This window comes from Embleya sp. NPDC008237, assembly GCF_042956465.1.
Lineage (GTDB): Bacteria > Actinomycetota > Actinomycetes > Streptomycetales > Streptomycetaceae > Embleya.
Genome location: NZ_JBIBGL010000006.1, coordinates 357,530 through 472,872, shown reverse-complemented (window position 1 = coordinate 472,872; position 115,343 = coordinate 357,530). Strand labels below are relative to the sequence as shown.

The 115,343-nt window shown below is 72.0% G+C and carries 76 protein-coding genes (2 of these 76 running past the window's edge); 37 read left to right on the top strand and 39 right to left on the bottom strand.

Annotated elements, in window-relative coordinates; genetic code table 11:
• Window positions 1-2,698, bottom strand: the 5' portion of a protein-coding gene (locus tag ACFZBU_RS18740) for an amino acid adenylation domain-containing protein (protein ID WP_391584703.1). Its footprint begins 167 nt before the window's first position; 2,698 of the gene's 2,865 nt are visible here — the first part of the coding sequence; the start codon lies at window positions 2,696-2,698; its stop codon lies beyond the left edge, outside the window.
• Window position 2,699: 1 nt separating this feature from the next.
• Complete coding sequence (locus ACFZBU_RS18735; RefSeq protein ID WP_391584702.1) at window positions 2,700-3,878, bottom strand: acyl-CoA dehydrogenase family protein; 1,179 nt, start codon at window positions 3,876-3,878, stop codon at window positions 2,700-2,702.
• A gap of 697 nt (window positions 3,879-4,575) precedes the next feature.
• On the opposite strand from ACFZBU_RS18735, the gene ACFZBU_RS18730 reads away from it, so the two are divergent.
• Window positions 4,576-5,442: a class I SAM-dependent methyltransferase gene (locus ACFZBU_RS18730; RefSeq protein ID WP_391584701.1), complete on the top strand. Its 867-nt coding sequence runs from the start codon at window positions 4,576-4,578 to the stop codon at window positions 5,440-5,442.
• Window positions 5,443-5,659: 217 nt separating this feature from the next.
• Here ACFZBU_RS18730 and ACFZBU_RS18725 read toward each other — a convergent pair whose 3' ends face one another.
• A complete protein-coding gene (locus tag ACFZBU_RS18725) occupies window positions 5,660-6,727 on the bottom strand; it encodes an EamA family transporter (protein ID WP_391584700.1) in 1,068 nt (355 codons plus the stop codon).
• 221 nt (window positions 6,728-6,948) lie between these two features.
• On the opposite strand from ACFZBU_RS18725, the gene ACFZBU_RS18720 reads away from it, so the two are divergent.
• On the top strand, window positions 6,949-7,266 hold the full coding sequence (locus ACFZBU_RS18720; RefSeq protein ID WP_391584699.1) for a hypothetical protein: 318 nt from the start codon (window positions 6,949-6,951) through the stop codon (window positions 7,264-7,266).
• Window positions 7,267-7,384: 118 nt separating this feature from the next.
• Here ACFZBU_RS18720 and ACFZBU_RS18715 read toward each other — a convergent pair whose 3' ends face one another.
• Window positions 7,385-8,038: an endonuclease gene (locus ACFZBU_RS18715; protein WP_391584698.1), complete on the bottom strand. Its 654-nt coding sequence runs from the start codon at window positions 8,036-8,038 to the stop codon at window positions 7,385-7,387.
• Between the two features lie 375 nt (window positions 8,039-8,413).
• Between ACFZBU_RS18715 and ACFZBU_RS18710 the strand changes: the two genes are divergently transcribed.
• Window positions 8,414-9,337, top strand: coding sequence for an RNA polymerase sigma-70 factor (locus ACFZBU_RS18710; protein ID WP_391584752.1), 924 nt, complete (start codon window positions 8,414-8,416; stop codon window positions 9,335-9,337).
• 310 nt (window positions 9,338-9,647) lie between these two features.
• Here ACFZBU_RS18710 and ACFZBU_RS18705 read toward each other — a convergent pair whose 3' ends face one another.
• The 3 genes from ACFZBU_RS18705 to ACFZBU_RS18695 all read right to left on the bottom strand — a co-directional run bounded on the left by ACFZBU_RS18705 (window position 9,648) and on the right by ACFZBU_RS18695 (window position 12,172).
• Window positions 9,648-9,944: a hypothetical protein gene (locus ACFZBU_RS18705; RefSeq protein WP_391584697.1), complete on the bottom strand. Its 297-nt coding sequence runs from the start codon at window positions 9,942-9,944 to the stop codon at window positions 9,648-9,650.
• A gap of 108 nt (window positions 9,945-10,052) precedes the next feature.
• Entirely contained in the window at window positions 10,053-11,006 is a 954-nt protein-coding gene (locus ACFZBU_RS18700; RefSeq protein WP_391584696.1) for a slipin family protein, read from the bottom strand.
• Window positions 11,007-11,740: 734 nt separating this feature from the next.
• Window positions 11,741-12,172 carry a hypothetical protein gene (locus ACFZBU_RS18695; protein ID WP_391584695.1) on the bottom strand — a complete coding sequence of 144 codons (432 nt, stop codon included), beginning with the start codon at window positions 12,170-12,172 and terminating at the stop codon, window positions 11,741-11,743.
• 639 nt (window positions 12,173-12,811) lie between these two features.
• Between ACFZBU_RS18695 and ACFZBU_RS18690 the strand changes: the two genes are divergently transcribed.
• Window positions 12,812-14,275: a hypothetical protein gene (locus ACFZBU_RS18690; RefSeq protein ID WP_391584694.1), complete on the top strand. Its 1,464-nt coding sequence runs from the start codon at window positions 12,812-12,814 to the stop codon at window positions 14,273-14,275.
• A 132-nt stretch (window positions 14,276-14,407) separates the two neighbouring features.
• Here the strand turns inward: ACFZBU_RS18690 and ACFZBU_RS18685 are convergent, their stop codons facing one another.
• The 4 genes from ACFZBU_RS18685 to ACFZBU_RS18670 all read right to left on the bottom strand — a co-directional run bounded on the left by ACFZBU_RS18685 (window position 14,408) and on the right by ACFZBU_RS18670 (window position 19,405).
• Window positions 14,408-15,676 (bottom strand): alpha/beta fold hydrolase, encoded by a 1,269-nt coding sequence (locus ACFZBU_RS18685; protein ID WP_391584693.1) that lies wholly within the window; start codon window positions 15,674-15,676, stop codon window positions 14,408-14,410.
• A 278-nt stretch (window positions 15,677-15,954) separates the two neighbouring features.
• On the bottom strand, window positions 15,955-16,746 hold the full coding sequence (locus ACFZBU_RS18680; protein ID WP_391584692.1) for a GntR family transcriptional regulator: 792 nt from the start codon (window positions 16,744-16,746) through the stop codon (window positions 15,955-15,957).
• A gap of 167 nt (window positions 16,747-16,913) precedes the next feature.
• Entirely contained in the window at window positions 16,914-18,317 is a 1,404-nt protein-coding gene (locus ACFZBU_RS18675; RefSeq protein WP_391584691.1) for an aldehyde dehydrogenase family protein, read from the bottom strand.
• A 176-nt stretch (window positions 18,318-18,493) separates the two neighbouring features.
• Entirely contained in the window at window positions 18,494-19,405 is a 912-nt protein-coding gene (locus ACFZBU_RS18670; RefSeq protein ID WP_391584690.1) for a dihydrodipicolinate synthase family protein, read from the bottom strand.
• Window positions 19,406-19,767: 362 nt separating this feature from the next.
• On the opposite strand from ACFZBU_RS18670, the gene ACFZBU_RS18665 reads away from it, so the two are divergent.
• The 6 genes from ACFZBU_RS18665 to ACFZBU_RS18640 all read left to right on the top strand — a co-directional run bounded on the left by ACFZBU_RS18665 (window position 19,768) and on the right by ACFZBU_RS18640 (window position 27,294).
• Entirely contained in the window at window positions 19,768-20,772 is a 1,005-nt protein-coding gene (locus ACFZBU_RS18665) for an ABC transporter permease (RefSeq protein WP_391584689.1), read from the top strand.
• A gap of 59 nt (window positions 20,773-20,831) precedes the next feature.
• Window positions 20,832-22,598: an ABC transporter substrate-binding protein gene (locus tag ACFZBU_RS18660; protein WP_391584688.1), complete on the top strand. Its 1,767-nt coding sequence runs from the start codon at window positions 20,832-20,834 to the stop codon at window positions 22,596-22,598.
• Between the two features lie 114 nt (window positions 22,599-22,712).
• Complete coding sequence (locus ACFZBU_RS18655) at window positions 22,713-23,687, top strand: ABC transporter permease (protein ID WP_391584687.1); 975 nt, start codon at window positions 22,713-22,715, stop codon at window positions 23,685-23,687.
• On the top strand, window positions 23,687-24,724 hold the full coding sequence (locus ACFZBU_RS18650) for an ABC transporter ATP-binding protein (protein WP_391584686.1): 1,038 nt from the start codon (window positions 23,687-23,689) through the stop codon (window positions 24,722-24,724). Before ACFZBU_RS18655 ends, ACFZBU_RS18650 begins: the two co-directional genes overlap by 1 nt.
• Window positions 24,721-25,791, top strand: coding sequence for an ABC transporter ATP-binding protein (locus ACFZBU_RS18645; RefSeq protein ID WP_391584685.1), 1,071 nt, complete (start codon window positions 24,721-24,723; stop codon window positions 25,789-25,791). The genes ACFZBU_RS18650 and ACFZBU_RS18645 overlap by 4 nt, the downstream gene beginning before the upstream one ends.
• Before the next feature lie 60 nt (window positions 25,792-25,851).
• On the top strand, window positions 25,852-27,294 hold the full coding sequence (locus tag ACFZBU_RS18640) for an aminopeptidase P family protein (RefSeq protein WP_391584684.1): 1,443 nt from the start codon (window positions 25,852-25,854) through the stop codon (window positions 27,292-27,294).
• A gap of 100 nt (window positions 27,295-27,394) precedes the next feature.
• Here ACFZBU_RS18640 and ACFZBU_RS18635 read toward each other — a convergent pair whose 3' ends face one another.
• Window positions 27,395-28,825 (bottom strand): APC family permease, encoded by a 1,431-nt coding sequence (locus ACFZBU_RS18635; protein ID WP_391584683.1) that lies wholly within the window; start codon window positions 28,823-28,825, stop codon window positions 27,395-27,397.
• A 101-nt stretch (window positions 28,826-28,926) separates the two neighbouring features.
• Between ACFZBU_RS18635 and ACFZBU_RS18630 the strand changes: the two genes are divergently transcribed.
• Together ACFZBU_RS18630 and ACFZBU_RS18625 are read left to right on the top strand one after the other, a co-directional pair.
• Window positions 28,927-29,625 (top strand): TetR/AcrR family transcriptional regulator, encoded by a 699-nt coding sequence (locus ACFZBU_RS18630; protein ID WP_391584682.1) that lies wholly within the window; start codon window positions 28,927-28,929, stop codon window positions 29,623-29,625.
• Window positions 29,622-30,770 (top strand): P1 family peptidase, encoded by a 1,149-nt coding sequence (locus tag ACFZBU_RS18625; protein ID WP_391584681.1) that lies wholly within the window; start codon window positions 29,622-29,624, stop codon window positions 30,768-30,770. Before ACFZBU_RS18630 ends, ACFZBU_RS18625 begins: the two co-directional genes overlap by 4 nt.
• Before the next feature lie 199 nt (window positions 30,771-30,969).
• Here ACFZBU_RS18625 and ACFZBU_RS18620 read toward each other — a convergent pair whose 3' ends face one another.
• The 5 genes from ACFZBU_RS18620 to ACFZBU_RS18600 all read right to left on the bottom strand — a co-directional run bounded on the left by ACFZBU_RS18620 (window position 30,970) and on the right by ACFZBU_RS18600 (window position 37,685).
• Window positions 30,970-32,028 carry a DUF917 domain-containing protein gene (locus ACFZBU_RS18620; protein ID WP_391584680.1) on the bottom strand — a complete coding sequence of 353 codons (1,059 nt, stop codon included), beginning with the start codon at window positions 32,026-32,028 and terminating at the stop codon, window positions 30,970-30,972.
• Entirely contained in the window at window positions 32,021-33,634 is a 1,614-nt protein-coding gene (locus ACFZBU_RS18615; RefSeq protein ID WP_391584679.1) for a hydantoinase/oxoprolinase N-terminal domain-containing protein, read from the bottom strand. Before ACFZBU_RS18615 ends, ACFZBU_RS18620 begins: the two co-directional genes overlap by 8 nt.
• A gap of 47 nt (window positions 33,635-33,681) precedes the next feature.
• The gene (locus ACFZBU_RS18610) at window positions 33,682-35,160 is read right to left on the bottom strand and encodes a purine-cytosine permease family protein (RefSeq protein ID WP_391584678.1); all 1,479 of its coding nucleotides are present in this window, start codon (window positions 35,158-35,160) and stop codon (window positions 33,682-33,684) included.
• Between the two features lie 138 nt (window positions 35,161-35,298).
• Window positions 35,299-36,651 (bottom strand): hydantoinase/oxoprolinase N-terminal domain-containing protein, encoded by a 1,353-nt coding sequence (locus ACFZBU_RS18605; RefSeq protein WP_391584677.1) that lies wholly within the window; start codon window positions 36,649-36,651, stop codon window positions 35,299-35,301.
• Complete coding sequence (locus tag ACFZBU_RS18600) at window positions 36,648-37,685, bottom strand: DUF917 domain-containing protein (RefSeq protein ID WP_391584676.1); 1,038 nt, start codon at window positions 37,683-37,685, stop codon at window positions 36,648-36,650. The genes ACFZBU_RS18605 and ACFZBU_RS18600 overlap by 4 nt, the downstream gene beginning before the upstream one ends.
• A gap of 88 nt (window positions 37,686-37,773) precedes the next feature.
• Here ACFZBU_RS18600 and ACFZBU_RS18595 point away from each other — a divergent pair, with 88 nt between their 5' ends.
• From ACFZBU_RS18595 to ACFZBU_RS18565, 7 genes are all read left to right on the top strand, one after another.
• Window positions 37,774-39,204, top strand: coding sequence for a PucR family transcriptional regulator (locus ACFZBU_RS18595; RefSeq protein WP_391584675.1), 1,431 nt, complete (start codon window positions 37,774-37,776; stop codon window positions 39,202-39,204).
• A gap of 278 nt (window positions 39,205-39,482) precedes the next feature.
• Window positions 39,483-40,646 carry a cytochrome P450 gene (locus tag ACFZBU_RS18590; protein ID WP_391584674.1) on the top strand — a complete coding sequence of 388 codons (1,164 nt, stop codon included), beginning with the start codon at window positions 39,483-39,485 and terminating at the stop codon, window positions 40,644-40,646.
• A gap of 447 nt (window positions 40,647-41,093) precedes the next feature.
• A complete protein-coding gene (locus tag ACFZBU_RS18585) occupies window positions 41,094-42,743 on the top strand; it encodes a M14 family metallopeptidase (RefSeq protein WP_391584673.1) in 1,650 nt (549 codons plus the stop codon).
• A gap of 307 nt (window positions 42,744-43,050) precedes the next feature.
• Window positions 43,051-44,388: a hypothetical protein gene (locus ACFZBU_RS18580; RefSeq protein ID WP_391584672.1), complete on the top strand. Its 1,338-nt coding sequence runs from the start codon at window positions 43,051-43,053 to the stop codon at window positions 44,386-44,388.
• 89 nt (window positions 44,389-44,477) lie between these two features.
• Window positions 44,478-45,926 (top strand): hypothetical protein, encoded by a 1,449-nt coding sequence (locus ACFZBU_RS18575; RefSeq protein ID WP_391584671.1) that lies wholly within the window; start codon window positions 44,478-44,480, stop codon window positions 45,924-45,926.
• Window positions 45,926-47,203: a CHAT domain-containing protein gene (locus tag ACFZBU_RS18570; RefSeq protein WP_391584670.1), complete on the top strand. Its 1,278-nt coding sequence runs from the start codon at window positions 45,926-45,928 to the stop codon at window positions 47,201-47,203. Before ACFZBU_RS18575 ends, ACFZBU_RS18570 begins: the two co-directional genes overlap by 1 nt.
• The gene (locus ACFZBU_RS18565) at window positions 47,200-48,603 is read left to right on the top strand and encodes a hypothetical protein (protein WP_391584669.1); all 1,404 of its coding nucleotides are present in this window, start codon (window positions 47,200-47,202) and stop codon (window positions 48,601-48,603) included. Before ACFZBU_RS18570 ends, ACFZBU_RS18565 begins: the two co-directional genes overlap by 4 nt.
• 50 nt (window positions 48,604-48,653) lie before the next feature.
• Here ACFZBU_RS18565 and ACFZBU_RS18560 read toward each other — a convergent pair whose 3' ends face one another.
• Window positions 48,654-49,850: a hypothetical protein gene (locus tag ACFZBU_RS18560; RefSeq protein ID WP_391584668.1), complete on the bottom strand. Its 1,197-nt coding sequence runs from the start codon at window positions 49,848-49,850 to the stop codon at window positions 48,654-48,656.
• A 22-nt stretch (window positions 49,851-49,872) separates the two neighbouring features.
• A complete protein-coding gene (locus tag ACFZBU_RS18555; RefSeq protein ID WP_391584667.1) occupies window positions 49,873-51,636 on the bottom strand; it encodes a S8 family serine peptidase in 1,764 nt (587 codons plus the stop codon).
• A gap of 287 nt (window positions 51,637-51,923) precedes the next feature.
• On the opposite strand from ACFZBU_RS18555, the gene ACFZBU_RS18550 reads away from it, so the two are divergent.
• From ACFZBU_RS18550 to ACFZBU_RS18535, 4 genes are all read left to right on the top strand, one after another.
• The gene (locus ACFZBU_RS18550; RefSeq protein WP_391584666.1) at window positions 51,924-52,928 is read left to right on the top strand and encodes a DUF2278 family protein; all 1,005 of its coding nucleotides are present in this window, start codon (window positions 51,924-51,926) and stop codon (window positions 52,926-52,928) included.
• 234 nt (window positions 52,929-53,162) lie between these two features.
• Entirely contained in the window at window positions 53,163-55,982 is a 2,820-nt protein-coding gene (locus ACFZBU_RS18545) for a hypothetical protein (protein WP_391584665.1), read from the top strand.
• A gap of 83 nt (window positions 55,983-56,065) precedes the next feature.
• Window positions 56,066-59,980 (top strand): hypothetical protein, encoded by a 3,915-nt coding sequence (locus ACFZBU_RS18540; protein ID WP_391584664.1) that lies wholly within the window; start codon window positions 56,066-56,068, stop codon window positions 59,978-59,980.
• A gap of 104 nt (window positions 59,981-60,084) precedes the next feature.
• Entirely contained in the window at window positions 60,085-61,518 is a 1,434-nt protein-coding gene (locus ACFZBU_RS18535; RefSeq protein ID WP_391584663.1) for a S28 family serine protease, read from the top strand.
• Between the two features lie 106 nt (window positions 61,519-61,624).
• Here ACFZBU_RS18535 and ACFZBU_RS18530 read toward each other — a convergent pair whose 3' ends face one another.
• Together ACFZBU_RS18530 and ACFZBU_RS18525 are read right to left on the bottom strand one after the other, a co-directional pair.
• Window positions 61,625-62,794 (bottom strand): alkaline phosphatase PhoX, encoded by a 1,170-nt coding sequence (locus ACFZBU_RS18530; RefSeq protein WP_391584662.1) that lies wholly within the window; start codon window positions 62,792-62,794, stop codon window positions 61,625-61,627.
• 229 nt (window positions 62,795-63,023) lie between these two features.
• Complete coding sequence (locus ACFZBU_RS18525; protein ID WP_391584661.1) at window positions 63,024-63,839, bottom strand: class I SAM-dependent methyltransferase; 816 nt, start codon at window positions 63,837-63,839, stop codon at window positions 63,024-63,026.
• 320 nt (window positions 63,840-64,159) lie between these two features.
• Between ACFZBU_RS18525 and ACFZBU_RS18520 the strand changes: the two genes are divergently transcribed.
• Window positions 64,160-65,428 (top strand): hypothetical protein, encoded by a 1,269-nt coding sequence (locus ACFZBU_RS18520; RefSeq protein WP_391584660.1) that lies wholly within the window; start codon window positions 64,160-64,162, stop codon window positions 65,426-65,428.
• 220 nt (window positions 65,429-65,648) lie between these two features.
• Here the strand turns inward: ACFZBU_RS18520 and ACFZBU_RS18515 are convergent, their stop codons facing one another.
• From ACFZBU_RS18515 to ACFZBU_RS18495, 5 genes are all read right to left on the bottom strand, one after another.
• The gene (locus tag ACFZBU_RS18515) at window positions 65,649-67,139 is read right to left on the bottom strand and encodes an MFS transporter (RefSeq protein ID WP_391584659.1); all 1,491 of its coding nucleotides are present in this window, start codon (window positions 67,137-67,139) and stop codon (window positions 65,649-65,651) included.
• A 312-nt stretch (window positions 67,140-67,451) separates the two neighbouring features.
• On the bottom strand, window positions 67,452-67,859 hold the full coding sequence (locus tag ACFZBU_RS18510) for a sigma factor (protein ID WP_391584658.1): 408 nt from the start codon (window positions 67,857-67,859) through the stop codon (window positions 67,452-67,454).
• Window positions 67,860-68,116: 257 nt separating this feature from the next.
• Window positions 68,117-69,685 carry an ABC transporter substrate-binding protein gene (locus tag ACFZBU_RS18505; RefSeq protein WP_391584657.1) on the bottom strand — a complete coding sequence of 523 codons (1,569 nt, stop codon included), beginning with the start codon at window positions 69,683-69,685 and terminating at the stop codon, window positions 68,117-68,119.
• A 542-nt stretch (window positions 69,686-70,227) separates the two neighbouring features.
• Entirely contained in the window at window positions 70,228-70,794 is a 567-nt protein-coding gene (locus ACFZBU_RS18500; protein ID WP_391584656.1) for a hypothetical protein, read from the bottom strand.
• Window positions 70,795-70,918: 124 nt separating this feature from the next.
• Window positions 70,919-71,899, bottom strand: a complete 981-nt coding sequence (locus ACFZBU_RS18495) for a LysR family transcriptional regulator (RefSeq protein WP_391584655.1) — start codon at window positions 71,897-71,899, stop codon at window positions 70,919-70,921.
• Window positions 71,900-71,983: 84 nt separating this feature from the next.
• Here ACFZBU_RS18495 and ACFZBU_RS18490 point away from each other — a divergent pair, with 84 nt between their 5' ends.
• Window positions 71,984-73,069 (top strand): DMT family transporter, encoded by a 1,086-nt coding sequence (locus tag ACFZBU_RS18490; protein WP_391584654.1) that lies wholly within the window; start codon window positions 71,984-71,986, stop codon window positions 73,067-73,069.
• Between the two features lie 576 nt (window positions 73,070-73,645).
• A complete protein-coding gene (locus ACFZBU_RS18485) occupies window positions 73,646-73,888 on the top strand; it encodes a hypothetical protein (RefSeq protein WP_391584653.1) in 243 nt (80 codons plus the stop codon).
• Window positions 73,889-74,236: 348 nt separating this feature from the next.
• On the opposite strand, the gene ACFZBU_RS18480 is transcribed toward ACFZBU_RS18485, so the two are convergent.
• The 4 genes from ACFZBU_RS18480 to ACFZBU_RS18465 form a co-directional block, all read right to left on the bottom strand.
• Window positions 74,237-75,232 carry a hypothetical protein gene (locus ACFZBU_RS18480; RefSeq protein ID WP_391584652.1) on the bottom strand — a complete coding sequence of 332 codons (996 nt, stop codon included), beginning with the start codon at window positions 75,230-75,232 and terminating at the stop codon, window positions 74,237-74,239.
• A gap of 995 nt (window positions 75,233-76,227) precedes the next feature.
• Window positions 76,228-77,577: a hypothetical protein gene (locus tag ACFZBU_RS18475; RefSeq protein WP_391584651.1), complete on the bottom strand. Its 1,350-nt coding sequence runs from the start codon at window positions 77,575-77,577 to the stop codon at window positions 76,228-76,230.
• Between the two features lie 84 nt (window positions 77,578-77,661).
• Window positions 77,662-79,179, bottom strand: coding sequence for an alpha/beta hydrolase (locus ACFZBU_RS18470; protein WP_391584650.1), 1,518 nt, complete (start codon window positions 79,177-79,179; stop codon window positions 77,662-77,664).
• A gap of 628 nt (window positions 79,180-79,807) precedes the next feature.
• Window positions 79,808-80,440: a TetR/AcrR family transcriptional regulator gene (locus ACFZBU_RS18465; protein ID WP_391584649.1), complete on the bottom strand. Its 633-nt coding sequence runs from the start codon at window positions 80,438-80,440 to the stop codon at window positions 79,808-79,810.
• Between the two features lie 95 nt (window positions 80,441-80,535).
• Here ACFZBU_RS18465 and ACFZBU_RS18460 point away from each other — a divergent pair, with 95 nt between their 5' ends.
• The 3 genes from ACFZBU_RS18460 to ACFZBU_RS18450 are packed head-to-tail and all read left to right on the top strand — an operon-like array spanning window position 80,536 to window position 84,895.
• The gene (locus ACFZBU_RS18460; RefSeq protein ID WP_391584648.1) at window positions 80,536-81,960 is read left to right on the top strand and encodes a purine-cytosine permease family protein; all 1,425 of its coding nucleotides are present in this window, start codon (window positions 80,536-80,538) and stop codon (window positions 81,958-81,960) included.
• Entirely contained in the window at window positions 81,957-83,792 is a 1,836-nt protein-coding gene (locus tag ACFZBU_RS18455) for an amidohydrolase (protein WP_391584647.1), read from the top strand. The genes ACFZBU_RS18460 and ACFZBU_RS18455 overlap by 4 nt, the downstream gene beginning before the upstream one ends.
• Entirely contained in the window at window positions 83,789-84,895 is a 1,107-nt protein-coding gene (locus tag ACFZBU_RS18450) for a C45 family autoproteolytic acyltransferase/hydolase (protein ID WP_391584646.1), read from the top strand. The genes ACFZBU_RS18455 and ACFZBU_RS18450 overlap by 4 nt, the downstream gene beginning before the upstream one ends.
• Before the next feature lie 85 nt (window positions 84,896-84,980).
• On the opposite strand, the gene ACFZBU_RS18445 is transcribed toward ACFZBU_RS18450, so the two are convergent.
• Together ACFZBU_RS18445 and ACFZBU_RS18440 are read right to left on the bottom strand one after the other, a co-directional pair.
• Window positions 84,981-86,117 (bottom strand): glycosyltransferase family 4 protein, encoded by a 1,137-nt coding sequence (locus ACFZBU_RS18445; protein WP_391584645.1) that lies wholly within the window; start codon window positions 86,115-86,117, stop codon window positions 84,981-84,983.
• Window positions 86,118-86,661: 544 nt separating this feature from the next.
• Window positions 86,662-88,086 (bottom strand): N,N-dimethylformamidase beta subunit family domain-containing protein, encoded by a 1,425-nt coding sequence (locus tag ACFZBU_RS18440; protein WP_391584644.1) that lies wholly within the window; start codon window positions 88,084-88,086, stop codon window positions 86,662-86,664.
• Between the two features lie 493 nt (window positions 88,087-88,579).
• Here ACFZBU_RS18440 and ACFZBU_RS18435 point away from each other — a divergent pair, with 493 nt between their 5' ends.
• From ACFZBU_RS18435 to ACFZBU_RS18425, 3 genes are read left to right on the top strand one after another with little or no spacing between them, the layout of a single operon-like run.
• On the top strand, window positions 88,580-89,806 hold the full coding sequence (locus ACFZBU_RS18435) for an argininosuccinate synthase-related protein (RefSeq protein ID WP_391584643.1): 1,227 nt from the start codon (window positions 88,580-88,582) through the stop codon (window positions 89,804-89,806).
• Window positions 89,807-89,833: 27 nt separating this feature from the next.
• Window positions 89,834-91,168 carry an ergothioneine biosynthesis glutamate--cysteine ligase EgtA gene (gene egtA, locus ACFZBU_RS18430; RefSeq protein WP_391584642.1) on the top strand — a complete coding sequence of 445 codons (1,335 nt, stop codon included), beginning with the start codon at window positions 89,834-89,836 and terminating at the stop codon, window positions 91,166-91,168.
• Entirely contained in the window at window positions 91,156-92,082 is a 927-nt protein-coding gene (locus ACFZBU_RS18425; protein WP_391584641.1) for a nitrilase-related carbon-nitrogen hydrolase, read from the top strand. The genes egtA and ACFZBU_RS18425 overlap by 13 nt, the downstream gene beginning before the upstream one ends.
• A gap of 304 nt (window positions 92,083-92,386) precedes the next feature.
• On the opposite strand, the gene ACFZBU_RS18420 is transcribed toward ACFZBU_RS18425, so the two are convergent.
• Together ACFZBU_RS18420 and ACFZBU_RS18415 are read right to left on the bottom strand one after the other, a co-directional pair.
• Complete coding sequence (locus ACFZBU_RS18420; protein ID WP_391584640.1) at window positions 92,387-93,310, bottom strand: RNA polymerase sigma-70 factor; 924 nt, start codon at window positions 93,308-93,310, stop codon at window positions 92,387-92,389.
• A gap of 211 nt (window positions 93,311-93,521) precedes the next feature.
• Window positions 93,522-93,995, bottom strand: coding sequence for a carboxymuconolactone decarboxylase family protein (locus tag ACFZBU_RS18415; RefSeq protein ID WP_391584639.1), 474 nt, complete (start codon window positions 93,993-93,995; stop codon window positions 93,522-93,524).
• A 421-nt stretch (window positions 93,996-94,416) separates the two neighbouring features.
• Here ACFZBU_RS18415 and ACFZBU_RS18410 point away from each other — a divergent pair, with 421 nt between their 5' ends.
• From ACFZBU_RS18410 to ACFZBU_RS18400, 3 genes are all read left to right on the top strand, one after another.
• Entirely contained in the window at window positions 94,417-95,352 is a 936-nt protein-coding gene (locus ACFZBU_RS18410) for a DUF1838 family protein (RefSeq protein ID WP_391584638.1), read from the top strand.
• Between the two features lie 228 nt (window positions 95,353-95,580).
• Window positions 95,581-96,552, top strand: a complete 972-nt coding sequence (locus ACFZBU_RS18405) for an ATP-binding cassette domain-containing protein (RefSeq protein ID WP_391584637.1) — start codon at window positions 95,581-95,583, stop codon at window positions 96,550-96,552.
• Between the two features lie 7 nt (window positions 96,553-96,559).
• Complete coding sequence (locus ACFZBU_RS18400) at window positions 96,560-97,372, top strand: ABC transporter permease subunit (protein ID WP_391584636.1); 813 nt, start codon at window positions 96,560-96,562, stop codon at window positions 97,370-97,372.
• A 131-nt stretch (window positions 97,373-97,503) separates the two neighbouring features.
• Here the strand turns inward: ACFZBU_RS18400 and ACFZBU_RS18395 are convergent, their stop codons facing one another.
• Complete coding sequence (locus ACFZBU_RS18395) at window positions 97,504-98,673, bottom strand: phosphatidylglycerol lysyltransferase domain-containing protein (RefSeq protein WP_391584635.1); 1,170 nt, start codon at window positions 98,671-98,673, stop codon at window positions 97,504-97,506.
• A 221-nt stretch (window positions 98,674-98,894) separates the two neighbouring features.
• On the opposite strand from ACFZBU_RS18395, the gene ACFZBU_RS18390 reads away from it, so the two are divergent.
• Window positions 98,895-99,557: a TetR/AcrR family transcriptional regulator gene (locus ACFZBU_RS18390; RefSeq protein ID WP_391584634.1), complete on the top strand. Its 663-nt coding sequence runs from the start codon at window positions 98,895-98,897 to the stop codon at window positions 99,555-99,557.
• A gap of 280 nt (window positions 99,558-99,837) precedes the next feature.
• Here the strand turns inward: ACFZBU_RS18390 and ACFZBU_RS18385 are convergent, their stop codons facing one another.
• The 4 genes from ACFZBU_RS18385 to ACFZBU_RS18370 all read right to left on the bottom strand — a co-directional run bounded on the left by ACFZBU_RS18385 (window position 99,838) and on the right by ACFZBU_RS18370 (window position 113,593).
• Complete coding sequence (locus ACFZBU_RS18385; protein WP_391584633.1) at window positions 99,838-103,968, bottom strand: beta-ketoacyl synthase N-terminal-like domain-containing protein; 4,131 nt, start codon at window positions 103,966-103,968, stop codon at window positions 99,838-99,840.
• A 5-nt stretch (window positions 103,969-103,973) separates the two neighbouring features.
• On the bottom strand, window positions 103,974-110,759 hold the full coding sequence (locus tag ACFZBU_RS18380) for an SDR family NAD(P)-dependent oxidoreductase (RefSeq protein ID WP_391584632.1): 6,786 nt from the start codon (window positions 110,757-110,759) through the stop codon (window positions 103,974-103,976).
• 22 nt (window positions 110,760-110,781) lie between these two features.
• Window positions 110,782-112,368, bottom strand: a complete 1,587-nt coding sequence (locus ACFZBU_RS18375) for a PfaD family polyunsaturated fatty acid/polyketide biosynthesis protein (protein ID WP_391584631.1) — start codon at window positions 112,366-112,368, stop codon at window positions 110,782-110,784.
• A 73-nt stretch (window positions 112,369-112,441) separates the two neighbouring features.
• Window positions 112,442-113,593 (bottom strand): SDR family oxidoreductase, encoded by a 1,152-nt coding sequence (locus ACFZBU_RS18370; protein ID WP_391584630.1) that lies wholly within the window; start codon window positions 113,591-113,593, stop codon window positions 112,442-112,444.
• 426 nt (window positions 113,594-114,019) lie between these two features.
• On the opposite strand from ACFZBU_RS18370, the gene ACFZBU_RS18365 reads away from it, so the two are divergent.
• Window positions 114,020-115,343, top strand: the 5' portion of a protein-coding gene (locus tag ACFZBU_RS18365) for an MMPL family transporter (protein ID WP_391584629.1). 1,076 nt of this gene lie beyond the right edge of the window; the window shows 1,324 of its 2,400 coding nt (coding positions 1-1,324); its start codon is at window positions 114,020-114,022; its stop codon lies beyond the right edge, outside the window.

Here is a 115,343-nt window from a genome sequence, read left to right as displayed (position 1 = left end):
CGGCGAAGAAGTCGTCGGTCGCTGCGACGTGCTCGACACCGAGCACGCGTGCGGCCAGGGCGGACAGCGCGCGTTCGCCCTCGTCACCCTCGCCGCCCCGGTCCGATGCGGCCCGCCGCGCCGCCAGGTTCGGCAGCGCGCGGCGGTCGATCTTGCCGTTCGTCTCCAGTGGGATCGCGTCGAGCGCGCCGATTCCGGAGGGGAGCATGTATTCGGGCAGGCGCTCGCGCAGATGGGCACGGAGCCGGCCCTCGTCGAACTCGACGCCCTCGGCGGGGACCACGTGCGCTTCGATGCGTCCGTCGATCACGTTCAGGACGGCCGTGCGCACGTGTGGGTGGGCCTCCAGGGCGTCCTGGATCTCGCCGGGTTCGATCCGGTGGCCGCGGATCTTGACCTGGTGGTCGGAGCGGCCGAGGAACTCCAACGCGCCGTCGCGGCGCGGGATCACCACGTCGCCGGTGCGATAGAGCCTGCCGCCGGGGGTGTTCGCGAACGGATCCGGGGCGAAGCGTTCGGCGGTCGGGCCGGGCCTGGCGCGGTAGCCCCGGGCGAGTCCGGCGCCGGCGACGTGGAGTTCCCCGGGATAGCCGATGGGCACCGGCATGCCGTACTCGTCGAGGACGTGCACGCGGACGTTGTCGATGGGTGTGCCGATCGGTATCGGTCCTTCGGGGTCCGTGCGGCGGCAATGCCAGTGGGTGACGTCGATGGTGCATTCGCTGGGTCCGTAGAAGTTGTGCAGTTCGATCCCGGTGGTCGCGGCGTGAAAACGTGCCACCAACTCCGGGGAGAGCGCCTCGCCTCCGCTGAAGACGTAGCGCAGGCCCGGGAGGTCGGCGAGCGCCGGTTCGCGTTCCTCCACCAACAGGTCCAGCAGCGAGGGCACGCACGCCAGCACGGTGACACCCGTCGCGGCCGACTCGGCGAGCAGGGCGTGCGGGTCGCGCGTGGCCTTGGGCGGGGCCACCACCAGCCGAGCGCCGGAGATCAGCGGCGCGAAGATTTCCCAGACCGAGATGTCGAAGCTGAGCGAGGTGTGTTGCAGGATCGCGTCGTCCGCGGTGAGCGGAAACCTCCGGGCGTCCCAGAGCAGTCGGTTCACCAGGTTGCGGTGCTCGATCTCGACGCCCTTGGGAGTCCCGGTGGATCCCGAGGTGTAGATGACGTATGCCAGGTGGGCCGCGGTGACCGCACTGTCGGGCGGTGTGTGCGGAGCCCGGTCGACGCGGTCTCGGAGGTGGTCCACGAACAGGATCGGCACGTGCGTGTCGGGGAGCCAGTCGCGCATCCAGGCGCGGGTCAGCAGCAGGACGGCCGCGCTGTCCTCGAGCAGGAAGGCGATGCGGGCCGGGGGGTATTCGGGGTCGATGGGCACGTAGGCGCCGCCGGCCTTGAGCACGGCCAGGATCGCCACGATCGCGTCGAGGTCGCGGTCCAGGCAGACCCCGACGGGAGTATCCGGGCCGACACCGTGTTCACGCAGGACGTGCGCGAGCCGGTTGGCGCGTTCGTTCACCTCTCGATAGTCCGAGGTCGTGGCGCCGAAGCGGACCGCCGGGCGGTCCGGGTACCGGGCCGCGGCCTGTTCGAACAGTCCGTGCACGGTCGCGTCACCGGGGCGGGCGACCGCGGTGTCGTCGACCGCGTGCGGAACCCGCCGCCGGGCCGATGCGACGGGGTCGGCGGGTACGGGCGGGCCGACCACGCGGGGTCGGCGCGGGGGCTCCGCCGGTGGATGTTCGCCGGCCTGCGGCCATGAGGGCCGGGCGGGGGTCTCGGCGAGGAAGCGGCGATAGCACCGGGTCGCGATCCGCTCCTCCGCGAGTCCCGCGGCGCCGTGCACGTGCAGGCCGTGGGTGACACAGTCCCGGACCAGGGGGCGAAGCGCCTCCATGATCGCCTCGGCGCGGCCGAGCACACCCGGGGCGTCGTCGGGATCCTCCTCCAGGCACAGGAGTTGCTCGCCGATCGCCAGGCGCAGTCCTTCCAGCCGGGCGCGTCCGGCGGCGAGCGGAACGGCCACGCTCTGGTAGCGGCCGATGGAGCGGCCGAACTGGTCTCGTTCCCGGGCCCGGGAGAGCCCGGCGGTCACGGCGACGGCGCCGATCCCGAGCAGGTGGGCGGCCCGGAGCAGGACCGCCCGGGCCCACAGGGCTCCCGCGTCGGCGCAGGTTCCCGGCGGCGGTTCCCCGGGCGCGGGCGATCGCGGGGCGACCGCCCACAGGTCGCCGGCGGGACCCGCGTGCTCCCGGCCGACCAGGTCTCCGCGCGCGATCGTGCGCAGCCGGGTGGGGCCTTCGGGGACCAGGAGGAGGTCGGGTACCCGGTGCAGCAGGTACCCGATCGACCCGTCCGCGCGGGTGGCGCGGGGGTGGGTCGGTGGGCAGATCGCCACCCGGGGGCACTCGTCGCCCGTCGGCATCGGGGTGTGGGGACGGGCCGCCGTGGTCGCGACCAGGACGGGGTCCAGGGCCTCGCCGGGGAGCAGGGCGCGGCCCAGACTCTCGGCGAGCAGCGCCGCCTCCGGGCCGCCCAGGCCCAGGCCGCCGTCCCGGGCGCTCACGAGCAGGTCGTGCCAGCCGTTGCGGTGCAGTTGCGCTCGCGCCTGCTCCGGGGCGTCGTCGCCGACGCAGTGTTGCCAGGCGGTGTCGAAGTCGCGGACGAGCCGCCGCTGCCACGCGGTGCGGACGAACATCTCAGACCACTTCCCGTTCCCATGGGTCGTCGCCGTCCAGCAGGTCGGCTGCGACCGTGTTCAGGAGTACCTCGGAGGTGCCGGCGGCGAGGGTGAGCCCGGGGGCCTCGCGCACCGCGAGCAACAGATCGGGGAACAGCGGATGGCCGGCGCTCCCGGCCGGTGGCGGCCCCAGCAGTTCCCAGGACAACCAGGCGACATGTTGGGCCAGTTCGCTGGCCCACCACTTGGCCGCCGCGGCCGAGGACGCACCGGTCCGCCGCTCGGCCACGTCCTGCACGGCCCGCCATGCCAGCAGCCTGCACGCCTCGACCCGGGCGTCCAGGGCCCGCAGCGCGTGCCGTTCCTCGGCGGACCCGAGTCGGCCCCCGGCGCGCAGAGCGGCGATCAGCCGGTCGAGCCAGCGCCGGGCCCGACCGGCGAAGCAGATGCCGGTGCGTTCCAGGCCCAGCGCCTGGGAGAGCAACGACCAGCCCTGTCCCGGCCGTCCCACCAACGCGTCGTGCGGCAGGGCGACGTCGTCGAGCCGGACGTGGAAGAACACTTCGGGGTTGATCGTGGGAATCGCCGTGATGTGCACGCCCGGGGCGGACAGCGGGAGCACGAACAGGCTGATGTCCGCGTACTTGTTGCCGCCCCCGGGGGTCCGGGCCGCACAGATGGCGAACTCGGCGGACGAGGTACGGGCGTTCCACGCCTTGGCGCCGTTCAGTCGCCACCCGTTCCCGGTCGGCTCGGCCCGGGTGGCGAGGGCGCCGAGGTCGCTGCCGACCTCCGGTTCGGTGTAGAAGACGGCGAAGGTGGTCGTGCCCGCGGCCATGCCCGGCAGATGTCGGGCCCGTTGTTCGGGGGTCCCGGCCGCGAGAAGGGTGGCTCCCGCGTTGTCGACGGTGTTCACCCGGACGCTGTCCGGGACGCCGTGCAGGGCGAGTTCCTCCGCGACCGTCGCCGCGGCGTACGGGTCGGCGTGCAGCCCGCCGTATGCGCGCGGCCAGTGCGGCGCGAGCAGGCCCGCGGCGCCCAGCGCGCGATACGTCGCCTCGGCGTGCGGGAGGTCGCCTCCCCCGGCCGCGGCGGCCGTCCAGATCTCCTCCCGTTCCTCGCACAGTCGCGGCCGGTCGAGTATCCGCCGTACTCGGGCGCGCACATCCGCGTCGTCGGTGATCGTTGCGGCCTGCATTCAACCTCCTGTGGATCCCGGCCGATCGCCGGCCCGGATGCGGTCGGGTCTCCACCCGAAATACCGCGCGCAATTCCGGGTCGCCTTCGCCATCACTGCACACCGGCGAACCGGCGAACCGGACGATCGAATTCCGGAAATAGCAATCGATACATCCAGTGTGCGAGGTCGATCCCGGCGGATGTCAAGTGCCGATATCGCATTCCCAAAACTTACCGGGAAACGGTGCAACCCGCGCTGCTGCCCGCTGCCCCGCCCGCCAAACAAGAAATGTCCACGGTCTTTCGCTTCGCCCTCGAATCCACCCGGGCGCCGCCGCACGGAAGGATATATAGGCAGGTCGGAGGCCATATTGAGATCAATACCGGGCGCTGACGTGCGCTGTTGACAATCGCCGATGCGCTTTCTACTTTGAGTTCGTACCGAAAGGCAGCGACTTCATATTCATCTTCGCTTCCGTCGATGCGGCGAGAGCGTCGGTGGCAATGTCGTGCATCGGTGACGCATAACCATTCGCGATCTTTATGCGCGAACCGATCCTGCCCGTGGAACGTATCGTCGCGTGCCGCTCATCGTCGATCCGCCGCACATTCGGCAATGATCCGACAATGCCCGCCCGCCCTTCGGGAACCGGGTCCGGCACGGCACGGCGACCTCCACACCCGAACCGACCGAACCCGATGTGGAAGGACGAGATGTGACGACCTACGAGCAGACACCCGCCCGTGCGAACGGCTCGGGAGTCGACCGCGACAGCGCGTCGGCCCAGAAGGAGACCGTCAAGTCGGTGTACCTGCGGGTCGCCGAGGAGTACGACGAGCGCATCCCCGGCAACGGCCCCTCCGACGACATGTTCACCCGGGCCGAACACGACTTCCTCCTCGCCCGGGTCCACCCCGGCGACCGGGTGCTCGACATGGGGTGCGGTACCGGTCGCTTCACCGTGCCCCTGGCCGAACACGGGGCCCACGTCAGCGGATTGGACATCTCCCGCTCGATGCTCGACGTCGCCGAACGCAAGCTCGCCGCCCGAGGTCTGCATGCCGACCTGCGCGAAGGGGACATGGCATCGATTCCCTTCCCGGACGACTCGTTCGACACCGTCACCAGCATGCTCGCCCTGATGCACATCCCGATCGCGGACCGGCCGACCGTCTTCGCCGAGGTCCGACGGGTGCTGCGCCCCGGCGGCCGGATGTTGCTCGGGGTCAAGAACTCCGTGTTCGAGCGGATGTTCACCGGTGATCGATTCGCCTCCGTGGACGTCACCGACGTCGAGAACAAGCAACTCCTGTTCACCAACACACGCAGCGGCGAAGAGTATGTCGCGCCCTGGTTCAGCTTCAGTCCCCAGGAGCTCACCACGCTGTTCGCCACCGTCGGCATGACGGTGACCCTGATGCGCGGCAATTCGCCGATCGCGGCCTGGCTGGCCGACGAAGTGCTCGCGGACAAGGGGATCGCCGACTTCGTGACGAGGATGGAAGGTTTCCTCGGCGACGTGGCGCCGTTCAACCACTTCGGCTACCACCTGCTGGTCGAGGCGGTCAAACCGATGATCTGACCCGTCGCCGTCGCACTCGGGTACCCGACGGCACCGGTCGAGCATGTCTCCCCGCACGAAACGAGGCGGCGCGCCACGACGGTGGCGCGCCGCCTGCACGTCCGGGCACGGTCCGCCGCCCACCCGAGCATGCCGAAGCCGAGGGCTACCGCCCGTGGCCCGGCGAAGGGCGCGCGTTACACCCCCGAGCGCGCCGAAGCCACGCCGAAGCCGGGTGTCACGCCCCGTGCGACCGGGAGTGGGGGTCCGCCTCCGCGTCGCGTTCTTCCACCGCCCGGGCCTCCGCGCCTCGGCTCCTCGGCTCTCGCCCCTCCGCCTCTCGCCCTTCGGAGCCCCGTTCTTCCCCTCCCCCTTCCTCGTCCTGGGCCCGTACCTCCGCCCGGCGTTCACCGATCAGCACCGCGACCACGCCGCCCACCACCACCACGGCGCCGACCATGACCCACACGGTGATCGACTCGTCCAGGACGAGCCACCCCAGGAACAACGCGACCGCCGGATTCACGTAGGTGTACGTCGTCGCGATCGAGGTCCGGGTGTGCGACACCAGCCACACGAAGGACACGTAGGCCAGGATCGACCCAGGTCCGATCAGGTACAGCAGGGACCACACGCTGCGGCCGGACCACTCGGCGACGTCCGGGCGTTCGCCGACGGCCACGCCGACCACCAGCAGAACCGGGCCTGCGACCAGCATCTGCACGGCCGAGGCGAGGATCGCGTCCTCGACCACGGAGAAGCGCGGCGCGTAGTACGAGCCGATCGCCTCGGACAGTGCCGCGGCGAGCAGGAACAGGATGCCGGACACGGCGGCGGTGCCGCCGGTACCGCCGATCAGACTGAGCATGGCCACGCCCAGGAGGCCACAGGCCACCCCGCCCGCGGTGGCCCAGCCGATCCGTTCCCCGTGCGCCACCCGCAGCAGCACCACCCACACGGGCACCGCCGCGGCCAGCAGCGCGGCCAGTCCGGACGGTACGGAATGCTCCCCGAGGGTGAGCAGACCCAGTCCGCCGCCGATCACCAACAGGCCGATGAAGCCGGTTCCCACGAGCCGACGTCGGTCCAGGCGCGGCGGCGACCGCCGGCGGATCGCACACCAGCCGTAGAGCAGGGCGCCGGCGACGACGAAGCGCAGACCCGCCCCGAACAGCGGCGGGACGGTCTCGACCATGACCCGGATCGCCAGGTAGGTCGACCCGAAGACGACATAGACGACGGCCAGGTTCGCCGCGACGGCCCGACCCGAGGGCGGGGTCGGCGCACGATCGGTCACAGCACTCATGGCCCTGTCCCTGCCCGGGACAGGCCATCCGATACTCCGCCGAAAGCGGATGCCCGCCTCGGGAGCCCGATTTCCACGAATCGTCGGATCGCCGAATCATCGGCTCGTCCGATCGCCCGAAGTCGACGCGGGCGAACACGGATGGTGGCCAAGGAGATTCGCAGCGCGACACGCCCCGTGTCCGCGTGCCGAACCACGGGCGAAGGGCCAGACTGGCACCCATGAAGGATCACGAGGGCTCGGCGACCGTGGTCCTGCCGAACGGACGTCGGATCGGCGTGCACGCGATCGTGGACGCCGACGAGGAGCGCCTCTACGACCCGGGGCCGGATGCGACACCGATCGGCTGGACGGGGACGCTGCGCCCGAAGAGCCCGGCGGCCCGCTCGGACCTGCACGAGATCTACCGGGCCGGCCAGGGACGGTTGTGCCTCCCCAGTGGCACGCGCGGCCGATTCCTGGTGGTCGGCATCCGGATCGGGGCCGGACACCCCGACCACGTCGACATCATGGGCACCGGCGACCCCGCGAGCGAGTGACCTCCCCGCCCGACCGGACATCCCGTCGGGCGACCGGGTCGGCGATAGGAAGGTCCACCGCCCCACCCGGTTCACGCCCATCCGTCGCGGCTCGGGCCTTGCCCGGGCCGCACGCGATTCACCCGGCGGCCGTCACCCGGTCCGCGAGTTCCTTGTCCAGCGCCACTCTCACCAGCGCCGCCGCAAAGCGCGCCAAGTCGTCCCCGTCGACCAGTTCGGCCAGGGCGTCGGGCGATTTCGGCAGGCCGACGCGGGCCGCGCCGTCGAGCGCCTTCCCGTCCAGGACCGGGCGCAGGAACGGCCAGATCCCCTGGACTTCACGGCAGAAGATCAGGGCGCCGGACGGCCCGATACCGGGGAACTCCCGGAGCAGTTCCTCGACACGGTCGCGCTGCTTGTCCGCTTCGCGAGCGAGTCGACGCAGGTCGCCGCCGTGCCGTTCGCGGATCAGGTCGGCGCACTCGCCGAGCCGGGTCGCGGTGCCCTCGTCGTAGCGCACGTAATGGGCCCGCCCGAGCGCGTCCACTCGCTGCTGCCAGGTCAGTTCGGCCATGCCCGCGGGTGTCCCGCCGCCCGCCTCGAACAGTTCGCGAGCGGCGTGGACGGCGATCGACGCCTTGATCCGCGTGGCCGTCAGGTTGCTCAGCACCAGCACCTGCCACAGCGGTGCGGGCGTGTCCGCGACCCGGATGCCCGCCTCCTCCGCGTACGTGGTTCCGGCCTCGGACAACAGGGCGTGCACCCGTCGGTCCTTCGTCTGGGTCGTACTCATGATGCGCCTCCCACATCCGGCTACCCGACGACACACGATCGAATCGGACGACACGTCCGCCGAGGGATTCCCGAGCGTCGGGAAGCACCCCCGGTGCCGGTTCGGTGGACCACGCCGGTCGGCGGCCTCGACCGCGCACCGCACACCCCCCGCATCGTGATCTTCCCCGGCACTCACCCCCGTGCCGGCGCGCCCCCGGCCTGCGATGTCACACCCGGCGGGGCTGTCTCGTCTCGGGCTTCGAAGACGGGCTCCGAACGGGAAGGTGATGGCATGCGGGTGTTCGTGGCGGGCGAATCGGGGGCTCGGGGGCGACAGGTGGATGCCGCGGCCGACGGAGCGGGGTCGACGGGCGCCGACCGCGACGAGGTGGGCGTGCGGCGGGCGGAGGAGTTCGAGGATCTGCGACCGCTGCTGTTCTCGATCGCGTACCGCATCCTGGGCAGCGTGAGCGAGGCCGAGGATGCGGTCCAGGAGACCTGGCTGCGCTACGAGACCTCGCCGACCCGACCCACCTCGACCAAGGCGTTCCTGTCGGCTGTGGTGACCCGGATCTCGATCGACGTGCTGCGCTCGGCCCGGGTCCGGCGCGAGGAGTACGTCGGGCCGTGGTTCCCCGAACCGTTGCTCGCCGACCCGTACCAGGATCCGGAGCGCTCGGCGGAATTGGCCGACTCGTTGTCGATGGCGGCCCTGCTGCTGTTGGAGCGGCTCAGCCCGCTCGAACGCGCCGTCTTCGTGCTCCGCGAGGTGTTCGCCTTCGGCTTCGCGGAGATCGCCCCGGCCGTGGGGCGCTCGGAGGCGGCGTGCCGCCAACTCGCGGTGCGGGCGCGCCGCCACATGGACGCGGGCCGGCCCCGGTTCGAGGCCGACCGGACCGAGCGCGACGAACTCGCCGGGCGATTCCTCGACGCCTTCCGGGAGGGCGACCTCGACGGACTGCGCGAACTCCTCGCCGCGGACGTGCACCTGGTCGGCGACGGCGGCGGCAAGGTCCCGCAGTGGGCCGGCGGCATCTTCGGCGCCGAGAACGTGGCCCGACTGCTCGCCACGGTCGTCCCCTCATTCGTCCGGATCGGCGGCGTCGTGGAACCGCACCAGGTGAACGGCCAGCCGGGCGCGATCCTCCGTGACCGGGACGGCAGGGTCCTCAACACGCTGGCGCTCGACATCCTCGACGGCCGGATCCTGGCGATCCGCACGGTGAACAACCCCGACAAGCTGGCGCACGTGGGTCCCGTGGCGGACGCCTGGGCGGTGCTGCGCGAAACCCGGCAGGTCGGCCGAGACGCGAACTGACCGATCCGCCCGCACTCGACCGACGCCGAAGGCTCGCCCCGGAGTATCGCGGGGCGGGCCTTCGGCGCCGAGCGAAGCCGGCCCACCGCGACCACTACTGCCTGCGGACCGGCGAGGGCCGCTTCGGCACCGTCGCGATCGGCAACACCACCGACTACGCCTGCACCATGTGCCGGACGGCCTCCACCGGCGCGTGCCGCCCCGCCCGCGGGAAGCGGGCGGGGCCGGCGATCCTCCGCGCGTGGCCCGGCGGTTCGGCCACGCGGAGGATCGGTCGCGGCGTCGGGGTTTCCCGGAGTCACCGCAGGTGCTACGCGGTCACCATGGTGAACACCGGGTAGATCTTCGGCTGAATGTCCGGAGCGCCGAGACCGCTCAGGATCGGGATGATGATCTCGCTGAACCGTCGGAACGCCTCCTCGGATTCCCACACGTCGGCGACGAACCAGCCCTCGGGGGTGGAACAGGCGGTGTGCGAGAGCAGACCCGGTACGGGCCAGTCGGCGGGCGACTTGACCGGACCGCGACCGCCGGTCACCTGGTCGGCACTCGCCTCGTACATCGCCTGGGTCACGCCGGGCATTTCGAGAATCACGATGATCGCCATGTCGGTCGGCCTCCGGTGCGCAGTTGATTGCCGTGTCGGCTCAGTCGACCAGTGCGATCGCCCCTCACGCACGCCGAGCTACGCCGAATGGACCGCGCCGGTCGCCCGTCAGCGGTTCGCGGAGGCGACCGAGTCGCCCGGCGTCATCGGCGGCGTCGCCGCCCGCCGGATGCCCCGGTTCTTCAGGTGATGCGGATGCGGACGAGCCCGGGAGGCCGTCGGCGGGCGCACGTGAGTCGGCGTATGCCCGATCCCCGCCGCCGTGCGGTCGGCGACCGACGCGCTGTCCGGACCCGACGTGGCGGTGGCGTTCTCCAGGAAGCGCAGGAGTTCCACCGGGAAGGGCAGTACGACGGTCGAGTTCTTCTCGGCCGCCACCTCGACGATGGTCTGGAGAAGCCGCAGTTGCAGCGCCGCGGGGCTGCGCGTCATCACGTCCGCCGCGGAGGCGAGTTTGCGCGACGCCTGGAACTCGCCGTCGGCGGTGATGATCCGCGATCGCCGTTCCCGCTCGGCCTCGGCCTGCCTGGACATCGAGCGCTTCATCGACTCCGGCAGAGCCACGTCCTTGATCTCCACCCGGTCGATCTCCACGCCCCAGCCCACCGCGGGCGAGTCGATCATCAGGGCCAGGCCCTGATTGAGCGCCTCGCGGTTGGACAGCAGATCGTCCAGGTCGCTCTTGCCGATGATCGAGCGCAACGACGTCTGGGCGACCTGCGACACCGCGAACACGTAGTCCTGCACCTCGACCGTCGCCTTGACCGGGTCGTTCACCCGGAAGTACACGACGGCGTCGACGCGAACGGTGACGTTGTCGCGGGTGATGCCGTCCTGGGCGGGGACCGGCATCGTCACGATCTGGGTGTTCACCTTCCGCAGGCGGTCCACGATCGGCACGATCCGGGTCAGGCCGGCCTCCCGGATCGGTACCTGCACGCGGCCCAGGCGGAACACCACGCCGCGCTCGTACTGACGGACCACCCGCAATCCGGCCCCGGCGAGCAGTGCGGCAAGCGCGGCGAGGGCGCCGACGACGATGAATACGAACAGCAGGATCATGGCCCACTCCGGTGCCTGGTGCCGCGCCCGGCGACGTTTGCCCCGTCGCCGGGCGCGGCACCAGCGACTGCCCCGAGCAGACGGGCGTCCCCGAGCGTCCCCTGAATCTCCACTGTAGCTCCGGCCGGCTGCGGTCGACCGTGATCGACTCGGCCCGAAGTCGGCGCGCCACGAGCCCGAACGGCTTTCGGGTCGCCGGGGGGGCGGCGATCCGGGTCGTGCATACGTTTCCCGCGGGCGGCCGGAGACTTCCGCTGTGCGGCGCGAATGGCACCCGGTCCGATATCCGCGGTCCGGTGCCGCGTGCGCATAAGCCGTCGGGCCGATGATGGATCATCGAATGCCGGGTGCGCCGCGGCCCTCGCGAATGGAAAAAGAAGATCGAGATTTGTTACTGCTCGATAATTGTCGGAACCGGCTCGGATTCCACGTCGATATTCGATCGTCGAATGTCCGTTCCGGATGGACACGCACACGGCCGAGCCGCTGCCTTCGGGCAGCGGCTCGGCGTGTGTTCTCGGGCTTGCGCAGGGCTCCGGGGGGTGTTGTACGTTCGTACTCCCATCTGCCCCGCCGTTCTCCCGGGCGGCGCTCGGGTGGCGGCGGTTGTGCCGGGGCCGAGGGTGCTCGTGGTTCTGTCCGTACTTTCACTACGGACAGCACCGTTCACGAGTACCCGAGGCCGGACCGACCCGAGGGGTTCGGATCGTTGCGAGGAGGCGCGTCCCGTTCGGTCAGATCGGGAAGCCGGTGGGAGGCGGCGACGCCTTGAGGTTGCAGGTGACGGTCAGCCCGGGCGGGGTGATCGTCATGACGATGCTGCTGGGCGCACTGGGGATGGCCACACTCCCCGCTTTCTGCAGGACGATGCTGGAGTGGAAGCCCGCACTGATTGCCGTGGGGTTGGCCAGGCCGCTCTGGTTGCCGGTCAGGGTTCCCGTGATGCCGCCCGCCGGGATGGCGGTCGGCACGAAGTAGCTCAGGCTGGCCGTCAGCGTGAGCAGGTTGCTCGCACTGCGGGTGAACGTGGCGCCGACCGAGCTGCCGTAGACGCCGCAGTCGTAGGTCGCCTTGCCCGTGCCCGCCGCGGAGGCCGGGGTGACCATGGCCGCGGTGGCGCCGATCGCGCACACCGCGGCGACGACCCCGCTTTTGATCTTCGACATGAGAACAGGTCCTTTCCGCATCGACACCCGAAGGACGGGACGGCGCAGCGCACACGCGGCCCCGAGCGCCGAACGTGATGCAGTGATTGCCATTCGTAAGAACCGGGCCGGACAGCCCGGACGTGGCCGTGCGGTTGCGTATCTTGCCCGTGGTTCGGCAAATACGATAAAGCAAAGTTCCCCAAGGATCGCCCGCAGGTCAAGACCCTTCGTCGGGAAACCGTAACGTCGGCGAAACCCGGACACGGATAAAATGATCTTGAATATGTGATCGCGCTCGGACTCGACACGTGTCACCTGAATCCGCGGTACGCCGCTATTGATTTCCGAGCGCTTTGCGTACAGATTCCCCACCATCATTGGACCTCCGTATGCCGCCCCGGCATCCGACGGAAGTCGATCGTGTGTGGCTCGGAGCCGGGACGACCTGCGGAAGCGACATTCCACCCGCCGCGGGCGGGTGGGGTCGGTTCACGAAGGAGCACGGTTTTGGGGTTACGAAGATTGCTCCCCCACAGGGCAACGGCCGCCGTGGTGGCGGGGGTTCTGGGGGTGGCGGGGGCCGCGGCACTGGCGCCGGCCGCACATGCCGCGCCCATCGAGTACACATCGCAGTGCACGAACCAGACACTGCCGAACATGCCGATCGATCCGTCACGAACCAAGGTCGACATCTCCGTGGATCCGGTCAAACCCACGTACCGGGTGGGTGACACGATCACGGTGAACTGGAAGTGGTTGTCCTACGGCATCGTGCCGCCGAACACTCCGATCGTGACCAAGGTGGAGAAGGACTCGACCCTTCCCAAGGGCAAGATCGGGTTGTCCGGTGCGCAGACCCGCGAGATGGACGTCGAGGGCGAACGCAAGAATCCCGAGACTCCGCTCGGCCAGGAATTGATCGTCACCGACATGAAGGGCACCGTCACCCTCACCGACGCCGGCGTCGTCAACCTGACTCCGCTCCAACACTCGACGTGGACGATGGCGTTCGGCTTCGACTCCGAGACCCGGTGTCTGCCCACGACCCCGGTCCCGGTGGGTGCCTCCATCACGGTGGAGCCCGGCGAGGTGCAGTTGCCGGTTCTCCAGGCGCCGGACGGCGACGTCTACACGGGTTCGACCATCGCCCTCACCGGCAGCAGGTTCGCACCGAACGGCACTCCGCAGGTCGCGCTGTGCGCGGCGGACGGCAGCGGCTGCGATGCGGCCAAGTTCTTGACGAACACGCTCGCCATCGACGCCCAGGGCAACCTGACCGGGTCCGCGACGCTGTATCCGTTCGGCATCGAGGACGGTCGGTACGTGGTGCGGGTCTCCGACGGCACCAAGGAGGCGACGGACACCCTCTCCATCAAGGCGTTCGTGCCGGGGCAGCGGGTCCTCACCGCCGACCGGGCATCCGGCCCGGTGGGCACCGCGGTCAAGCTCGAAGGCCACGACTGGGTTCCCAACTACGAACTCCAGATCAGCGGTGTGGACGCCGACGGCAACATCACCGACGTCCCGATCAGTGTCATGACCTCTCCCGACGGCAGGTTCTCCGTCGAGTACGTCATCGGCGCCGCCGAGGACGTCGCGATCCGCGCCGTCGCGGGCTTCGACGACAACGGCATGACGGTTCCCTTCCGGGTGACCGACGACGGCACCCTGGGGCAGTCGATCACCGGCACGATCACCCCCGGCGGCCTGACGATGACCCAGGCGGCGACCCGGATCGACTTCGGTACCACGACCCTCGACGGCCGCGAGCAGACCATGCGCGCGGCGCTGAACCGGGTGACCGTCGTCGACGCGCGCGGCAGCGCACTGGGCTGGCAGTTGACCGGATCGGTGTCCGACCTGAAGTCGGACCGGGGCACCATCCCGGCCGCGAACGTGGCCTGGACGCCGTCCTGCGCGGCGGCCCCGGGCAGTCCGTCCACGGTGACCTCGGGGTCGACCGGCCCGATCGGGTCCGGCGCGACCCTGTGCTCCCAGGCGCCGGGCACCGCCGGACCGACCGGCGGCAGTTTCACCGCGGACGCCGCACTGGCCCTGACCGTACCGGCGTTCGCGACGCCGGGCACCTACGGAGGGACGATCACGCTGACCCTGTCGTGACCGAACCGGCCCGGCCCTCGTGCGAGTTCGGGTAGGCGGCCCCGGCGGATCGTCCGCCCCCGTCCGATCGGACGCGGCAGACGATCCGCCGGGGCCTTCGCACGGCCGGAGACCGGGTGGCGCGGCGCCCGGTCAGGCTCGGCCCGTGGCCATGTCCATCAGCCGGGACAGCACGGCGTCCCCGGAGGCGGCGACGCCGTCGTGCTCCCACTCGTTGGTGACCCACGTCCGCACCGCGCCGACCTCGCGGGCGGTCCGCAGGGAGAGCGGGGCGTCGACGTACATGTCGTCGTGGTAGACGACCGCGGTCACCGGGACCCGGTTGGCGGCCAGCCGCTCCCGGTCGTACAGCAGCGGCCAGTCGGTGCGCTCGGCGAGGATCCCGGCCGCGTCGGCGAACGGCCGAAGTCCCGCGATCTCGTCGAACATCCAGGGGTGGATCGTCTCGCCGGTGAGCAGCAACGGGTCCGCGTCCTCGGCGAATTCGGGGAGGGCGGCCATGGTGCGTTCGGCGGCCCAGCCGGTGGCACGGTCCCCTTGGGCGTAGATGGACTCGTGCAGAACCGCGAACAGCGGGTTGTCGACGAAGCCGGTCAGGTTCGTCACCTGCGCAAGGAAGGTGTCGGAGAGTTCGCCGGACCGCGCGTCGAGCGCCTCGTCGAGCAGCCAGTGCACCCGCTCGAAGCCGTCTCCCATGCCGAAGACCAGGCCGAGGGTGCGCAACCGGCGCACGGTCAGCGGGTCCCCGTCGGGCAGCCGCACCCGACCGCCGGCGACCGTGTCGGCAATCCGCCGGAGCCGGGCGACGTCGTCCGGATAGCGGTCGCGATACTCGGCGTTCTTGTCCCGGATCCGCGGGTAGGTCCGCGCGTACACGTCGTCGGCGGTGCTGGACAGGCCGGGCAGGCCGCCGGTGATGTAGCAGCGCCGCAACCCCTCCGGGGCGTGCGACAGATAGGTGAGCGTGATGAAGCCGCCGTAGCTCTGGCCGAGCGTCTCCCACGGCTCGTCGCCGCACAGGCTCCGCCGGATCGCCTCGGCATCCGCGACGATCGCGTCGGCCCGGAAGTGCGCGAGGTGATCGGCCAGTTCGTCGGCCGACGGGAAGCGTTCCGCGGCGCGGGCGGTCAGGGGGGTGCTGCGCCCGGTGCCCCGCTGGTCCAAAAGCAGCACCCGGTGCGTCTTGGTCGCGTGCCGCAGCCAGCCGGGGGTACTCGCGGTCGGGCGGGGGGACTTGCTCCCCGGCCCGCCCTGGAGATACAGCAGCCAGGGCAACCGTTCGTCGGCGCGGGCCGGGTCGGCGACCTCGCGGGCGAAGACGTCGATGCGCGGGCCGCCCGGATCGTGGTGGTCCAGGGGGAGGTCGAACACGTGGTCGGTGACCGCGTATCGGTAGCTCATGGGTGCCTTCCTGGGATCGCCGGCGGTGTCGGCGCGGCCGGGGCCGGTGCGGAATGGGGGCATGCCGAGGAACCGCCTCCGGGCGCGGCGGTGGGCTCCCTCGTGGGTTGGTGGTCGGACGATCCGGGGTGGTCCGTTGCGGGTTCGGGAGCCGGGGGCGGGGTTCGTCCGACGCTAGGCCCTGCCCCGAGGTGGAGCCGGGCCGGCGCCGACTCGGGAATCCGCGCCGGGGCCGGGAGCCGCTGCACGCTCCCGGCCGCGACCACGGCGACGCGGCCTCACTCCGACGCGGGTTCGCCCTCCGGGGCGGACTCCTCTGCCGGGGCGGACTCCTCTGCCGGATCGGACCAGAGCGAGCGGATGTGGCCGAGGTGTTCGGTCATCGCCCGACGAACGCCCTCCCCGTCCCCGGCGAGCAGCAGGTCGAGGATCTCCTCGTGTTCCCGCGCCGACGCCACCAGCGCGCCGCGTTCGGCGAGTCGGGTGAGTCCGTACAGGCGCGAGCGCTTGCGCAGGTCGCCGACGACCTCGACCAGGCGCTGGTTGCCGCCCAGTTCGAGGAGTCCGAGGTGGAACTGTCGGTCGGATTCCAGGTAACCGATCAGGTCGCGCCGCTCCGCGGCGGCCACGATGGCGGCGGCCACCGGGCGCAGTGCCTGCAGCGCGGCGGGGTCGGCCGTCTCGGCCAGGCGCACGATGACGGGGACCTCGATCATCGATCGAATCTCGGTGTATTCGTCGAGGTCCCGGGCGGACAGCGCGGTCACCCGGAAGCCCTTGTTGCGAACAACCTCGACCAGTCCTTCCTTGACCAGATCCAGCATCGCCTCGCGCACCGGGGTGGCCGAGACACGGAACTGGGCGGCCAGGCTGGGTGCCGAATAGATGACGTCGGGACGCAGTTCGCCGGCGATGAGGGCGGCCCGCAGGGCGTGCGTCACCTGATCGCGCAGGCTGCGACGCTCCTGCACGAACGGCAGGTCCAGCGGCCGCTCCCGCAGGTTCGTCACGGCGGCGGTCTCGCCGGTTCGGCCGGTCGGCACTTCGGCGTGCGCTCTCATCGGGTGCATCCTCCCTCGAGGCCGGCTTCGCCTCGAATAGCCATACAATGTGCAATGTTACAGTCTATCGGTCACCTGCCTCACCCTCCCATCGTTTCCCGACACTCCGACACTTCGGTACGTCGACGCCTCGCTGCCTCGGCGAGCGATGCTCGAGGTCTCGGTGCTCGGACGTCTCACCCGCTCGGGTTCGCCGGCAGCAGACTCACCGTGCAGGTGGCGGTGTAGAAGTCCGCCGCGGCGCGGCCCTGTTCGCGTGGTCCGTGGCTGGATGCCTTCGTGCCGCCGAAGGGCAGGTGGAAGTCGACGCCGGTGGTGGGCGCGTTGACCTTCACCAGGCCGGTGTCGATCCGGTCGACGACGGCGAGCGCGGCGTCCAGGTCGCGGGTGTGCACCGAGGTCACCAGGCCGTGCGGCACGTCGCGGGCGAGCGCGATGGCCTGCTCCAGGTCGCCCGCGCGCTGGAGCACCGCGACGGGGCCGAAGATCTCCTCGCGGAGCGCGGCGTGTCCGGCCGGCACCTGTTCCAGGATCGTCGGGGTGGCGAACCACCCCGCACCGTCGTGGGCCGATCCCGAGGTCAACACCCGACCACCGGCGGCCGTGGCGGAGTCGAGCGCGGCGCGGACCCGGTCGCGGGCCGCCTCGGTGACCACCGGCCCGCACACCGTCGCGGCGTCGGCGGGGTCGCCCACCGGCAGCGCCCGGGTGGCGGCGTCCAGTGCCTCGCGCAGCGGATCGGGGTCGCCCACCACGATGATCCGCCGGGTCGCGGTGCACTTCTGCCCGGCATAACCGAACGCCGCCGCGATCAGCTGGGCCGCGGTGGACCGCACGTCGGCGTCCGGCAGGACCAGCGCGGCGTTGCAGCCGCCCATCTCGGCCTGGACCGGGACCCCGCGGGCGGTGCCGGCCCGGACCACGTCCAGCCCCACCGCGGTGGAGCCGGTGAAGGAGACCACTTCCGCGGCCTCGACCACGGCCGCACCCGTGCCGGCCTCGCCCGGCAGCACGGTGAACAGGTCGGCGGGCAGTACCGCGTCGAGCAGTTCGGCCAGTTGCTGTGCACAGCCGAGCGCCTGCGGGGCGGGCTTGAGCAGGACCGCGTTGCCGGTGGCCAGCGCCGGCGCGGCCTTCCAGAGCGGGATGGCCAGCGGGAAGTTCCACGGCGTGATCAGCCCGGCCAGGCCGTACGGGCGACGACGGGTCAGCAACAGGCCGGGACCGGCGGCGGGTTCGTGCACGGAGCCCACCGGGTCGTACACCTGCTGCGCGTTGTAGCGCAGGATGGCGACCGCGCGGGCGACCTCGCCGCATGCCTCGGTGATCGGTTTGCCGACCTCGCGCACGATCAGGTCGGCGAATGTGTCGGCCGAGGCGGCGAGCCGGTCGGCGGCGGCGCCGAGCGCGGCGCAGCGGGCCGAGGCGCCGGCCGCCACCCAGCCCCGCCCGGCGGCGCGGGCGCGTTCGGCGGCGCGGTGCACGTCGGCCGGCGGCACCGCCGGGGCCTGGGCGACGAGTTCGGCGGGGTCGGCGGGGTTGTGGCTGCGGACGAGTGATGCGGCGGATGTGATGGTCACGGCGGGAAACCCTTCGGGAAGGGGTCGGTGGGATCGGGCGGGTACGACCCGGTTCCGGTGGGCGAGTCGCGGGCACGCGGGACCGGGTGGCCGCGTGTGGAATCGGCCTCTTGTCCGGGAACGCGGTTGTGTCGCAGGTGGGTTGACGGTGCGTCAGGTGGGTCGGCCGGACCCGCTCAGCTCAGCCCGGCCGCGACGGCGCGCTCGGTCGCCAGGCGGATGGCCTGCTGCATCTCGGCGTTCAGCGGCCGGCGCGGCGGACGGCAGGGGCCGCCGGGCTTGCCGACCACGTCCATCGACAGCTTGATCGCCTGGACGAATTCGCTGCGGGTGTCCCACCGCAGCAGCGGCTGGAGGATGTCGTACAGCTCCCGCGCCCGGGTCAGGTCGCCGGCCACGGAGGTGCGGTAGAGCTCGATGCAGGCGTCGGGCAGCACGTTGAGGAAGCCGCCGATCCAGCCCTTGGCGCCGGCCACGGCCAGCTCCAGGAGCACGTCGTCGGCGCCGGCCAACAGGTCCAGACCGGGCGCGAGTTCGGCGATTCGATAGGCGCGTCGGGTGTCGCCGCTGAACTCCTTGACGCCGACGATGTGGCCGTCGGCGTGCAGCTTCGCCAGCAGCTCGGGGGCCAGGTCGACCCGGGTGTCGAAGGGGTTGTTGTAGGCGACGATCGGCACGCCGACCGAGGCCACGTCGGCGTAGTGCGCGTGCACCTCGGCGTCGTCGGCACGGTAGCCGTTCGGCGGCAGCAGCATGACCGCCTCGGCACCGGCCTCCGCGGCCTGTTCGGTCCACCGGCGGGCCTCGGTCGAGCCGTACGCGGCCACGCCGGGCATCACCCGGTCACCGCCCACGGCCTCGACCGCGACGCGGACCACCCGGGCCCGTTCCTGGTCGGTCAGGACCTGGTATTCGCCCAGGGAGCCGTTGGGCACCACACCGTCGCACCCGGCGTCGACGAGGCCGCGCACGTGCTCGGCGTAGGCGTCGTAGTCGATGCTCAGATCCGCGTGCAGCGGCAGCGGGGTGGCGACCATCAGGCCGCGCCAGGGGCGGAGGGTGCGGTCGATGGAGATCGCGTCGGACATGGGGACTCCTTGGCTTTCGGCTCGGTTGCGACTCGGCTGTCGACGTCGAGGCCGGAATCGGCATCGGGAATGCGGGACATGCGGGGCGTCGGATCGGTGGTGCCGCGCTCGGGGCCGTGATTCGGCGCATCCGCTTGGGTCACGTCAGTACAATGTCACATTGCTCTTGTGTTGCGCCAGACCCGTCCCCGATCAACGTAGCCGGCCGGACGGAAAGGAAAACCGCAGGTGAATGGTAAAGGAATTGCAAATACAATGTCGCACCTCAAATGTGACACGACTCAGACCTTGACCATTGAGTCGGCCCTGGGCAGAGTTCCCCACCATTACCCACCCCGCCGCCTCCCGAGAGGCCCGCCGTCATGACCACGCTCGCGCCCCCCACGGATCCGCCGGTGGACACGGATCCGCCCGCCGCCGACACCGCCCCCATGGGGCTGCGCCCTTCGCAACTCGCCTGGCGTCGTTTCCGCCGCGACCGCACCGGGATCGTCGCCGCGTGCGTCGTCGCCGTGTTCGTCGTCGCGGGCCTGGGCGCACCGCTGTTCGCCAAGTGGTACGGGCACGACCCCTACACCACGTACGGCCAGAACCGGCCCGGCCTGCTGAACGAGTTCGGCTTTCCCGTCGCACCCAACGGCGGCATGTCCGGCGAGTTCTGGCTCGGCCTGGAACCCGGTCTCGGCCGGGACGTGCTCACCCAACTGCTCTACGGCATCCGCACTTCGCTGCTCATCTCGCTGGCCGTGGTCGCGATCGTCACCGTGCTCGGCGTACTGGTCGGAGTGACCGCCGGCTACCTCGGCGGCGGTACCGACTACCTCGTGGGCCGATTCATCGACGTCATGCTCAGCTTCCCGTCCACGCTGTTCTTCATCGCCTTCACGCCGGTGGTGACCTCGCTGCTGACCAACCCGGGCGAGCAGATGTCCCCGCTGCTGCGTGGGGCGGTCATCGTCGCGGTGCTCTCCGCATTCGGCTGGGCCTCGGTGGCGCGCCTGTTGCGCGGTCAGGTGCTCTCCCTGCGCAGCCGCGAATACGTCGAGGCGGCGCGCGTGATCGGCGCCTCGCCCGGCCGGGTCGTGCTGCGCGAGCTGCTGCCCAACCTGGTCACCCCGATCCTGGTCAGCGCCTCGATGGCGGTGCCGACCTACGTGACCACCGAGGCCGCCCTGTCCTACCTGGGCGTGGGCATGGTCGAACCCACCCCCGACTGGGGGCGGATGTTGCTCAAGGGCGCCGAGGTCTACCGGACCGACATCACCTACATGTGCGTCCCCGGCATCTCGATGCTCGTCTTCGTGGTCGCCTTCAACCTCTTCGGCGACTCGGTCCGCGACGCGCTCGATCCCAAGAGCGACCGCTGAGCCCCGGGCACCGGTGCCCTCGCCACACCGCACTCGCACGGCAACCCTCGGAAGGAACCATGAACCCTCGCCGCAGACCCACTCGCCTCACCCGAACCGCGCTCGCCACGCTCGCCCTCGCCCTCGGCGCGGCCGCCTGTTCCGGCGGCGGCGGCACCCCCGCCGGCAAGGAGCCCGGCAAGGGGGCTCCCAAGGCCCAGGTCCGCGCCGTGTCGATCGGCGCCGCCGCCGAGTCGAAGGGCCCGGCCAAGGATCTGCCCGGCGCCAAGCCCGGCGGCACCGCCACGGTGCTGGAGCGCGCCGACTTCAACCACCTGGACCCGGCCCGCGTCTACGTCTCGCACGAGCAGACGGCCGAGTTGCTGATCTCCCGCCAGCTCACCACGTACAAGCAGGAGGGCGACCACACCACCCTGGTCGGCGACCTGGCCACCGACACCGGGACCAGCCCCGACGGCGGCAGGACCTGGACCTTCACCCTCAAGGAGGGGCTCAAGTACGAGGACGGCTCGCCGATCACCGCGCAGGACGTCAAGTACGGCGTCGAGCGCTCGTTCGCCAAGGAGATCACCGGCGGTCCGACCTGGATCCAGGAATGGCTCGTCGGCAACCCCGACTTCCGTTCGGTGTACGACGGCCCCTACGGCGGTCGCGAACTGGACGCGATCAAGACCCCCGACGCGCGCACCATCACCTTCGCGCTCCCCGCCCCGCGCGGCGACTTCCCGTTCGCGGTGGCGATGCACACCAGCACCCCGGTGCCGCGCGCCAAGGACACCAAACTGGAGTACGACAAGCACCCGTTCTCCAGCGGCCCCTACAAGATCTCCACCCGCGAGATCGACAAGTCCATGACGATGGTCCGCAACGAGCACTGGGACCCGAACACCGACGCGGTCCGGCATGCCTACCCCGACCAGTGGAAGTTCGAGTTCGGCGCGTCCAACCAGCAGATCAACGAGCGGCTGATCGCGGCCAACGGCGGCGACCGCTCGGCCATGACCTTCCGCGTCGCGGTCGGTCGCGAGGTCGCCCAACAGGTGCTCACCACACCGGACTTGAAGGCCCGCACGGCGGACGCGGCCACCCCGTACACCGAGTACTTCGAGATCAACAACCGCCGGCAGACCAACCCGAAGGTCCGCCAGGCGCTGATCGCGGCGTTCCCCAAGGAGCAGGTGCGGCAGATCATGGGCGGCCCCGCCTACGGCGAGTTCGCCACCACGCTGATGGGCCCGACGGTGCTCGGGTTCGAGCCCTACGACCTGGCCGGCGTGCCGAACACCGGTGACATCGCCAAGGCCAAGCAGCTGCTCGCCGAGTCCGGCACCCCCAACCCCACCATCGTCTACGCCTACAACCAGACCCCGCTGTGGGAACAGGTCTCGGTAACCATCGTCCAGGCCCTCCAGCAGGCCGGTTTCAAGGTGGTCCCGCAGCCGATCAACGACAAGAGCTACTACACCGAGATCGGCCGCGTGGACAACAAGTACGACCTGTACTGGGCCGGCTGGGGCGCCGACTGGCCCAGCGCCGCGACCGTGCTCCCGGCCAAGTTCGACGGTCGCAAGATCATCGACGACGGCTCCGTGTACAGCCTCTACAACAACCCGGCGATGAGCACCGAGATGGACCGCATCACCGCGATGTCGGACGTCGTCGCGGCCGGCAAGGAGTGGTCGAACCTGGAGAAGAAGATCATGGCCGAGGCCCCGGTCGTGCCGTTCGTGTACAAGCGCCAACTGACCCTGTACGGGCCCGGCCTGGGCGGCGTACGGGTCGGCTTCATCGGCTCGACCTATCCGACCGACGTCTGGGTCAAGTAGCCCCCGGGCGGAGCGGCCCCGGCTCCGCCGGCGTGGGCGGGAAGGCTCCCCCCTTCCCGCCCACGCCGGCCGGGCCGGCGGCCGCTCCCCGGTCCGACCTCCAGTGAGGGCCCCATGTTCCGATTCCTGGTGCAGCGACTGCTCGGCGCGGCACTGATCCTGTTCGTCGTCTTCACCGTCACCTTCTTCCTGTTCTTCGCGATGCCGGACGACCCGGCCCGCCTGTCCTGCGGCAAGACCTGCACCCCCGAGACGCTCGCCCTGATCCGACGCGACCTGGGCCTGGACGAGTCGGTGCCGATGCAGTACTGGCACTACATCGTCGGCGTCTTCGCCGGCCGCGACTTCGGCGCCTCGCACTGCTCCGCGCCGTGCCTGGGCTACTCGTTCGTCAACCACGAACCGGTGCTCGACACTCTGCTCGACCGCTTCCCCGCCACCCTGTCGCTGGCCCTGGGCGCCTCGGTGATCTTCCTCGGCGTCGGCATCATGATCGGCATGCTCGCGGCGCTGCGCCGCGGCACCTGGCTGGACAAGTCCACCATGGCGTTGTCGCTGATCGGCGCGTCGGTGACGATCCAGTTCCTCGGGGTGATCGCCCGCTACGTCCTGGTCGACGAACTGCGCTGGTTGCCCAAACCCGAGTACATCCCGTTCACCGGCGACACCGGCGGATGGATGGGCGGGCTGCTGTTGCCCTGGTTGACCCTGGCCTGCGTACAGGCCGCGGTGTACGCGCGCCTGACCCGGGCGTCGATGATCGACGCGCTCGGCGAGGACCACATCCGCACCGTCCGGGCCAAGGGATTGACGTCCCGTCAGGTCTACGCCAAACACGCGTGGCGCGGCGCGATCACCCCGGTGGTGACCGTCTACGGCATCGAACTCGGCGTCCTGCTCGGCGGCGCGGTGGTCACCGAGACCACCTTCAACATCCCCGGCATCGGCAAACTCGCGGTGAACGCGGTCGCCAACTCCGACCTGCCGATGATCACCGGCGTGGTGCTGATCGCCGCCACCGCGATGGTGCTCGCCAACGTCGCGGTGGACGCCGTGTACGCCGTCATCGATCCCCGGGTGCGTGTGTGATGACCCCTCCCCTGCTCGCGGTCCGCGACCTGCGGGTCCGCTTCGCCACCGAGGGCGGCGTGGTCAAGGCCGTCGACGGCGTCTCCTTCGACGTCGAACGCGGTCGTACCCTCGGCATCGTCGGCGAGTCCGGTTCCGGCAAGAGCGTCACCAACCTCACCCTGCTCGGTCTGCACAACCCGGCCCGCACCACCATCGAGGGCAGTGCGGTCCTGGACGGGACCGAGCTGGTCGGGGCCCCCGAACGCACGCTGCGGGACCTGCGCGGGCAACGCGTGTCGATGGTCTTCCAGGACCCGCTCACCGCCCTGTCGCCCTACTTCACCGTCGGTGCGCAGATCGTCGAGACCTACCGTCGGCACACCGGCGCCGGCCGCCGCGAGGCGCGGGCGCGCGCCGTCGACATGCTCGACCGGGTCGGCATCCCGCAACCCGCGCGCCGGGCCCGCGAGTATCCGCACCAGTTCTCCGGCGGCATGCGCCAGCGCGCGATGATCGCGATGGCGCTGGTGTGCGAGCCCGACCTGCTGATCGCCGACGAGCCCACCACCGCCCTCGACGTCACCGTGCAGGCCCAGATCCTGGACCTGCTCGCGGAGTTGCAGGAGCAGTTGGGCACCGCGATCATCCTGGTCACCCACGACCTGGGGGTGGTCGCGGACGTCGCCGACGACGTGCTGGTGATGTACGCGGGCCGCGCGGTCGAGTTCGGCTCGGTCGCCGAGGTCCTGGACACGCCCAGGCATCCCTACACCCGGGGTCTGCTCGCCTCGGTCCCGCGCCTGTCCGATGCCCTGGACCGGCCGCTGCAACCGGTGCCCGGCTCACCGCCCAGCCTGCTCGCCCCACCGCCCGGCTGCGCCTTCCACCCGCGTTGCACGCATGTGATCGACGGCCCCGAGACGCCGTGCCGCACGGTGCTCCCGCTGTTGACACGTGCGCCTGCGGGGGCCGGCGGCAGCGTGCACGCCGCCGCCTGCCATCTGGAGGCGGTGCCGAGCACCGCGCCGACGGATCTGCAAGGAGCCACCCCATGAACACCACGTCGCTCGACGCGTCCGAGCCGCCGCTGCTCCGGGTGAGCGGACTGACCAAACACTTCCCCACGGGCCGGAGCCTGCTGCGCCGAAGGGCCCGGGCGGTCCGCGCGGTCGACGGCATCGACCTCGCCGTCGGGGCCGGGCAGAGCATCGGCCTGGTCGGCGAATCCGGCTGCGGCAAGTCGACGACCGGACGGCTGATCACCCGCCTGCTCGAACCCAGCGCGGGCACCATCGAGTACCGCGGTCGCGACATCGCGCACGCCTCGCGCCGCGAACTGGCGCCGATCCGCGCGCAGATCCAGATGATCTTCCAGGATCCGTACTCCTCCCTGAACCCGCGGCAGACCATCGGCACGATCCTGCGTGCCCCGCTGGACGTCAACGACATCGACCCGCCCGGCGGACGCGAGCGCCGGATCGAGGAGTTGCTGGAGACCGTCGGCCTCAACCCCGAGCACCGCAATCGGTTCCCGCACGAGTTCTCCGGCGGCCAGCGGCAACGCATCGGCATCGCCCGGGCCCTCGCCGCCGGGCCCAGCCTGATCGTCGCCGACGAGCCGGTGTCCGCGCTGGACGTGTCCATCCAGGCCCAGGTGATCAACCTGCTGGAGGAACTGCGCCGCGATCTGGGCATCGCGTTCGTGTTCATCGCGCACGACCTGGCCGTGGTCCGACACTTCTGCGACCGGGTGGTGGTGATGTACCTCGGGCGTGTGGTGGAGACCGCGGATCGCGAGTCGCTGTACGAGCGGGCCCATCACCCGTACACACAGGCCCTGTTGTCCGCCGTGCCCGGCGCGACCGGTCCGGACGGCACCCGGCTGGAGCGCATCCGACTCAGCGGGGACGTGCCCAGCCCGATCGACCCGCCCTCGGGCTGCCGCTTCCGCACCCGCTGCCACAAGGCACAGGACGTGTGCGCGGTGGCCGAACCCCCGCTCACCGCGGTGGACGGCCGGGCCGGCCACGAAGTGGCCTGTCACTTCCCCGAACCCGTCAAGATCTCGTCCGCGAAGGCCCCGGCGCCGGCGGCACCCGCGCAGCCGAGCCGGACCGCCTGAGGCCCGACCCACCCGACCCGGTCCACACCAGACCCGAACCCACCGGAAGGACAGGGAACCATGACCCGGCAAGACCCCGTCGCGGCACTCAACACCGGCACCCACGACATGCCCGTATCCCCCGCGCTCGACGCCTTCATGGCCACCGCCTGGGCGCCCAGTCCGCTGCCCGACCTCGGCGCCGAGCCGGTCGCCCCGTGGGCGGCGAAACGCCGCGAGCGGCTGTCCGCGCGCTACCCCGGCGAGCGACTGGTCGTCCCCGCCGGCACGCTCAAGGTGCGCAGCAACAGCGTCGACTACAAGTTCCGGCCGCACACCGCGTACACCTACCTGACCGGCGACCACACGCCCGACGGCGTGCTGCTCCTGGAACCGGTCGGCGACGGGCACGAGGCCGTCCTGTACCTGCGCCCGCGTTCGCCGCGCGACACCGGCGAGTTCTACCGCGACCGGCGCCACGGCGAGTTCTGGACCGGGCGTCGGCCGACCCTGGACGAGTCGCAGACCCTGCTCGGCGTCGCCTGCGCCCACCTGGACACCCTGCCCTCCCGGCTCACCGGCCCCGTCGTACCCACCCGCCTGCTCAGCGGAGTCGACCCGGACGTGGACCGACTCGCCGCCCCGGCCGATCCCGGACGCAGCGCCGAACTCGCCGCGTACCTGTCCGAGATGCGCCTGGTCAAGGACCCGTGGGAGGTCGAGCAGCTGCAACTGGCCGTCGACCACACCGCCACCGGGTTCGCCGACGTGGTCCGCGCCCTGCCGCAGGCGCTGCGGCACCCGCGCGGCGAGCGTTGGATCGAGGGCGTGTTCGACATGCGCGCCCGGATCGAGGGCAACGGCACCGGCTACGACACGATCGCCGCGGCCGGCGCGCACGCCTGCGTGCTGCACTGGATCCGCAACGACGGCCCGCTGGATCCGACCCGACTGCTGCTGTTCGACGCCGGCGTCGAAATGGACAGCCTGTACACCGCCGACATCACCCGCACCCTGCCGCTGTCCGGCCGCTTCACCCCCGCCCAGCGCGAGGCGTACGAACTCGTGCTGGCGGCGCAGCAGGCCGGCATCGACGCACTGCGTCCCGGCGCGCGCTTCCGCGACTTCCACAACGCCGCGATGCGGGTGATCGCCGAGGGCCTGCACGCGTGGGGCGTCCTGCGGGTCACCCCCGAGGAGGCGCTGCGTCCGGACAGCGGCCTGTACCGGCGCTACACGCTGTGCAGCAGCGGCCACATGCTCGGCATGGACCTGCACGACTGCGCCAAGGCACGGGCGGAGACCTACCTGGACGGCGTCCTGGAGGCCGGCCACGTGCTCACCGTCGAACCGGGTCTGTATCTCCAGCCCGACGACGAGACCCTGCCCGTGGAACTGCGCGGAATCGGCATCAGGGTGGAGGACGATCTGGTGATCACCGAGGACGGCGCCCGGCTCATGTCGGCGGCCCTGCCCCGCACGCCGGACGCCATCGAGGAGTGGATGGGCACCTTGGCGGGCTGAGCGACAGTCGTCGCGGTGCCGGGCCGCCCCCGCGCGGGGGGCGGGGGCGGCCCGACACCGCGACGGCTGTCGGGTGCGCGGTGGCCCGGCGCCGGCTCGGCTACTCGGGCGCGTCGCGAACGGGGTCGGGGAGCGTCCAGCGGTGCTCGCGCCTGGGGTGCAGGTAGGCGTAGTAGTAGAGGTAGCCCGCCGCGACCATGGCCACGGCGATGCCGATCGGGCGCCGGTCGGAGTCGATCGACTCGTACAGGACGTACGCCATCACGCCGATCACGCCGAGCGGGACCCACGGCCAGGCCGGCATCCGGTAGGTCGCGTGGGCGGTGGCTCCGGACATCCGTCCGTACAGCGCGGAGACGGCGACGAAGATGTAGAGCACCACCAGGTTCGCGCCGGTGGCCAGGATCAGGGTGTCGAGCGGGACGAGCCAGGCGACCACGATCGCGGCGACGCCCATGGTCAGGGTGGCCAGGACCGGAGTGCGCAGGCGCGGGTGCACGGCGGCCAGCGGTCGGCCCACCGCATCGGGCCAGGCCCGGTCGCGGGCGGAGGAGTACAGCAGTCGGCCGATCTGCAACATGATCGCGATCACCGCGTTGACGATGGCGATCGCTATGCCGAGGCTGACCGCGGTGTTCACGGCGTCGCCGCCGCGTTCGAGCAGGAAGTAGTTCATCGGGGACGGGGCCGCCATGAGTTCGCCGGTGCTCGGCGTACCCAGCAGGACGGCCACCAGCGGGAGGCACTCGGCGACCACGGTGATGCCCAGCGACCACATCACCACCTTGCCGATCGAGGCGACCTGCCGGGTCTCCTCGGCGAAGTACACGGCGGTGCCGTAGCCGTTGTAGGCGAACAGCGCCGTGGCGGCGAAGGACACCACGAGCCCGGCCGAGGCACCCACGAGCACGTCGCCCTCGCCCAGTGCCTGCGCCGTCCACAGCGTGGAGACCGGCTGGTCGACGTGGACCAGGCCGAGCCAGGCCAGTACGGCGATCGCCGCGAGTTCGACCGCCAGGAAGACGCCGGTGACCCAGGCGTTGGTGCGGATTCCCAGCACGGCGACGAGCGAGGCCAGCGCGATGACGGCCAGGCCGGCGCCCTTGCCGTCCAGTGAGCCCCACACCACGCCCAGGTAGTCGCCGGTGCCCAGGGCGATCACCGCGACCGTCAGGACCCCGCCGAGCAGACCGAGCGCGAACAGCGCGAAGCCCGTGGACCGGCCGAGCGTGCGTGCGGCGAAGGCGTACTCGCCGCCGGTGATCGGGAAGGCGCTGGACAACTCGGCGTAGCACAGCGCCATCAGCATGCCCGCGACGGCGGCGAGCAGGAACGCCACGGCGGCGGCGCCGCCGAGGCCGCTGATCACCGACGGCATGATGATGAAGACGCTGGAGGCGGGCGTGACCGAGGACAGCGTGATGAACAGGTTCTCACGCAGGCCGAGCGAGCGGGACAGGTCCTGGGCATAGGCCGTCGGCTGCGGCAAAGGGGTGCCGGCGGGCGTCTGACTGCCATCGGTATCGGCCATGAGGCTCCCTTGTCAGTTCTTTGACGCCGGAGTCAACGATATGGAAGACTCCCACGTCAATAGGCATTCCATAATTTGGCACTGAAGACAAGGAACGGTGCATGGCACGACCGAGGAATCAGACGGCGAGACGTGAGCAACTGGTCCACGCGGCCACCGCCGCGGTCGGCCGGCACGGTCTGGCCCAGTTGCGGGTGGCCGACATCGCCGAGGTGGCGGGCGTGGCCCGCGGGTCGGTCAGCTACTACTTCAGCGACCTGGGCGACCTGCTGCGGCAGGTGTACCGACAGGCCGCGGACCGCTTCTACACGTCCCGCACCGACACCGCCTCCCGCCTCCCGGACGCCCGCGACAAGCTCGTGGCCTGCGCGCGGCGCGGGCTGCCGTCCGGGCCGGAGGACGAACTCGCGGTGGTCCTGTACGAGTTCAGCGCGGCGGCCCGCGACGAGAGCGAATACGCCACGCTGGCGCAGAGCCTGTACGACCGACAGGTGGCCATGTACGGCTCGATCCTGGAAATCGGGCAGGCCCAGGGCCACTTCCGGTTCACCGAGCCGATCCGCGACGTGGCCGCGAACCTGGTCACCCTCGAGGACGGCTACGGCCTGCACATCGTGAGCCGCAACTCCTCGCTGCCGCCCGAGCGCGCCCTGGCCCTGATCCTGGCGCACGCCCGCCAGGCCACCGGCTGCCCGGAGTTGCGCCCGGACCGGGTCGTCCCCGACCCCGACGCGCCCGACGAGGGCACCGGCGGCCCGGACGCCGCCGGCCACGACAACTCCCGGAAGGGCACCGCGTGAACACCCCCGCCACATCACCCCTCGCCGTCACCCCGTCGGGACGCCCGCGCGCCCGGGCCCTGGGCATCCGCCTCGACGGCACCCCCGGACCGGCCAACGCCCTCACCGACGTCCCTGGGGTGCACATCGGCTACACCACCCTCGTCCAGGGCCCGTCGGTACGCACCGGCGTCACCGCCGTGTTGCCGCGCGGACGCGCCGGCGTCGGCCTGCCGTGCGCCGCGGGTCGCTACTCGCTCAACGGCAACGGCGAGATGACCGGCAGCAGTTGGCTCGACGAGACGGGCAGCCTGGCGGGTCCGGTGATGATCACCAACACGCACGCGGTGGGTCCCGTGCACCGGGGCGTCGTCGACTGGACGGTGGCCAACCGGCCCGAACTCGCCCGGCAGTGGCTGCTGCCGGTGGTCGCCGAGACCTGGGACGGCTACCTCAACGACATCAACGGCCCGCACGTCCGCGCCGAGCACGCGATCGCCGCGATCGACTCGGCCGCCCCGGGCCCGGTCGAGGAAGGTTGCGTGGGCGGCGGAACCGGGATGAACTGCTATGGCTTCAAAGGTGGTTCGGGCACGTCCAGCCGGGTGGTCGAATACGGCTCGGACCGGTACACGGTCGGCGCCTTCGTCCAGGCCAACTTCGGCGAACGACGCGAACTGGTCGTCGCGGGCGTGCCCGTCGGAGAGCGGTTGACCCGGGACAACCCGATGGAGGACACCGACTGGTTCGCCCCCGGCGGGGCCGGCTCGGTGATCGTGGTGATCGGCACGGACGCTCCGCTGCTGCCCGGCCAGTGCAAGGCGCTCGCCCGCCGGGTCCCGATGGGTCTGGCCCGTACCGGCACGACCGGCAGCCACTTCTCCGGTGACATCTTCCTGGCCTTCTCCACCGCCAACGCCGGTGCCCTGACCAGCAACTTCCCGCAATCCCCGGCCACCGACGAGGACTACGACACGCTGCGGCACATCCCGTGGGGCCGGATCGACCCGTTCTACCGGGCGACCGTGCAGGCCGTCGAGGAGGCCGTGCTCAACGCCCTGGTCACGGCCGAGGAGACCACCGGCCACAACGGCCGGCGCAGCCCGGCGATCCCGCACGACCACCTGCGCGCACTGCTGACGGGGGAGGATTTCGCCGACGACTGACCCCACGAGGCCGCCGTCGGTGCGGCCGGCCCCGCCGACCCCCGCGCACGCGAGGGCGCGGCCCACACCCGCCCGGGCGGCGCGCGCGGCGGTGCGACTCGTTCCCGTCGAGCACCGCGGTCGGGGCGATCGGGGCAGGTGGGCCGGGCACCGGCTCGGGCGCCTCACCGGTCACTGCCGGTGAGGCGCCCGAGCCGGTTCAGGCGGTCATCGGGTGGTGGTCCAGGTCGTAGCCGAAGTAGCGCGGGCCGGTCAGGGCCAGGCCGGCCGGGGTCAGCCAGCGGGGGTCGCACGGGGCGGCCAGTACGGTGACGCGCAGTCCGTAGCGCAACGATTCGGTGGTGACCGGCTCGCCCGTCTCGGTGTCCAGGACGCAGATCAGGTCCGGGGTCGTGGCGACCACCCGGCCGTCCCGGCGGGCGAGCAGGTGTTCGTTCTGGAAGTCCAGTTCCAGGAGCGCGCCTTCGCCCTCCAGGCGGGCCCGGCCGCGGGCGAAGCCGCCCTCGGTGCGGCGTTCGACGTCGACCACCTTGCCGGCCGAGAGGTGTACGCCGCCCAGGAGTTCGCGGGCCGCCGCGACCGGGTCGTGGTGTTCGGCGCGGGCCTCGCGGACCGCCCGGCCGAGGTTCTCGGCCAGGGTCAGGGTGGCCGGGACCAGGCCGGCGCGCAGTTGGTCGCCGCGCAGGACGGTGTCCGCGCACGAGATCTGGCAGCCGCGCTCGACGCACACGGCACGGGCGATCCGCTCGGCCTCGGTGTTGTCCACCGCCCGGACCACGATCGTGTTGCCCTTGTCGTCGGCCAGTGCCATCGGCGAGTTGGCGACCCCGATCAGGCCGGGCAGCACCATCTGCGCCTCGGGGAAGGCTCGGCCCATCGCGTCGCCGTCCACGATCGGCAGCCCGGTGTGCGCCGCCGCGGCCAGCGGGATCATCGAGTTCACGCCGCCGATCTCGATCGGCACCAGGTGGGTGGCCCGGCGGCCGAGGACCGCCTCCAGCGCGCGCAAGGCGTTGATCTCCTCCCGGCCGGAGGGGAGCTTCTCCAGCAGGACCGTGGGCGCACCCATCGACGAGATGGGTACGACCGTCGCGTCGGCCGGCACCTCGTCGATGTCGACCACGGTGACCGGTCCGTGCCGGCGCACCGCCTCGCGGGCCAGCAGCATGCCGACGTACGGGTCGCCGCCGCCGCCGGTGCCCAGGATGCCCGCGCCGCGCGCGATGTCCGCCAACTGCTCGATGCCGATCTCACGCATGGGTGGGGATTCCGTTCTTCGCTTCGTGCACGGGGGTCGGCGAGCCGAGTCGGTCCAGGTCGAGATCGCCGACGGCCTTGATCCGGATGCGGGTCGCACCGCCGGGCAGGTATGCCAGCGGCACCTCCTCGATGTCGACGATGCGGACCGTGCCCACCCGGGCGCCGGATTCCTCGGCGCGCCGCACCGCCTCTGCGCGGGCCGCGGCGAGCACGTGTTCGCGCTTGCCGTCGGGGACCAGGAAGACCCGGTCCACCTCGCCGCCGACCTGGGCGATGGCCGCGCCGACCGCATTGGCCACGTCGAAGTGGGCCGGCCGGCGCACGTCGGGGAAGCCGGGCAGGCCGTCCGGGACCAGGATGCTGCCGCCGCCGACGGCCACCACCGGCAGCGGCGCGGCCGAGGTGCGCATGCGGTCCACCGTCTCGGCCAGTCGCTCGGCGATCCGGGCCAGGGCGCGCTCGGCGAAGGCGTGGTCCACGCCGGCCACCGCACCCGCGTCGCCGACGTCGGCCGCGCCGGCGGCCACGGCCAGATCGGTGGCGGTCAGCGTGTCGCCGCCGAAGACCAGGGCCTGTTCGGTGAGCCGGTAGCCCACGCTGCGCGGCCCGACCTCGCCGTCCGCCGCGACCAGCGAGCCGCCGCCGATGCCGAGCGAGAGTACGTCCGGGATGCGGAAGTTGGTGCGTACCCCGGCCGCCTCCGACTCGCCGGCCGCCTCGCGTGGGAAGCCGCCGACCAGGATGCCCACGTCGGCCGTGGTCCCGCCCACGTCCACCACCGCACAGTCGGTGAGCCCGGACAGGAAGGCCGCGCCGCGCATCGAGTTGGTCGGCCCGGAGGCGAACGTGGCGACCGGGTAGCGGCGCGCATGGGCGATGTCCATCAGCGTGCCGTCGTTTTGCGATATGAAGAACGGCGCGGTGATCCCGGCGCCGGCCAGCGCCGCGCCGAACGCGTCCACGATGTGCTCGGCCAGGTCCCGCAGCGACGCGTTGACGATGGTGGCGTTCTCCCGCGCCAACAGGCCGACCCGGCCGATCTCGTGGGAGAGGGACACGTGGACGTCGCCGAGTTCGGCGGTCAGGATCTGCGCCGCGCGCACCTCGTCCTCGGCGGCGGCCGGCGAGAACACCGAGCTGATCGCGATCGAACGCAGCCCCCGCGACGCGATGTCGGCCGCGACCCGGCGCAGTTCCTCGGGGTCCAGCGGCGAGATCATCCGGCCGTCGAACTCGCGCCCGCCGTGGCACAGGTAGGTGCCACCGCCGACCACGGCGCGCAGGCGTTCGGGCCAGTCGACCATCGGCGGCAGCGCCGCGGTCGCGGGCAGTCCCAGTCGCACCGCCGCGACCTGCGCGAGCCGTTCGCCCTCGATGAGCGCGTTCAGGAAGTGTGTGGTGCCGATCATCACCGCGTCCACCGCGGCCGGATCGGTGGGCCGGCCGTCGGCGCCGGGTGCGGCGAGCAGCGCCACGACGGCGGCGGCGACTCCCGAGGTGACGTCGGCGGTGGTGGGCGATTTGGTGCCGGCGAGGACGTGGTTGTCGTCGCCGAGCAGGGCGGCGTCGGTATTGGTGCCCCCGACGTCGATTCCGATGCGCATGTGGTGGTTCCTCTTGCCGAGTTGCCGCTGCGGGCAGGGTGGGGTGTTCAGGCGGTGGTGGACGCGGCCTCGGCGGCGGCGATCTCGCGGGCCGCCGCCGGCCGGGCCGGTTGCTCGACCGGGAGTTCGCGGTGGCCGTGCACGAGGTTCAGCCGGCCCGCCACGATGTATCCGAGCCCGGCGAGCAGCAGCGAGTTCAGCGCCGGCACGCCGGCCCACTGGTAGTGGTCGCACAACCAGCCGAACACCGAGGCCGCGCTCCACAACACGATCGTGGCGGGCACCCACGAGGGTTCGGTCTCCGGGAGTCGGCCGATCGCGCGCGAGGCGTCCAGTTGCGGGCGCCAGCGCTTGGTCACGAAGTATTCGGCGACCATGATTCCGGCGATCGGCGGCGTCACCACACCGAGCACGGTGAGGAAGTCGGTGAACCGGTCGAGGATGCCGGCTGCCGCCGCGAGGCTGCCGAGCACACCGATCGCGATCGTCACGGCGGTGCGGTTCAGCCGTACGCCGATCGTCGACTCGACGGCGCCGATCAGGCCGAGCGCGGCCGAGTACAGGTTCCAGTTGTTGATCTTCACGGTGGCCGGCACCAGGATCAGTACGCCCGCCACGCCGGAGGAGGCGGTGATGATGGCGATCACGTCGGACGACTTGACCGCGTACGCCAACAGCACGCCGGCCAGGCCCAGTACGTACTCGCCGAGCGAGATGCCGACCAGGGTCTGCTTGACCACGTCTGCCGTGGAACGGTTGAACCGGGTCATGTCGGGTGTGGTGACCGCGCCGACGATGTACGAGCCCGCCACGATCGTCGCACCGGTCGCGATCGATATGTGCTCGCCGAAGGGCGGCGAGGCGACCAGGTCGCCCATGCTGTGCCGGGAGATCTCCACGGTCATCGCCCAGCCGGCCAAGCCCAGGAACGCGGGCACGGTGACGAAGGCGGTCCAGCCCATCGCGCGGAACCCGCGCAGCACCAGCGCCGTGACACCCAGGCCGGTGATCAGACACCAGCCCCACAGCGGCACGCCCGGCGCCAACGAGTGCAATCCGGCGGCGAACACCGCGGTCTGCACGCCGAACCAGCCGAACAGACTGACCGCGATCACCAGGCCGATCAGGGTGGATCCGTAGCGGCCGAAGCCGGTCCAGCGGGCGAGCACCGAGGTGGTCAGACCCTCACGCATGCCGGCGATGCCGACGAAGACGCACACCACTTCCAGGATCACCGAGCCGAGCGTGAACGCCCAGAACGCACCCCAAAAGCTCAGTCCGGCGCCCAGGGTCGCGCCGAGCAGGAACTGGGTGAGGTCGGAGAGCTGGCCGAAGCGCTGGATCGCGACGTTGAACCACGAGTAGCGCGCGGACCGCGGCACCCGTTCGAGCGGGTAATCCGCGTCGACGCCGGGCGCGTCGGGTGCGGCGGAGTCGGGTGCGGCCGATGCGGGTGCCGCCGGGTCCGCGCTCGCCGGCTCGACGGAGGGGGCGCCGGCGGCGGGTGTTCTGCTGTCTGTGGTCATGCGCTTTCCTCGGATTCCTGAAGGCCGAATTCCCGGCACCGGAAGGGGACGTCGGGCAGGGCGAAGCACGGTGGGATGAGGGAGGGGCCGCGGTTCACCGAGACGGGTGGTGCTCCGCGGATACGTTTCGAGCAGCGCTCACAGCGGCGAGGGCGGTCCCACCGCGCGGGCGCGCAGGCTGAACGCGGGTCCGGGGAGGTAGGGCACGGGTACCCGCTCGACCGGCAGTACGACGACCCGGCGCGGATCGGCCCCCGCACGCACCGCGCTGCGCCGCGCGCCTTCGCGTACCTCGTCCACCGCGTTTGTCCCGGCCGCCTCGCCGGCCCGCATCAGTCGCTCGTGGGCGCCGCCGACCGGACTGAGCGCGGCGCCGAACGCCCCGGCCACCAGACCGTGTTCGGGCAGCAGCACGTGGGCGGCGGGCACCCGCGTCGCGGCCGGCGCCGCCGAACCGCCGCCGACCACGACCAGCGGCAGGCGGGCCGCGCCGGGCTGCATCCGGTCCACCGCCTCCTCGAACGCGTCGGGGTCGTCGGCCGGGACCCGGATCAGGTCGGGCATCGGAAAGCTCACCGGCACACCGCCGATGACCAGCCCGGGCCGGCTCTCCTGCGGGAAGCCGCCGGCCAACAGGCCCACCCTGATCCGCCGCGCCCCCACGTCGGCGACCACCGCGTCGGTCAGGCCGGTGAGCAGTCCGGCGCCGCGCAGCGTGCCCGCCGGGCCGCTGCCCAGGGCCAGGCCCGGATGCAGCCGCAGATACTCCAGCGAGGTCAGCGTGCCGTCGCCGCGGGCCACCAGGATCGTCGCGGACGACAGGCCCAGCGCGCCGAGCGCGGCGGTCAACGCGTCGGCGAGGGCCCGGGTGTGCCGGGACAGGGCAGCGTCCAACACGGTGCTGTTCTCCCGCTCGATCAGGCCCAGCCCGCCCGACCCGGCGGACAGGCCCACGAAGGAATCGGCGCCCACCTCGCGGCGGATGATCTCGGCCGCCTGGTGTTCCTGGGTGTCGTCGACCGGCGAGAAGACCCCGGTGACCGCGAACGTGTCGCAACGACCGGCGAGGCCGGCCGCGAAGCGGGCCACCGCGTCCCGGTCCAGCGCCGTGGCATCGGCGGGGGTCAGGCCCGCGCCGCCCTCGACCATCGCGCTGCCGGCGTGCACGGCCGTGCGCAGGTCGGCTGGCCAGTGCGCCAGCGGCGGCACCGCGTCCGAGACGGGTCCGCCGATCCGCAGCACCCCGACCCGGGTCAGCCCCTCCCGCCGAGTGACCGCGTGCGCGGCGCTGCGCAGGCCGATGGCCACGTGGGTCACCCGCGGTGCGCGCGGTGCGTCGCGCAGGAGGGCGGCCACCGCGGTTCGCACGCTGTCCACCGGATGCCCGGCCGAGGGCACCTTGACCGTGGCCGCCGGCGCGTCGCCGACCAGCAGGGCGCCGTCGGTGTTGGTGGGGCCCACGTCCACTCCGATCGTGCGCGGGCCGGTCATCGCCCGACCTCCGCACGGTCGGGCAGGTCCAGCCCGAAGGCCGCCGGGCCGGCGAGTCGAAGGCCCGCCTCGGTGCGCCAGATCGGGGCGCAGTCCAGCGCGAGGATCGAGATCCGGAGCCCGTAGCGCAGCACCTCGACCGGCAGTGCCTCACCGGTCCTGGTCTCCACCAGGGCGATGATGTCCAGCGTCAGCACGACGGGCCGGCCGTTCTCCAGGACGGCCAGATACTCCGACTGCGCCTCGACCCGCAGCAGCCGGCCCGCGTCCGGGCCCAGGCCCTCGACCAGGATTCCGGTGGTCGGATCCGAGACCCACTCGATCGCGGCGATCTTGCCGGTGACGACGCGCCGGGCCACCGGGGAGGGGTCCTCGGGGACACCGGCGGCAAGTGCCGAACCCACCGCGAGGGCCCGGCGGATCGACCCGGGCACGGCGTGGCGGGCGACTTGCTCGGCCGTCACCGGATAGTCCGAGCAGGCGGCCTGGCCGCCGAAGGCGTCCAGGCCGGCCCGGACCACCCGCTCCAGCCAGGGCCCGTCCGCGTGGTCGACCACCACGGTGCGGCCGCGTTCGTCGGCGAGCACCGCGGGGGTGGCGCGGATGCCGGCGAGTTCGAGCACGTTCTGGTCCATCCGGGGGAAGGCCCGGCCCATGCTGTCCGCGTCCAGCAGCGGCAGGCCCAACCGCGCGGCCCAGGTGACCGCCACGCAGCCGTTGGATCCGCCGATCTCGCTGGACAGCAGGGCGACCGGTGGCCGGCCCCGGACCTGCTCGACCCGGTCCCGCATCCGGCACGCATCGGCGACGCCGCCGATGCGCTCGCCCATCACCGGGGACGAGCCGACGGTGCCGACGGTCATGACGGTCGCGTCCGGGGGCAACTCGCGGGCGTGCAGGACCCGGACCGGCCCGTGTTCGAGGATGGCCTGTCGGGCGCCCGCGAGAGTGACCGACGTGGCTCCGCCGCCGCCCGAACCCAGGACGGCGCAGCCGCGTGCGAAGTCCGGAAGCAGTCCGGCGTCGAGTTCCATGGGTCAACGGTACGAACAGGCGGCGGATCGTACGTGTGCCACGCGCACCCGATCGAGTCGAACATGTGCGGCCGGCACACTGGGCGGCGTGATCGTACTCGCCGAGCTGCTCACCGGCCCGGGCCTCGACGGGCTCGTCGTCGTGGCCGGCCCCACGGATGCCGTCCCGCTGACCGGCGTGCGACTGGAGACGCGCGCGGACCGCCTGGCCCATGCGCCCGCCGGGTGCCTGCTCGTGTTGGCGACCCCGCTGAGCGGTTATCGGCTCGACGTGGCGGTGCGCGATCTCGCGGCAGCCGGCGCGGCGGGCCTGGTGCTGACCGCGGTCCCGTCGGACGCCCCCGTCCCGGCCACCGCGCGGGAGCTGGCCGATCGGGGCGGGGTGGCGATCCTGCACGCCGAGGGCGACCTCGCCGCGCTGATCCTGGCGGTCGACCGGGCGGTCCGCGGCGGTGCGGCCGACGCCCTCGCCCGGGTGGATGCCGCGGCCCGCGAGATGCCGTCCGTCGCGGGCGACCCCGAGCGGGTGGCCCGGGCCGCGTCCCGGGTCCTGGGCATCCCCGTCGAGCTGCGCGCGCCGGAGCCGGGCGAGGCGGGCGCGTCCGCGCGCGGGCCCGACGGCGACACCTGGCTCAGTGCTCCGGAGCGGCCGGGGCCGAGCGGACAGGCCGTGCGGGCGGTGCTCGCCCTCGGCGCCCTGGCCGCGGCGGCGGGACCGGCCGACGACGTCCCGGTGCGCTCGCGCGGTCAGTTGCTGGCCGAGCTGCTGGCCGTGCCCGAGGCCCAGGCGCTGCGTCTGGGCAGCCGCGGCCGGGCCCTGGGGCTGCCCGTCGACGGCTGGCACCTGGTCCTGCGGGTGGAGCCGATCGCGCTGGCCGGCACCGACCGCTACCGCCTGCTGGAGACCGCCGGGCCGCTCGCGCTGCGCCTGCTGCGCTCCGCCGGCGTGGTCGCCTGGAACGCCGCGCGCGTCGACGAGGCGCTGATCCTGGCCCGCTCGCAACCCACCGACCCGGGCCGGGACGGCATGCGCGCGACCCTGGCCGACGCCGCTCGGCTCCTGACCGCGCTGCGCGAGCGCAGCCCCGATGCGGATCTGCGCTGCGGCGTGGGCGCGGCCCATCGGGGCGTGCTCGGGCTGCGCACGTCCGCGCGCGAGGCGCACACCGCCCTGTCCCGCTCGGGCGGCGGTTTCGGCCCGGTCGCCGCCCACGACGCGGCGGGCCTGGACCGCATGCTCCTGGACTGGTACTCCTCCGATGCGGCCCGCGAGGCGGTACGCGAACTCCTGGCTCCGGTCCTGGCGTTGGGCCCGCAGCGCGCGGTCCCGCTGCTGCGCACACTGCAGGCCTACCTCGACCATCAGGGCTCGCCGGCCCGGGCGGCCGAGGAACTCCACCTGCACCGCAACGCGGTCACCAAGCGCGTGCGCAAGGTGGGCGAGCTGATCGGCGCGGACCTGGAGGACCCTCAACAACGCCTCGCGGTACAGCTGGCCTGCCGGGCCCACCTGATGTAGCGGGCGTCCCGGCCGCACCGCCCCGGGCACGCACCGCCTCGACCGCCGAGGCGACGAAGCGGTCCCGGAGCCTGATCGGCGGGCCCCGGCGACACCCGGCCGGCCACTGGCCGGAAACCGACCGGCCCGCGAACTCGCCTGCCCGGCGCGGGGATTGCCCGGGGTCGATGCCTTGCACGGGCATTGCGGTCACACGATACTGACCTGAGGTCGCTGTCCGTGTTCCGTGGGGGCACGTGCTCCCGCACCCGACCGGTGTCGGAGGGGGAGACCACTCGATGGCCAGGGCAGATCTGCGTCGGTTCCACCGCGATCCGCTGGGGTTTCTCGACGATCTGTCCCGCCGTCGCACCACCGGCGTCTTCCGACTCCCCTGGGGCGGCTGGTGCGTGGGCGAGACGGACCTGGCGCTCACGGTGTTGCGCGATCCCGAGTTCAACGCCGGCCTGTCCACCTTCTACGGTGACCTGCTGCCCTCACGATCGGCTCAGCTCGCCGTCGGTCACGCCGTGCGGAACCTCGTCCGGGCGCGATTACCCGAGTATCGCGAGAACCTCGCCGAAGCGGTGCCGCGACTGCCCGCGGCCACGAGCTGGCCCGAAGCCGGCACCGCATTGCTCCACGAGTGCACGGCCGACCTGCTGCTCCACCCCGCCGCGGCGCCCGATCTGCGGCGCCTGCTCGCCCGCTCCGTGGGCGCCGGCCTGCTGATCCGCTCGCCCCTGATGCGGGAGCGGGCCCGCGCGGAGATCCTGCGCGCCAGGCTCTTCGCCGCGCTGATCCGGCACATCGGGCAACGCCGGGCACAGGGTGGCGACCCCGGCGGGCCGCGCGATCTGCTCGACGCCGTCCTCGACGCCTGCCCCTCGGAGACGAGCGAGGACGACGTGGCCGAACTGTACGTACTGCTGTTCCGGTCGATCGTGGGAAACGTCGGCTACGCCGTGGCCTGGACCGTACTGCTGGCCGGGCTGCATCACCCGCCGGGCGCGCCGTGGCCCTGGCCCACGGATCGGATCGTGCGCGAGGCCGCACGCCATCGCCCGTTCGTCTGGATGGTCGGCCGCCCCGTCCCGCACCCGGTCGAGATCGGTGGTGTGGCACTGCGTCCCGGCGCGATCCTGTCGGTCAGCCCCTACCTGCTGCATCACGACGAACGACACTGGAGCCGGCCGCACGCGTTCGACCCGGACCGCTGGGCCCATCCCGACCCACGTCGCCCCTATCTGCCGTTCGGCGCAGGCCCGTTCGTCTGCGCCGGCGCGGCCCTCGCCCGGACCATGGCCGGCGACGCCGTGGCCGCCCTGGCCGGCGACGCCCGGCTGACCGTCCTCGGCGGGCACACCCGTCCGGTCGTCACCAACGCGGCCGCGCCGCATGCGTTCACCCTGAGCCGCACCACCGAGCCCGTCACCCGATCGCACGCACCCGAAAGGAGGTGACCACATGATGGCAATCCTCCGGCGCATCCTCACCAATACGCCGCCGCTGATCTGGAACCCGAAGGATCCCTGGTGATCCGCCCCCGCACCGGACGGCCCGCACGACCGAAAAAATCGCGCCGTGCGGGCCGTTCGCCGCTGCCGGCCCGGCGGGCGGGTGAGCCGCGTGGTCTCGGGTTCACCCCCGTGGGACCGCACTCCGGTCCGGCGGAACGCCGAGGGTTTCCCCGATTCGCGGTCACGGTCCGATGGTTACCTTGGTAGCGGTCCACTCGGCGTCTCGGGTGGGTCACGTCCCCCTTGTCGGATCGCCGGCGTGCGCGAGCGCATGTCGTGCGATCCACCCGTGCGGCATGTCGTCGGCCTCCCACCGACGGTGTCCGTCGACACACGACGCAATCCCTCCGGCATCGGGGAAGCCCGATGCCGCCACGAGGAGGTACACGTGTGAAACACAAGCGCCTGTCCGTCCTGACCGCCGCCTTCACCGTCGCCCTCGCGATGGTCGCGGTCAACCCCGCCCCCGCCGTCGGAGAGAAGTCGTCTCCGTCCGCGGATGCCACGACGTCGGCCGAGTACAGCGTCGTCGGCGTGCGAACCACCCAGCAGCGCAGCGCCATCGCCTCCACCGGCGCCTCGGTCGACGGTGTCGAGGACGGCCGCCTGCTGATCACCGCGACCCCGGACGAAGTCCGGCGGATCAGGGCACTGGGCTTCACGGTGAACCCGGAGGCCCCGCCCCTCCCCGGGAGCCGAATCAACCGGGACTTCCCACCCTCGGACTCCGGCTACCACAACTATGCGGAGATGGTCACCGAGATCGACAAGGCCGTCGCCAACCACCCGACGCTGATCAGCAAGCAGGTGATCGGGCGCTCCTACGAGGGCCGCGACCTGTACGTGCTGAAGATCTCGGACAACGTGGCGGCCGACGAGAACGAGCCCGAGGTGTTGTTCTCCCACCATCAACACGCCCGGGAACACCTCACTGTCGAAATGGCGCTCTACCTGGTCAAGTTGCTCGGCGACGGCTATGCCACCGACCCGCGGATCAAGGCGCTGGTGGACACTCGCGAGATCTGGATCATGCCCGATGTCAACCCGGACGGCGGCGAGTTCGACATCGCCACGGGTTCGTACCGCAGCTGGCGCAAGAACCGGCAGCCCAACTCCGGTTCGAGCAACGTCGGTACCGACCTGAACCGCAACTGGAACTACAAGTGGGGCTGTTGCGGCGGTTCCTCGGGCAGCACCGGCAGTGAGACCTACCGCGGCCCGCGGGCCGAGTCCGCGCCCGAGGTCAAGGCCGTGACCGACTGGGTGCACGGCCGCATCGTCGGCGGAAAGCAGCAACTGACCGCGGCGATCGACTTCCACACCTACAGCGAACTGGTCCTGTGGCCGTTCGGGTGGACGTACAGCGATGTCGTGCCCGGCATGACGGCCGACGAGTACAACACATTCGCCACGATCGGCCGGGCCATGGCGGCGACCAACGGTTACACCCCCGAGCAGTCGTCCGATCTCTACATCACGGACGGCTCGATCGACGACTGGCTGTGGGGCGACCAGCGGATCTACGCCTACACGTTCGAGATGTACCCCGCGTCGGGCAACGGTGGGTTCTATCCGCCCGACGAGGTCATCGATCGCGAAACGTCCCGGAACAAGGCCGCCGTCCTGCACCTGCTCGACTATGCGGACTGTCCCCCGCGTGCGATCGGCAAGACCTGCGGCGGGGATCCGGGCGGCACGACGTTCGAGAACACGAACGATGTGGCCATCCCCGACAACGGCGCGGCCGTCTTCAGCGACATCGTCGTCACCGGGGTCCCGGGCAACGCGCCCGCCGGCTTCAAGGTCGGCGTCGACATCAAGCACACCTGGCGCGGCGACCTGACCGTCGACCTCGTCGCCCCGGACAACTCCGTCTACCGACTCAAGAACTCCAGTACCAACGACTCCGCGGACAACGTCGTCGCCACCTACACGGTCGACGTCTCCGGCGAAGTCGCGAACGGAACCTGGCGGTTGAAGGTGCAGGACGTGGCCGCCTCCGACACGGGCAAGATCGACTCCTGGAAGGTCACCTTCTGAGCGAGGAACGTCGCCTTACGGGCAGGCGTCCCGACCGAGCGAGCGTCCGCGCCGGGTAGGCGACCCGGCCGGGCAGGCGTCCCGGACGGTTTCGCGTGCGCGTCCGCCTCGGCCCGACCCGATTCCGCATCGGGTCGGGCCGTGCCGTTCCGATCGCGGCAATCACCGGCCGGCCCTTCCGCGCCACCGCCCGGCGGGCGCGCGGCCCTCGGGCGCCGGATCCTGCCCCGTTTGCCCCCGTGTGCGGGGAGGTGAACCATGGAGTCAGGACTGCCACACCACACCCGCACGGACATGGAGCCGGACGATGTCTGGTCCTTTTCGACAGTTTCCGCTCGACGGGGGCTCGACCGCGGATCTGTACCTGCTCCGCTACGACGAGGACGGTCGGCTGCGCAGCCCGGTCGCCGAGCAGGAGATCAAGGAGCGGCTCGCCGGGGTCGGCGATGTCTTCCTGTTCTCGCACGGCTGGAACAACATCTTCGCGCAGGCCCTCGACCGCTATCGCAGTTTCATCGGCGGGTTCATCGCTCAGCGGCGGCAATTCGCGATTCCCGTTCCCCCGGACTACCGGCCCCTGCTGATCGGCGTCATCTGGCCGTCGACCAGTTTCGTCATGCCGTGGGAGGCGGGCCCCGGGATCGCGGCCGATCCGGAACCCGACGGGGCCGAGGCGCGCCAGGTCGAGGAGATGCTCGACCTGGTCACCCGGTCCCTGGGTCCGGAATCGGATCCGGAGTTCGTCGAGTTGGTGGACGGTCGCGCGGTGATCGACGCCGACGCGGCGCTGCGTGCGGCCGAGATCGTGCTCGGCGCGCTGCGGGCCGAACCCGACCCGGACGACGGCTCGGTGCCGCCCACCGCCAAGGAATTCCTCACCGTCTGGGAGGCACTGGACAGCGGCGGGGGCGCGACCCCGCCCGCCGATCCGAACGACTTCGGCGTCGCGGGCGACGTGTCGTCGGGTCTGCGCGCCGCGGGTGGCGCAGGCTTCGATCCGCGCAACCTGTTGCGTGCGGCCACGGTGTGGAGGATGAAGGCACGCGCGGGCGAGGTGGGTGCTCGTGGGGTGGGTCCGCTCGTGGCGCACATCCTGCGCGAGAGCGGGGTCCGGCTGCATCTGGTCGGCCATTCCTTCGGTGCGAAGGTGGTGCTGTCCGCGCTCGCGTCCGCGGCTCCGAGCCGGCCCGCCCGATCGATGCTGCTGCTGCAGGCCGCGATCAACCGCTGGTGCTTCGCGGCGGACGTGGCCGGCACCGGACGCCCCGGCGTCCACCACTCGATCCCGGACCTGGTGGAACGACCGTTGTTGACCACGTTCTCCGCGTTCGACGAGCCGCTGACCAAGGCCTTCCATCTCGCGATGCGCGCGAGTCGGCAGGGCCAACCGGGCTTCGCCGCGCTCGGCGATCCCGAACTGTACGGTGCCCTGGGCGGATTCGGCCCCGCCGGGGTGGAGGGGATCTCCGCCGTTCGACCCGCGGCCGTCCCCGGCCGGGAACGCTACGACCTCGGTGGGGGGTTGCGGGTGATCGCCGTGGACGGCGGAGTCGAGATCGACGGAAAGCCGGCCATCGCCGGGCACGGCGAGGTCAGCAACCCGACGACGTGGTGGGCGATGCACGCCCTCACCCGGCCGGACTGAGGGGTGATCCGCGCGCCCGCGCGACACGGTAGGCCGGCGGCGCACGCTCACCCGCCGGGACCCGGAAGCCGAATCGAAGGAGAGTCGCCATGTCCGAGGCCCGCACCGAGCGTTGGCGCCTGGCCGTGCTCCGGGTGCGACTCGACCTGGCGGGCTCCTCGCCGGTGGCGGCGGTCGAACTGGTCGGGGATCCGGCGAACGACGCGCGGACGTACTGGCGGGCCGAATTCGACTACGACAGATTCGGCCTCGCCGAAGGCTCGGAACCCCCGACCGCACTGGAGGTGCCCCGCGACCTGGTCGAGGCCGTCCGGGATCGCCTGATCGCGGACTTCCCGGCGGACACGGCGCTCTGGCTGCGGCTGATCCCACCGTACGGCAACCTCGGTGGGGTGCCGTGGGAGCGGGCCCTCGTCCCGGCCACCGGTCGGCCGCTCGTGCGGGTTCCCGATCGGCTGCCGCCGGGGTCCGACCCGGGGCGGGTGTGGACCGTGGCCGTCGCCGTGTCCGTGGCCCCGAACGCGGCCTGGGTCGCCGGATACCTCTCCTCGTTCATCTCCGCTCTGCGCACCTCCGTCACGGGCGAGGTGGACGTGCACGTGTTCACCGACCGGGGGGCCGAACAGGCACTGCGGGCGCTGTTGCACGAAAGTCCGAACGAACCGCGCGTACATCTGCACGATCCCGGCGACGCCGCGCTGCTCGACCGGTCGGGGCCGCGGCGCCGACCCGTCGGCGCCGATTCGCGGCCCGCGCCGGGCCCGCTGCTGTGGGGGGATTGGATCACCGCGGGGCTGGACGGCCGCGCGGTGCGGGCGCTGCACATCGTTGCGGACGGCGCGTTCGAGGGCAGTCGCCCGGTGTTGTCGGTGAACCCCGATCCCGCGCAGCCGAGCGGGCGTTCCGAGCGCGCGTACGTGACCGCGGACCGCGTGCGGCGCCTCGCCGACCGCGTGGGTGCGTCCGTGCTGTCCTTCGGCTCGCCCCCGGAGAATCCGTACGACACGGCCACCCGGATCATGACCGACCACATCGGTCTGCGGCGCGCCGGGCCGACGTTCTACAGCGCGTTGCCGCTGGATCCCGCCGGATACACCTTGGCGCAGGCACACGCGTTCATCGCCGGCGCCCCGGGGGCGGTGCCGATCCCGCGTGACCCCTCGCTGTTCGCGTACCTCCAGCCCGAGTTCGTGCGCGGCGCGCTGCTGGACCCCTGGCCCGACCCGGACCGGCCCGGACAGAGCTGGCTCAGCGGGCGGGCGCCCATCGGGGATTCGGCGACCAGCGGTGAGATCCTGCCGAGCGCGCTGGGCGTTGCGGGCGGCGAAGAGATCACCGCGCGCTACGCGACGGCCGAATCGGTGCCGATGTGGGTTGCCGCGTCGACGCGTTACATCGAGAACCAGGTGGCCTCGCTGGTACGAACCGCAGGCGTTCCGGGCGAAACCCCGGCCGCCAAGCAGGCGTACGACCGCGGGGTCGGGCAGGCCATCGCCGAGCTGCGGGCCCTGGTCGATCGGCGGATGCGGGAGTCGTGATGCGTACCGTCCTGGGGTTCGAACCGTTCGGGGACCGCACGGTGCTCAAGTTGCGCGAGGCGCCCGCCAACATCCCGGGGCTGGGCACCAACGAACTCACCGACGTCACCGACCCCGGCGGCACCGTCACCGCCCGGGGCGAGGCCCTGCTGGAGCGGCTGTGCCGGCATCCGGTGGTGAGCCTGGGGCTGAGCGCCGCGCTGACCAAGCCGCCGGCCGACGGGCCGGGACCGCTGTACCTGCACATGGTCTCGAACCAGGCCGATCAACTGCCCTGGGAACAACTCCACTCGTCACCCCAGGGCTTCATCGCCCTGGACGCCCGCTGGCCGATCGCCCGGATCGCCGCCATCCGCAGCCCGGTCGATCGCCGCACGTTCACCCCGCCGTTGACCATCGTCGCCGTCCTGTCCGCGGCGCAGCGCAGCGGCGTGCCGCAGCTCCGGGCGCTGCTGGCCGCCACCGCGCTGCCCGATGCCCGGGCGGTCGGCACGCGACTGCACGTGATCAGCGCGGAACAGGCCGTACTGGATGCCGTCGCGGCGTCCGGGCGGGCCGACGTCAGCGCCGAAACGATCCCCGCGAACGCGCCCGACCTGGCCAAACGGATCACCGCGGCCCGGCCGCACATCGTGCACCTGCTGTGTCACGGCGGGGCGGCCGGCGGTGTCCGTACGCTGGCCTTCGCGCACACCGCCGACGTCGACGCCCGCGAGCCGGTCGGTTCCGTACAGCTGAAACTGCCCGACCTGGTGGTCGCGTTGAACCCGTGCGCGCCGTGGCTGGTGGTCCTCGGTGCCTGTCGAAGCGCGCAGACCTCGGACACCCTCTCCCTCGCGCACGAACTCGTCTCGCAGGGGTTGCCCGCCGTCGCGGGCATGCGCAGGATGATCGACCTGGGCGACGCGGACAGGTTCTGCGCCGCGCTGTATCCGGAGGTGCTCGCCACGGTGCGCATCGCGGTGAAGGACGCCGGCGAGCACGAGATCGACTGGGCCACGACGTTCACCGCGCCGCGCCAGGCGATGGCACAGGCCGATCCGACGCAGACGGACGCCTGGTCGGACCCGGTGCTCTACGTGCAGGACGAGCCGCTGCGGATCACGTCGAGCTCCGTCGTGGGTCTGCCCGACACGGCGAACCTGCAGGGGCAACTCGACACCTACGAACGCTTCCGCGCCACGCTCGATCCGATCACCGTCGATCCGGCCCTGACGGCGCGGGTCGATGCCCTGATCGCCGACCTGCGGGCCCGATTGGCGGGTGGCAACCCATGACCATACCTGCGGAGATCCGGCTCAACGCCTGGACCGGGGACGAGGCGGCGCAGGCCACGACGGACGAGGAGGCGGCGCGCTGGGGCGCCGGGAAGCGCGGCATCCCACGCTCCCAGGCCGTGCTCCCCTTCGGGCCGCCGACCGATCCGCGCGACTGGCGCTCGGCCGACGTCGGCTACGGGATCCTGCTCCCGGACAGCACCGATCCGAATCTGTCCGACGCCGCGAAGGCCGCCGGCGAGGACGCGGACGCCCCGATCCGCGAACTGTTGGCGGCGCGACCGGGCACCGTGGTGTTGCGCTGGAGTCCGGACCTGCCCGACCACCTCCTGCGCAGATACTTCGCCCAGGGCCGACCCCAGGAACCGGCCATCGGGTTGTCCGAGTTCGGGACCGACCGGGGTCGGCTCCCGCGATACGTGGTGATCGTCGGCGGCCCCGAGGTGATCCCCTGGTCCGTGCAATATGCCCTGGGCACCCGGCACCTGGTCGGGCGCATCCCCCTGTCCGGGGAACCACTCGCCCGCTACGTGCGCGCGCTGCTCGCGAACTGGAGCGACGCACCGGCGCGCACGGACCGGGCGCTGAGCTGGACGGTCGACCACGGTCCCACGGACATCACCGCGTTGATGCGCGCGGTCATCGCCGCACCGCTGGCCGGGTGCCTGACACCGCCCCCGCTCGCGCAGTTCCGCGACCTGGTGGCGGCCGAGGCCACCGGCGCCGCGCTGCGGAGTGCGCTGACCGAGATCCGCCCCGGCCTGCTCGCCACCTCCAGCCACGGCCGCACCGGACCGCTGGGAAACCCGACCGAGATGCGCGCCGTACTCGGGCTCCCGGTCGACGGCGCGCACACCACCCTGCCGTTGGACACGCTGTGCGGGGCCGTGCCCGGTGGCTGCGTGTGGTACGCCCAGGCGTGCTGCTCCGCCGGTGCCGCCGGCGAGAGCTTCTACGCCGGGCTGCTTCCGGTCGGCAGCTCCGCCTTCGGCACGGTCGAGGCCGTCGCGAGCCTGGGCACGATGGTGGCGCCCGCGGCGCTGGAACTGCTCGGCCGGGAGAACCCGGTGCGGGCCGTGCTCGGACACGTCGAGCCGACCTTCAGCTGGACCCTACAGGTCGAGAACACCGGCCAGGGTCTGGGTGGGCGCCTGGTCTCCGCCCTGTCCACGCATCTGTACGCGGGCGAACCGCTGGGCCTGGCCCTGGCCGAATACCGGGCCGATGTCGGCGAGTTGCATACCCAGTGGGCCCGGCTGAGGGAGATGTTGGCAGCCGGGGACACGTCGGTTCGCGAGACGTTGACCAGGCTGCGGGTGTCGGCGCTCGACCGGCAGAGCCTGGTGCTGCTGGGCGACCCCACCGTGGCCCTGCCCGCGTTGGGCGGTGCGGGACCGTGACCCGAGTGCCCGCGTCGTCCGCGGCGGGCGCCGGCGCGTCCGTGGCCGGCTCAGCCCGGTTGGGCCGGTGAGTTGCGTGTCGTCTTGCCGGGGTTGGTCACCGGGCCGCCGACCGAATTGAGGACCAACTGGGCCTGGTTGTCCACGAAGCGGGTGAACAGCTGTTGTGCGTAGCCGAAGATGACCGCCCAGGCGATGATCTGCGCGGACGAGTCGAGCGCACTCAGACCGGGAATGAAGTCGCCGCGCATGAGCAACAGGCCCAGGAGGGCGGTGAGCGCACCGGTGGGGAGCTTGAGCAGGGCCAGTGCCACGGGCACGTTGTACGGCGTCGAGGTGCCGTGGATCCGGCGCAGCGATGCGGCGGCGGCCACGGCTGCGGCGACCAGGCCGACCAGTTCCACCACCGGGTAGTCCCACTGGGAGGCGACGTCGGCGTACATCTGGTCCAGGCTGCGCCCGGCGAACCGGTCGCCGTTTCCTGCGGTGCCGGCAGTGGAGGTGGCGGTGGCGCAGACGATGCCGATTCCCGGGGGGTTGAAGCACAACGGGACCGTCCCGGGCGAGGCGGCACCGGCGAGGGCGATCAGGGCGGCGATGACGGCGAGCGCCGCGGTGACGCCGAAGACGATGTACGCGAAGCTGCGGACCCTGAGCTTCTCCTTCAGGTGCACCTGGTGGGCCACGGTCGAGGCGTCGACCAGGACTTCCCGCTGGTTCTCGGTCAGTGTGTCGCCCGCGCGTACGGACAGTGCGATTTCGTCCACGTGGGCGCGGCGTTCGTCGCCGAGCGGCAGGTGCTCCTTGACGAAGGCCACGATGCCGGGCAGGTGTGCGGTGACGTCCTTCAGCGTCAGGAGTCGCAGCAGGATGATGTAGGCGACGTCCAGTTTCGTCTGGGCGACCGCGATGTGTGCGGCCGGTCGGCCGTGTTCGTGCCCCAGGGCTCGTTTCGCCTCGTCGAGCGATTCGAAGGCCTGGTCCGCCAGGACCTGGTCGCACGGGGCGAGTGGTCCGGGCGCGGTCTTGCTCTTGAGGAGTGCCTCGAGTTCGATGACACGCGAGCGCAGTCCTTCGCGCAGTTCCCACTGTCCGCGTTCGTGCCGTCGGAGGTTGCGTGCCTGCGCGCGCCCGTATCGGCGGGAATCGGTGGGGGGCTGTGCGGAAAGAGGCGAGTTCGAGGGCGTCGCACCCGAGGGTGGCGAGTTGGAGGATGTCGAGTCCGAGGGTGTCGAGTTTGACTCCATGTATTCGACTATGAACGACGGCCTAGACGAATTCGTGCGCGATCAGCTTCTTCAGGTCCGGCATCACCCCGATGGACGCGCCGGGAGCGCCCGCCGTGCTGTTGCTCGGGGTGGTCAACACCGTGCGCAGCCGACTCGGGCGCAGCTTGCCCGGTGCACCGACGCCCGGGTTCAGTCTGGTGAACAGGTCCTGCACCAGCAGGCACACCCCGGCGATGATCGCGGCGGCACCCGAGGTGCCGCCGAAGAACGGCCCGGTCCAGTAGGCGTCGGGTTTCGTGGGCGTGTTCGGGTTGCCCGCGGTGACGATGTTCTCGCCCCACGCGAAGCAGTCGACGCGGCTGCCGAAGCTGCTCACCTTCGAGCCGGTGGGCTCGTTCTCCACCCGGATGCGGGCGTGCGGCTGCGCGGACGTGCCGGACCCCACCACGACGGCCCGCGACTCGCGGAACTCGGCCGGCTCGTTGCGGTTGAGGACACGCCGGTTGGTGACCGGGTCGCGGAATTCGTCGAGGTTGGCGCCGTTGTTGCCGGCCGCCTCCACCACGCTCACACCGCGGGCGGTGGCCAAGGCGATCGCGGCGAAGCAGCCCGGGTCGGTCTCCACGGGCACCAGGCTGGGCACTCCGTTGATCCGCGCCTCCAACTGCGCTTCCAGCAGCAGCACGTCGCCGGCGGAGAGTTCCGACTGGGCTCGCATGATGGCGTTGGCGATTCGTTGCCGGGACTCCGGCGAGTTGAAGACCTGCCTCGGGTGGAAATAGGAGATCATTCGTGCCGACGTGTTCGGTGCCATCCCGCAGATGCCCCGGGTGTTGTCGAGGCCGGTGATCGAGCCGAGGACGGCGGCGCCGTGCTGGAAGCTCCGCGGGGCATTGACGCCGTCGATCAGGCGCAGTCCCGGGGGAAGGTCCTCGTGGCCGACGAACCAGCCCTGCTCGACGTCGATGAACTGCGTGCCGTTGCCGTCCGCGCCCTTGGCCCAGGCCGTCTGTACACCGATGCCGTCCAGCGCCGGGTCCAGGTAGCCCTGTCGGAAGAAGAGCGGATTGCCCGTGCCGACGACGGCCGGATCCGACGCGGGCGGCATGCCGTACGCGAATTCGACGTTGCCCCCGAACGCGGCCATGGCGCCGGCGAGTGCCTCGGTGTCGAATCCGACGGGGCAGTCGATCTCCAGGTAGTTGTCGAAGTTCGTTCGCTCGTAGTCCGGTTCCTCCTGGACGGCCTGATCGACCAGCACCTGGATCTGCTCCCCGGACAGTCCGTCGAAGACCCGGCGCAACGCCAGGTCGGGCAGCAGCGCCCGCACCGCCTCGACGGCCAATTCGCTTCCGGGGCCCAGCACATCGGCGGCGAACCGGTCCAGGTCGAGGCTGCCGCCCTGGCCCAGCGGCACGAAGGCCCCGTCGGCGATCTTGACGACGACCTGCGGGGCGAGCGGTGGATCGATCGTCCGCACGTCGATGCCGGAGACCGGATCGAACGTGATGGTGCCGAGTTCGAAGGCGTTCATCCGCCCGCCGGCGACATCCGGACTGTCCGTCTCGTCGGTGGTCGGGTACCCCAGTCCGCCGGTCTCCGCGCCCATCCCGAGGTAGCCGTCCATGACGAGTCCGTGCATCTCGAACGCCTCGCCCACACGCGGATGGAAGTAGATGCGCCCGAAGGTGTAGGCCCGGCACGAGCCGCCGTCGTAGAGCTCTTCCTCGTCCCCGATCGGAGCGCCCAGGTCCAGGATGCCGTTGGCGATGAGCGAATCGTGTTTCTCGTCGATGGGCGACATGGCTCCTCCGGAATGCGCGAGCGAAGCCGCCCCGCGTTCCACCCTGGGACGGGGGCCGCTCTTCCAGCCTAGTGCCGCGCCCGGCAACGTTCACCCCGTCGCGGCGCCCGGCACCGGGACAGGGCGCGGGCGGGGTCGCGTCGAATCGGGTCGAGCGTTCTCGGGCCGGGTCGGCGATCGGGTGCGGGTCGTCGGCGGCCGGTGTGTCGCGCCCGATTCCGGTGTGCCCGGCCGCCACGATGGTCGGGCCGCCCGGCGCGGGCCGGGCCCGGTGGGAAGGGATGCCCATGCCGCTGAGGGACTACGGAGTTCTGGCCGCGCGGGCGGTGGCGCGCGTACGTGAAGGCGCTGCCGGCACGCCGCACTACCAGATCCATCTGACCGACGACGCCGGCACCGCGTACCGTGCGGCGATCAACGTACTCTCCAAGGAAGCACCGTCCGAGCTGCTGTTCGTGGTGGTGGAGGACTTCCGCCATCCGTTGACCGACTCGCTGCCGGCCGCGGGCAGTGGGTGGAGCGCGCTCGCGTCGCAGCCCGGCGGCGCCGCGCTCGACTACATCCGCGCCAACCTCTTCGACCCGGCGACCGCCCGGCCGCTGCCCCCGGACGTGCCCGGCGAGGACAACGACCTGGCGGATCTGCTCGACCACTACGTACAGCGCGCGATCGGCGACCCGGCGGCCGCGGTCTACGTGTTCGGCCAGCGCTTCGGCCCGGAACCCGACAAGCCGGACAAGGTGTTCGGCTTTCTGCCCGGCAACGGTGTGCACGACGTGCACATGAACCAGGGCAACAGCGAGGAGTTCCGCGGGGACGACGGGGTCTGGCAGGATGGCGGCCTGCTGATCCGTCTGCCGGACGGCCGCTGGGTGGCCGTCTTCCTGGCCTTCCAGTCCCAGGCGTGGCACACCGACGACACCACCGGCCACGCCCTCGACACCGCGCCACCCCTCCCGGGCTCGGGCGAGGAACCGCTGCGGATCGTCGCGGCGCTGGTCAACCCGCCGGGGCCGGCGCCCGAGGCGGAGACCGTCACCCTGCTCAACGCCTCCCCCGAACCGATCGTGCTCGACGGATGGCGGCTCGTGGACCGCAACAAGACCGCGCTCCCCCTCCCCGCGACCACGGTGGCACCCGGTGCCGTTCTGGTGGTGTCCGGTAACCCGGCGTTCCAACTCGGGAACCGCGGCGGCGCGATCACCCTGCTCGACCCGGCCGGACTCAAGGTGCACGGCGTCACGTACACCGCGGACCGCGCACGACGCGAGGGTTGGACGATCGTGTTCTGATCGGGGCGTGCGAATCCGATCGGTACGTGTGGATCCGATCGGTACGTGGTGGAGGGGCGGCGCGGCGCGCGTCGCCCCTCCACGGCGCTCCCGGCGACCGGCGGTGGCACATCGAGCCCAAAAGGTGCGTGCGGGAGCGGCGTTTGTCACGCTGGAGACAGGTCGCGTGCCCCGCCGTGGCCGGACGGTCGGCGAGGTGCGTACCACGGCCAGTCGATCGGAAGGCGGGCAGCCATGACTGCCGACCCGTTCCGCGTCCTCCGCATCGAGGACATGCTTCTCCTGCACGTGGAGGTCGTCAACCTCCGGCGCGAGGGGGCGCGCCTGGTCCGGGAGGACCCCACCGCGCCGGCACTGGTGCTGCTCCACTCACCGTCCCAGCACATGAGCGAAGGTGTGCTGTCCGGCGGGCAGTTCCCGGAGACCGTGCCCGCCTTCGCGTCGGGGCGGAGCACGCTGGTGTTCCTGCTTCCGGACGGAGAGGACGGCATCGACCTGACCGTGGGTGCGCTGCTGGACTGGAACCGGCTGATCCCGACGATCGTCCCGGCCGACCAGCCGCGGGACGACCCGAACGAACCGGCTCTGTTCGACGGAATCCCGCGCACCGCCATCGAGTTCCCCACCCGCGTGCTGCTGGGCCACGACCACGACGGTTCGGGGTTTGCCTGGTCGGATCCGCTGATCGATCCGGTCACGCTCGACGGGCGCGCCGAACTGTGGCACGTCGAATTGTCCGGCGCCGCCGGCGGGCCGGTACACCTGAAGGCGTTCGCCGAGGCATCCGGACGCCCGCCACGCACCGGCATGCCGCTGGATCCGACCGTGCCCGGCGACCTGGTCGCCCTCACCAGCCTGGACGAGTTCGTCGGCCCGGACGGGGCTCTGCTGCGTCGGCCCCTGCTGGCCGACCGGTTCATGCTCACGCCGCTGGGCGCGACGGTGCGCATGAGCGGTTCCTGGCCCATCGCGCCGGGCTTTTCCTCGGTGAGTCTGACCGGCTACGAGCACATCGCCTCGCTCGGGCGCGATCAGTTCGTGCACACCGTGCGCCACGGCTTCCTCAGCAGCGGACACCCGGCCTCCTTCGTCGAGACCACCAAGCGGTTCTACGACGACCCCGGCGACGGCACGTCGGTCGCCTACCTGCGCAAGGAAGCGCACATCGTGGTGGATCAGGCCGAGGTCACCTACGGCGCGGGTGCGGGCTACGACCAACATCAGGGCCGGCAATTGCCGTTCCGGTCCATGCGGCTCACCGACACGATCACTCCCGTGGTCGATCTCGGCGCGGGCGCGTTCTGGGTGACCGTCGGCGGCGTGCCGTTGCAGTTCCACGCCACCGCGACCGACGCCGAGGGCCGGCACGTCACCATGGACATGCCGCTCGTGTTCGCCTTCTCCGACGCCCTCGACCGAATGGCGGGGGTCTACAACAACCCGGCCACCGCCGACCGCACGAACCTGGGGCTGGGCGGACAGACGGTCGCCATGGCCGAGAATCCGAGCGCCGACGGCAGCACGAGCATGCCCGTGACCTCGGCGCGCTTCACCCTGACCTCGGCCTCCGGGCACCCGGCGGGCGTACTTCCCGCCATGGTCGACGCGGTGGCACGGGTGCCCGCGGTCGAACAACTCACCGGCCTGGCCACCGACACCGCCGTGCGACTGCATGACGCCTACCTCCGACAGGGCCTGGACGGCCAGCCCACCGGCGCATTCCTGCACCTGGTCGACAAACTGCCGATGAGCCTTTCCGCCGAGAAGGCGGGCGGCCTGGCCAAACCCAGCACGGCGGTCCAGGTCGTCACCACCCAAGCCGGGTTGCTCGCGCCGAATTTCGTCGGCGCGGCGGGCGAGGCGGCGGGAGTCGACTCCGCGACGTTGGCACGGATCTTCGAGGGCACGAAACTGCTGGGCCCCGTCGACCTGGCCGACCTGCTCGCGGACGTCCCGGCGACATCCGTCGCGGAGTTGAAGGATCTCGGCGAGGACGAGATCCGCCGCCGGCTCGACGGTGTCTCCCAGGAACTGCTCCCGGTGCCACTCATGCGCGTGGGCAACCTGCTCGACGGCTCCGGGTCCGAACTGCGGTACGTGTGGAAGCCCCGGCTGAGGAACGATTTTCCTCTGCTGGATCTGAGCGCGGCCGCACTCGTCCTCGAAGCGACCACCGTGCGCTCGCCGGACGCCCTGAGCAAGTCCAGCGTGCGCGGGGAACTCAGGCGCTTCGCATTCGTGTTCGCCGACGTCGTGCGGGTCGACTTCGAACGCCTGACCTTCACCGCGCGCCCCGGCAGCAAACCGGACGTCACCGCCGCAGGCGTCGCGGTCACGTTCGAGAAGGCCCTCGAGTTCGTCAACCAGCTCCGCGAGGCGCTGCCCGCGGACGGGTTCGGCAGTGGCGCGTTCGTCGACGTGAGCACCTCCGGCATCACCGCCGGCTACTCGCTGACCCTGCCGACGCTGTCACTGGGCATGTTCAACCTGAGCAACGTCGCCCTGTCCGCACGCCTGACCATCCCCTTCGACGATGCGCCGGCACGGTTCCGCTTCGCCGTCTCCGAACGGCAGAACCCGTTCAACATCAGCGTGTCGATGTTCGGCGGCGGCGGCTTCTTCGCTCTCGAAGTGAGCACGCGCGGCCGCGGCATCGAACAGATCGAGGGTTCGCTGGAGTTCGGCGGCAACGCGTCGCTCGACCTGGGCGTGGCCAGCGGCGGCGTGCATTTGATGGCGGGGATCGCGTTCCAGATGACCGGCGACTCGGTCACGCTCACCGGATACGTGCGCTGCGGCGGCTACCTGTCCGTGCTGGGCATCGTGAGCATCACCGTCGAGTTCTACCTCGCCCTCACGTACCACAAGGACAACGGCATCTGCGAGGTGGTCGGCCAGGGCAGCGTCACCGTCAGCGTCCGCGTCGCGTTCTTCAGCAAATCCGTGAGCCTCTCGCTGGAGCGCCGCTTCGCCGGTTCCGCGGGCGACCCGTCGTTCACGGACTGCATGGCTCTCGACGACTTTGTCGAGCTCTGCGAGGGCTACGCCGCGTGAACCCGGGCCGCGGCGACCCCGATCCGCCGTGCCCACCCGATTCGAGCCGCACCCCCGGGTGACCCCGCCAGGAAGGCAGGCCCATGACGACCGCACAGCACATCCAGTGGATCACCCTGCCGGCCGGTCTGTCCCCCGACGGGACGCAGGCGCGCCTGTCCGTGTTCGTGGCCCCTCGGCTGGAGAGCGACGGGCCCGGCACGCTCGCGGCGTTCCCGGACTTCCTGGACTGGCCGGCGCGGCTGGCCGACGCGGAGTTCGCCCTCCTCCTCGCGGACGCATCCGGCATCCCCGACGGTGAGACTCCGCTCGTACCGCTCACGCGCACCGGACCGCCGCCCGATTCCGCGCTGTGGCAACTGTTCTTCCCCGCCGGCACCCCGGTGGACCGGTTCGAGTTCGACGACCACCGGCAGAACACCATGGTGACCTACCCGGCTCGCGAACTCGCGGACACCACACGCCAGTCGTTCGCGGATACCGCGGCCGAGTCGCCCGACAGCATGCCTCCGAGCCGGCAGATGAGCAGCCTCGCCGGGTTCGCCGCCGCCGCCGACATGCCGAGCACCATGCAGAACATGCGTGAGAACATCGTCACGCAACTCACCGCCGCCGACCGGCTGGTCGCCGAACAACCGGGCGAACTCGTACGGCCCGACCTGAGCCCCCAGGAGGCGTTCCTCGCCTTCCACGAGCCGCAACCGCAGGTTGCCGGCCTGGTCGCGGACGACGGCCCGCACATCGCGCCGCCACCGGAGGTGCCGCACATCGACTTCCACCAGTTGTTGTCCTCGCTCGGCGACCACCCCACGCTGCTGCGACGCCTGGGCCTGGTGCTGGATTTCGTCACGCCGGTCGCGCAACTACCGCCCACGAGCGGCGAACTGACCATCTGCCTCGTACCCGGCTGGGAACCGCTGCTCGGGCCGGACGCTTCGCACGACGACACCGCCGCGACGCGCTACGCGCTGGCGCCGGGCCAGGGCTTCTGCGCCGCCGCGGAGGGCAGCGACGCGTTCGGGCCGCCGGCGCGCGGACTCCTGGCCCTGCCGGAGGACGAATACACCATCGAGCAGGCCGACATCGACGGCGTCACCCTCAAACTGCTGGCCGCCGCCGTCGCGGCCGACACCGACGGGGACGCCGAGGCCGCGCCGCCGACGGTGCGTACCAAGGGGCTCTCGCTCGTGCTCGGCGACCGCACCCGGCACCTGCACGACAACTTCCGGCGGGCCGCCGAGCGGCAGGACACGCTCGTCGGGGAGACGACCGTGGTCCTCACCGCCGAGGACCTCGTCCGCGGACACCGCCTGGACGTCTTCGACGAGCGCCGGCAGAAGTGGTTCTCGCTGCACGAGCGCGAAGTCGCCTACGATCGGGCGGGCAGTCCGGGCGACCACCTGGCCACCGCGTCCGACGAAGGATTCTTCCAGCTCAGCCTGGCCACGCCCACCGCCGCGCCGGGTGCCGGGCAGCGCGTTCACGTGCACGAACACCTGGTCACCTGGGACGGGTGGGCGTTGTCCGCGCCCCTCCCGGGCAAGGCCCTGGCGAACGGGGAGGGCCCCGAGCGCATCCCCAACGCGGCCGCCACGACACTGCCGTTGGAGATCGAAACCCACGTCCGGCCCGGCTCGCTGCCGCGCCTGAGGTTCGGGAGTTCCTACCGGATCCGGATCCGCACCGTGGACCTGGCGGGCAACGGGCCGACCCTGGAGGAGGCCGACGGGCTGCTCGACCAGGACGTCCTGGTGTTGCCGGCCACGGGCGCCCCGGTCTTCCGCAGGTTCGAGGCGGTCCCTCCGCCGCTGCTGCTGCCGCGCGTCGAGTTCACCGAGGGGACCTCGGCACACCGGCTGGTGATCCGCAGCACCGCCGAACTGTCCCCGGCGCAGTACGCCGAGACGTTCAACGCCTCGCCGCCGGTCGCCGACGGCACACATCCGCCGTACCACGAGATCGACGAGCGACACGTGGTCGCGCCCAAGACGTCCTTGGAATGCGTCGAGCGGCACGGCAGGCTCGACGAGGCCATCGGCTCGGGCGACGCCGACGCACACCGGCGGATGTACACGATCGCATCGCGGGAGAGCGGGTCGCTGGACGACCCGTCGCTGCCCGGCATGGCGTCCGTGACGTATCCGTCGGCGACCCCGGACGGGTCGGAGGGCCATTACGTGCTGTACACGGGCGAGACGGTCGAGCTGCCGTATCTGCCCGACCCGCTCGCCGAGGGGGTGGTCTTCCACGAACTTCCGGGCATGCCGGCGCGTCAGGCGTTCGAGGTGCCGTGGAACGCGGCCGACTGGCATGCGCCGCAATCGCTGCGCCTGTGCATCCGCGAGGGCGACGGAGCGCCCGTCTTCGACCCGTCGACCCGGGTGCTGACCGTGTTGCTGCCGAAGGCGACGGTGGCGACCGTGCGGGTGTGCTCGCGCGTCAAGGTCAACGAGAAGACGATGGGCATGCTCAAGTGGTGCCGGGACGCGCTGGATCCCGATCAGTTCGAGAACGTGATGGCCGCCGCCCGGGCCAACCGGCACTGGATGTTGACCCCGTGGTACGACGTGACGCTCGTCCATGCCGTGCAACGCCCCTTGATCGCACCGCTGTTGACGCTGAACGACGCACCCGACCGGATGCCCGGGGCGACCGGCGAACACCTCGTCGGCTCGCTGGAGTTGAGCGCGGCGAGCACCGAGCGCGTGGACATGATCGCTTCGTGGAGCGAGAACGTGGACGACCTCACCATGCCGGGGCCGAGCGTCCTCGACGTCACCGCTCCGGTGTTCCGACTGCCGCTCGCCGCCGCCGTCCCGCGCGACCCGGTCGCGAGCGAGGACTCGCCCAGCACCCTCGACGGCGACACCCTGACGTTCAACACCTTCGTGGCCGAGGAACTCGCCTTCGCGGTGGAGCCGGGCCGGCCGCCGGCGACGCCGGTCCCGGCCAAGTGCGAGTTCGGTGACAGCAAGCACCGCGACGTGACCTTCACCCCCGTGGCGACCACCCGGTTCGCCGACTACTTCCCGCCGGAGTTCGCCCGGGACACCGACCGGGAACTGCTCAGCGTGCACGGCGAACCCGTCGAGCACAGCGTGCTCAGCAGCGCCAAACCCGCCGCACCGCACGTTTTGGGCACCTTCCTCACCCTGGGGTTCGAGACCTTCGGGAGCCTGCCGGACGGCCTGGAACGACGGCGCCGCGGAGGGGGCTTCCGGGTCTATCTGTCGCGGCCCTGGTATTCGTCCGGCAACGGCGAGCTGTTGGCCGTGGTGCTGGGCCTGGAGGGGGACGAACAGCCGCTCCAGGCACACCCGTTCATCACCCTGATGGGGCGCGACCCGATCCGCGGCGCGGCACCGGTGTTCCTGCCCTCCGCGAGCGACTTCCCCGGCGCACAGACCACACTGGACGTGGCCCTGCCCGAGGTCTTCGACGGATTCGCCGTCACCGCGGCCGGGTTCGAGCCCACCTTCGACGGGCCGTCCGGCCGGTGGTACGTCGACATCGACGTCGACACCGGCGACGCCTACTTCCCCTTCCTGCGGCCGGCGCTCGCCCGCCTGCAACGACGCTCCCTGGAGGGCTTCCAGCTGTCCCGGATCGTCCTCGCCGACACCCTGCGGCTGCTGCCCGAACGCACCCTCACCGTCTCCGGCACCGACCCGCTGAGCGTGCGGCTCACCGGCCCCGCCTACCACGACGACAACAGTCCGCCCACGGTGTCGGCCGGCTTCCAGGTGCGCGACCCGGACCTCCCCGACCCCGTTCTCGGTTGGATCGACCTCGACGAGACCATCACCGAACTCTCCGCCGACGACGACACCAGCCTCTTTCCCACCTACTCCGCGGAAATCCCCCTCCCCACCCCCCGCCCCGACCGACCCCTGCGCCTCCTGGTCAGCGAGATGGCGTCCATGCGCTCCGACTTCGCCACCGACGAGTTCGGCCCGGCCACGGAAAGCCTGGTCTACGCGGACGCCGTGGAACTGTGACCGGACGCGGCGGCGGTGCCGGTGTGCGGCATCCCCCGGCCGGGGGAGACGGTTCCCCCGGTTCGGGGATCCGCCGGAATGGGAGCTCCGGCTTTTCTTGAGACATGACAAACGCGATCAGCAACCAGGACCGAAGCGATATCCCCGGGGCGGCACCGCCCGGCCGGCGCGGTCGCGTCCGGCGGCGCGGCGGGCGCAGACTTGCGGTGTTCTCGGTGTTCTCCGTCGTGCTCGGGCTCGTCGCCGGCGGCGCGGCGATCCCTGCCGGGGCACAACCGGCGCCGGCCGGCGCGGTGGCCGAGGCCGACGAGGCCGACATCCGGGCGCGGCTCGAGGCGATACCGGGCATGCGGGTGCTGGCCGAGAAGCCGGTCTCGCCGGGTGTCCGATACTTCGACCTGACCTACCGTCAACCCAATGACCACCTGCACCCCGAGTGGGGATCCTTCGCACAGCGGTTCAGCCTGCGGCACGTGTCCACGCGACGGCCGATGGTCCTGTACACCAGCGGCTACGACCTCGGCGCCGGCCCGGACTTCCGCTCCGAGCCGACCGTCATGCTCGACGGCAATCAGATCTACACCGAGCAGCGCTACTTCGGCACGTCCCGCCCCGATCCCGCCGACCTGAGCAACCTGAACATCCGCCAGGCTGCCGACGACCACCATCGGCTGATCCAAGCGCTGAAGCCGATCTACCGCGGTTCGTGGATATCCACCGGCGGCAGCAAGGGCGGCATGGCCACCGTCTACCACCGGCGGTTCCATCCGAACGACGTCGACGGCAGCGTGGTCTACTCCGCGCCCAACAACACCGACGACCGCGACGACACCGCCTACGACGCATTCCTGGCCCGCGTGGGCACGCCCGAGTGCCGCGCCGCACTGCAAACGGTGCAGCGCGAAGCGCTCGTGCGACGAGAGGAGATGGTGGCCCGCTACCGGCAGTGGGCCCAGGCGAACGGGCAGACCTTCGACACCCTGGGCGGTGTGGACCAGGCGTTCGAACTCGCCGTGCTCCGCCTGCCGACGATGTTCTGGATGTACGCGGGCGAGTCGAAGTGCGCCGGCGCGCCCACGCCGGCCGCGTCCTCGGACGAGTTGTACGCGTGGGTCGACGGGATCTCCCGACTCGCGGTCTACACGGACGGCAGCGTCGGGTTCTTCCTTCCCTATTTCTACCAACTCGGCACCCAGCTCGGATACATCCAGGTCGCGGCCCCGCACCTGGCGGGCCTGTTGCGTTACCCCGGCATCCAGGAGGTGCGCAGCTATGTGCCGCGGGAGATACCGCTGCGGTTCGAGCCCGGGGCGATGCGCGACATCGACCGCTGGGTACGGTCCCGGGGCAGCGAAATACTCTTCGTCTACGGCGAGAACGACCCGGTCCGGGCCGAGCCGTTCCGGCTGGGTCCGGGCAGCCGCGACGCCCAGGTCCAGGTGGCGCCGGGCGCGGGCCACGGCGCGAGAATAGCCGGCCTCGCCCCCGAGGACGCCGCCCGTGCGAGCGCGGCCCTGCACCGGTGGGCCGGGGTCTGAGCCGGAGACGCCGGAGGCCGGGGCCGTTCGAGACGGCCGGCGGCGGACGGGGCGTGCCACGATCTCGTGGGCACGCCCCGCTCCGGCGCCGGGCCGCGCCGTGGCGTCAGGTCGCGTCGCGGAAGGGGCCTGTCACCTCGAAGGTCACTCCGGCCGTGGGGGAGTTGGAGGTGCCACGCTGGGAGGAGAAATACAGGCGCCGCCCGTCGGGGGAGAAGGCCGGGCCGGTGATCTCGGAGCCGTCGTGGCCGGTCACCTGGAGGAACGGCGCGACCGTGTCGTTCGGCGTGATCAGGCAGATCTGCATGTCGCCGCCGTCCTCGGCGACGAACAGGTCGCCGTTGGGGCGACCGGTGATGTTGTCCACGCCGGTCAGCGGTGCGGACCCGGCAGGCACGAGGTCGTCGTCGTACGCGATGTCCAGGGCACCCGCCGCCGCGTCGTACACCCACACGCGGTTGTCGCCCTTGGTGGTGAACCACACTCGCCCGTCCCGATAGTGCGCGCCCTCGCCACCCTTGAAGCGGCGCGCCTCCGCGACCTGGTTGCGCGTGCCGGTGAGCCAGTCACCGGGACGGGGCACCGTTCGCCAGGTCACCGGCCCGGTCACCGGCGCCGCCGGGGCGCACAGTACGTCGAGGCGTCCGCGCGAGAGGTCGCCCCACGTGTCGGGCGTGAATCGGTAGAAGCAGCCGTCGGATTCGTCCTCGGTCAGGTAGATCACCCGCCGGTCGGGGTCGGCCGCGGCGGCCTCGTGCTTGAACCGCCCCATGGCATCGCGCTTGACGGCGCCGGTGCGCCCGTACGGATCGGTCTCCCACACCCGCCCGAACGCTATCTCCTCGCACGAGAGCCACGTGCCCCACGGCGTGGCCCCACCCGCGCAGTTCAGGTTCGAGCCGCCGAGGATGGAATAGGCGCCGCCGATGCTCCCGTCCGCGGCGAAGCGCACTGCGGAGACCCCGCCCACCAGCGGGAGTTCGGAGTTGGAGACGTAGATCCACCCGTCTCCGTCGCGGAAGCAGGCGCCACCGTCCGGGGCCCCGTGCCACAGGTGTGTGGTCCCCGTGACGAAGTGTCCGCTTTTCGCCACCACGCGCGAGGTGAACCCGGCGGGCAACCGCACCCCGTTGACGTCCGGCGCCGACAACACGCCGTAGGGCCCTGTCCCCGGTTGCGCGGGCCCCGCCTGCGCAGCGGACGCCCACAGTGAGCCGCCGAGCACCAGTCCACCCGTGCCGACGGCGGTACCTCGCAGGAATGTACGCCGATCCATGTCGTACTCCCTTCTCGACGACGGCCGGAACCGCCGCACGCGACCCCCGTGTTACCAATCGGTACGTTAGGACCGAACCGCCGTCGGAGGAATGTCCGCACGAGTGAAATCCCGATGACGATCGGGCATGCAACCCGTTCGGGCCGCGGAACGCGTCCCGGGCAACCACGTCGGAGCCCGGTCGGGGCGGAATGGGGCCGCCCCGGCACGAGCGGGCGATCGTGGTCGATCAGACCGGCTTGCGGCAGAGGATCTCGCCGTGCGGGACAGAGAACCACGCGTCCTCCTGCCGCCCCCACTCCCGCCATGCCTGCGACACCGCGCGCAGCTGCTCGATCGTCGCGTGGCCGCCCTCGGTGGCGCGTTCGGCGTACGACGAGGCGAGTGTGCGGTCCGCCCACAGGCCGCTCCACCAGGCGCGTTCCTCCGCATCGGCATAGCACCAGGCGCTCGACGAGCACGTGACGTCGGAGTAACCGGCGTGCAGGGCCCAGGACTTGAGCCGCCGCCCGGCGTCCGGCGCGCCGCCGTTGGCCCGGGCCACCCGCAGATACAGGTCCAGCCAGTCGTCCATGCCGGGCGTCGCCGGGAACCAGGCCATGGTCGGGTAGTCCGCATCGCGGGCGGCGATGATCCCGCCCGGCTTGGTGACCCGGTACATCTCGCGCAGCGCCTGCACCGGGTCGCCCACGTGCTGGAGTACCTGGTGCGCGTGGACGACGCAGAAGGTGTCGTCCGGGTAGTCCAGCGCGTGCACGTCCGCGGTCGCGAAGTCGAGGTTGTCCAGGCCCCGTTCGGCGGCCGTCGCGCGCGCCTGCTCCAAGACGTCCGGCGCGTGGTCGACGCCGGTGACGTGGCCGTCGGGGACCAGCGCCGCCAGGTCGGCGGTGATGGTGCCCGGACCACAGCCGATGTCCAGGATCTTCATGTGCGGCTTGAGCGAGTCGAGGAGATAGGCCGCCGAGTTGGCCGCGGTCCGCCAGGTGTGCGAACGCAGCACGGACTCGTGGTGCCCATGCGTATACACGGCGGTTTCCTTCGACATGACGTCCCCTTCGCGTCTTCCGGTAGGCCGGATCGGCGGCATCGCACCGCGAACCGATACCGACACCGTACGCCCGCATGTCGAATGATGAGATACGCATCTCAAGATATGAACACGACCGAGGCGGGGTAGGGGCTCGCCGGGTTGCGCCGCGGCGACGGCGCGGCCCGCCGCATCCGTACGCCGACCGACGACGCCCCGATCCGCGCGCAACCACCGCTGCCCGCGCGCCTTCCTCGCCTGATGTTTGAAACCGGACCGTCGACCCGTCGCGTCACATGGAATGACGGGGCGTGCGCCCCGGGTCCGGAGACTTCCTCATGACCATGAACTCCCTTGACTCGCAGGGCCGTCGCCCTGTCGCCGGCAACAGCACCCCGTCGTCAGCGCGCACCGGTATGCGCATCCGCGCTCGTCTGCTGCTCGCCGTGACCGCCTCCGCGCTCGTGCTCGGCGCGGCGTTGCCCGTCTCCCCCGCCGCGGCGGCAGGCGCACCCGGCGATTGGACCGCCGCGCAACTCCCGGCAGACGGCGTCGGTGTGAGCCTGACCGGCATCACCAAGCCCGATGCGCACACCACGTGGGCCGCGGGCTTCCGCATCACGGACGGCGGCCCGTTCACCCCCGTGTTGTACGCACGCGACGACCGGCGCGGCGGCACCTGGGCCGAACTCCCCACCGCGCCCGAGGCCACCGGGCGCGTCAACGCCGTCGCCTCCACCTCGCCGCGCGACGCGTGGATGGTCGGCGACGCCTCCGAGAACACCGGAGACCCGATCACGACCCAGCACTGGAACGGGCGTTCCTGGACGGTCCGGTATGCGCCGATGCCGCCGAACTCGCAGGGCGGCGGGCTGCTGAGCGTCGCCGAGCGCGCTCCGAACGACGTGTGGGCGGCCGGGTGGGTGCAGTTGATCGACAAGATCACGCCCGACCCGGACGGCGGCCCGCCGCAATACGAAACGCACGACGAAGGCATCGTGCAGCACTGGAACGGCCGCGCCTGGACCCGCGTCGCCCTTCCGCAGCCGACGGCCTCCTGGGCGCTCAACTCCATCTCCGTGAGCGGACCGAACGACATCTGGGCGGTCGGCAACGGCTTCGGCGACAACGACAAGCCGCTCGCGCTGCACTATGACGGACATGCGTGGCGCGTCGTTCCGGTGCCGCAATTCGGCGGGGTGTGGGGCGAGTTCAACGCGGTCGTGGCAAACGGCCCGAGCGACGTGTGGGCGGTCGGACGCCGCCTCCTGGACGACGAGGACTCCGGGCACGCGCTCGTGATGCACTGGAACGGCCGCGCCTGGACCCCGAGCACGCCGCCGCCGGACGCCGGTCCGATGTACGGCGCGGCCCGCGCACCCGCCGGCATCGTTGCGGTGGGCGCGACCGTCGACCGCGAGAACGGGTACGGCCTGCGGATCACCGCCTCCCGGGCGGCTTCGCTCGACATCCCGGCGCCGTCCGCCGACGGCAGGTCGTACCTGCCCTGGTCGGTACACGTCGACCGGGGCACGGTAACGGCCGTCGGCATCTCCACCGGTCCCGCCCGACCCCTCGCGGGCCTGGTCCTGACCGGCCGCCCGTAGCCCCGACGAGCACGCACAGGCCGTCCCGGGGGCGCCCGCGTCACGCCCCCGGCGTGGCCTGCCTGCGCACAACGAACACGGGGCAACACCGTCGGCGGCAGCCACACGCCGGCACGGTCGCCCCCCGGCGATCGCGCGGCGGGGGACGTCACCTCTCGGGCGTCCTCCCCCGCCGCCCTCCGGGCCGCGTCGCCTCGTGTACGCGGGGTCCGGCGCCGGGTCAGGTCTCCTCGCCGCGGGTGTTGGCGACGAACAGGGCCACCACCGCCGCGCCGGCGAGCAGGAACGCGCCGACCAGGAGCGCCTTTTGGAAGCCCTCGGTGTAGGCATGGGCCGCCGCGTGGCCGGCGCCCAGGCGATGGCTCGTCTCCGAGGTCGCGACGGCGGAGAGGACCGCGAGGCCGAACGCGCCGCCGAGTTGTTGCGCCGTGTTCATCAGGGCCGCCGCCAGGCCTGCCTGCTCGGCCGGCACGCCCGCGTTGGCGGCGGTGGCGACGCCGACGAAGACGAACCCGAGCCCGAACGACATCACGACCAGGCCGGGCAGCAGGTCGGTGAGATAGGAGCCGTCCACCGGAATGCGGGAGAGCATCCCGATCCCGGCGGACGCGATGAGCGCGCCGACCACGATCAGCGGCCGGGTACCGACCCGGCCGAGCAGCGGCTGGGCCAGTCCGGCGGCGATGCCCACGCCCACGGTGACCGGCAGGAACGCGGAACCGGCGCGGATCTCGGAATAGCCCAGGACGTCCTGCATGTACAGGGTGAGGAAGAAGAACATCGCGATGAAGCCGGACATCGCCACCAGTTGCGTCACGTTCGCCGCGGCGAGGCCCTTGACGCGGAAGATGCTCAACGGCATCAGCGGGTTGCGACCGACCGCCTCGTTGATCACGAAGGCGAGCAACAGGCCCCCCGCGACCGCCAGTTCGACGACGGTGCGGGTGGATCCCCAGCCCTGGTCGGGTGCCTTCACCAGGGCGTAGACCAGCAGGACCAGTCCGCCGGTGGCCAGCACCGTGCCGAGGAAGTCGAAGCCGCGCGTCGAGGCCCGGTGCCGGTCGTCGGGGAGCAGTCGGGGGATGGCCGGGAGAACGAGTGCGCAGACCGGCAGGTTGACGAACATGACCCAGCGCCAGCCGGGACCTTCGGTGAGCACGCCGCCCAGGAACACGCCGACGGCGGAGGCCAGTGCCCCGGTGCCGGCCCAGGCGCCGAGTGCCTTGTTGCGGTCGTTGCCGGTGCCGAACGAGGTGGTCAGGATCGACAGGGCCGCGGGCAACATCATCGACGCGCCCGCACCCTGGGCGAGCCGGGCGCCGATCAACACCGCGGAGCTTTGGGCCAGTCCGCCGACCAGGGAGGCGGCGGCGAAGACAACGGTGCCGGCGAGCAGGACCCGACGACGCCCGATCAGGTCGGCGGCGCGCCCGCCGAGCAGCATCAGGCCGCCGTAGGTCAGCAGGTAGCCGGATGGCACCCATTGCAGGCCCTGGTTGGTGAGGCCGAGGTCGCGCTGGATGCTGGGCAGCGCGATGTTGACGATGGAGGCGTCGACGAAGTCGAGGAAGGCCACCGCGCACAGCAGGACGAGGGTGAGTTTGCCGCGCGTGGTGGTCAGGAACGAGGCCTCGGCGACGTCGGATCGCGCCGCCGCGGTGGAACTCGCCGGATCCGTCGAGTCGGTCGAGGGGAAGGTGCCGGTGGACATGAGTTGCTCCAAGAGGGATGCGATCGGCATCGGGGCGTGCGGGCATGGGGCGGCGCCGGGGGCGCAGCCCGAGGAAGTCGGGTGGTGTCGGGTGTGGTCGTCCGGCATGGGGGCCACTCGGGCCGTCTCGGCGACGGCCCCGGGGGCCGGGGTGGTGAAGCGTCCTCCGTTCATCGCGGCCGGGCCGGCACGTACGGCTCCCGCGCGGCGCCCGACGCATCGGCCTCCTCACCTCCGAGGCCGTCGCGCCGCGTTAGGGCAGGAAGAACGGGGCCGACTCGAGCATGTGCCGCGCGACCTGCTCGGCGCCGGTCAGGGCGGACGAGGCGGCGTGCCGGTTCGCACCCAGGTCGATCCGGAAGGAGACGTCCGGATCGAGGGTGACCATGAGCGCGTCGAAGTCACCCTCCTACGCCGTTCGGCCACGATCGGCTCCGGCAACCACGTGCCGGGATAGTCCTCGCGGCGCAGCCGTCGGGCGCGCGGCATGTCGAGGCAGATCCGCCCGACGATCGTGGTCGGCCAGGCCCGCAGGTCGCGGATGTCCTCGTACTCGTTGCGCGACACCCGCAGCCGGGTTTCCTGGACCGCGTCCTCGGCGTCGCCGCGCGAACCGAGGATGCCGTACCCGACGGACCGCAGGTGCGGGCGCAGCACCTCGAACCGATCGGCCGGCCACTTCGCCCGCCGCGTGGGCGCCGGCCCGGGTTCGTTGTTCATGCGATGTAGACGAACGTCGACCCGAAAGTGTGACGTGCAGGCGGGGACCGCGCCTCTTCCACCCGGTCTCCGTCGCATCCCCCGGCAGACGGCCGACGCCCCCTCCGAAGCCGGGTCGAACGGCTTCGGAGGGGGCGTCGTCATGGGTGCGCGGCCGGGTTCACCCGCGCCCGGGTGGCCGATGGCGTCGGTCGCGCGTCACCTGTCGGTCACGCGCGGCGCCACTCGCAGTGCCACTCGCGGCATCGTGTGCGGCGTCACTTGCGGTTCAGCCGCAGGGACATCGGGTCGATGCCGATGCCGTCGATCACGAACGTGGTGTCGTGCGTGGCGAAGTAGGGCGACAGCATGTCCACGAACGTCACCACGTCGACTCGCTTGACCAACTCGGCTTCGGCTGCGGTCCATTCGTCACATCCGGCGAGGTCGGGCTTGGCCATGGCGAGAGCCGTCAGACGCTTGTACTCGGGGTTGTCGATGGAGCCGAAGTTGATCCCGTCGGGACCCGCGGGCCCGCTGAAGAAGGGGATGAGCTGGTCGGGTTGGGTGAGCGTGAGCGGGGTCCACGAGATATCCCACTGGCCGGAGGCCAGCACCTCGCCGGTCGTCCCGTTCGTGAGCGGCTTGCGGGTGACCTTCACGCCGAACGACTTCCACTGTTGAACCGCCAGTTCGACGGCCGACAGGAGTTGGGAACCTCCCGTGGTGGGGTGCGGCAGCACGATCGACAGTTGCCTGCCGTCCTTGGTCCAGTACCCGCCCGACTTCTTCCAGCCGGCGCCCCGCAGCGCCTCCGCGGCGCGGGCGGGGTCGTGCGGCGGGGTGTTGGCGCTGACGGCGTCGGCCTGACAGGGCGGCAGCATGGTGGTGGCGACCCTGGCCGGCGCCGCTCCCTTGCCCCCGCTGGCCACCGCTCCCAGCTGCTTGAGATCGAGCGCGGCGATCAGCGCCCAGCGCACCTGCGGATCCGCGGTGACGTGCTCGGGGCCCTCGTTGATCAGGAGCATGCCGAGCGGATCGCGCTGGATCTGGGCGTTGAGTCCGGCCGCCGACAACCGAATGCGGTCCGCGCCGGTGACGGAGGCGATGTCGAGCTGTTTACCCAGGAGCAGGTTGGCCCTGGTGGACTCGTTGGAGACGACCTTGAAGACCACCCGCTCGGGCAGTTCGGCGGAGCCGGTGCCGTTCGGGCCCCAGACGTAGTCGGGTCGTTTGGTGTAGGTGAAGTGGTCGCCCGTCGCCACCTCGGTGAGTCGGTACGGCCCGGTGCCGTCGGTGGCGTGGGTGAGCGAATCGGGTGCCGCGAGCCCCGAGGGGCACACCAGGGGTAGTCCCGTGGTGCCTCGCAGCAGGAACGGCGTCGGCTCGGGGGTGCGCAGCGTCAGGGTGTTGGTGGCGTCGTCGGCGGTGGCGACGGTTCCGGGTGCCACGGCCAGGCCGTACAGCGGCGAGGTGTTCTTCGGATCGACGATGTAGTTGTACTGGGCCGCGATGGCGGACGCGGTGAGCGGTTTGCCGTCCGCGCACGTCACGTCGCGCCTGAGGGTGAAGGTCGCCGAGAGGGTGTCGGACGTCCATTTCTCGGCCACACTCGGCACGATCTGTCCGTCCGGCCCGACGCCCACCAGGGTGTCGTACGAGAACCGGGTCATCACGGACGTGATCTTGGACAGCGAGGTGAGCGGGGACACGTTGCCGGGGTCATCGGTGATACCGATGGTCAGCGTGTCGCTCCCGCCCGCGCCGGCGCCGTCGGTGGCACCGCATCCGGTGGCGAGCAGACCCAGGGCAACCGCCGTCGCGGCACCGCGCGCCAGGCCTCTCATCGCGCACCGCCGGCGGAAACGGCGGAGCACATCGACCGCTCGCCCCTCGATGCGGCGGCGAGCAGCCTACGGGTGGCCCGGCCCACCGCCCGGACAGCGGACCCGACCGCATCGGATCGTCCCATGCTGGATACCTCCTCGGAGAACGGCGCAGGTGCCGCAGAGGACGCTCACGGTAGGCAGCGCCCGGACACCTCGTATCGTCCACCCGAACGAAGAACGACCGTCGATTCCGTCCGTATCACCAACGGCAAGCCCGATCATGTCCGACACTCTGCTCGGGATCCGCATCGCCGCACGTTCATACCGTCGACCAACCACTTGGTAGTCGAATACGACGAGCCCGACCCTCGACGGCAACCGATCGACGTCACCCTCCTCCCGCTGCATGCCGGCGAGCTCCCGCCCGGTGATCCGCGGGTTCGATGCGACCCCCGCCGGAACCCGCCGGCATCGGCACAGGCCACACCGACGCGAACCGGCGCCGCGCGCTCGATCCCGGTGATGGGACGGCGCGCGTCGCCGACGGTGCCGGCCGGGTGTCAGGACATGTGGGCGAGGAGTCCGAGGTCGGGAGCCAACGCCCCGGGCTGGGCCAGGGATCGGAAATCGGCTTCGACGGCTCCCGGGTCGAGGGCACCGGCGCGGACCGCGTGGTATCTGACGAGGGACCACAGGAACACGTCGATGTTGTCGAATCGGGTTTCCGCTTCGATGACCTGCTCTTCGTGGAGCCACACCGCGACCAGACCGCTGGTGAGCACGACGTAGTAGTTGCCCCCACCGTCGGCGCCGACCGACCACACGTCGTCGCCGGCGAGCTCCGTCTCGTAGTCGGAGTCCAGGACCGCGCAGTCGTTGGCGTCGAAGTCGAAGCCGTACGACCAGTCGTGGATGTCGAGGAACTGCGCCATGGTCCCCGAGCGCACCCTGCGGTCGAACCCGGCCAACGCCGTTGCGGCGTCCGCCGGAAGCTTGGCCAGAAACGGCTCGACCGGACGAACCGAAGCGGGTATCTCGACCCGCGGTCGACCCGGCAGCCAACGCGCCAGGTCGCCGTCCAGGTCACGCTCCACGTACCCGGCCAATTGATCGATGGTAAGCGACATGCGGGGAGCGTAATCGCCCCTACCACCGAACCGCCGGATGACCGCGCGGAATTGCCGATACCCGATGAGCGTCGACGGCGGCAGGCCCGGGGTGGCACTCGGGTGGCCGTGGGCCGTGTCGGGTTCAGGGCCCGCCGTCGGATCCGTGCGGCGGCCGGGGGTCGGGCTCCTCGGGCCGGTTCGCGTCCCCGGCGTCCGCGGCGCGACCCAGGAGCAGGTCGGTCACCAGGGCGAGCGGGGGCCAGTTCAGCCGGCCGTGGCGGGCCACCGCGTACGCGCGCAGATCGACGTGCGGAAGGGTGAGCGGGAGCAGCCGCACCCCGGGGGACGTCGCGATGCCCCGGGGCAGCAGGCCCACGCCGAGACCGGCGGTGATCATGCCCTGGACCAGGTCGAGGCTGTCGGCCTGGTGGGTGACGTGCGGGGTGAACCCGGCGAGCGAGGCGAGCGTACGGACCACGGTCTCGTCCGCGGTGTTCCGGGAGTTGACGATCCAGTCGTGGCCGGCGAACCGGGCGAAGACCTCCGCCGTCGTGCCCCCGCCGTCGGCGGCGTCGGCCGCCTCGTCGGCGACGGCGTGCGCCGGCACGCCCAGGTCCCATCGCGCGGTCCACAGCGGTATGGCCCGCACGGTCGGGTCCTCGGCCGCAGGCGCCAGGTTGTAGTCGTAGGTCAGTGCCAGGTCCGTGCCGTCCTCGGCCAAGAGGGCCAAGGCCTCGGCGGGTTCGTGCTCGCGGATCAGCACCCGGATCCGCGGATGGGCGACGGCGAGGTCGGTGACCACGGGCAGCAGGTGGCCGCGGATGGCGGTGGCGAATCCGGCGACGCGCACGGTGCCGCTGGGCTCCGCGCCGGGGGCGAGGTCGTGTTGCGCCTGCTCGACGGCGGCGAGGATGGTCACGGCGTGTTCGGCCAGTCGGCGTCCGGCCGGGGTGAGCCGGACCCGCCGCCCGTGCGGCTCGATCAGGTCGGCTCCCATGTCGCGGGCCAGCGCCGCGATCTGCTGGGAGACCGTCGAGGTGCTTGTGCCCGACACGTCCGCGACCGCGTGCATGGAGCCCAGCCGGGCCAGTTCCACCAGCACCTGTAGCCGTCGGGTCTCCATTCCCCGATTGTCCACGATTCGCGAACGATGTGTTCCGAATCGGCACGTGGACACGAACAATGCGAAGCACCTCTACTTGGGGTCATGAACACGTCGCCCGATCACACCCGCCCCGCGGTCGCGCGCCCGCAGCCGCCGGACGCCGCGACGGGCGCCCTGATGGCCGTCGCCGCGATGTCCACCGTCCAGCTCGGGCTGGCGCTTTCGGTACCGCTGATCGACCGGCTCGGCGCGCTGGGCACGGCCGGGCTGCGACTCGCGTGGGCGGGCCTGGTCCTGCTGGTTCTCGTCCGGCCGCGCCGCCGCGACTTCACCGGCCGGGACCTGTGGGCGTGCACGATGCTGGGCGCGGTGAGCGGGGGCCTGATGCTGTTCTTCATGCTCGCCGTGGCGCGCCTGCCGCTGGGCACCGCCAGTGCACTGGAATTCCTCGGCCCGCTGGCGGTGTCCCTGTACGGCGCCGGCCGTGGTCGCAGGCGCTGGACCGCCCTGGCCGGCATCGGCGTCGTGCTGCTGACCGAGCCGTGGCATGCCGGGATCGACCCCCTCGGTCTCGGCTTCGCACTGGCCGCCGCGGCCTGCTGGGCGGCGTACATCCTGCTGACCCAACACGTCGGCGACCGGGTCACCGGCCTGAACGGGCTGGCCGTGTCCATGCCGGTGGCGGGCCTGGTCGCGATGCTCGTCGCCGCCCCCGCCGGGCTGGGCGAGGTGACCTGGCCGCTGTTGCTGATCATGCTGGGGCTGGCCGTGCTGAGCGCCGTGCTGCCGTTCAGCCTCGAATTCCTCGCGCTGCGCCGGCTGAGCACCTCCGCCTTCGGGACCCTGATGAGCCTGGAGCCGGCCATCGCACTGCTGATGGGCCTGGTGGTGCTCGACCAGATCCCCGGTCCGATGCCCGCGGCCGGTGTCGTCCTCGTCGTGCTCGCCGGCATCGCCGTCACCCGCGCCGACGCCCGCACGACCCCGGCCCGCGAGCACGGGAACCTCGCCCCCACCCCGCTTCCCGGACCCGCCGTGCACGAGGTACGCGCGGACGTCTCCGGACACACCACGCCCGACGACGGGAACGTCCCTGCCCCCCGCGTCGCCCGTAGCTCGGCGACGCCCGCGGGTCCGGGTCCGGGGATCACCCACCCCGGAGAGCGCTGCGCCGACAGCCTCGGCTGATCGACCGCCGCGGACGACCTCCCCGCCGCACCGGACGGCGACACGGCGGAGGACCACGGGGACGGACGGCGACACCGTCACGGGCCCGTCCCCGCGGCCTCGTCCGGTGCGCGGATCGGGGCGCGGCGGGGGTCGTCCGACATCGCCCGGCCCGGCTTCCGGGTGTTTCCCGAGGTGTTTCCCGGCCCCACCACAGCGGTCGACAGCCACACCCTCGACATCCCGAGCAGCTTCCCCCAGCTTCGTGGCGCCGCACGAACTTGGCGGGGTTGTCGGCGATCGTCCACTACAGTCGCGGCTACCTCAGCAAGATCGAGACCGGCCGGAAGCCGGTCACACCCGACGTCGCGGGCCGTTGCGACGACGCGCCGATCGCCGGTGGTGCGTTGCTGCGCCTCGTACCCGAACCGCGTTGCGACCCCGCTGGCGAGCCGGTGTCGTCCGCTCCCCACTCGGAGTACGACCGAGGAGACGTGCCCCTACCGGGGGTTGGCGATGTTCCGGACCCGGGATCACCCCTGGGTTCTTCGGCCGCGATCGAGCCTCCGCGACACTCGTCGAGCGACTGGCCCGACAGTGCTCGCACGGTGGGCCGGCAACGATCGGGGCGTCAGACTCTGGGACACGCGCCGCCGGCGCCCGATCGGCACGCTCGCCGGGCACGACGGCTCGGTGTGGGCGGTCGCCTTCCCCCGCCGGGCGCGGACCCTGGTCGGCGCGGACAGCGACGGCACGATCGGAATCTGGGACACCGACGTCGACAACAGCGCCGGCCGTATCCGCCGGGCGCTCGGCACTCCCGCGGATCACACACCATGACGAACTGCCTTGCGTTCCTCGCCGATCGCGGGCGAGGCTCGTCCGGCGACCGCGATCAGGGGCGGTCGGCGCCGGCCGCCGCCCCGGCCGCGACCGCGCGCGATCCGAATCGCGGATCGGAAGCAACCACCCCTGCGCACACCGATGTTCGCCGCACCATGCGCCCCGGGTGATGCGCCACACGTCGGCCCGGGCCCGCCCTCCGTAACCGAACGGCGGGGGCCCACCCGCGCTTCGCCCACGCCACCGAATCGGGCGAACCCGCTTACTTCGCACGGCCGTTGGCTCCGACGGCCGTGGACCCGTACCCGGGGTCGGCCCCGGTGTTGCCCGTTGCCTGCGGCCGATTCAGCGGCGCGGACGGCCGCGCGTCGCCTCGGCGTGTGCCCGTTCGAAGAAGGTTCGGCCCCCCGGGTAGGTCCAGGGCAGGTGAAAGCCCTGGTGGTCGGTCGCCTCGAACCGCAGCGCGAGTTCGGACCAGCGCTGGGACCTGGCCAACGCGTAGCCCAGCGCGCTGTGGTCGGACAGGGCGCTGGGGTGGCGCGGCGAGGCGTCCACGGGGTAGCGGTCGAGGGCGGTGTCGAGGTCCGTCTGTCGGGCGGCGGCCCGCCAGAAGTCGGTGTCGTCCGCGTTCCCGTCCCGGTTCATCCGCTGGGCGTACTCGATGTGCGCCTCGACGAGCAGGATCACCAGGGGCGAGCCGTCCGGCGCGTCGGCCGCGGCCTTGCGCGCGAACTCGTACATGTCGGTGTGCGATCCGCGCCATTTCTCGCACAGGTACTGCAACGCCGCGTCGTGACCGGCGCGATGCCGCGGATCGCGTTCGCACAGCGCCTGCCACCGGGCGTCGAACACGGCGCGCGAGACGCCGAGTCCGCGACACACACGCAACCACGAGACCCACGGGGTGGGATCGTCGGCCGCGGCCTCGGTCGCGAGCAGGCACGCGCGGTCGGCCTCGATCAACAGCTCGTGGAAGTCGGCGAATCGGTGTCCGCTGGTGAGGCTCGCCGGTTTCGCGCCGCGCGCGTTCCAGGCCGCACGCACCGCCGCCGCGGCCGCCACCACCAGCGGATCCGGCGACTCGGGTCGCTCGGTGCGCCATGTCCACAACCACTCCGGGTGCAGCGCCGCGACCTCGCCCAGCGCGGTCACGGCGACCACCCGACGTGCCCAATCCCGTCCCACCCGATCCAACAGCGCGGCAGCCGGCGCGAAGTCGCCGTCGCGCGCGAGACCTTGCCCGACGGCGCGGATCTCGTCGTCGTCCAGCGCGGCGTCCCACACCAACACGGGTGCCGGCGTGGCCGAACGCACCGACGTGAATCGTCCCCAGAGTGACATGGGCATGGATCCTATGCGCCTGCCTGACCCACCGTCAGGGGGAAAAGCGGAAGCCCCGGAGCACACCCGCCGCCGGCCGCCCGAACAGCCGCGTGCCACCGGGACTCGGCCGTGGCGCCCTTCCCCGCTCCCCGCTCCACCGATCCGCCCGATTCCACCGATGTGCCCGACTCCTGCGGTCGACGTTCACGGCCGAGCAGCCGGACGGGGTGCCGCCGGCCGCGACCCGGTGCGAGAAGCACGACCTGTCCTCCACCGACGGGCACTCGTCCGTACCCGAGGTCACGCCCGCGATCGATCCGCCGCGGCGGGCGCGTACCGACTTCGACCCTTCCCACGCGATCGCCGCACGCCTCGGCGAGCCGGCGCGCGAGCATCCGGCAGCCGGCGCGATCCGGTGACCACCGTGCTCGGGCACGACACTCGGGCGAGATCGACCAGCCGGGCGGGTTCGCCCTGGACCGGCGGGATCGCCCGGGGTCGGCAACCGGGCAGTGCCCACCGGCGCGGGGGTGGGCACTGCCGAATCCGACCGTGGTCGAAGGCGACCACCCGGCGGTGGCAGCCGGGACGGGCACGCCCGATGGCAGCCGGGATGGGCGCGCCCCGGGCCCTCGTCGACACGCGGGGTCTGGCCGCCACGGGCACCACCTTCGACGTCGCGCGCGAGGTCGGGGGGCCGGGTCGTCGTGCTCGCGGTGCCGCCGGCCGCGCCTCTCCCGTTCAGCCGCCTCGGGCACGCCTTCGGCGACCGGCCGGGCCACCTCTTCGGGCTTCCCGACCACGGCCGCTCCCGACGTGGTGCGCAACGTCCGGGACGAGGCGGCCGGCGCCGAGGCCGACGTCGAACGCATCAAGGGTCGGCCGGATCGGCTTCCGACCGGCCGACCCTCCGCCCCGATGTCGTCCCCCGCAGCTCGACAACCGCCCGCCGGGCGCGACCCGGCCCGACGCTGCCGAGGGTGCGTCGATCCGTGGCACGGCAGGCTACGGGCTCAGAACGAGCCGCCGCCGTCACCGCCCCAGCCACCACCGCCGTCGCCGCCCCACCCGCCGAAGCCGCCGCCGCCGTCACCGCCGCCGAAGCCACCGAAGCCGCCGTCACCCATCCCGTCCGCGCCCGCGGCGTAGCCCATGTTCATGGACGCGCCGAGGGTGGTCCCGATCAGCAGGCCGGGCAGCAGCATGCCGCCGTACCAACCGGCCGCCCACGGCCCGTAGGCGGGGCCGGCCTCCCAATAGGGCCGGCGCCCACCGGGGGCGTCCACCTCGCGGATCGCCGGGTCGAGGCCGTCGTCCAGGCGCGCGGCGTCGGCCGCGCAGACCGGTACGTCCCGCTCGGCGCCGTCCGCCGGCGCCCAGCGCATGTCCCGCACGGACGGGCCGTGCCGCGGATCGAAGAAGCACGGCGGTCGGCGTTGCGGGAGCGGCGTACCCCGACGCCGGGCCTCCAGGGTCGCGAGGGCGAATCGCCCGTCGTCCAGTGCCTCGCTGACCGCACGCACGTCCGCGGGTTCGCGGGCCGCCGCCATGGCCGACTTCGCCCGCTCGTAGGCGTCGAGGGCGTTCGTCCATTCCGCGCGCATGCCGTCGTCGGAGTCGGCCGCACCCGGGTCGAAGGCGGCCCGTTCGAGCGTCTCGCCGTATGCGGTGATGTCCTCGTCCACCACGGGCCGCACCTGCTCCAATTCCTCCCGGGCCCGGGCCGCCCGGCGGGTACGGCTGCGCCTGCGCACCAGCAGGAGGCCGCCGACCCCGGCTGCGATCACGACCGCGACCACGGTGAGGCCGACCCACGACGAGCCGCCGCGGTCGCCTGCGGGTGCCGATCCCTGCCGCGCGTCGGCCACGGCCCCGTCCACGAAGGCGGTGAGCAGACCCGGCCCGTCGCCCTGGTGCGCGGCGAGCACGTCGCTCTTGAGCGTGGCGAGTCGCGCCCGGGACATCACCGACGCATCGGCCGCGGCATCGAAGGTACGGCCCACCGCGACCGCGTACACCCCCGGTCGGCCCACCTGCTCGCGCAGGCCGGACAGTACCGCCGCGGGCGAACCGGCCGTCGCGAGCGGCGAGTCGGCCGGTACGGCGACCACGAAGACCGGCTTGCCGGACGACCGGATCCTGGCCCGCAACGCATCGGCGGTATCACCGGGCAGCACGTCCGCGGCTGCCGGAACGGTGTACACCGGATCGTCCCGCAGCGAGGCCGCGATCGTCCCGATGCCGCCGCCGGAGGCCGAGTGCGCGGGCGCCGACGCGAAGGCCAGGATCGCCAACACCAGCGTCAACCCGAGTACGGCCGCCCTCGACGGCAAAAGCTCGTAACGAAATGCACCTTTCGTCATGTATTCAGGCTACTGCCGCTCCGCAGGCCGGCCGGGTGGGCGGCGCGTACGGCCACCACCCACCCGCCCGGGTTCTGCCGGTGCTCAGCGCGGCTGCGCCGGGGACACCGAGGCCACCCGCCGGTCGTCGGGCCCGGCCTGGCAGGTCACGTCGCGGGCCGGGAGCCGGCCGGTGACCAGGTAGGCGGTGGTCGCCTCGTCGGCACACCGATTGCCGGAGTAGGTGTACACGCCGTGACCCTCGCCCCCGTCGACGGTGATCATGCGCGAGCCCTCGAGCGCGCGGTGCATCGACCGGGCCGCGACGAGCGGGGTCTGCGAGTCCCATTCGTTCTGCACGATGAGCGTGGGCACCCGGTTGTCCACGACGGTGAGCGGCTCGCGGGGTGCGTTCCAGAACGCGCAGGGCGTGATGCCCGACGCGTGGTCGCCGTAGAGCGGGTAGCGGATCGTGTCGAGTGCGGATTCCACCCGGTACCGCCAGGGGTCGCTCGGCCACCGGGTGTCGCCGCAGAGCACCGACCACGTCCCCGATATGTCGGGCTCGTCCACGGACGTCCCGGGCAGTTCGGGGGTCGGCTCACCGGCCGCGGCCTGCTTCAGGATCGCCACCCACTTCGCCGCCTCGGCGACGGTGGCGAACATGGGCCGGTAGTTCTCCCGGATCCGTACGCCGTCCAGGGGGGTGGTGCCGACGACGATCGGCTCACGGTCCGCACGGGCGACCAGGTCCCGGAAGGTCGCGGTGACCCGGGCCGGGGTGTCGCCGAGGTGATACGTGTCCGAGCGTTCCGCGGTCCACTGCGCCCACCGCCGGAAATTGGCCTCGCCTTCCGAGCCCCAGAGGCGGAACATCTCGCGCCACATCCGGTCGGGGTCGACCGCGCTGTCGAGCACGAAGCGGTCGGCACGGGAGGGAAACAGTTGTGTGTAGACCGCGCCGAGGGCGGTGCCGTAGGACACGCCCAGGTAGGAGATCCTCCGCTCACCCAGCACCGTCCGGATCACGTCCATGTCCCGGGCCGTGTTGCGGGTGGTGATGTACGGAAGCAGATCACCCGCGCGCGCACGGCACTTGTCCGCAACCGTGCGGGCCCAAGCGACGTTCGAGTCGAACGTGCGGTAGGGGCGGAAAAGGGTCCCCTCCTCGTGGGTGAGGCCGCACCGGACGGGAGTGCTGCGGCCGATGCCGCGCGGGTCGAAGCCGATGCGGTCGTAGCGGTCCTTCACCGGTTGCGGCAGGGTGGCGTCCATCTCCCAGGGCAGGCCGAGCCCGGGGCCGCCGGGACCGCCGGGGTTGAGCAGCAGGACACCGTGTCGCTCGGCCGGATTCGCCGCCTTGATCCGGGAGATCGCCACGTCGATGGCGCGACCGGTCGGATTGCGGTAGTCCAGCGGCACCCGGACGGTGGCGCACTCGAAGGAGGCGGGCGTATCCGCGCCGCAGCGCTGCCAGTTCGGGTGTTGTCGCGCGTAGGCACCGAGGTCCCCCGACTCGTCGGCCGGGACCGGGGCCGCGCCCGCGGTTCCGGCGGCGAGGGTGGGCGTGAGGCCGGCGATGACGGCAACGGCGAGCAGCGGGGCGAGCCGACGCCTGCGCAACCTTCCGAATCTCGACCGAATACCCTGCGCGGCAAGGAAGTTCGTGGAATCACGTCGAACGCGAGATTGTTCCTGTGATCGCATGCCAGGGAGGCTACGAACCCGAAACGCGACCGACCTCATCCTCGGGCACGAGGGACTCGGGTACCGGGCCGCAGACCGAAGCGCATCGCACATCCCCCGCCGGGAGCAGGACTTCGGTACCGGGGCATCGCCGGCGACCGGCACCTGCGATCGAGGGCCACGGTCGGCCGGAGGATCGACGCCCGCGCCGCCGAACCCCTGACATCATGACGCCCGACCCATGCCCAACCGAGACCGGCGAGCCGTCCATACGCCCACGCAACCGCACCGACACGAGCCGCCGCGCAACACCCCAACTACCGCGGCCTGCACGCGATATGACCCGGCGAACCGCCCAAGGACGCGACGCGGGCAAACCTGCGCCCACATGCGCCCCGCACCCGAGCACCCCCGCTCCCCCACACACCGCCGGACCGCTCGCGCGCACCCCACCCGCACGCCGACCACCTGCCGTCGCCCACGCACTCCCGCCGCCGCCCCCGCCTCCCCATGCGTCGCCCGCCCGGCCGGGCGTCGGACGCCGGCGCGTCGCCGGCGCGTGACCTCACGCCCGGGCGCGCAGCGTGCCGCCCGGCAGCCGCAGCAGCCGCTCGGCCGTTGCGATGGCCATGTCGTGCAGGGCCGGGTGGTCGAACGGGGTGTCGTCGTTGCTGTACGCGCCGAGGCCGTCCACGTTGACCAGGATGTGCAGGGCGACCGCGAGCGGATCGTCCGTGGTGAACTCACCCGCACGTACGCCCTCGTCGACGAGCGCGGTGAGGGCGTCGCGGGTGAGTTCCTCCTGGCCTCGGACCGCCGCGCGCAGGCCGGGTTTGAACCGGCTGACGTGGCGTGCGTTGAGCCACAGCCGGCCGAGGTCGACGTACTCGCCGTCGGTCAGGCGCGTCAGGAAGCGGGCGAGTCGATCGATGGGGGCGAGCCCGGCCTCCGCATCCGGGAGCAGCGACCCGCGTTCCTTGGTCGCGGCGTGGGTGAAGGCCTCGCTCACCAGGTCGTCGGCGGCCGGGAAATAGTGGCCGATGAGTCCGGGGCGCACACCGAGTTCGTCGGCGACGCGTCGGAGCGTGATGCGTTCGAGTCCCTCCTCGAGGGCGATCCGCGCGGCGGTGTGCACGATCTCGGCGCGGCGCTCCTCGGGCATCTTGCGAACCCGCGGCACCGGGGGGCTTGACGTCATACCGACCACCCTATTGGATGTGTGGCCAATACCCCATTGGCCAAGAGACCAATAGCAGTGGTTGCTAGTGGTGTGACCCCGAGAGGTCTCGACGTATGAACCACGCACTCCCCGCCCCGGCGCCCGACACATACGCCGGCGGCCAGGCGGGCCGCCCGGAGACCCGGGGCATCGACCAGGTCCCCGAGGCCGAGCGCCACGGGCGACCGCGCGAACTCTTCGCCATCTGGGCCGCCCCGAACGTCAGCTATCTGAGCTTCGTCGTGGGCGCGGCGTTGATCCTGATGGGACTCTCGCCGGCCCAGGCCATCGGGGTCACGCTGGTCGGCAATCTGCTGTGGATCTGTACGGGCGTCATCGCCGTCAGCGGCCCGGCCGCCGGCACGAGCGGATCGGTCGTCTCCCGCGCCATGTACGGCGTGCTGGGCAACCGGGTCGTCCTGGTCCTCACCGGATGGCTCATCGCATCCGCCTACCTGGCCCTGAACTGGTCGGCCGCCTCCGTCGCGGGCATCGGCCTCGCCAAGCGGCTCGGCCTCCCCGACAACGCCGCGGTCGAGGCCGTGATCGTCTGCGCGATCGCCGGCGGCACCCTGCTCATCGCGATCTTCGGCCACGCCACGATCGTGCGCCTGTACGCCGCCCTCAGCGCCTTCCTCACCCTGGTCTTCGTCGTCGTGACCGGCTACGTGCTCGCCAACACCGACTGGTCCTACGCCCCCGCCGAACCGCTGCGCGGAACCGCCCTGTTCGCCACCCTCACCGCGGGCTTCACCATCGTCGCCTCCTCCCCCCTGTCCTACAGCAACAGCCCGGACCTGGCCCGCTACCTCCCGCGCGACAGCAACCCCCTCGCGATCGCCGGCTGGACGGCCCTGGGCGCATACCTGCCCAGCGTCGTCTTCACGAGCGTCGGCGTCCTCGCGGCCACCACCCTGGACATGAGCGACCCGCAACGCGCCCTGGAGAGCATCCTCCCGGGCTGGTTCATCCCCCTGTTCGTCATCGCGGTCGTCGCCAACACCATGGCGAACAACGGCATGACCGCCTACAGCGCCGGTCTCTCCATCCAGTCCGTCGGCGTCCGCCTCGCCCGGATCCCGGCCGTCGTCATCATCGGCGTCCTGGGCACGACCATGACGCTCTTCGCGACCCTGGTCTTCGACTTCCTCACGAGCGTCAACACGATGCTCGAACTCGTGGTGGTCGTCACCGGTCCGGCCATGGCGGTGGCCGTGACCGACCTGCTCCTGCGCCGCAACCGCTACGACGGATCCGCCCTTCTCGCGGCACGACGCGACGGCCCGTTCGGGTACCGCGGCGGCGTGCACGTGGCCGGCGTCCTCGCCATCACCGTCGGCGGCCTCACCGCCGCGATGTGCGTGACCACGAGCTTTTGGACCGGCCCCCTGGCCACGGTCACGGGCGACCTCGACCTGGCCATCCCGGGCGGGATGCTCACCGCCGCGGCGATCTACTGGGGCGTGGCCCGCGTCATGCGATCGATCCCGCGCGCATGACCCGCACCCCCGCCGCACGCGACGCCCGAGCCATCCGCGTCACCGCCGGGCTCGGGCCGGCCGCGAACGCCCCGATCAGCACCCCCATACCGGTCCCGACCCCGAAAGCGAACCACCCCGTGCACGCCGACGTCATTGTGCTCGCCCGACACGTCGAACACCTCCACCCCGATACCGATCCGAAGACGGGCACACCCCCGGCCCCGGCCCCGCTCCCGGACAGGGACACGCGGGGCCACACGACGGATGCGACCGCCGGGTCGTCCCCCTCGAACGCGGTCGCGATCCACGACGGCCGCATTCTCGCCGTCGGCGACGCCGCGACCGTCGCACCGCTTCGCGGCCCCGCCACGAGCGTGTACGAGTTCCCGGAGGCCACCATCCTGCCGGGCCTGGTCGACGTACACGCCCACCCCGTCTGGGGGTCGATCTCGATCGGGAGCGGCGTCGACCTGTCCGGCGCCGCCACCCTCGACGAGGTATGCCGACTCCTCGCGCCGGCCGCGGGCACGCACCCCGAGGACGCGTGGATCACGGGATACGACCTCGACGTGAACGCGTTCCCCGGCGAGCCGACCGGCGCCGTGCTCGGGGAGCGTTTCCCCGGACGCGCCGTCTCGCTGATGACCCGCGACGCACACGCGCTCGTCGTGAGCCCCCGCGTCGTGGAACTCGTCGGCCTCACCGGCCACGAGACCTTCACCGACGCCTCCTCGATCGAGGTCGACCCGGACGGCCGCCCCACCGGATACGTGGTCGAACTCCAGGCAATGGACCTGGTGTTCGCGCACTACCCCGACGTACCCGTGCCCACCGCCGCCGGGTACGTGCGGCGCGAACTCGAACGGCTGGCCCGCGGCGGCCTCACCGGCCTGCACGCCCTGGACTTCGCCGACCCCTCCGAGGCCGTCTACCGACACCTCGAACAGCACGGCGAGTTGCCGGTGCGCATCCGCTGCTCGCCCCTGGTGGCGGCCGACTCGGGCCCGGACGCGTGGCAGCACGTCGCCGATCTCCAGGGCCTGTGCGGTCGGCGCTGGCACGTCGAGGGGGTGAAGTTCATGCTCGACGGGACCGCGGACAACGGCACGGCCTGGTTCGAACGCCCGGACACGCACGGCGAGAACTGCGAACCGCTGTGGCGCGACGTGGACGCCTACCGCGCCGCGATGCGGTTCTTCGTCGAGCGCGGCATTCCCACCGCCACCCACGCGATCGGCGACCGGGCCGTGCGCTTCGCGCTCGACGTCATCGAGGAGATCGGACCGGTCCCCCGAGCCCCGCATCGCATCGAACACGTCGAGTCCATCCCCGACGACCTCCTCGGCCGCTTTGCCGAACTCGGCGTCGTGGCAAGCCTGCAACCCGCGCACGCCACCCGACACACCCGCGGCGACGGCACCGACAACTGGTCGCGGCGCATCGGACCCGACCGCGCCGCGCACGGCTGGCGCACCCGCGACCTCGTGGACCACCACGCCGTCGTGGCACTCGGCTCCGACTGGCCCATCGGCCCGGGAGATCCGCGCGTGGGGCTCGCCGACTGCCAACTGCGCCGCCCCGTCGACGAACCGGGCACCATGCCGGTACAGCCGCAGCAGGCGCTCACGGCACGTGAGGCATACGCGGGCATGACGCTCGCCGCCGCCCACGCCGCGGGCGCCTCGCACCGACTCGGCCGCATCGCCCCGGGGTACCTCGCCGACCTCACCGTCCTGGCCGCGAACCCCCTCGACCTCACCCCCGAGGCCCAGGCCCGCAATCCCGTGTTCGCCACTGTCGTCGACGGCAACGTCCTGCTGCACCCCCACCTCCCCGAGGACCGCCCGTGACCGCCGCACCTAGCCCCCACCCCGAACCCCGAACCCGCCTGCACATCACCACCGCCGGCGACCCCCGCACCCGCGGCATCGCCCGCGGGCAGGCACTGCGCGCGGGCATCCACGGGGCAATCGAGACCTACGACCGGCTCTTCGCGCTCGGCGGCATCACCCCCGAGCTGGTCCACGACCACGCCGACCGCGCCCTGGACACGATCGACGGCTTCCGCCCCGGCGCCCGCGCCGAGATCGAGGGCATCGCCGCAGGCGCACACGTGCCGACGTGGCGCATCGCGGCCCTGAACGCCCGCACCGAGATCCTCGCCCACAGCACGACCGTGCCGCCGGGCGAATGCACCACCGTGGTACGCCGGTTCGACCGCGCGGTGGCCTCCGCCGCGCCCACGTTCGGCATCCAGACCTGGGACTGGCACGTCGAACTCGCCGACCACTGGCACACGTTCGCAGCGCGCGGCGGCCGGCACGACGTGGTCGGGCTGACCGAACACGGCATCCTCGGCAAGATCGGCATCAACAGCGCCGGCCTCGCCTTGCACTTCAACATCCTGGGCCACGTGCGCGACGGGGTCGGCGGCATCCCCATGCACGTATTGGCGGCGATCGTCCTCGAAGAGGCCGCCGACGTCACCGAGGCACTGGAGATCGTCCGCAGCGCCCCGATCGCCTCCTCCGGATCGTTCGCGCTGTTCGATCCCTCACGTGCCGTCCTCCTGGACCTGAGCCCCGCGGGCGTCTTCGAGATCGAACCCGAGAACGGCGTCCTGCTGCGCACCAACCACTTCCTCACCCCGATACCCGCGGCGAACGAGAAGACCTGGCTCTACCAGCCCGACTCGACCGAGCGCCGCGACTTCGTCCAGGCCCGCCTCGCCCGCCGCGGCGCACCGAACACGCCCGACGAACTGGTGGACCTGCTGGTCACCGGGGCGGGCGAACCACCCGTGACCTGCGTCGCCGATCCGGACAAGCCGCTCGGCCAACGCTGGGCCACGCTCGCCACCGTCATCCTCGAACCCGCCACCCGCACCGCGACCATCCTCGACGGCACCCCCGCCGACGCCGCCTCCGGAACCTGGCGCAGCCTCACGGCGTGATGACTCGACGGCTGCGGAGCCGCCCGATGCACCACCGGGACCGTGGCGCAGCCGTCGAGGACCTGCGGCCCGCGGGGGCGGGCGATCACGGTGGCGACGGTCGGCGGACCGACTCGCCCGCGCTCGTCGAGGGCACGTCCAGGTGTGCCAGCACCCGGTCGACCCGATGGCGCCAGGTGTGCCGGTGGAGCACCTGGCGTCGGGCCCGCTCGCCGAGCGCGGTGCGCAGCGGTTCGTCGGCGAGGAGTTCGGTGATCGCCTGCGCCCAGGCGGCCGCGTCGGTGGGGGGACGCAGGAGGCAGTTGACCCGGTCGTCCAGGACCTCGCGCAGCACCGGCAGGTCGGAGGCGACGAGGGCGCGCCCGTGCGCCATGTACTCGAACATCTTCATCGGCGAGGCCCAACGACCCGTCTCGCAGTGCCCGTCGGCGGTGTAGACCCTGGCCTGGTACGGCGCCAGGACCACGTCGAACAGCGGGTAGTAGGCGCCCACGGTCGCGGGCGGCCGGTGTCCGTGGAAGTATGCGTTGGCCACGTGGTGCCGGGGCCGGGTCCAGTGCGCGAGGTCTTCGGGGGTGCCGCCGACCAGGTGGAAGTCGAGGTCGGGCAGCCGCCTCGCGAGGTCGAGGACGAGGTCGATGCCGCGCCCCTCGTACAGGTGTCCGACGTAACCGATCCGCCGCGCGTCCGGCCGCCCCGGCAGTTCCGGCCGGCCGGCCGCCCCGCCGCAGCCGTCCGGTGGGTCTGCTCCTTCGGGCGCGACCACGATCGGGAGCCGCGCCGATGCGCCGTACACACGCCGGTACTCGTGTTCGAGCGCCCCGGTGATCACCACGATCCGCGCGAGCACGTCCGCGTGCAGCAGGTCGTGTTCGATGCGCAGGGTGTTCGGGTCGTCCCGCATGCGGTGGGTCTCGTACACCAGGGGTGCGATGCCGACCCCGACGGTGAGGGCGTACAGGTCGTGGCCGTAGATCAGGTCGGGGGCGTCCCGCACGAGCAGCCTGCGCACCCGTTCCGCGCGTACCCGGTAACCGGCCGGGGTGTAGTCCGGACTCGACACCGTGCGGATGCGGAACCGGTGGCGGACACCGTAGTAGGCATGCGGATCCTCGACCGCGAACGAGCCGGGCGCGGTGTACAGGCTCACCCGGTGGCCGGCCCGGGCGAAGGCGTCGCACATCCGCATGGCGTGCACGCTGTTGGCGTAGACGGAGGGCACGCTTCCCGGGTGCAGATAAGCGATGTGCACGGCCGGCTACGCCCGGACCGATGCGACCGCCGGGCCCCACGTCGCGCCGCGTGTCGCGCGGTGCGTCCGGTCGGCGGCGATGCGCTCCTGCTCGGCCCGTCGGCCCACCCGGGCACGCGGACGCCGCTCGGGTGCAATGTCGTCCCGCGACATCTCGGGCTCCCTTCGGCCGGCCGACGTCGCCTCCAAGGGTCGACTTCCGCACCGTCGACGGGAAACGCCACAGCCGCCATGGTGTGGGCGGGAGCACCCTGCGGACAAGACGTGAACTCCGTTGCCCCGGGCGGCGGGTGAGATCGGACGGGCCGAAATCGCCCTTGTGTCCGCACTCGACGTGGTCGGTACACGACCGGGCGGCGGGCGACCGGGCGGTCACGAGGCCACGCATCCACGCGGTCCCGCAGCCATGGGTAGCCACGCAGTCGGCACGACGCGGTCGTGGGCGTCTCCCTCGGTCGGCGGGGACCGCCCTCTCCCGGCCCCGCGCCCTCCGCGCGACGCCGAGCACCGTGTTTCAGGACAACATCCTGATCACGTTCTCGGTGACGACGCGCACCTGCCGATCCAGCGGAAGCACGCGTGGCCAGTCGACCGTGGCGGCGGTGAAGACCGTGCCGCCGCGGGTGTACATGCCCAGGGTCGCCGCCCGCACGCCACCGCCGCCGTCCTCCCGCACGGCGTGGTGCCAGCCGGCGGCCGGGTCCGTGGGGAGTTCGGCGACACCCAGGATCGTGAAGTCGACCGGGGTGCCGTCCTCACCGGTGGCCACGGCCGTTCCCCGCGCGTCGCGGCGCAGCGCGGCGCCGTCGCATTCGTAGCCCACCAGGGCGTGTTCCACGCCGAGCAGGTCGCCGTCACGCAGCCCGGTGCCGGCGAAGAGCGGGTGGTGGGCGTGTTGCACGGTGAAGCCCAGCGGCGCTCGCGGACCGAGCCAGTGGCCGCCGCCGTTGCGGTAGCTGACGCCGATCAGGCTGTTCTCCGGTTCGCTTTCCCACCAGTGGTCGGGGGCACCGCGGAGCCCGTCGAGATCCGCGCCGAGCACGGCGCCGGGTGGGAACTTGGTGCACGCCAGGGCCGTGCCGTCCTCGGCGACCGTGACGCGCCACCAGCAGGTGTTCGCGCCGAAGACGGCGATGTTGCCGCCGCGGTCGCGGAAGGCGGTGACGTGTCGGCGGGTGCGGGCGCTCCAGTACTCGTCGTGTCCGGCGGAGAGCAACAGCCGGTATCCGTGCAGGATTTCCGGCGTGGTGTGCAGGTCGAGGTCGGTGCAGTAGTCGATCGTGTGGCCGTTCGCCTCCAGCCATGCGATGAAGGGCGCGTCCCAGTGCGCGAACGTCTGGCGCGGGGTGCGCGGGTCGTGGGCGTCCGGCCGGCCCTTGACCGGCCCGCCGATGCCGCCCCCGGGGCGGCGCAGGTCGACGATCCTGGTGCCGCCGGGCGGCGGCGTCGCCCGGTGGTGGATCGAGCGGTACAGGCAGCCGCCGCCGCTCTCGTTGTAGGCGTGGTAGGTGAAGATCGGCACCTTGTAGAGGATGCGTGCGGCGGGCACGCGGGGCGTGACCACGAACAACATCCGCCCCGCGCGTGCGTCCGCCGCCTCGGCGCTGTTCGGGGCCGGCTTCGGCGGCCCGTCGGCGTCCGCGCGCAGGATGGCCAGGTACACCCCGGTGGGCCAGTCCGCGGGCACCGGGAAGTCGTGGCCGGGCCAGTCCCAGTCCTCGTCGTGCCGGCGGGCGGGCGCATGGCTGCCGTCCGCCTCCAGGGCGGCCATGTGACGCAGCGTGACACCGCATCGATACACGTCCACCCGGAAGCGACGGGCGCGGGTGGACACGTGCAGGCGCAGGGTGTCGCCGGCGCGGACGCCCGGCCGGGCCGGATAGCCGTCGACGGCCGGTGAAGCCGTCCCGGAGGCGGTGTCGTGGTGCGGATCGGGCATCAGGCGGCTCCGCAGGGCGCTCGAACGACGGCCGGCCCGGGCCGGCCGGGTGACCAGGGCTGCCTATCAGGATCCGCGTGCCCCACGCCATGCCGAGCGCGGAATCCGGCCACCGGGCGGCCGTCCCGGTGGGAGTACGGGGTGTGCCGACCGCACGCGCCCTGCCGTCGCCTGTCGTCGCCTGTCGTCTCCGGAAACGAACCGGGCTGCGCCACCGAGGAGTTGCCGGGCGAGCCACGGCCCGAAGCGCGCCCGAACCCGCGTCCGCCGCCCCGCGCGGCCGGCCGTACGCACCGCCTCGACCCCGGTCGTCCGCAGGCCGCGCACCTCCGTCGGGAACGCGCCGCACACGATCATCGTTTCCACAACCGATCGGATGGCCGATCCCATCGGGCGTTGTTACGCTTTCCAGGCGTCGTTCGACGTATCCCCCAGCCCTTTGCCGCGCGCCTGCCGTGGTCGTGCCGAGGTGTGCGGACGAGGAGGGAATCTCATGCGCCCTGCACAGCTCATTCGCTCCTTCGAGCAGATCACCACCGACCGGCTCGGCTCGGACCGACCCGTGGTCACCCTCTTCAGCGGCGGACTGGACAGCAGTTACCTGCTGTACCGGCTCCGCTACGGCGGCTTTCGCGAGATCCACGCCGTCAGCATCGACCTGGGCGAGGACGAGAGCAGCGCGGCGAAGCAGGCCATCGCCGACCGCCTCGGGGTACGGCTGCACATTCTCGACGGACGGCAGGCATTCGCCGAGGAGTTCGTGCGTCCCGCGATCACCGCGCAGGCCGTGTACCTGGACACCCACCCGGTCAGTTCCACGCTCAGTCGCCCGCTGATCGCGCGACTGGCCGTGCGGACGGCCCGCGAGTTGGGTGCCTGTGCGGTGCTGCACACGGCCAACCGCTCGCAGAACACGCTGCGCCGGCTCAACGGGGCGCTCGCCCTGCTCGGCTTCGACGGGTGGTACGGCAGCCCGTACGACCTGGAACCGGTCGATCGGGAGCGAAAGATCCGCGAACTCAAGGAAATCGGCCTGGACGAATTGAGCGATCGCGTGGTCAGCGGCGACTCCAACCTGTGGTGTCGCGAGTTCGAGTCGGGAATCCTGGACGACCCCGAAGAGCACTGCGTGCCCGAGCACATGTACCGGTGGAGCGCGATCCGCGACACGGGCGACAACGAGCGCATCGAGATCGGATTCGTCCACGGGGTGCCCCGGTCGGTCGACGGCGTCGAGATGCCGATGGTGGAGTTGATCGCCGCGCTCAATCGTCGGGTCGGTGCCTTCGGCATCGGCCGCTATGCCGGTCTCGAGCACCTCGACGACGGCGAGAAGGTCCTGGAGATCCGCGAGATGCCCGCCGCCTGCCTGCTGTTGCGCTCCTATCGGCAGGTGGAGTCGGCGACCCTGGCGGCGGAGACCATCCGCGAGAAGATGCACCTGGAGCAACTGTGGGTGCGGGAAGCGCTGGAGGGCCGCTGGTTCGGTGAACTGCGGGGCGCGGTGCAGTCGTTCATGGACTCCTGCGCGGAGCACACGACCGGTTCCGTCGAGTGGGCGCTGCGCGTCGGTGCGGCCGACACCCGTGGCGTGCACGCGGGTCGCCCCACCTACGTGCGCGATCGCGAAGCGTGGGAGAAGGAGTCGATCCGGGCCGAGAGCAGTGCGTACACGTGCGGCTACACGTGTACTCGAGGCGCCGCGTACAGCGGGGTTTGAGCCGCCGCCGATCGGAGGGACCCGCCCATGGTGCACACGACCGTTTCCCCCGCGCATGCCCCCGTCGACGTGGCCGCCTGCCTCCGTCACGCGCGCTCCGCATGCCTGCGCAGCGGCCCACCGCGGCTGGTCGGGGTCGAATTGGAATGGCTCGTCCAGGACCACCGCGATCCCGCGCTGCCCGTCGACGAGGCCCGCCTGGCGGGGGCGCTCGAAGCGTGCGCCCCCGGGCTGAGGCTGCCGCTGGGCACGGCCGTCAGCCGTGAGCCCGGCGGCCAGGTGGAGCTCAGCTCGCAGCCCGCCGACTCGCTGACCGCGTGTGTACGGAATGTGCGCGAGGACCTGCGAACGGTACGCGCCGCACTGGCGTCGGTCGGCTATCGCACGGCCGGGTACGGCGTCGATCCCTGGCGCGAGCCCGCCCGCACCCTGGTGCACCTGCCGCGCTACACCGCCATGGAGCGCCTGTTCGACCGTTGCCACCCCTGGGGCCGGTTCATGATGGGCGCCTCGGCCTCGGTACAGGTGTGCGTGGACGCCGGCACCGAGGACCCCGGCCCGTTCGGCCGGCGCCGGCGGTGGCGCCTGGCGCACCTGCTCGGACCGGTGCTGGTCGCCGCCTTCGCCAACTCCCCGATGTTCGAGGGGCGCCCCACGGGCTGGCGATCCACGCGCCAGGCCATCTGGGCCCGGCTGGATCCCGGCCGCACCCTCGCGCCGCTCCCGGGCCCCGGCACGGATCTGCGCGACGCATGGGCGCGCTACGCCCTCGACGCCTCCGTGATGTGCGTGCGCGCCCACGACGAGGACCCGTGGGTCATGCCCGTGGACCTCACGTTCCGCCGGTGGATCGAGGACGCGGGCCGGGACACGGTCGGCCGCCCGCCGACGCTGGAGGACTTCGAGTACCACCTCGGCACGCTGTTTCCTCCCGTACGTCCCCAGGGATACCTGGAACTGCGCATGATCGACGCCCAACCCGGCGACGACGGCTGGCTCGTGCCGCTCGCGGTGGTGGCCGCGCTCTTCGAGGACCCGGTGGCCGGCCGGGCCGCCGAGCGCGCACTCGCCCTGCTCGACGCCCCTCCGGGACCCCCGCCGCGCAACGGACTGTGGCGGCGCGCCGCACGCCGGGGAATGGCCGACCGGCCCCTCCGACACGCCGCGCAGTCCTGCCTCATCGCCGCCTCGGCCGCGCTCGGCCGCCTGGGCGCTCCGGAACTGCGCCACCTGGTCGACGAGTTCGCCGACCGCTACGTCGCCCGGGGCCGATGCCCGGCCGATGATCTGCTCGACGCGAGCGAACCGGCCCGCGCCCGGCACACGCCCCGTCCGGAAGGAGCACCGACATGGCCGGCGTGACCGCCGCCGTCGCCCAGATCGGCGGGTACCTGTTCGACACCCCCCGCACCCTGGCCAAGGCACACGACGTCATCGCCGAGGCGGCCCAGCGCGGCGCGCGCGTCGTCGTGCTCCCGGAGGCATACCTCGGCGGCTACCCCAAGGGCCTGACGTTCGGCGTCACGGTCGGCGCCCGAACCACCCCCGGCCGCGAGGAGTTCCGCCGCTACTTCGAATCGGCCGTCACCGTCCCCGGCCCCGAGACCGACGCCCTGGCCGCGCTCGCCCAGGACCTGGGCATCCATCTCGTGGTCGGCGCGATCGAGCGCTGCGGCGGCACGCTCTACTGCGTCGCGTTGTTCCTCGGGCCCGGCGGATTCCTCGGCAAGCACCGCAAACTGATGCCGACCGCGGGGGAGCGGCTGATCTGGGGCATGGGCGACGGCTCGACGATGCCGGTGATCGACACCGGCAACGGGCGGGTGGCGGCTGCCATCTGCTGGGAGAACTACATGCCGCTGTTCCGCACCGCGATGTACGCCAAGGGCGTCGACCTCTGGTGTGCGCCCTCCGTCGACGACCGCGAGAGCTGGCAGGTGACGATGCGTCACATCGCGGTGGAGGGACGCTGCTTCGTTCTGTGCGCCAACCAGTACCTGGTCCGGGCCGACCTGCCGTCCGACGTCCACCCCGTGCAGGGCGAGGATCCGGACACGGTCCTGATCGACGGCGGCAGCGTGATCGTGTCGCCGCTCGGCGAGGTGCTCGCCGGCCCGCTGCGCGGCGGCGAGGGCATCCTCACCGCCGAACTCGATCTGGACGACCTCGCGCGCGCCCGCTTCGACCTGGACACGACCGGCCACTACGCCCGCCCCGACGTCTTCACCCTCGTCGTCGACGACCGCCCCAAGCCCGGCGTGGGCCCTCCGCCGTAGCCGGCGGCCGGGCACGTGGGCGGTGACCCACGACGGCGACCGGCGGCCCCAAGGAAACCGGGGTCGCCTTCGACGCCGCCCCGGCCGCGTCGGTTGCCCGCACAGGGCGATCGACGGCCTTGCCGGTCGGCAACGCCGCCGAGTGCGGGCGCCCATGCCCGCCGCCCGATCGCGGGACGACTCGGTCGGGACCGGGTGAACGGGGGCAATCGCACCCGGTCCCCCGCCGATTCGACCGGCTTCGAGGCTGTCGATCGACCAACCCGCCTGCGCCCGTACACCACTTGCGCCGCAGTCCGGGCGGTCAGCGCATTCGTCGGCGGGCCTGCCTCAGTTCGCGGTCGACGGCCCAGGCGTCGCCGACCGGCCCGAGATGGCCGAGCTTGTCGGGGTTGCTCACCCCGTGGATGCTCTGGACCCGCCCGTCGAGCACTTCGAGGACCAGGGTCTGCAGGATCCTGCCGTCCCGATCGCGCAGGATCGCGCCGGGGCGGTCGTTGATCTCGTGCGGCTCCAGGGTCACCTCGATCCGGAGCAGCCACGGGAAGACCTTGCCCAGCAGCCGGGCCACGTTCTCCGCGCCCAGGACCGCCCTGGCCAGCTGCGGGGCCCTGCCACCGCCGTCCCCGACCAACTGCACGTCGGCGGCCAACAGATTCCGGAGCCCGTCCACGTCGCCGTTCTTCAGCGCGTCGAAGAACCGGGTCGCCAGTTCCTGCCGCTCCCGACGGTCCGCTTCGAACCGCGGCCGCCCGGCCTGCATGTGCCGCCGCGCCCGCACCAGCAGCTGGCGGCATGCCGACTCCGAACGCCCCACCGCCGCGGCGACGTCCTCGAACCCGAAGGCGAACACCTCCCGCAGCACGAACACCGCCCGCTCCAGCGGACTGAGCCGCTCCAGCAGCAGGAGCGCCGCCATCGACACCGAGTCGGCCAACTCCACCGACCGTGCCGGATCCTGATACGGATCGTTCAGCAGCGGCTCGGGAAACCACGGCCCGGCGTATTCCTCGCGCCGGACGCGGGCCGAGCGCAACACGTCGATCGAGATCCGGGTCACCACGGCCGACAGGAACGCCTTGGTCGAGGTGGGCCGCGTCGGCGAACCGTCGAAGCGCAGCCACGTCTCCTGCACCGCGTCCTCGGCCTCGCTCACGCTGCCCAGGATCCGGTAGGCGATCGAGAACAGCAGCGGCCGCAGCTCCTCGAAGTCCTCGACCTTGCTCACGCCGACTTCCCTTCCCCGCAGCCCTCTCGCCCGGTCGTACGCGCCGACGCGGGCGGGTTGTCGTTCTCGGCCGGTCCGCCGGCGGTTCACCTTGGGGTCCGTCTTCGATCCCGCGTCGGGCTCCGAGACGCGGGATCGAAGACAGACCCTAGCGCCCCCGAGCTCGGTGATCCGCGCCCGATCCCGGGCTCGTTGCCCACGCGGGTGACGGTCAGTGGAACTGCCCGACCTCGTAGTCGCCGGCCGGCTGCCGGGTGATGACGTTCAGCCGGTTCACCATGTTCATGAAGGAAACCAGGATCACCAGGGCGGTCAGCTGCTCCTCGTCGTAGTGCTTGGCGGCACCCGCCCACACCTCGTCGTGGACCCCGCCGGCCCCGTCCGCGACCCGGGTCCCCTGCTCCGCCAGTTCCAGTGCGGCCCGCTCGGCCTCGGTGAACACCGTCGCCTCCCGCCACGCCGCCACCAGGTTCAGCCGTACCGCACTCTCGCCGGCCGCGCCGGCGTCCTTGGTGTGCATGTCGATGCAGACGGCGCAGCCGTTGATCTGACTCACCCTCAGTGCCACCAGTTCCTGCGTCGCGGCCGGCAGCGGCGAGTCCTTGATGGCCTTGCCCGCCGACATGAGGTACTTGAAGACCTTGCTGTCGGTGGCGCCGCCGAAGAAGTTCAGTCGCGCGTCCATGATGTGCTCCCTCGTGGTCGTCGATGGCTACACCCCCTGAGACGAGGCAGCCGAACCCCCTGTGACACGGACCGATGTGACCCACATCTCCCACCCCAGCACCGGGCCCGGAGAGCTGTGCCGGGACGCGTACTTCCCGGATCACGCGGTCGGCCAGGGTCCGGCGATCCTGCTCGGCTGTACGAGCGCACCGAGGCGGAGCAACCCGTCGAGCCCGGTCTCGGTCGACCGAGGCAGCCGCCGCCCCGGTTCGGGGTCGGCGAAGACGCCGGCGGCCCACCGGTCGCCCCCGGGCCGCTGTGGTTCGCCGGCGTAGGCTGCCGGGAGTGCGGCGGACCGGACCCCGGGGCGGCCAGGACCGGAGTTCGGCCGACGAACCGATGTGGGTGGACATATCGAGACGAACGGACGGACACCGCGGATGGATTCCGGCAAGACATCGCCCGAGGCCCTGATCGCATCGCTCGACGACGCGAACGCCCGGCTCTTCGTACGGCTGCTCGGCCGCCCCGACGGCCACGACATGCTCTACCGCATCAGCGGAAAGGTGCACAACCACGTACCCGGCGACGTGCACGGCAAGGTCTTCCCGCACGGTGGCGTGCTGTTCGGTGTCGAGGGCTACAACATCCGCCGGCTGATCAACCCGCCGGGCACCGAAGACCTGCACATGGTCTCCCGCGAAATCGTCTTCTACACCGACCCGAAGGACGGCACCGTCCTGACCGAGTGGACGAATCCGCTGGACGGCCACACCCGTCCCCTGCCGCCGATCGCCAACGACCGCGTGCAGCTGTCGTATCGCATCCGTGCGGGCGCCCTGTACGCGCTGTTCGGACCCGCCGAGGTGCCGTTGGCCGGCTCCGTGGCCCCGCAGCGAGTCCGGCGCAACCTGGTGTGGACCCTGGACGTGCCTCCCGTATACCGCCTCGCCGACCGCTACGGCATCGACGACGACTTCGGCCTCGCGAACTCGACCTACACGTCATGGGAGTTGTTCGACTTCCTCGTGCACGAGGACGACGCCCGCGCCCACTCCGGTGCCGACGCCCCGAAGGGAGCCCTGCCCGTCACCAACTGCTGGAGCCGGATCTGCCCGTACGTGCCGGCGATGGGCATCGCGGAGAGCGAGACGCCGGGCAACCTCGTCTACCACGCACGCGCCTGGACGCTGGACGGCTTCGACGCGCTCGAACCGTGGCTGGCCGACCTCGTACGCACCCACCATCCGCTGTACACGAGCGCCCCCGAAGCCCCGGGCACCGGACCCAACACCACCACCTGGACCGCGTTCCACGCCGGCGAACTGGCCCCCCGCGGCCTCACCTGGCGCGAATGGCGCGACACGACCCACTGAGCCGCCCACCCGCTCCCCACACCCGTACCGGGGTGCTCGGCGCGCGTGCGCGTACCGGTCCGGCGCCGGGGCGCAGCGTCGTCCGCGCGCCTCGAACACCCACGAGACGCCGGCCGGGCACGCGCGGGTCCGACACCGACACGTTCACCCGTCTCCTCCGGTACGGGTGCGGACTCCTTCGACCCGGGCCATCATGAAGACCGCCCGAGGAGAAGGCGGCATATATCCATGATTGTTGCGGAAGGCCTCACCAAGAGGTACGGCGCGAAGACGGCTGTCGACGACATCAGCTTCGAGGTTCACCCCGGTCGGGTCACCGGGTTCCTCGGCCCCAACGGCGCGGGCAAGTCCACCACCATGCGGATGATCCTGGGCCTGGACCGGCCCAGCGCCGGCCGGGTGACGGTGGACGGTCGGGCCTACCGGGACCTGGCCGCACCGATGCTGGAGGTCGGAGCGCTCATCGACGCCAAGGCCCTGCACGGCGGCCGAACCGCGCGGGACCACCTGGTGGTGCTGGCCAAGTCGAACGGCATTCCCCTCTCCCGGGTGGACGAGGTCCTGGACACGGTCGGCCTCGCCTCGGTCGCCGGGAAGCGCTCGGGCGGTTTCTCCCTGGGCATGGGTCAGCGCCTGGGCATCGCCGGCGCACTGCTCGGCGACCCCCGGGTGTTGCTCTTCGACGAGCCCGTGAACGGGCTCGACCCCGAGGGGATCCTGTGGATCCGGAACCTGATGAAGCGACTCGCCGGCGAGGGCCGCACCGTCTTCGTCTCCTCGCACCTGATGAACGAGATGGCCGTCACCGCCGACCACCTGCTGGTCATCGGCCGCGGAAGAATCCTCGCCGACACGGGCGTGGCACAGTTCATCGCGGAGAACTCGATCAGCCACGTGAAGGTGCGCTCGCCGCAGGCGGACCGGCTCGCCGAACTCGCGGCGGACGCGGGCTGGCGGGTGAACCGGGACCCGGCGGGCGCGCTGCTGATCCAGGACGTGAGTACCGATCGGGTCGGCGACCTCGCCGGGCACAACGGGGTGTTCCTGCACGAGCTGGCGAAGGTCGAGGCCTCGCTCGAGGAGGCGTTCATGCGGCTCACCGCCGACAGCGTCGAATACCACACCGGCGGCACGCCCTCGGAGCCCGCCGTGGCGGTCCCGGGCTGGGGTCCGCCGACCACCGCCGACCGGATCGGATGAGGCCGCCATGACGACGACCGCGCCCACCTCTTTCGCGCACGCCCCGCGGCTGACCTTCGCCCGGATCCTGGACTCCGAATGGGCCAAGATCAAAACCGTACGCTCGACCCTGTGGACCCTGCTCGCCCTGTTCGCGGTGAGCGTCCTGATCAGCTGGGGCATCGCCGCCCTGGCGGCGGGCGACGTGGCCAAGGACGTGGCCGAGGGGCGGAAGAACGACGCTCCCGACCTGCTCACCGTGGGCGTCGCCTTCGGCCAGATCGCCGCCCTGGTGCTCGGGGTGCTGTCGATGACGGCCGAGTACTCGACCGGCATGATCCGGACCAGTCTGACCGCGGTGCCCTGGCGCGCCTCGATGCTCGCCGCCAAGGCCCTGGTACTGGCCCTCGTCCTGTTCGTGGTCGGGGCGGTGACCGGGTTCTGCTGCTACTTCCTGGCCGATCTGATGCTCGACGCCAAGCACGTCGGTGTCGGCCTCGGCGAACCCGGCGTACTCCGGTCGTTGATCGGCACGGGGCTGTATCTGGCCGTCCTGGGCCTGTTCGGCATGGCGCTCGGCGTCCTGCTGCGGCACACCGCCGGCGCCATCACCCTGGGCATCGCGCTGATCTTCGTGGTCGGCGGCGTGGTGGGCCTGATCCCCGGCAGGACCGGCGACTGGATCGCCAAGCTGATGCCCGCCAACGCCGGCGGACAGGTCATGTCGGTCCGAGCCGCGGACAAGATGCTGCAACCGTGGACGGGCTTCGCGGTCTTCGTCGCCGAGACCCTGGTCCTGCTGCTCCTGGGCGCGCTGCTGCTGGAGAAGCGTGACGCCTGACCCCGCCGGCGACGCGGCGTACGGGCGGGCCGCCGCACCCGCGGCCCGCCCGCCGCGCCGGTGTGCGAGTACCTCGTCGCCCGGGACCCCGGGCCGCCCCGATACGGCGAACGTGCCGCACGGCCGGCCGATCACAACACTCGGGTGGCCCGCAGGAGGCGCCATACCGCTGCCACGCGGACCCGGTCCTGGAAGGCCACGTACTCCGGTTCGCACACGTGCGGGGCCCACTTGAGCTTGAAGGCCTCCTGCGTCCTCGCCGGGTAGAGCTCGCGCCCGCGCTTGGCCCCCTGCCGGATCGCCCACCCGAGCAGTGCGGAGGCGCAGGGCTGTTCGTGCTCGTCCGCCAGCCCGACGAAGGGGGCGAGTCCGAGGTGGAGCCAGCCCGCGCCCTCCTCGGTGAAGCGGCCCAACGCCGTGAGGGTGATCAGTTCGTGGGTGCCGACAGGGGCCTGTGGGCAGCGTCGCGACAGGTCGCACAACCACCCCGGCCGGCTTCCCCAGGCCGGTGCGTAGGTGATGTAGGCGACGATCTCCCCGCGGTGTCGGGCCAGGAACGTACGGCGCAGCGTCCGGCCGATGCCGCCGTGTTCGCCGACCATGAACGACAGTTGCCGCACGAGGCGTCCCTTGTCGCGCAACCACTGCCGGTCGATGCGATCCAGGGTGTGTCGATCCGGCAGGTCCTCGTCCGCCACCTCGGTGACGGTGACGCCTTCCCGCCGGGCCCGGGAGACGTTCTGGCGGACCTTGGCCAGGGGTTTGCCGCGCAGCGTGAAGCGGGACAGGTCGATGCCGTAGGAGACACCGAGCTGGTTGACCGCGAAACCGCGGTCGGCGTAGAGCGGGACGTCGTGCGAACGCAGCTGGACCGCGGTCAGTGCCTTCCGCCGGCCGGGACCGCGGTCCAGCGCGTGTAGGTACTCGTCGAGCAGCGGCCCTCGGTCCGCGGGCGCCGCGAAGGGACCGGCGAACTGGAGGTGGTGACGCTCCCCCGGCAGAAACGCGACGAGTCCGCGCACGCCGCTGCCGTAGTAGTGCCGGGTCCGGGCGTTGACCGCCAGGAACGCGCTCGGGTGGTCGGCGTAGGCGCGCAACATCCCGATCGGATCCTGTTCGCCCGACATCGGGACGGCGGCCTCCGTCGCCGCCCCCGCGCGACCGGTGGTGGCCCCGGGGCGGCTCTCGCCGGTCGCGCCGCCCTGCGTCGGCAGCACGTCGTCGCGGCCGTCGCTGCCCGTACCCTTTCCGCGGCGCCCGTCGATCCGGACGGAAGACGGCTCTTCTGTGCCGAAGGTCATGGCTTCCCTAAGCTGAGACGGTCATGTCGCAAGGACAAACGAGCCGTCCGGACGTGCTGACACGCCCTCGCCCGGAAATCGCCGGGAGTTTCACTCGATCCGTGCCGTGTGCGTCGCGCCCGGCGGGCGGTGGTGGTTCGACGGATGCGTCGAGTGCGTCGACGGCCGGCCGGGCCGGTCGGCGTCGTGTCGGGTTCGTGCGACGACGGTAGGGTTCGGGGGTGACCGAGACGTTCGCGAAGGACACCGGCCGTCCGCGTCGGGGGCGGCGCGAGTCGCGCCCCTCGGGCGACGATCGGGAGCAGGCGATCCTGGCCACCGCCGAGCGGCTGCTCGGCGAGCGGAGCCTGGGCGAGATCTCCGTCGACGACCTGGCCCGCGGCGCGGGCATCTCCCGGCCCACGTTCTACTTCTACTTCGCCTCCAAGGAGGCGGTCCTGCTGACCCTGATCGACCGGGTCGTCGCCGAGGCCGACGCCGCCTCCTCGGCTCCCCCCACCGGCCCGCCCGCGGACCGAACGGCCCACTGGCGCACGGTGATCGACGCGTTCCTCGCCACGTTCCGAGCGCACCGCGCGGTGACCCTGGCCGCGGCCCAGGCGCGTGGCGGCAATCCCGAGGTGCGCGAGTTGTGGGCCCGGGTGACGGAGACGTGGGTACGGCAGGCGGCCCACGCGATCGACTCCGAACGCGACCGGGGCGCCGCGCCCGACGGGCTGCCCGCACGCGACCTGGCGATCGCGCTCACCGCGATGACCGAGCGCGTGCTGCACGCGACGTTCGCCGCCGAACGACCCGCCCTGGCCGAGGATCGCGTCGTCGACACGCTGCTCGGGATCTGGCTCGCGAGCATCTACCAGGCCCCCACTCCGCCGCCGGGGTGATGCGGGCGAGACGGCCGGGCACTCGGATCCGACGCCCCGCACGGGGCGTCGGATCCGAACTCCCCTGCCCTCGCGTGAAGGACGGTCGCTCGGCCGCTCGGAGGCCGTTGTTCCCGGTACCCCGACGCGGCGCCGTGCCGCCGCCGTCGGCATCCGAAGTGCCCGCGCAGGCATCCGAATCGCTCGGGCCGACACAGGGCCGGCCGACCGTACGCCGGTGGGCGGGACCCCCTGAGGAGTCCCGCCCACCGATACGACGTCGATCGCGTTCGCGGGCCGGCTACGGCCGATTCTCGACCGTGACCGCCTCGGCGTCCGAGTGCACCAGGAGATGGTGCCTGGTGTCCGGCTGGTCGGACAGCCAGGCGATCCGGTTCTCCACGTCCACCACGACCCGGGCGGGGTGTTCGCCGTGCGCCCGGGCCACGTGCTCGCGCATCGCGACCTCCTCCGCGTGCAGTCGGGCCGGCGCCCCGGCCGGCAGACCGTAGACGTAGGCCAGCCCGCCGGTGGGCCAGTCGGCCTGTTCCAGGACCGCGCGGTCCAGCCGGCTGGTACCCCCGACGACCTGGGACAGGCTCATCTTCGGCGCGGGTCGGCGCTCCAGGAGGAAGGCCCGCCGATCGGCGCCGGATTGCAGTTCCAGCACACTCGGCGGAGACACCATGCTGACGTTGCGGAACGCGGCACACAGCCGGTCCCCCGCCAGGACCTGGAAGTCGACGAAGAGGAGGTCGCCCTCCGATCCGGCCGGACGGGCCTCCACCCGCAGTTGCCCCTCCGTGGGGAACGGGGCGAAGAGGTCCATGCGGACCAGGCCGTGCGGATAGGGGACCACGTTGGGCCCGACCTGCGGGTAGGGCAACCAGAACACCCGATCGGCGATGATGTGCGTCGCCGCGTCGAGCAGCCCGGGGTGGGTGAAGGTACCGGGTACCGAACCCCGTTGCGCGTCCAGGATGCCGACCGCGCCGGCGCTGCCGTAGCCGACCTCGGTGAGGTACCGGAAGGCCGGGCCGTGCGGCAGGCGGTTGGTGAGATACGGCAGGTCGGCCCGCCGAGCATCGGTGAGCGGCGGCAGCGGAGCCGGTGTGTCGGGCTGTTCGAACGTGATCGTCGCCTCGGCGACGAGTTCGAACCGGGACAGTGCCTCGTTCCGGGCCGGCCGCCACATCAGCAGGCTGACGTGCACGTCCCGGCCCCGATCGGGCAACGGCTCGACCCGGGTGAGCAGACGCGTGGGGCCGACCACCGGGATCCAGCGCTGGAGGCGCAACTCCCGCAGGCCGGTTGCCCGGAGACCGGTGTACGTGCTCGCCGCCCGGAACAGGTGGTCCACCGTGCACATCATCGGCAACACCGGCAACGTCCAGGTGGGGCAGTGGTCCAGCACCCACGGATCGCCATCGGGACTGACCACGAACTCGCGCTCGGCCGGGCCGGGTTGCGGCGCCGGAATCGGAGCGGCGGCGACCTCGGCGACCGGCTCGACCGCCGGGGCCGGGGTGAGCGGACCGACCGGCCCGCCGGGCAGGATCGGGGCGGCCGGTGCTCCCGGTGCCCCCGGTCCTGCCGAGTCCGGTACGAGTGTGTGCGCCTGCGGGTGATGCGGCTGTTGGAACACGCCGGCGACGTCGAGCAGTGCCCGAGTCGCCTGCCGCTGCACCTCCAGGAACAGCAGGTGGTTCTCGTGCCGGGTGTTCATGAACTGCACATGCGACCTGCCGACGGCCCGCTGGTGCGCACTGAGCGCGGTGGGCACCAGCGTCTCCTCGACCGAGCCCGAGGCGTCCACCGAAACCGACGCGTCGACCGGGACCGGCGCCGGGAGCGGAGCCCGGGCCGTTGCCGGCGCGGGTACGCCGATCTCGACCGCCGGCACCGGGCGGGCCGCGGGCAGGGCCACGAGTTCCCGCGCCGGTCGCGCCTCCTGGAGCCGAAGCACGGTGCGGAGGTCGAAGAAGGCGATGCTGGACAACAGCCGGGCGGGCGCCTGTCCGGCGGCCCGGTGCCCCAGGGTCGCGTGGCCCGTCGCGGCCGGAGCCGTGTCCCCCGCGGTCAGGAACAGTTCGGCAGGCGGCGCCCCGAGCGGGGAGACGGTCACCTTCGCCCGGGCCAACTCCGGCTGTGCGAGCGCCGGGGCGCCCACGGTCGGCACGGTGCGGTGGTAGAGGGCCACGGTCGCGCACGCGACGCCGAGAAGGCCGGCGGCGCAGTGCGGGCGACCGAACAGGCCGGAGGGATCCAGCCGGGCCGGCCGCTCCGCCGGGGCGGGAGACGGATCGAGGTCGCCGACCACCAGGTCGACGGCGGCCCGTGTCGCGTCGGCGGCCGGGTCGTCGGGCTGCGGGTCGATCACCGCGAGGACGGGGTCGCCGTCCCGGCGGGCGTGGTCGAGCCGCTTGAGCGCCAGCACCACGGCCGCGTTGCCCTCGGCTCCGGGGAGTCCGAGGTCGCGGACGACCGCTCGGTGCACCACCGTGGAGGCGAGGTCGACCGCGCCCACGAGCGCCGCGTCGGCGGCTCCGCTGCCGATCGCGTCGACCGCGAGGTCGAGCGCACGGATACCGGAAGCCTCCTCCGCACAGACCGCGACGCTGGCGTCGGTCAGCCGAAGCTGCGCGCTGATCCGGTTGGCGGCGATGTTGCCCAGGCCCCCGAGGGACCACGGCGGGCAGTTCAACGGGTCGGCGACGCGGTCCTCGGAGGACGCTTCGGCCGCCGCCGACCGGCGGGCCTCCAGGGTGGTGCGGTTGTGCCAGACGGAGAACTCGGCGTGCACGGTCGCGCTGCCGACGCCCACGAGCACCATGGTGCGCTCGTCCGGCAGGGTCACCGCGCGGGCGGCGTCGCGGGCGGCCTCCAGCACCAACAGGTGTTCGCCGGAGGTCTGGAGCATGTCGTTGGGCGGCATGCGCAGGCCGTCCACTCGCAGTTCGACCGTACGCGGCGGCCGCAGTCTGGGCTCGCCTTCCAGCAGGGCCTCGACGAAGTCGCCGGTGGTGTCGCCGTCGCCGACGCGCGCGCCGAGGCCGACGATCGCCACCTGGTGCCGGCGGCGCCCGGCGGGGCCGGGCACGGCCCCGCCGGGGAAGGAGGTGGAGGCCCGGTCGGCGGTGTTCCAGGCGTCCACGACCAGATGGGCGTTGACCCCGCCGAAGCCGAATCCGCTGACCGCGGCGCGCCGGAGCCCCTGCCATTCCTCCGGCCGGGCCAGTGGCCGCAACGGTGTGCCGCGCATGGCCTCGTTGGCCTCGTCGGCCCCCACGGTCGGCGGCAGGGTGCCGTGTTCCATCGCGCCCAGCACCTTGAGCAGGGCGGCGCCCGACGCGGCGGTGAGCGGATGGCCCAGGTTGCCCTTGACCGAACCGATCGGCAGGTCCCTGCGTTCGGCGAAGATCCGGGCCGCACAGCCCAGTTCCACGGTGTCCCCGACCGCGGTGCCGGTGGCGTGGCATTCCAGCAGGGACACCGTCCCGGGGTCGATGCCCGCGGCCTGGTAGGCCAGGCTCATCGCGCGTTGTTGCTGACCCCCGTCCGGGACGAGCATGCCGCCCCGGCCGCCGTCGTTGGTGGCCCCGATGCCGCGGATCACCCCCAGCACGGGCACGTCCGCGGCCAGGGCATCCTCCAGCCGCATCAGGGCGACCATCGCGGTCCCCTCGGCGGGGACCAGGCCGTCGGCCTCCCGGTGGAAGGGCCGGGAGCGGGCACTGGGGCTCAAAGCGCCCAGTCGACCCATGCCGTGGCTGATGATCTCGGGCGCGCCGCCGTTGAGCGCGCCGGCGACCATCAGGTCCGCCTGCCGGAAGTGCAGCTTCCGGCAGGCGAGTTCGATCGCGTACAGCGCCGACGCGCAGGCCGCCTCCAGGACCACCGCGCCGGCGCGCAGTTCGAAGGCCTGGGCGACGAGTTGCGCCGGGAGCCCGAAGCAGAATCGGCTCATCGGGATCGGCTCGTGCCGGTCGTGCCGGGGCCACTCGGCCCGGACCTCGGCCGGCTGGGAGCGCAACCAGACGTCCTCGGCGTAGGCGACCATCGACGTGGTCGGGCAGGAGATGTTGCCCAGGACCAGGCCGGTGCGTCGGTGCAGGCCGAGGCGGTCGACCTCGGCGAGCGCCTGCCGGGTCGCGTGCACGACCCAGCGCACGGTCGGGTCGAGGCCCTTGATCCGCTCGGCGTCGATGGCCAGGCCGTACGGGTCGAAGCGCTCTTCGAACCCGGTGACGTGGCCGAACACGGTGCTCGCGGGGTCGGCCCCGCTCCACTCGGGCCCCGCCGTCGGGCGCCCGATGGAGAACGGGGTCAGTCGTACCGCGCCGGAGACGACGGTGTCCCACAGCTCGGCGGGATTGTGCGCTCCGGGCAGGACGCAACCGCGTCCCACGATGGCGATGGCGGGGAAGTTCATGCCCCTCACGCGTCCGTCGAGATCAGCGCGGCGGCCCGGTTCGAGCTGGACAGGTCCGGGCGGTAGACCATCTCCACGCCGGCGAGCACGGCCAGGATCCGCTCCGCGCCGTTCTGTCCGGTGGTGAGCCAGATGTCGCAGACCGCGTTGTCCGGGCCCTGTACGACACTGCGCACGATGCACTTGACGGGCCCGTCCACGGCTCCGGTCGACAACACGCGTACTTCGCGAATGCCCATCGGCAACGACTGCACGCTGGCCGAGGACAGTACCCACAGGCAGGCGGACTGGAGCGCGCCGTCCATCACGAGCGGGTCGGTCTGCCAGGTGTCGTGCGCCCAGCCGCGCTGCCGTACCCCGACGAGGTCGCAGGTGGCCCCGGTGGAACTCAGCCCGTTGATCGTGTGGATGGAGTGGAACAGCGGCCCGTGGAAGAGCATGGCTCCGTCGTAGACGGCGCTGCCGGGGTGCACCTCGAAGTTCTCGTCGACCGGCTCCGCCGCCGGGGCGGTCAACCCTTCGACCTCGCCCGGACCCGCGAGGGCCGCGTAGTGCAGGGCACCATCGGGGTTCTTGAGTTCCAGGCGCAGCGGGGCGTCGGCGTTGCCGGCGTCGGTGCGCACGTGCACCCGCAGCCGGGTCTCCTCCGTACCGAACTTGTCCAGGGCGATGGTGCGCAGCACGCGCAGGTCGCGCACCAGCACGGAACCGCTGTCGGGCAGGGCGGTACGCGCGGCCCGCACGAACCATTCGAGGACCAGCGCCACGGGCACCACGGGGCGTCCCGCGATGCTGTGGTCGACCAGGTAGGGGTGGGTGTCGGCGCCGACGACGATGTCGGTGACGCTCGGGTGATCCGTCGCCTCGGCGGCGGTGCCGGCGGCGAGCGAGACGCAGGCCGGACCGGGCTGCTCGAGTTCGGTCATGAACGCCTTGACTCCGGCGGCCTCTTCGAGGAGCGGGACACCGAGTCGACGGAAGTGCTCGGCGTGCGCGGGGGAAACCATGCCGGCGGCCCAGGGGCCCCAGGCCACGGCCTTGACCATGCTCCCCGGGCGGTGCGCCGCCTCGGTGGCGGTGATCTGCTCCATCGCCTGGTTGGCCGCGGCGTAGTCGCACTGCCCGGCGGTCCCCAGTCGCGCGCTGACCGAGGAGAAGGCGCACACCAGGCGCACCGGGTCGGCGGCGGTCAGGTCGAGCAGGGTGCGGAATCCGCGCACCTTCGTGTCGTAGACGGCGGTGAACTGGGCCTGGGTCTTGGCCGAGATGTTGCTGTCGGCGATGACGCCGGCGGCGTGGATGATTCCGGTGATCGGACCCCAGTCCCGACGTACCTCGGCCAGCGCCTCGGCGACCCGCTCGCGGTCGGTCGCGTCGGCGGTGACGTATCGGGTCTCCGCTCCGGCGACGGCCAGCTGGTCCAGGGTGCCGCGGATCTCGCGGGAGGCGAGCACCCGGCCGGAGGCGAGGGCTAGTTCGGCCAGCGTCGGGGTGGCGCCGGTGCGCTCGTCGCGGCGGCTGCCCAGGATCTGCCGGATGGCGGCCTCGTCCGCGGCGCCGCGCAGTTCGTCGTCCTCGTCGACCGGACGGGTCCGACCCAGGAGCAGGAACTTGGGCCGGTGGGCGCGGGCCAGGGCGAGCAGGCAGGACGCGGTGATGCCGCGGGCCCCGCCGGTGACCACGACCACGGGGTCCGGCCCGAGGTCGAGCGGCTGCGGTGCGCCGACCGGCTCGGTGCTGCCGCGCAGCAGCGCGCGCGAGCCGTCGGCCGCCAGTGCGACGTCGGTGACGTCGTCGCCGTGCAGGAGTTCGGTGGCGATGGCCTGGGCGATGTCCTGCGGGGCGCGCGCGGCCCGGTCGATGTCGATCGTCTTGATCGAGGCGTGCGCCCACTCGTTCGCGGCGGTGCGGGCGAGCGCGGCGATACCCGCGCAGCCCTCGCGTCCACGAATGCCGGAGGTGCCGAAGGCGCCGCCGGTGTCCTGGACGACGACCAGGACGCCGCCTCGGCGGTCCATGGCCTCGGCGATGGTGTGCAGGATCGTGAAGACCTCGCGGGTGGGGGCGTCCGGGTCCTGCTCGGCGTCGATCTCACGCAGACCGGCGAGTGCGATCACGGCGGTGCAGTCCTCGGTCACCCGGTCCGTGACGGAGGCTTTGATGCCTTCCCGGCGCAGCGTTTCCGCCAGGCATTCGGCGACGCCGGTGCCGTCGTCGGTGATCAGCAGGGGTTGTTCGCGCAGGCCCTTGAGCGGGGCGCCGGCAGCGGCCTCGGCGGGGACCAGGGTGGTGCCGGTGCGCAGCACCGTGAACTGCGGCACTTCGTGCTTGGCCTGCGCGGGGATCTGCTCCTGTGCCCGGGCGGGCGGCGCGGCGGGAGCGACCGCGGGGGCCTGGGGTTGCGCGGGGGCGCTCTGCGGGCTGCGCAGCGAGGTGATCTTCTCGGCGATCGCGGCGATCGTGCGCAACCGGGCCAGGTCGGCCGGGTCCACGTTGGCCTCACCCGGGAAGTGGTCCCGCAACCGGGTCAGGATCTGCACCCGCTTGATCGAGTCGACCCCGAGGTCGACCTCCAAGTCCATCTCCGGCGTGAGCATCTCCACCGGGTAACCGGTCAACTCGGCCACGATCGCCAACGCCACATCCGCGCCGCTCTCCTCGACCGGGGCCGGCGCGAGGGCCTGCGTGCGGGGCTCGGGGCCGGCCTGCGGCGTGGCGCCGTCGGCGCCGCGCAGCGAGGTGATCTTCTCGGCGATCGCGGCGATCGTGCGCAACCGGGCCAGGTCGGCCGGGTCCACGTTGGCCTCACCCGGGAAGTGGTCCCGCAACCGGGTCAGGATCTGCACCCGCTTGATCGAGTCGACCCCGAGGTCGACCTCCAAGTCCATCTCCGGCGTGAGCATCTCCACCGGGTAACCGGTCAACTCGGCCACGATCGCCAACGCCACATCCGCGCCGCTCTCCTGGACCGGAGCCGGAGCCGGAGCCGGAACGGGAGCGGGAACCGGAGCCGGAGCCGGAGCGGGGGCGGCGGCGAGGGCGGGTGCCGGGGCCGGGGCCGGGATCTGCGCGATCGCCGGCGGCGGGGCCTGGACCAGGCTCTGCTGCGCCACGGGCCGGATCGGGGCCGGGGCGACCTGTGCCGAAGGCACCGGCGGCCGGGCCTGGGTGACCGGGGTCGGCGGGTACTGCGTCACCGTGGGCGGCGCGGGGCTGATCTCCCGGGTGGTGCGCGGCTGGCTCTCCAACGCGAGCGGGCTCGGCGCGAGCGGGGCGGCCATCTCGACGGGTGCGGCCGGCTGGACCGGGGCGGGCGCGGCGGCGGCGCGCGGCTCGGCTCCGGGCCGCCAGGCCATCAGCGCGTCGAGCGAGGTCTTGGCCAGGTCCAGGTAGGAGGCGTGGCTGGCCGAGGTGGTGCTCTGGTAGGCGCTGTGCGCGTCGCCCGCCTGGCGCTGGACTTCGAGGAAGGCGTGCAGCCAGGCACCGGACGCGGTCACCGGCGACCACGTGGATCCGGACGAGGTGACGTCGTGCGCCGTCGGTTCCGCGACCGGTGCGTCGTGGGTGCGCACCGGTACGGCGGGGGTCGCCTGCACGGGGTGGGCCGGCTGTACGGGGTAGGTCGCCTGCACGTGGTGGTCCGCCTGCATGGGGTAGGTCGCCTGCACGGGATGGGCCTGCACGGGATGGGCCGCCTGTACCGGAAGGGGCGCCTGGACGGGAACGGGCGCCGGTGCGGGCGCCGGTGCCGGTGCCGGTGCCGGTGCGGCGAACTGGGCCACGGCGCCGGCCGGAGCCGCCGCGGGCGGCGCGGCCTGGATCCGGGCGGGCGGTGCCGCCTGGGTGACGGCGAGCGGCGCCGGGGGCATCGGGCGCGCGGCGACCGACAGGGCCGCAGTCGTCACCGGCTCGGCCGGCCGGTAACCGGCGCTCGGCTCGGGTACGACGGGCGCGGCGGGGGTGCTCTCGCGGTGGCCCACTTCGGGGTTGGGACCGGAGATAGGGATGGTCATACCCGTCCTTGTCAGCGATGGCGAGGGAGTGCTCGAGGTGAACGAGGCCCACAGCGGGGCGAAGTCCAGGGGACGGCCGGCGACGGCCAGTGCGCCCAGGACGCGGTGCAGTGCGGCGAGTCCGGATCCCCGGGTCTGGTCCGCGCTCAGCGCGACGTGCGGCCGGTCCGCGAGGATCCTGCCGACCAGGCCGGTGAGTACCGTTCCCGGTCCGGCCTCGACGAACGTGCGCACGCCGTCCTCGTGCATGGCCAGGATCGTTTCGGCGAACCGCACGGGGGAGGTGACGTGGTCGTGCAGCACGGTGCGGATCTCGGCCGCCGTGCCGGGATACGGCTTGGCGTCGGCGTTGCCGTAGACGGGCAGGCGCGGCGCGGCGAACTCGTACTGTTCCAGGGTGGGCCGCCACCCGGTGGTCGCGGACTGCAACAGCGGGCTGTGGAAGGCACAGGAGACGGCGAGCCGTTGCGTCGCGAGCTGTTGCTCCCGGGCCCGCTTCTCCACCTTGACGATGGCGGATTCCGCGCCCGAGACGACGTGCTGCGTCGGGGAGTTGTAGTTCGCGACCCAGGCCCGGCGGATGCCGCGGACCAGGTCGTCCGCTTCCTTCGCGGAGGCGGTGACCGCGAGCATCGCGCCCGACACCTTGCTCGCGTCGCGCAGGAGCTCGCCGCGAGCGCGGGCCAGCGCCATCAGGGTGTCGTCGCCGTAGACGCCGGCCGCGTGCAGGGCGGCGAGTTCGCCGAAGCTGTGGCCCGCCACGCAGTCGGGCTCGAAACCGACCGCGCCCAGGATCTCCCGGATCATCAACGCGTGGGCGGCCAGAGCCGGTTGCGCGTACTCGGTGGCCTTGAGCCGCTCGGCCTGCGCGCGTTCGCCCGCCTTGTCCATCGCCGGCGGCGGGAAGACGAGGCGGTGCAGGGGGCGTCCGTCGATCTCGAAGCCGGCCAGCCGGTCCCACACGGCGAGCGCGCGCGGCTGGTGCAGCACGACGTCCATCCCCATGTCGGGGTACTGGCTGCCCTGTCCCGGGAACAACAACGCGATCTTGTCGGTCGGGACGGGACCGCAGGCGTAGCGCACGCCGGCGGGCGTATGGAACGCGGTCTGCGGTTCGGCCGAGATCCGGCGGCGGATGTCGCTCGCCTGGGCCCGGAGGTCCTCCTCGTCGCGGACGACCAGGCACAGCCGGTGTGCCGCGGCGGCGTCGAAGGCGAGCTGGGTACGGCGTGCCAGGTCGGCCGGCGGCGCGGTGTCGGCGGTCAGCGCGTCCAGCGCCGTGACCAGCGCGGGGCCGGAATCGGCGCTCAGCAGGATCAGTTCGCTCGGCGCGCTGCGGGTGTACGACTCGCCCGCCGCGGCGGGTTCGGCGGCCCGGTGCTCTTCGAGCGTGACGTGGAAGTTGGTCCCGCCGAACCCGAAGCTGGAGACCGAGGCCCGGCGCGGATGGTCGGTACCCCGGATCCAGGGTCGGGTCCGGGTGCTCAGGTAGAAGGGGCCCTTCTCCAGTTCCAGGGCGGGATCGGTGCGGTCGGCCTTGAGCGTGGGCGGCAGGATCTTGTGGTGCAGTGCCAGGGCGGCCTTGGCCAGCCCGACCGCGCCCGCGGCCGTGCGGGTGTGGCCGATCTGCGACTTCACCGATCCGAGCGCGCAGCGTGCGATGTCGGCCGGGTCGCCGGTGCCGAACACCTCTTGCAGAGCCGTCACTTCGGCGGTGTCGCCGGCCTTGGTGCCGGTGCCGTGCGCCTCGATCAGTTCCACCGTCGCGGGGTTGTAGCCCGCGCTGGCGTAGGCCCGGCGCAGCGCGCGGACCTGACCGGCGACGGCGGGGGCGTAGATCGATGATCCGCGCCCGTCGGAGGAGGTGCCCACGCCGCGGATCACCGCGTAGATGCGGTCGCCGTCGCGCTCGGCGTCGGCCAGGCGCTTGAGCATGACCATGGCCACGGCCTCGCCCAGGAGGGTGCCGTCGGCGTCGGCGGAGAAGGGCCGGCACTCGCCCGACGGGGACAGCGCCGGGGTCTTGCTGAAGCAGGTGAACCCGAAGGCGTCGCACAGCGGGTCCACGCCACCGGTGATCATCATGTCGGCGCGGCCGAGCGTGAGTTCGTCGATGGCGGCGCTCATCGCGGACAGCGAGCTGGCGCAGGCCGCGTCGGTGGTGTAGTTGCTGCCGTGCAGGTCGAAGTGGCGCGCGACGCGTCCGGCGATGACGTTGGTGAGCATGCCGGGGAAGGAGCTTTCCTTCCACACCGGATACGAGGCCGCGATGGCATCGCACAGCTCGTCGGCCTTGGCCTCGGCCACGCCGCGAGCGAGCATGACCCGGCGCCAGGTCGGCCGCTGGGACCGGAAGGACATGCGAAAGGCCAGCTCGGTGGGGCTGGCTCCCAGGATGATGCCGGTGCGTTCTCGCATCGTCTCGGACGGGCCCTCGTCGCCGCAGGCGTCCTGGAGGACACGTTCGGCCGCGACCAGGCTCAGCAGTTGCGCCGTGTCGGTGGCGTCGATCGTGGACGGTGGGGTGCCGAAGGCCAGGGGGTCGAAGGCCACCGGCGACATGAACGCGCCGCGCTTGCCGTAGGTCTTGTCGGGGGCGGTGGGGTCGCTCGAATAGTGATCGCTCACGAGCCAGTGGGTGTCCGGCACGTCGCGGATGAGGTCACGGGCGTGGACCACGTCGCGCCAGAACCCGGCGACGTCCGAGGAGCCGGGCAGCAGGGTGCTCAGCCCGACCACGGCGATGGGTGGTTGGGAGGGACGGGAACTCTCGGGCACGGGACTCCTTGCGATGTGCGATTCAGAGCAGTTCATGGGCGGGGAAGGTGAACGCCTGGGCGGGCAGGTCGACACCGTGGCTGCGCAGTTGCTGCGCGCGGGTGAGGACCGTTGCGCCCTCCATGAGATTGCGGGCGATCTGCACCACGGACAGGTTCGCGGGATCGGCCAGGAACCCGTCCTTGCGCCAGTCGTTGAATGCGCCCACCGCGGGGCCGCACCAGATCTGGTAGTCCACACTGCGGTCGGCGGTCCCGGTGGTCGCCCAGGTGCTGGACATGCCCAGGTACCAACGGAACACCAGTGCCATGCGGTGCTTGGGGTCCACGGCCGCGCGGTCGGCCTGCGCGGGCTCCCTGGCGCGCCAGAACTCCTCGGTCTGCGCCCATACCTGGGCCACCGGCTGACGGAACATCTCCCGTTCGAGGCGGGCGATCTGGACCGGGGGGATCTCCTCCAACGACTCGTAATCGCGGTACAGCTGGAAGAGCCTGGAGGCCCGGGCGGCGAACATCGTGCCGCGACTGAGGACCTGTACTTTCGACCCCATCTCGAACATGTCCGCGGACGGCGCCATGGCCACGTCCATGGTGTCCGCGGCCTGGAGCATCGTCCGGGCCAGGTCGGAGGTGTCGGCCTCCAGGCTGAGCTGGTTGACCGATCCGGTCACCACGTACGCGGCGCCCAGTGCGAACGCGGCGGCGACGGCGTGCGGGGTGCCCAGGCCGCCGGCCGCGCCGATCCTGGTGCGCGGTGCGATGCCGTGCCGATGGGCGACCGCGTCGCGCAGGGCCAGGATCTGCGGCAGGGCGGTGGACAGCGGCCTGCCGTCGGTGTGCCCGCCGCTGTCGGACTCCACGGTGAGGTCGTCGACCATCGGCACGCGGGCCGCCAACGCCGCCTCGTCGGCGGTCAGGAGTCCCTCGGCGACGAGTTCCCGAAGCAGTTCGGGGGGCGCCGGGGCGAGGAACTGTTCGGCGACCTCGGGGCGCGAGACCTTGGCCATCATCATCCGCGGACGGACGACCCGACCGTCGGCGCGCACCTGCAGGCCCGCGGCGCAACAGTGCGCGAGGGCGCGGGTGACCTTGCTGAAGGCCGACACCGACACGCACCGCACACCGTGTCGGATCGCGAGGGCGGCGACCTCGTCCTCCCAGGCGGGCGAGTGCGGGTTGTGGATGATGTTCACCCCCCACGGGGCGTGTTCGGGCAGATCGCGGCGCAGTTCCTCGATCGCCCGCCGAACCGCGTCGATCGGCAGCCCGGCTGCTCCGAAGATGCCCAGCAAATCGGCCCGCGCCATCGCCTTGACCATCGCGACGCCCGCGATTCCCTGCGCCATCTCCCCGGCCACGTAGGGGAATCGCACGCCGTGGTCGGTGGTGAAGGACCGGTCGCCGAGCCATTCGGGATACAACGGAGAGAGTGTGCCGACGACTTCGCAACCGTCGACGGGCGCGTCTCCCAGGACGGCGCCGGTCACGGAGTCGGACAGGCGCCGAACGATCGTGGCCATGCTCCGCGGTTGGCGAAGCACGGCCAGGAGACCGTCGGCGGTGGGATCCGACATGTCGTGACGGGGTGCTGCCTGTAGTCCGATGGTCATGAACGGTTTCTCCTGTGGGCTTTCGGAAAGGTGGTCGGATTTCGCCGACCTTCGAGGAATCCCGTGTGGACCGTCAAAGAATCCCGTGCGTGCCGGCCAGGAGATAGGCCATGTCGACGGTCGTCCGGGAACAGGGTCCGCCCAGGACACGGCGCGCGTTGCGATCGTCGAAGACCCGCGTGTGCCGAAAATACGCGGCGAACCCGGCGTAACTGTGAAAGCGCTGCTCGGCCGGGGAGAGCTTTTCGGGCAGCTCGGGCCCGAGGACGATGCGAATGGGTGCAAATTTCTCGAAGAGTTCGATGAGCGTCGTGGCGGACACGTCGTCCGGGTGCACGATGTGGTATGTCTCCGCGTCCGTGGACCGGTGTTCCGCGGCGATGCCGACGATGGCCCGCGCGGCGTCCTCGACGGGGAGGCAGTTCAGCCGCGCGTCGGCCTGCCCCTGCATGTGGATGACCGGCCGCAGACCCCGCGGAATGGAGAGTCCGGCGATGCCTCTTTCGATCGTCGACGCACGCAGCAGGGCGCTGATGGTCTGAAAGGGGTGGGCCGGGAGGCCCGGGGTCGGGGCGCGGTCCGTCAGGAGAATGCTGGGCCGCATGACCAGCGCCGGCATTCCGCTTTCCCGGGACCACCGGCGCAGCAGGGATTCGGCGTCGCACTTGGACCGCTCGTATTCGTTCTCGAAGCCGTACGTGTCGATCAGGTCGGCTTCGGCAACGGTTCCCGACCGTCGGGCGCCCGCCACGAACGCGGTGCTGACATGGCAGAAGGGCGCGCCGTGCGGGCTCCGGCCGGCGATGTCGAGGAAGTTTTGCGTCCCGGTGACGTTGACCGGCCGGATCGCCCGGGCGCCGGTATTGAGGTCGATGTTTCCGGCACTGTGCAGGAACATGTCGGTCCGCCGGACGAGCTTTTCGATCCGGTCGTCCGGGAGGCCGAACAGGGGACGCTCGATTTCGATGTCCACCTCGTCGGCGCGTCGGCGAAATTTCTGAATGAAATCCGGCGTCTCGCCCAGCCGTCCGAGGGCATGGGAGATTCGGTCGATCGCACTCGTGCTGCCGCGGCGGGAGAGCAGCGTGACGGAGCAATTCCGATTCACGAGTTCACGAACGAGCCGCAGACCCAGGAAACCGGTGCCACCAGTCAATGTAACCTGCACGGTCTCATTCCTCTTCTCCGGAACCGATGGCCGGTATTGCGCGTCGATCCTATCCATGACCGGGCCGTGCAAAAGTCCAGGTTACGGGCCGGGAAGTCAGATTCACCGGTATGGCCTAGTTGCCGGGATGCCGCGCGGTGGATGCAATTCGCCATTGTCGACACATTCATAAGGATCGACTATTCACGCCTTCGCCCGGCGAACCGGGCACGTACATCCGATTCTTATACATACGATTTATCGCCGTACGGCGGCCGGGATCGGCAATCGCGAGTTGCGGTCCGCACGCGCGGTACGCTCGCCGGCAGCACGAACAATTCCTCCGAATATCCGTGGCCACGGCGGATCTTCGGCAACAGGATTCGCCCCTCGCCCGCCGCCCCGACGCGATGGCCGGCCCGGGTTCGCCACGTCTGCACCCGATCCCGGTTCACGGGCGTCCTCGCCCATCGCACAGACGACGTCGTCCTGGGAGGACACGCAATGCTCGACACGATCCCGGTCCCACCTCCCGAACACGAGACGCCGGACCCGCCCGGCGACCCGCTGAGCCGCCTCGCCGGGCACTGCGTGCGGCACCGCCGCCTGCTCCTGGTGGGCGCGATGATCGTCCTGGTCCTGGCCGCCACCGTGGTCGCCGGCGCCAGGGACCGCTGGTCCAACGGCGGGTTCACCGCGACCGGAACCCGGGCCGCGGAGGCCGAACGCGTCGCCGCCCGATACGGGGCGGACGCTGCGGACCTGGTGTTCTACATCCGCGCCGACAAGCCGGTGGACGACGCCGAGGTGGCGGAGGCGGGCCGCCGGCTCACCGCACTGGTCGCGGGGCGACCGGGCGTGAAGGCGGCGCAGTCCTTCTGGAGCACGGGTTCCCCCCTGTTGCGCTCGCGGGACGGCAGAGGCGCGCTCATCCGCGTGGACCTGGCCGGGACCGAACGCGACTCCGCGGTCGCCTCGCGCGCCCTGGTCCCGGCCGTGCGCAAGGCCGCCGGCGGTCTGCGGGTCGATGCCACCGGACCCGCCTGGCTGAACGCGCAGGCCACCGACGAGTCCGAACGCGACCTCGAACGCGGGGAGTTGCTCGCGGCGCCGCTGACCATGATCATCCTGTTGCTCGCGTTCGGGTCACTGACCGCGGCGGCGATCCCGCTCGCCGTGGGCGCGGTCTCCGTGGCCGGCGCCCTGGCCGTCCTGGCCACGCTGACGCTCACGATGCCGATCACCGTGTTCGCGATCAACATCTGTGCCGCGCTGGGCTTCGCGCTCTCCGTCGACTACGCCCTGTTCATCGTGACCCGCTATCGCGAGGAACTCTCCCAGGGCGTCGAATCACGCCGGGCCATCGCCCGCAGCATGGCCACGGCCGGACGCGCCGTGCTCTTCTCCGCGGCGACGGTGGCCCTGTGCCTGTCCGCGCTGTTCGTCTTCCCGCTGGAGCTGCTGCGCTCGTTGGCGTGGGCGTCGATCCTGGTGGTGATCATCTCGGCGCTGACGTCCCTGCTGGTCCTGCCCGCGTTGCTGGCCGTACTGGGACCGCGCCTGGACCGGCTGGACCCGTTCCGCCGATTCCGTCGCGGGAGCGGGCGCGTGGGCGGCGGCAGTCCCGTCTGGCGTCGCATCGCCACGCTCGCCACCTCCCGTGCGGTCCTGTGCGGGGGCATGGCCGCGGCCCTCCTGTTGGTCCTGGCCCTCCCCTTCCTGCACGCGCGGTTCACCACCATCGACGAGAAGATCCTGCCGAGGAACTCCGAACCGCACCGCACCGCCGAGCTGTTGCGTACCGACTTCGCCGACCCGCCCGAGCGGG

Coding starts and splice junctions, on each gene's coding strand:
- ACFZBU_RS18650 (WP_391584686.1), top strand. CDS start 23,687: ATGACCCCTCCCCTGCTCGCGGTCCGCGACCTGCGGGTCCGCTTCGCC.
- ACFZBU_RS18435 (WP_391584643.1), top strand. CDS start 88,580: ATGCGCCCTGCACAGCTCATTCGCTCCTTCGAGCAGATCACCACCGAC.
- ACFZBU_RS18440 (WP_391584644.1), bottom strand. CDS start 88,086: ATGCCCGATCCGCACCACGACACCGCCTCCGGGACGGCTTCACCGGCC.
- ACFZBU_RS18425 (WP_391584641.1), top strand. CDS start 91,156: ATGGCCGGCGTGACCGCCGCCGTCGCCCAGATCGGCGGGTACCTGTTC.
- ACFZBU_RS18630 (WP_391584682.1), top strand. CDS start 28,927: ATGGCACGACCGAGGAATCAGACGGCGAGACGTGAGCAACTGGTCCAC.
- ACFZBU_RS18665 (WP_391584689.1), top strand. CDS start 19,768: ATGACCACGCTCGCGCCCCCCACGGATCCGCCGGTGGACACGGATCCG.
- ACFZBU_RS18635 (WP_391584683.1), bottom strand. CDS start 28,825: ATGGCCGATACCGATGGCAGTCAGACGCCCGCCGGCACCCCTTTGCCG.
- ACFZBU_RS18720 (WP_391584699.1), top strand. CDS start 6,949: ATGAAGGATCACGAGGGCTCGGCGACCGTGGTCCTGCCGAACGGACGT.
- ACFZBU_RS18695 (WP_391584695.1), bottom strand. CDS start 12,172: ATGTCGAAGATCAAAAGCGGGGTCGTCGCCGCGGTGTGCGCGATCGGC.
- ACFZBU_RS18590 (WP_391584674.1), top strand. CDS start 39,483: ATGGCCAGGGCAGATCTGCGTCGGTTCCACCGCGATCCGCTGGGGTTT.
- ACFZBU_RS18685 (WP_391584693.1), bottom strand. CDS start 15,676: ATGAGCTACCGATACGCGGTCACCGACCACGTGTTCGACCTCCCCCTG.
- ACFZBU_RS18480 (WP_391584652.1), bottom strand. CDS start 75,232: ATGTCACTCTGGGGACGATTCACGTCGGTGCGTTCGGCCACGCCGGCA.
- ACFZBU_RS18580 (WP_391584672.1), top strand. CDS start 43,051: ATGTCTGGTCCTTTTCGACAGTTTCCGCTCGACGGGGGCTCGACCGCG.
- ACFZBU_RS18530 (WP_391584662.1), bottom strand. CDS start 62,794: ATGGATCGGCGTACATTCCTGCGAGGTACCGCCGTCGGCACGGGTGGA.
- ACFZBU_RS18660 (WP_391584688.1), top strand. CDS start 20,832: ATGAACCCTCGCCGCAGACCCACTCGCCTCACCCGAACCGCGCTCGCC.
- ACFZBU_RS18605 (WP_391584677.1), bottom strand. CDS start 36,651: ATGACCGGCCCGCGCACGATCGGAGTGGACGTGGGCCCCACCAACACC.
- ACFZBU_RS18735 (WP_391584702.1), bottom strand. CDS start 3,878: ATGCAGGCCGCAACGATCACCGACGACGCGGATGTGCGCGCCCGAGTA.
- ACFZBU_RS18670 (WP_391584690.1), bottom strand. CDS start 19,405: ATGTCCGACGCGATCTCCATCGACCGCACCCTCCGCCCCTGGCGCGGC.
- ACFZBU_RS18385 (WP_391584633.1), bottom strand. CDS start 103,968: ATGAACTTCCCCGCCATCGCCATCGTGGGACGCGGTTGCGTCCTGCCC.
- ACFZBU_RS18725 (WP_391584700.1), bottom strand. CDS start 6,727: ATGAGTGCTGTGACCGATCGTGCGCCGACCCCGCCCTCGGGTCGGGCC.
- ACFZBU_RS18655 (WP_391584687.1), top strand. CDS start 22,713: ATGTTCCGATTCCTGGTGCAGCGACTGCTCGGCGCGGCACTGATCCTG.
- ACFZBU_RS18465 (WP_391584649.1), bottom strand. CDS start 80,440: ATGACGTCAAGCCCCCCGGTGCCGCGGGTTCGCAAGATGCCCGAGGAG.
- ACFZBU_RS18700 (WP_391584696.1), bottom strand. CDS start 11,006: ATGATCCTGCTGTTCGTATTCATCGTCGTCGGCGCCCTCGCCGCGCTT.
- ACFZBU_RS18395 (WP_391584635.1), bottom strand. CDS start 98,673: ATGACCTTCGGCACAGAAGAGCCGTCTTCCGTCCGGATCGACGGGCGC.
- ACFZBU_RS18705 (WP_391584697.1), bottom strand. CDS start 9,944: ATGGCGATCATCGTGATTCTCGAAATGCCCGGCGTGACCCAGGCGATG.
- ACFZBU_RS18540 (WP_391584664.1), top strand. CDS start 56,066: ATGACGACCGCACAGCACATCCAGTGGATCACCCTGCCGGCCGGTCTG.
- ACFZBU_RS18570 (WP_391584670.1), top strand. CDS start 45,926: ATGCGTACCGTCCTGGGGTTCGAACCGTTCGGGGACCGCACGGTGCTC.
- ACFZBU_RS18610 (WP_391584678.1), bottom strand. CDS start 35,160: ATGACCACAGACAGCAGAACACCCGCCGCCGGCGCCCCCTCCGTCGAG.
- ACFZBU_RS18600 (WP_391584676.1), bottom strand. CDS start 37,685: ATGGAACTCGACGCCGGACTGCTTCCGGACTTCGCACGCGGCTGCGCC.
- ACFZBU_RS18620 (WP_391584680.1), bottom strand. CDS start 32,028: ATGCGTGAGATCGGCATCGAGCAGTTGGCGGACATCGCGCGCGGCGCG.
- ACFZBU_RS18370 (WP_391584630.1), bottom strand. CDS start 113,593: ATGGATAGGATCGACGCGCAATACCGGCCATCGGTTCCGGAGAAGAGG.
- ACFZBU_RS18495 (WP_391584655.1), bottom strand. CDS start 71,899: ATGGAGACCCGACGGCTACAGGTGCTGGTGGAACTGGCCCGGCTGGGC.
- ACFZBU_RS18505 (WP_391584657.1), bottom strand. CDS start 69,685: ATGAGAGGCCTGGCGCGCGGTGCCGCGACGGCGGTTGCCCTGGGTCTG.
- ACFZBU_RS18475 (WP_391584651.1), bottom strand. CDS start 77,577: ATGACGAAAGGTGCATTTCGTTACGAGCTTTTGCCGTCGAGGGCGGCC.
- ACFZBU_RS18405 (WP_391584637.1), top strand. CDS start 95,581: ATGATTGTTGCGGAAGGCCTCACCAAGAGGTACGGCGCGAAGACGGCT.
- ACFZBU_RS18550 (WP_391584666.1), top strand. CDS start 51,924: ATGCCGCTGAGGGACTACGGAGTTCTGGCCGCGCGGGCGGTGGCGCGC.
- ACFZBU_RS18410 (WP_391584638.1), top strand. CDS start 94,417: ATGGATTCCGGCAAGACATCGCCCGAGGCCCTGATCGCATCGCTCGAC.
- ACFZBU_RS18455 (WP_391584647.1), top strand. CDS start 81,957: ATGACCCGCACCCCCGCCGCACGCGACGCCCGAGCCATCCGCGTCACC.
- ACFZBU_RS18545 (WP_391584665.1), top strand. CDS start 53,163: ATGACTGCCGACCCGTTCCGCGTCCTCCGCATCGAGGACATGCTTCTC.
- ACFZBU_RS18640 (WP_391584684.1), top strand. CDS start 25,852: ATGACCCGGCAAGACCCCGTCGCGGCACTCAACACCGGCACCCACGAC.
- ACFZBU_RS18400 (WP_391584636.1), top strand. CDS start 96,560: ATGACGACGACCGCGCCCACCTCTTTCGCGCACGCCCCGCGGCTGACC.
- ACFZBU_RS18500 (WP_391584656.1), bottom strand. CDS start 70,794: ATGTCGCTTACCATCGATCAATTGGCCGGGTACGTGGAGCGTGACCTG.
- ACFZBU_RS18375 (WP_391584631.1), bottom strand. CDS start 112,368: ATGACCATCGGACTACAGGCAGCACCCCGTCACGACATGTCGGATCCC.
- ACFZBU_RS18575 (WP_391584671.1), top strand. CDS start 44,478: ATGTCCGAGGCCCGCACCGAGCGTTGGCGCCTGGCCGTGCTCCGGGTG.
- ACFZBU_RS18535 (WP_391584663.1), top strand. CDS start 60,085: ATGACAAACGCGATCAGCAACCAGGACCGAAGCGATATCCCCGGGGCG.
- ACFZBU_RS18460 (WP_391584648.1), top strand. CDS start 80,536: ATGAACCACGCACTCCCCGCCCCGGCGCCCGACACATACGCCGGCGGC.
- ACFZBU_RS18690 (WP_391584694.1), top strand. CDS start 12,812: ATGCCGATCGATCCGTCACGAACCAAGGTCGACATCTCCGTGGATCCG.
- ACFZBU_RS18680 (WP_391584692.1), bottom strand. CDS start 16,746: ATGCACCCGATGAGAGCGCACGCCGAAGTGCCGACCGGCCGAACCGGC.
- ACFZBU_RS18520 (WP_391584660.1), top strand. CDS start 64,160: ATGACCATGAACTCCCTTGACTCGCAGGGCCGTCGCCCTGTCGCCGGC.
- ACFZBU_RS18645 (WP_391584685.1), top strand. CDS start 24,721: ATGAACACCACGTCGCTCGACGCGTCCGAGCCGCCGCTGCTCCGGGTG.
- ACFZBU_RS18415 (WP_391584639.1), bottom strand. CDS start 93,995: ATGGACGCGCGACTGAACTTCTTCGGCGGCGCCACCGACAGCAAGGTC.
- ACFZBU_RS18615 (WP_391584679.1), bottom strand. CDS start 33,634: ATGCGCATCGGAATCGACGTCGGGGGCACCAATACCGACGCCGCCCTG.
- ACFZBU_RS18490 (WP_391584654.1), top strand. CDS start 71,984: ATGAACACGTCGCCCGATCACACCCGCCCCGCGGTCGCGCGCCCGCAG.
- ACFZBU_RS18560 (WP_391584668.1), bottom strand. CDS start 49,850: ATGGAGTCAAACTCGACACCCTCGGACTCGACATCCTCCAACTCGCCA.
- ACFZBU_RS18715 (WP_391584698.1), bottom strand. CDS start 8,038: ATGAGTACGACCCAGACGAAGGACCGACGGGTGCACGCCCTGTTGTCC.
- ACFZBU_RS18515 (WP_391584659.1), bottom strand. CDS start 67,139: ATGTCCACCGGCACCTTCCCCTCGACCGACTCGACGGATCCGGCGAGT.
- ACFZBU_RS18510 (WP_391584658.1), bottom strand. CDS start 67,859: ATGAACAACGAACCCGGGCCGGCGCCCACGCGGCGGGCGAAGTGGCCG.
- ACFZBU_RS18565 (WP_391584669.1), top strand. CDS start 47,200: ATGACCATACCTGCGGAGATCCGGCTCAACGCCTGGACCGGGGACGAG.
- egtA (WP_391584642.1), top strand. CDS start 89,834: ATGGTGCACACGACCGTTTCCCCCGCGCATGCCCCCGTCGACGTGGCC.
- ACFZBU_RS18555 (WP_391584667.1), bottom strand. CDS start 51,636: ATGTCGCCCATCGACGAGAAACACGATTCGCTCATCGCCAACGGCATC.
- ACFZBU_RS18525 (WP_391584661.1), bottom strand. CDS start 63,839: ATGTCGAAGGAAACCGCCGTGTATACGCATGGGCACCACGAGTCCGTG.